This is a genomic window from Candidatus Pantoea bituminis (assembly GCF_018842675.1).
Lineage (GTDB): Bacteria > Pseudomonadota > Gammaproteobacteria > Enterobacterales > Enterobacteriaceae > Pantoea > Pantoea phytostimulans.
In genome coordinates this window covers 2,130,466-2,245,808 of sequence record NZ_JAGTWO010000004.1, presented here as the reverse complement: position 1 = coordinate 2,245,808, position 115,343 = coordinate 2,130,466, and the positions used below count along the sequence as shown (strand labels likewise).

82 protein-coding genes, 32 pseudogenes and 1 other annotated feature (2 of these 115 only partly in view) are annotated in these 115,343 nt (G+C 51.8%); of the genes and pseudogenes, 56 read left to right on the top strand and 58 right to left on the bottom strand.

Annotated features, from left to right (window positions below):
- Nucleotides 1-1,497 carry the 5' portion of an alpha,alpha-trehalase TreA gene (treA, locus tag KQP84_RS14295; RefSeq protein WP_215847016.1) on the bottom strand. It extends 189 nt beyond the left edge of the window, so only the first 1,497 of its 1,686 coding nucleotides appear in the window; the start codon lies at nt 1,495-1,497; its stop codon lies off the left edge, out of view.
- 221 nt (nt 1,498-1,718) lie between these two features.
- On the opposite strand from treA, the gene ghrA reads away from it, so the two are divergent.
- From ghrA to KQP84_RS14280, 3 genes are read left to right on the top strand one after another with little or no spacing between them, the layout of a single operon-like run.
- The gene (gene ghrA / locus KQP84_RS14290) at nt 1,719-2,660 is read left to right on the top strand and encodes a glyoxylate/hydroxypyruvate reductase GhrA (RefSeq protein WP_215847015.1); all 942 of its coding nucleotides are present in this window, start codon (nt 1,719-1,721) and stop codon (nt 2,658-2,660) included.
- Between the two features lie 57 nt (nt 2,661-2,717).
- Entirely contained in the window at nt 2,718-3,455 is a 738-nt protein-coding gene (locus tag KQP84_RS14285) for a phosphatase (protein WP_215847014.1), read from the top strand.
- A gap of 26 nt (nt 3,456-3,481) precedes the next feature.
- Nucleotides 3,482-4,051: a TorD/DmsD family molecular chaperone gene (locus tag KQP84_RS14280; RefSeq protein WP_215847013.1), complete on the top strand. Its 570-nt coding sequence runs from the start codon at nt 3,482-3,484 to the stop codon at nt 4,049-4,051.
- Nucleotide 4,052: 1 nt separating this feature from the next.
- Here KQP84_RS14280 and KQP84_RS14275 read toward each other — a convergent pair.
- A pseudogene (locus KQP84_RS14275) lies at nt 4,053-5,416 on the bottom strand (CoA transferase).
- Between the two features lie 46 nt (nt 5,417-5,462).
- Nucleotides 5,463-6,346: pseudogene (locus tag KQP84_RS26400) on the bottom strand (DMT family transporter).
- Nucleotides 6,347-6,526: 180 nt separating this feature from the next.
- Here KQP84_RS26400 and KQP84_RS14265 point away from each other — a divergent pair.
- Nucleotides 6,527-7,249, top strand: coding sequence for a glutamine amidotransferase (locus KQP84_RS14265; protein WP_215847012.1), 723 nt, complete (start codon nt 6,527-6,529; stop codon nt 7,247-7,249).
- Here KQP84_RS14265 and KQP84_RS14260 read toward each other — a convergent pair.
- Nucleotides 7,237-7,799: pseudogene (locus tag KQP84_RS14260) on the bottom strand (class I SAM-dependent methyltransferase). The gene KQP84_RS14265 and the pseudogene KQP84_RS14260 sit on opposite strands and share 13 nt — an antisense overlap.
- A 232-nt stretch (nt 7,800-8,031) precedes the next feature.
- Between KQP84_RS14260 and exaC the strand changes: the two are divergent.
- Both exaC and KQP84_RS14250 read left to right on the top strand, forming a co-directional pair.
- A pseudogene (exaC, locus tag KQP84_RS14255) lies at nt 8,032-9,551 on the top strand (acetaldehyde dehydrogenase ExaC).
- Nucleotides 9,552-9,813: 262 nt separating this feature from the next.
- On the top strand, nt 9,814-10,029 hold the full coding sequence (locus tag KQP84_RS14250; protein WP_215847011.1) for a hypothetical protein: 216 nt from the start codon (nt 9,814-9,816) through the stop codon (nt 10,027-10,029).
- A gap of 264 nt (nt 10,030-10,293) precedes the next feature.
- Here the strand turns inward: KQP84_RS14250 and KQP84_RS14245 are convergent, their stop codons facing one another.
- The 4 genes from KQP84_RS14245 to KQP84_RS14230 form a co-directional block, all read right to left on the bottom strand.
- Nucleotides 10,294-10,479, bottom strand: a complete 186-nt coding sequence (locus tag KQP84_RS14245; RefSeq protein ID WP_252515508.1) for a hypothetical protein — start codon at nt 10,477-10,479, stop codon at nt 10,294-10,296.
- Between the two features lie 42 nt (nt 10,480-10,521).
- Complete coding sequence (locus KQP84_RS14240) at nt 10,522-11,043, bottom strand: adhesin (protein WP_252515286.1); 522 nt, start codon at nt 11,041-11,043, stop codon at nt 10,522-10,524.
- 81 nt (nt 11,044-11,124) lie between these two features.
- Nucleotides 11,125-11,283, bottom strand: coding sequence for a VENN motif pre-toxin domain-containing protein (locus tag KQP84_RS14235; RefSeq protein ID WP_215847010.1), 159 nt, complete (start codon nt 11,281-11,283; stop codon nt 11,125-11,127).
- A 358-nt stretch (nt 11,284-11,641) separates the two neighbouring features.
- Nucleotides 11,642-12,100, bottom strand: coding sequence for an adhesin (locus KQP84_RS14230; protein WP_215847009.1), 459 nt, complete (start codon nt 12,098-12,100; stop codon nt 11,642-11,644).
- Nucleotides 12,101-12,205: 105 nt separating this feature from the next.
- Here KQP84_RS14230 and KQP84_RS14225 point away from each other — a divergent pair, with 105 nt between their 5' ends.
- Nucleotides 12,206-12,418, top strand: coding sequence for a SymE family type I addiction module toxin (locus KQP84_RS14225; protein ID WP_215847008.1), 213 nt, complete (start codon nt 12,206-12,208; stop codon nt 12,416-12,418).
- A 54-nt stretch (nt 12,419-12,472) separates the two neighbouring features.
- On the opposite strand, the gene KQP84_RS14220 is transcribed toward KQP84_RS14225, so the two are convergent.
- Together KQP84_RS14220 and KQP84_RS25845 are read right to left on the bottom strand one after the other, a co-directional pair.
- The gene (locus KQP84_RS14220) at nt 12,473-12,961 is read right to left on the bottom strand and encodes a PM0498 family protein (protein WP_215847007.1); all 489 of its coding nucleotides are present in this window, start codon (nt 12,959-12,961) and stop codon (nt 12,473-12,475) included.
- A pseudogene (locus KQP84_RS25845) lies at nt 12,948-13,928 on the bottom strand (VENN motif pre-toxin domain-containing protein); the annotation flags it as partial. The pseudogene KQP84_RS25845 and the gene KQP84_RS14220, both read right to left, overlap by 14 nt.
- A 126-nt stretch (nt 13,929-14,054) precedes the next feature.
- On the opposite strand from KQP84_RS25845, the gene KQP84_RS14210 reads away from it, so the two are divergent.
- Nucleotides 14,055-14,174 carry a SymE family type I addiction module toxin gene (locus tag KQP84_RS14210; RefSeq protein ID WP_215847005.1) on the top strand — a complete coding sequence of 40 codons (120 nt, stop codon included), beginning with the start codon at nt 14,055-14,057 and terminating at the stop codon, nt 14,172-14,174.
- 38 nt (nt 14,175-14,212) lie between these two features.
- Here the strand turns inward: KQP84_RS14210 and KQP84_RS14205 are convergent, their stop codons facing one another.
- The 18 genes and pseudogenes from KQP84_RS14205 to pth all read right to left on the bottom strand — a co-directional run bounded on the left by KQP84_RS14205 (nt 14,213) and on the right by pth (nt 35,492).
- Nucleotides 14,213-14,515 (bottom strand): hypothetical protein, encoded by a 303-nt coding sequence (locus KQP84_RS14205; RefSeq protein WP_215847004.1) that lies wholly within the window; start codon nt 14,513-14,515, stop codon nt 14,213-14,215.
- 480 nt (nt 14,516-14,995) lie between these two features.
- On the bottom strand, nt 14,996-15,274 hold the full coding sequence (locus KQP84_RS14200; protein ID WP_215847003.1) for a YrhB domain-containing protein: 279 nt from the start codon (nt 15,272-15,274) through the stop codon (nt 14,996-14,998).
- Nucleotides 15,274-16,137 (bottom strand): toxin glutamine deamidase domain-containing protein, encoded by an 864-nt coding sequence (locus tag KQP84_RS14195; RefSeq protein WP_243078115.1) that lies wholly within the window; start codon nt 16,135-16,137, stop codon nt 15,274-15,276. The genes KQP84_RS14200 and KQP84_RS14195 overlap by 1 nt, the downstream gene beginning before the upstream one ends.
- Before the next feature lie 546 nt (nt 16,138-16,683).
- Nucleotides 16,684-17,099, bottom strand: a pseudogene (locus KQP84_RS14190) (immunity 63 family protein).
- Nucleotide 17,100: 1 nt separating this feature from the next.
- A pseudogene (locus KQP84_RS26205) lies at nt 17,101-17,316 on the bottom strand (TNT domain-containing protein); the annotation flags it as partial.
- Between the two features lie 242 nt (nt 17,317-17,558).
- Nucleotides 17,559-18,114: pseudogene (locus KQP84_RS26200) on the bottom strand (VENN motif pre-toxin domain-containing protein); the annotation flags it as partial.
- 81 nt (nt 18,115-18,195) lie between these two features.
- On the bottom strand, nt 18,196-18,816 hold the full coding sequence (locus KQP84_RS14180; RefSeq protein WP_215847001.1) for a MucR family transcriptional regulator: 621 nt from the start codon (nt 18,814-18,816) through the stop codon (nt 18,196-18,198).
- A gap of 164 nt (nt 18,817-18,980) precedes the next feature.
- Nucleotides 18,981-19,103, bottom strand: a complete 123-nt coding sequence (locus KQP84_RS25800; RefSeq protein ID WP_256449276.1) for a hypothetical protein — start codon at nt 19,101-19,103, stop codon at nt 18,981-18,983.
- A 98-nt stretch (nt 19,104-19,201) separates the two neighbouring features.
- Nucleotides 19,202-19,597 carry a hypothetical protein gene (locus tag KQP84_RS14175; RefSeq protein ID WP_215847000.1) on the bottom strand — a complete coding sequence of 132 codons (396 nt, stop codon included), beginning with the start codon at nt 19,595-19,597 and terminating at the stop codon, nt 19,202-19,204.
- A gap of 641 nt (nt 19,598-20,238) precedes the next feature.
- Nucleotides 20,239-20,376, bottom strand: a complete 138-nt coding sequence (locus KQP84_RS14170; protein WP_215846999.1) for a hypothetical protein — start codon at nt 20,374-20,376, stop codon at nt 20,239-20,241.
- A gap of 181 nt (nt 20,377-20,557) precedes the next feature.
- Nucleotides 20,558-20,836, bottom strand: coding sequence for a hypothetical protein (locus KQP84_RS14165; RefSeq protein WP_215846998.1), 279 nt, complete (start codon nt 20,834-20,836; stop codon nt 20,558-20,560).
- Entirely contained in the window at nt 20,833-21,015 is a 183-nt protein-coding gene (locus KQP84_RS14160) for a hypothetical protein (RefSeq protein WP_215846997.1), read from the bottom strand. Before KQP84_RS14160 ends, KQP84_RS14165 begins: the two co-directional genes overlap by 4 nt.
- A gap of 146 nt (nt 21,016-21,161) precedes the next feature.
- Nucleotides 21,162-21,491, bottom strand: a complete 330-nt coding sequence (locus KQP84_RS14155) for a zinc ABC transporter substrate-binding protein (RefSeq protein ID WP_215846996.1) — start codon at nt 21,489-21,491, stop codon at nt 21,162-21,164.
- A 25-nt stretch (nt 21,492-21,516) separates the two neighbouring features.
- Nucleotides 21,517-30,420: a hemagglutinin repeat-containing protein gene (locus KQP84_RS14150; protein ID WP_215846995.1), complete on the bottom strand. Its 8,904-nt coding sequence runs from the start codon at nt 30,418-30,420 to the stop codon at nt 21,517-21,519.
- Between the two features lie 9 nt (nt 30,421-30,429).
- Nucleotides 30,430-30,960: a toxin-activating lysine-acyltransferase gene (locus KQP84_RS14145; RefSeq protein ID WP_215846994.1), complete on the bottom strand. Its 531-nt coding sequence runs from the start codon at nt 30,958-30,960 to the stop codon at nt 30,430-30,432.
- Complete coding sequence (locus KQP84_RS14140) at nt 30,960-32,645, bottom strand: ShlB/FhaC/HecB family hemolysin secretion/activation protein (protein WP_215846993.1); 1,686 nt, start codon at nt 32,643-32,645, stop codon at nt 30,960-30,962. Before KQP84_RS14140 ends, KQP84_RS14145 begins: the two co-directional genes overlap by 1 nt.
- A gap of 1,026 nt (nt 32,646-33,671) precedes the next feature.
- Complete coding sequence (ychF, locus tag KQP84_RS14135; RefSeq protein ID WP_215848293.1) at nt 33,672-34,763, bottom strand: redox-regulated ATPase YchF; 1,092 nt, start codon at nt 34,761-34,763, stop codon at nt 33,672-33,674.
- Nucleotides 34,764-34,871: 108 nt separating this feature from the next.
- On the bottom strand, nt 34,872-35,492 hold the full coding sequence (pth, locus tag KQP84_RS14130; protein ID WP_252515283.1) for an aminoacyl-tRNA hydrolase: 621 nt from the start codon (nt 35,490-35,492) through the stop codon (nt 34,872-34,874).
- Between the two features lie 226 nt (nt 35,493-35,718).
- On the opposite strand from pth, the gene ychH reads away from it, so the two are divergent.
- Nucleotides 35,719-35,997, top strand: a complete 279-nt coding sequence (gene ychH / locus KQP84_RS14125) for a stress-induced protein YchH (RefSeq protein ID WP_215846991.1) — start codon at nt 35,719-35,721, stop codon at nt 35,995-35,997.
- On the opposite strand, the gene KQP84_RS14120 is transcribed toward ychH, so the two are convergent.
- From KQP84_RS14120 to lolB, 4 genes and pseudogenes are all read right to left on the bottom strand, one after another.
- Nucleotides 35,994-37,145 (bottom strand): GGDEF domain-containing protein, encoded by a 1,152-nt coding sequence (locus KQP84_RS14120; RefSeq protein WP_215846990.1) that lies wholly within the window; start codon nt 37,143-37,145, stop codon nt 35,994-35,996. The genes ychH and KQP84_RS14120 overlap by 4 nt on opposite strands.
- A 231-nt stretch (nt 37,146-37,376) precedes the next feature.
- Nucleotides 37,377-38,323 (bottom strand): annotated as a pseudogene (gene prs / locus KQP84_RS14115) (ribose-phosphate diphosphokinase).
- A gap of 125 nt (nt 38,324-38,448) precedes the next feature.
- Nucleotides 38,449-39,317: pseudogene (gene ispE / locus KQP84_RS14110) on the bottom strand (4-(cytidine 5'-diphospho)-2-C-methyl-D-erythritol kinase).
- Nucleotides 39,314-39,939 (bottom strand): annotated as a pseudogene (gene lolB, locus KQP84_RS14105) (lipoprotein insertase outer membrane protein LolB). Before lolB ends, ispE begins: the two co-directional pseudogenes overlap by 4 nt.
- Before the next feature lie 216 nt (nt 39,940-40,155).
- Here lolB and hemA point away from each other — a divergent pair.
- The 6 genes and pseudogenes from hemA (at nt 40,156) to kdsA (ending at nt 45,467) form a co-directional block, all read left to right on the top strand.
- Nucleotides 40,156-41,412 carry a glutamyl-tRNA reductase gene (hemA, locus tag KQP84_RS14100; protein WP_215846989.1) on the top strand — a complete coding sequence of 419 codons (1,257 nt, stop codon included), beginning with the start codon at nt 40,156-40,158 and terminating at the stop codon, nt 41,410-41,412.
- A gap of 42 nt (nt 41,413-41,454) precedes the next feature.
- Nucleotides 41,455-42,537: a peptide chain release factor 1 gene (gene prfA, locus KQP84_RS14095; RefSeq protein ID WP_215846988.1), complete on the top strand. Its 1,083-nt coding sequence runs from the start codon at nt 41,455-41,457 to the stop codon at nt 42,535-42,537.
- The gene (gene prmC / locus KQP84_RS14090; RefSeq protein ID WP_215846987.1) at nt 42,537-43,370 is read left to right on the top strand and encodes a peptide chain release factor N(5)-glutamine methyltransferase; all 834 of its coding nucleotides are present in this window, start codon (nt 42,537-42,539) and stop codon (nt 43,368-43,370) included. Before prfA ends, prmC begins: the two co-directional genes overlap by 1 nt.
- 12 nt (nt 43,371-43,382) lie before the next feature.
- A complete protein-coding gene (locus KQP84_RS14085; RefSeq protein WP_215846986.1) occupies nt 43,383-43,781 on the top strand; it encodes a SirB2 family protein in 399 nt (132 codons plus the stop codon).
- Entirely contained in the window at nt 43,778-44,587 is an 810-nt protein-coding gene (gene sirB1 / locus KQP84_RS14080) for an invasion regulator SirB1 (protein ID WP_215846985.1), read from the top strand. The genes KQP84_RS14085 and sirB1 overlap by 4 nt, the downstream gene beginning before the upstream one ends.
- Nucleotides 44,588-44,613: 26 nt before the next feature.
- Nucleotides 44,614-45,467, top strand: a pseudogene (kdsA, locus tag KQP84_RS14075) (3-deoxy-8-phosphooctulonate synthase).
- 72 nt (nt 45,468-45,539) lie between these two features.
- On the opposite strand, the gene chaA reads toward kdsA, so the two are convergent.
- On the bottom strand, nt 45,540-46,631 hold the full coding sequence (gene chaA / locus KQP84_RS14070; RefSeq protein WP_215846984.1) for a sodium-potassium/proton antiporter ChaA: 1,092 nt from the start codon (nt 46,629-46,631) through the stop codon (nt 45,540-45,542).
- 371 nt (nt 46,632-47,002) lie between these two features.
- On the opposite strand from chaA, the gene chaB reads away from it, so the two are divergent.
- Complete coding sequence (chaB, locus tag KQP84_RS14065) at nt 47,003-47,233, top strand: putative cation transport regulator ChaB (protein WP_215846983.1); 231 nt, start codon at nt 47,003-47,005, stop codon at nt 47,231-47,233.
- Nucleotides 47,234-47,449: 216 nt separating this feature from the next.
- A pseudogene (locus tag KQP84_RS14060) lies at nt 47,450-48,126 on the top strand (gamma-glutamylcyclotransferase).
- A 163-nt stretch (nt 48,127-48,289) separates the two neighbouring features.
- Here KQP84_RS14060 and KQP84_RS14055 read toward each other — a convergent pair.
- The 8 genes and pseudogenes from KQP84_RS14055 to KQP84_RS14020 form a co-directional block, all read right to left on the bottom strand.
- Nucleotides 48,290-49,732 (bottom strand): serine/threonine protein kinase, encoded by a 1,443-nt coding sequence (locus KQP84_RS14055; protein WP_215846982.1) that lies wholly within the window; start codon nt 49,730-49,732, stop codon nt 48,290-48,292.
- A 43-nt stretch (nt 49,733-49,775) separates the two neighbouring features.
- Nucleotides 49,776-50,729, bottom strand: coding sequence for a hypothetical protein (locus KQP84_RS14050; RefSeq protein ID WP_215846981.1), 954 nt, complete (start codon nt 50,727-50,729; stop codon nt 49,776-49,778).
- A 14-nt stretch (nt 50,730-50,743) separates the two neighbouring features.
- On the bottom strand, nt 50,744-51,520 hold the full coding sequence (locus KQP84_RS14045; RefSeq protein WP_215846980.1) for a PP2C family protein-serine/threonine phosphatase: 777 nt from the start codon (nt 51,518-51,520) through the stop codon (nt 50,744-50,746).
- On the bottom strand, nt 51,517-52,656 hold the full coding sequence (gene tagH, locus KQP84_RS14040) for a type VI secretion system-associated FHA domain protein TagH (protein WP_215846979.1): 1,140 nt from the start codon (nt 52,654-52,656) through the stop codon (nt 51,517-51,519). Before tagH ends, KQP84_RS14045 begins: the two co-directional genes overlap by 4 nt.
- Nucleotides 52,657-52,692: 36 nt before the next feature.
- Nucleotides 52,693-53,391 carry a type VI secretion system-associated protein TagF gene (gene tagF, locus KQP84_RS14035; protein WP_215846978.1) on the bottom strand — a complete coding sequence of 233 codons (699 nt, stop codon included), beginning with the start codon at nt 53,389-53,391 and terminating at the stop codon, nt 52,693-52,695.
- 13 nt (nt 53,392-53,404) lie between these two features.
- Nucleotides 53,405-55,518 (bottom strand): annotated as a pseudogene (gene tssM, locus KQP84_RS14030) (type VI secretion system membrane subunit TssM).
- Complete coding sequence (gene icmH, locus KQP84_RS14025) at nt 55,518-56,735, bottom strand: type IVB secretion system protein IcmH/DotU (RefSeq protein ID WP_215846977.1); 1,218 nt, start codon at nt 56,733-56,735, stop codon at nt 55,518-55,520. The pseudogene tssM and the gene icmH overlap by 1 nt, the downstream one beginning before the upstream one ends.
- Before the next feature lie 85 nt (nt 56,736-56,820).
- Nucleotides 56,821-57,312, bottom strand: a complete 492-nt coding sequence (locus KQP84_RS14020) for an SH3 domain-containing protein (protein ID WP_215846976.1) — start codon at nt 57,310-57,312, stop codon at nt 56,821-56,823.
- A 487-nt stretch (nt 57,313-57,799) separates the two neighbouring features.
- Between KQP84_RS14020 and KQP84_RS14015 the strand changes: the two are divergent.
- The 7 genes and pseudogenes from KQP84_RS14015 (at nt 57,800) to cobA (ending at nt 69,715) form a co-directional block, all read left to right on the top strand.
- A pseudogene (locus KQP84_RS14015) lies at nt 57,800-59,021 on the top strand (nitrate- and nitrite sensing domain-containing protein).
- Nucleotides 59,022-59,282: 261 nt separating this feature from the next.
- Nucleotides 59,283-60,532 (top strand): annotated as a pseudogene (locus KQP84_RS14010) (CmpA/NrtA family ABC transporter substrate-binding protein).
- An 11-nt stretch (nt 60,533-60,543) separates the two neighbouring features.
- Nucleotides 60,544-61,416 (top strand): nitrate ABC transporter permease, encoded by an 873-nt coding sequence (ntrB, locus tag KQP84_RS14005; protein WP_215846975.1) that lies wholly within the window; start codon nt 60,544-60,546, stop codon nt 61,414-61,416.
- Nucleotides 61,417-61,426: 10 nt separating this feature from the next.
- On the top strand, nt 61,427-62,215 hold the full coding sequence (locus KQP84_RS14000; RefSeq protein ID WP_215846974.1) for an ABC transporter ATP-binding protein: 789 nt from the start codon (nt 61,427-61,429) through the stop codon (nt 62,213-62,215).
- A gap of 10 nt (nt 62,216-62,225) precedes the next feature.
- Nucleotides 62,226-66,292, top strand: a pseudogene (nirB, locus tag KQP84_RS13995) (nitrite reductase large subunit NirB).
- Nucleotides 66,289-68,901 (top strand): annotated as a pseudogene (locus KQP84_RS13990) (nitrate reductase). Before nirB ends, KQP84_RS13990 begins: the two co-directional pseudogenes overlap by 4 nt.
- A pseudogene (gene cobA, locus KQP84_RS13985) lies at nt 68,898-69,715 on the top strand (uroporphyrinogen-III C-methyltransferase). The pseudogenes KQP84_RS13990 and cobA overlap by 4 nt, the downstream one beginning before the upstream one ends.
- Nucleotides 69,716-69,885: 170 nt before the next feature.
- Here the strand turns inward: cobA and KQP84_RS13980 are convergent.
- Nucleotides 69,886-70,698, bottom strand: a complete 813-nt coding sequence (locus KQP84_RS13980; RefSeq protein WP_215846973.1) for a DeoR/GlpR family DNA-binding transcription regulator — start codon at nt 70,696-70,698, stop codon at nt 69,886-69,888.
- A gap of 352 nt (nt 70,699-71,050) precedes the next feature.
- On the opposite strand from KQP84_RS13980, the gene KQP84_RS13975 reads away from it, so the two are divergent.
- The 6 genes and pseudogenes from KQP84_RS13975 (at nt 71,051) to KQP84_RS13950 (ending at nt 76,938) form a co-directional block, all read left to right on the top strand.
- Nucleotides 71,051-71,848: a GolD/DthD family dehydrogenase gene (locus KQP84_RS13975; protein WP_215846972.1), complete on the top strand. Its 798-nt coding sequence runs from the start codon at nt 71,051-71,053 to the stop codon at nt 71,846-71,848.
- Nucleotides 71,849-71,911: 63 nt separating this feature from the next.
- On the top strand, nt 71,912-72,847 hold the full coding sequence (locus KQP84_RS13970) for a D-ribose ABC transporter substrate-binding protein (protein ID WP_215846971.1): 936 nt from the start codon (nt 71,912-71,914) through the stop codon (nt 72,845-72,847).
- A gap of 45 nt (nt 72,848-72,892) precedes the next feature.
- Nucleotides 72,893-73,503: pseudogene (locus tag KQP84_RS13965) on the top strand (DUF2291 family protein).
- A 9-nt stretch (nt 73,504-73,512) separates the two neighbouring features.
- Nucleotides 73,513-75,044, top strand: a pseudogene (locus tag KQP84_RS13960) (sugar ABC transporter ATP-binding protein).
- Between the two features lie 17 nt (nt 75,045-75,061).
- Nucleotides 75,062-76,129 (top strand): ABC transporter permease, encoded by a 1,068-nt coding sequence (locus tag KQP84_RS13955; protein WP_215846970.1) that lies wholly within the window; start codon nt 75,062-75,064, stop codon nt 76,127-76,129.
- An 11-nt stretch (nt 76,130-76,140) separates the two neighbouring features.
- Nucleotides 76,141-76,938, top strand: coding sequence for an SDR family oxidoreductase (locus KQP84_RS13950; RefSeq protein WP_215846969.1), 798 nt, complete (start codon nt 76,141-76,143; stop codon nt 76,936-76,938).
- Here the strand turns inward: KQP84_RS13950 and KQP84_RS13945 are convergent.
- Nucleotides 76,935-77,111 (bottom strand): hypothetical protein, encoded by a 177-nt coding sequence (locus KQP84_RS13945; protein WP_215846968.1) that lies wholly within the window; start codon nt 77,109-77,111, stop codon nt 76,935-76,937. The two genes, KQP84_RS13950 and KQP84_RS13945, sit on opposite strands and share 4 nt — an antisense overlap.
- A 17-nt stretch (nt 77,112-77,128) precedes the next feature.
- On the opposite strand from KQP84_RS13945, the gene KQP84_RS13940 reads away from it, so the two are divergent.
- Nucleotides 77,129-78,592, top strand: a complete 1,464-nt coding sequence (locus tag KQP84_RS13940; protein WP_215846967.1) for a YchO/YchP family invasin — start codon at nt 77,129-77,131, stop codon at nt 78,590-78,592.
- A 99-nt stretch (nt 78,593-78,691) separates the two neighbouring features.
- Entirely contained in the window at nt 78,692-79,597 is a 906-nt protein-coding gene (locus tag KQP84_RS13935; protein WP_215846966.1) for a bestrophin family protein, read from the top strand.
- Between the two features lie 52 nt (nt 79,598-79,649).
- Here the strand turns inward: KQP84_RS13935 and KQP84_RS13930 are convergent, their stop codons facing one another.
- On the bottom strand, nt 79,650-80,723 hold the full coding sequence (locus KQP84_RS13930; RefSeq protein ID WP_305798589.1) for a porin: 1,074 nt from the start codon (nt 80,721-80,723) through the stop codon (nt 79,650-79,652).
- Between the two features lie 925 nt (nt 80,724-81,648).
- On the opposite strand from KQP84_RS13930, the pseudogene KQP84_RS13925 reads away from it, so the two are divergent.
- The 7 genes and pseudogenes from KQP84_RS13925 to spy all read left to right on the top strand — a co-directional run bounded on the left by KQP84_RS13925 (nt 81,649) and on the right by spy (nt 88,511).
- Nucleotides 81,649-82,868 (top strand): annotated as a pseudogene (locus tag KQP84_RS13925) (aspartate aminotransferase family protein).
- Nucleotides 82,865-83,603 (top strand): annotated as a pseudogene (gene astA / locus KQP84_RS13920) (arginine N-succinyltransferase); the annotation flags it as partial. The pseudogenes KQP84_RS13925 and astA, both read left to right, overlap by 4 nt.
- A 63-nt stretch (nt 83,604-83,666) precedes the next feature.
- Nucleotides 83,667-83,909: a hypothetical protein gene (locus KQP84_RS26465; RefSeq protein ID WP_505543753.1), complete on the top strand. Its 243-nt coding sequence runs from the start codon at nt 83,667-83,669 to the stop codon at nt 83,907-83,909.
- Nucleotides 83,906-85,369 carry a succinylglutamate-semialdehyde dehydrogenase gene (astD, locus tag KQP84_RS13915; protein WP_215846965.1) on the top strand — a complete coding sequence of 488 codons (1,464 nt, stop codon included), beginning with the start codon at nt 83,906-83,908 and terminating at the stop codon, nt 85,367-85,369. Before KQP84_RS26465 ends, astD begins: the two co-directional genes overlap by 4 nt.
- Nucleotides 85,366-86,693, top strand: a pseudogene (gene astB / locus KQP84_RS13910) (N-succinylarginine dihydrolase). Before astD ends, astB begins: the two are co-directional and overlap by 4 nt.
- A gap of 49 nt (nt 86,694-86,742) precedes the next feature.
- Nucleotides 86,743-87,738: a succinylglutamate desuccinylase gene (astE, locus tag KQP84_RS13905; RefSeq protein ID WP_215846964.1), complete on the top strand. Its 996-nt coding sequence runs from the start codon at nt 86,743-86,745 to the stop codon at nt 87,736-87,738.
- 282 nt (nt 87,739-88,020) lie between these two features.
- Nucleotides 88,021-88,511: pseudogene (gene spy / locus KQP84_RS13900) on the top strand (ATP-independent periplasmic protein-refolding chaperone Spy).
- 104 nt (nt 88,512-88,615) lie between these two features.
- On the opposite strand, the gene cho reads toward spy, so the two are convergent.
- The 6 genes from cho to KQP84_RS13875 form a co-directional block, all read right to left on the bottom strand.
- The gene (gene cho / locus KQP84_RS13895; RefSeq protein ID WP_215846963.1) at nt 88,616-89,476 is read right to left on the bottom strand and encodes an excinuclease Cho; all 861 of its coding nucleotides are present in this window, start codon (nt 89,474-89,476) and stop codon (nt 88,616-88,618) included.
- Between the two features lie 63 nt (nt 89,477-89,539).
- On the bottom strand, nt 89,540-90,229 hold the full coding sequence (yddG, locus tag KQP84_RS13890; RefSeq protein ID WP_252515282.1) for an aromatic amino acid DMT transporter YddG: 690 nt from the start codon (nt 90,227-90,229) through the stop codon (nt 89,540-89,542).
- Complete coding sequence (locus KQP84_RS25440) at nt 90,181-90,429, bottom strand: drug/metabolite transporter permease (RefSeq protein ID WP_252515281.1); 249 nt, start codon at nt 90,427-90,429, stop codon at nt 90,181-90,183. The genes yddG and KQP84_RS25440 overlap by 49 nt, the downstream gene beginning before the upstream one ends.
- Nucleotides 90,430-90,493: 64 nt before the next feature.
- The gene (gene nadE, locus KQP84_RS13885) at nt 90,494-91,318 is read right to left on the bottom strand and encodes an NAD(+) synthase (protein ID WP_215846962.1); all 825 of its coding nucleotides are present in this window, start codon (nt 91,316-91,318) and stop codon (nt 90,494-90,496) included.
- 129 nt (nt 91,319-91,447) lie between these two features.
- The gene (locus tag KQP84_RS13880; protein WP_215846961.1) at nt 91,448-92,638 is read right to left on the bottom strand and encodes a multidrug effflux MFS transporter; all 1,191 of its coding nucleotides are present in this window, start codon (nt 92,636-92,638) and stop codon (nt 91,448-91,450) included.
- Complete coding sequence (locus KQP84_RS13875; protein ID WP_215846960.1) at nt 92,635-93,222, bottom strand: TetR/AcrR family transcriptional regulator; 588 nt, start codon at nt 93,220-93,222, stop codon at nt 92,635-92,637. Before KQP84_RS13875 ends, KQP84_RS13880 begins: the two co-directional genes overlap by 4 nt.
- A 190-nt stretch (nt 93,223-93,412) precedes the next feature.
- Here KQP84_RS13875 and osmE point away from each other — a divergent pair, with 190 nt between their 5' ends.
- On the top strand, nt 93,413-93,748 hold the full coding sequence (gene osmE, locus KQP84_RS13870) for an osmotically-inducible lipoprotein OsmE (protein ID WP_215846959.1): 336 nt from the start codon (nt 93,413-93,415) through the stop codon (nt 93,746-93,748).
- Nucleotides 93,749-93,802: 54 nt separating this feature from the next.
- Here the strand turns inward: osmE and KQP84_RS13865 are convergent, their stop codons facing one another.
- The 6 genes from KQP84_RS13865 to hxpB form a co-directional block, all read right to left on the bottom strand.
- Nucleotides 93,803-94,189: a DUF6515 family protein gene (locus KQP84_RS13865; protein WP_215846958.1), complete on the bottom strand. Its 387-nt coding sequence runs from the start codon at nt 94,187-94,189 to the stop codon at nt 93,803-93,805.
- Nucleotides 94,190-94,386: 197 nt separating this feature from the next.
- Nucleotides 94,387-95,778: an L-cystine transporter gene (locus KQP84_RS13860; RefSeq protein ID WP_215846957.1), complete on the bottom strand. Its 1,392-nt coding sequence runs from the start codon at nt 95,776-95,778 to the stop codon at nt 94,387-94,389.
- Nucleotides 95,779-95,929: 151 nt separating this feature from the next.
- On the bottom strand, nt 95,930-96,520 hold the full coding sequence (locus KQP84_RS13855) for a metal-dependent hydrolase (protein ID WP_215846956.1): 591 nt from the start codon (nt 96,518-96,520) through the stop codon (nt 95,930-95,932).
- Between the two features lie 137 nt (nt 96,521-96,657).
- Nucleotides 96,658-97,419 carry a 2-dehydro-3-deoxy-D-gluconate 5-dehydrogenase KduD gene (gene kduD, locus KQP84_RS13850; protein ID WP_215846955.1) on the bottom strand — a complete coding sequence of 254 codons (762 nt, stop codon included), beginning with the start codon at nt 97,417-97,419 and terminating at the stop codon, nt 96,658-96,660.
- A gap of 16 nt (nt 97,420-97,435) precedes the next feature.
- Nucleotides 97,436-98,272 (bottom strand): 5-dehydro-4-deoxy-D-glucuronate isomerase, encoded by an 837-nt coding sequence (kduI, locus tag KQP84_RS13845; protein ID WP_215846954.1) that lies wholly within the window; start codon nt 98,270-98,272, stop codon nt 97,436-97,438.
- A 173-nt stretch (nt 98,273-98,445) separates the two neighbouring features.
- Nucleotides 98,446-99,114, bottom strand: a complete 669-nt coding sequence (gene hxpB / locus KQP84_RS13840) for a hexitol phosphatase HxpB (RefSeq protein WP_215846953.1) — start codon at nt 99,112-99,114, stop codon at nt 98,446-98,448.
- 142 nt (nt 99,115-99,256) lie between these two features.
- On the opposite strand from hxpB, the gene KQP84_RS13835 reads away from it, so the two are divergent.
- Nucleotides 99,257-99,793, top strand: a complete 537-nt coding sequence (locus tag KQP84_RS13835; protein WP_215846952.1) for a YniB family protein — start codon at nt 99,257-99,259, stop codon at nt 99,791-99,793.
- Nucleotides 99,794-99,797: 4 nt separating this feature from the next.
- Here KQP84_RS13835 and KQP84_RS13830 read toward each other — a convergent pair.
- A pseudogene (locus KQP84_RS13830) lies at nt 99,798-100,690 on the bottom strand (fructosamine kinase family protein).
- A gap of 86 nt (nt 100,691-100,776) precedes the next feature.
- Complete coding sequence (gene ghoS, locus KQP84_RS13825; protein WP_215846951.1) at nt 100,777-101,085, bottom strand: type V toxin-antitoxin system endoribonuclease antitoxin GhoS; 309 nt, start codon at nt 101,083-101,085, stop codon at nt 100,777-100,779.
- A gap of 351 nt (nt 101,086-101,436) precedes the next feature.
- On the opposite strand from ghoS, the gene KQP84_RS13820 reads away from it, so the two are divergent.
- The 15 genes and pseudogenes from KQP84_RS13820 to KQP84_RS13750 form a co-directional block, all read left to right on the top strand.
- A complete protein-coding gene (locus KQP84_RS13820) occupies nt 101,437-102,198 on the top strand; it encodes a DUF481 domain-containing protein (protein WP_215846950.1) in 762 nt (253 codons plus the stop codon).
- 244 nt (nt 102,199-102,442) lie between these two features.
- Nucleotides 102,443-104,370 (top strand): annotated as a pseudogene (gene thrS, locus KQP84_RS13815) (threonine--tRNA ligase).
- A 3-nt stretch (nt 104,371-104,373) separates the two neighbouring features.
- Nucleotides 104,374-104,925 carry a translation initiation factor IF-3 gene (gene infC / locus KQP84_RS13810; protein ID WP_215848291.1) on the top strand — a complete coding sequence of 184 codons (552 nt, stop codon included), beginning with the start codon at nt 104,374-104,376 and terminating at the stop codon, nt 104,923-104,925.
- 99 nt (nt 104,926-105,024) lie between these two features.
- Nucleotides 105,025-105,222, top strand: coding sequence for a 50S ribosomal protein L35 (rpmI, locus tag KQP84_RS13805; protein WP_004157374.1), 198 nt, complete (start codon nt 105,025-105,027; stop codon nt 105,220-105,222).
- Nucleotides 105,223-105,262: 40 nt separating this feature from the next.
- Nucleotides 105,263-105,618, top strand: a pseudogene (rplT, locus tag KQP84_RS13800) (50S ribosomal protein L20).
- Nucleotides 105,619-105,733: 115 nt separating this feature from the next.
- Nucleotides 105,734-105,857, top strand: a sequence feature (Phe leader region).
- Nucleotides 105,858-105,928: 71 nt separating this feature from the next.
- Nucleotides 105,929-106,912, top strand: a complete 984-nt coding sequence (gene pheS / locus KQP84_RS13795; protein WP_215846949.1) for a phenylalanine--tRNA ligase subunit alpha — start codon at nt 105,929-105,931, stop codon at nt 106,910-106,912.
- Nucleotides 106,913-106,926: 14 nt separating this feature from the next.
- Nucleotides 106,927-109,314 (top strand): phenylalanine--tRNA ligase subunit beta, encoded by a 2,388-nt coding sequence (gene pheT / locus KQP84_RS13790; protein ID WP_215846948.1) that lies wholly within the window; start codon nt 106,927-106,929, stop codon nt 109,312-109,314.
- 4 nt (nt 109,315-109,318) lie between these two features.
- Nucleotides 109,319-109,621 (top strand): integration host factor subunit alpha, encoded by a 303-nt coding sequence (ihfA, locus tag KQP84_RS13785; RefSeq protein ID WP_003853259.1) that lies wholly within the window; start codon nt 109,319-109,321, stop codon nt 109,619-109,621.
- Nucleotides 109,622-109,823: 202 nt separating this feature from the next.
- Nucleotides 109,824-110,219 carry a DUF2502 domain-containing protein gene (locus KQP84_RS13780; protein ID WP_215846947.1) on the top strand — a complete coding sequence of 132 codons (396 nt, stop codon included), beginning with the start codon at nt 109,824-109,826 and terminating at the stop codon, nt 110,217-110,219.
- Between the two features lie 91 nt (nt 110,220-110,310).
- A pseudogene (btuC, locus tag KQP84_RS13775) lies at nt 110,311-111,292 on the top strand (vitamin B12 ABC transporter permease BtuC).
- A gap of 38 nt (nt 111,293-111,330) precedes the next feature.
- Nucleotides 111,331-111,875, top strand: a pseudogene (locus KQP84_RS13770) (glutathione peroxidase).
- Nucleotides 111,876-112,624, top strand: a pseudogene (gene btuD, locus KQP84_RS13765) (vitamin B12 ABC transporter ATP-binding protein BtuD). It abuts the pseudogene before it with no gap.
- Between the two features lie 68 nt (nt 112,625-112,692).
- Nucleotides 112,693-113,151, top strand: coding sequence for an NlpC/P60 family protein (locus KQP84_RS13760; protein ID WP_215846945.1), 459 nt, complete (start codon nt 112,693-112,695; stop codon nt 113,149-113,151).
- A 295-nt stretch (nt 113,152-113,446) separates the two neighbouring features.
- Nucleotides 113,447-114,192 (top strand): annotated as a pseudogene (locus KQP84_RS13755) (EAL domain-containing protein).
- A 79-nt stretch (nt 114,193-114,271) separates the two neighbouring features.
- Nucleotides 114,272-115,343, top strand: the 5' portion of a protein-coding gene (locus KQP84_RS13750) for a protein adenylyltransferase SelO (RefSeq protein WP_215846944.1). The gene runs 365 nt beyond the window's last position; the window shows 1,072 of its 1,437 coding nt (coding positions 1-1,072); it begins with the start codon at nt 114,272-114,274; the stop codon falls past the right edge of the window.

The window sequence follows — 115,343 nt, the reverse complement described above, 5'->3', positions numbered from 1 at the left end:
ATGTTCTTTATCGTAGGTGGTTTGCACGTTTTGCAGGAAGCGCAGGCCAACCTGTTTGGCCAGTTGCGGTTTTTTGTAGTGTTCCAAACCCTCTACCGCGACCCATTGCAGCGGTGCCCAGCCATTAGGTGCATCCCATTGCTGGCCATTATTCACCGTGGTGGTCACTAATCCGCCCGGTTTCAGAAGCTGTTTCTCAACCGCGCTGGCGGTGCTGTCGGCCTGCTTATCGCTGGCGACGTGCAGGTAGAGCGGGAACAGAGCAGCGGCGGTGAGCTGCGGATGAACCTGCTTTTTCTTCCAGTCGTAATCTGCGTACCAGCTTTGCTTGCTGTCCCATAAATAGCGGTTGATCGCGGCCTGACGCTTCTCAGCGCGGTCAGCGTACTGCTTCGCCACATTGCCCTGTTTATTCAGCAGGTAGCTTTTCGAGAGAACTTTTTCCAGATGGAAAATCAGGCTGTTCAAATCGACCGGTGCTATCTGCGTGGTGCGGATGGTGGCCAGGTTATGTGCATCGGTAAACCAGCGTGAACTGAAGTCCCAGCCAGACGCCGCGCCTGAGCGCAACTCACGGTACATTTCCGCTTTATCGCGCTGCGGGGCCTTTTTCGCGGTGTTCACGTCATCCATCCAGGATTCGGTACGCGGCACATCACGGGCATCCCAATACCGATTAAGCAGGGTGCCATCGGCGAGTTTAATCACGCGCTTGCTGGCATCGCCGGCTGCCACGATGTCGCTGTCTGCCATCCAGTAGTCATACTCTTTCTGCAACTGCGGCAGATAACGCGTATAGGCTTTGTCACCTTCGTGAGTAGCCAAGAGATCAACCATCAAACTAAAGAAGGGCGGCTGTGAACGGCTGAGATAATAGCTGCGGTTGCCGTTGGGAATATGGCCGTAGCGATCCAGCAGTGAGGCGAAGTTATCCACCATATCCTGCACGCGATCCCAATGACCACTTTCTGCCAAACCTAACATAGTGAAATAGCTGTCCCAGTAATAGACCTCACGGAAGCGGCCGCCGGGAACAACATAAGGTTTCGGCAGTTGCAGCAGCGAGTCATATTGCCCGGCGCTTTTGGCGGTGCGAGTCAGTACTGGCCACAAACCATCAATATGTGCACGCAGGCTTTGACCGGCTGGCGGCACATATTTGTCGCCATTAGTGGGCAGCGTAAAATTCGCTGACACAAAGCGTTTTAGGTCAAAGCTGCGTTGATTCTTTTGCATCTGCCAGTCGGCAAGAATCGAGGCGGGATCATATTTAGGTAGCGCATCAGCAAAGGTCTTTTGATCAGGATAAAATTTTGCTTGTTGCACGGCGTTAAATAATGGCCCTAAACGCACATCGGGCGGCTGCGGCTGATTGCTCAGCATGCGTGAATTATCATCTGCGTGAACAGTAAATGCGGGCACGCTCAGCAACAGCGTAAGCAGTAATGGTGCGTAGCCCTGACGCCCTTCAGTGGCGTTTACCTCAGTTTTTATCATCGGTTGTTCTCCTTGTCCGAAAAGCGGGTCGCGCGTAACGCATTGACCACTCGAACAACTTTAGACGCTATCTCAGTGTTTCACCCTGAAGCGAGCCGGAAATGTGAAGGCGCGGGAATAAATCGCTAAAAGCAGGGAATCAAAATCCTGGATTTTGTATGGATTTTTCCTTGTCTTCGTTGCCTTTTTCCCCGACGCTGAAAAGAAAAAAGGAGAGCAGTATGGAGATTATCTGGTTTCACCCCTCGCAAGACGCCACGCTCTGGATCAAGGGCTTAGAACAACGACTGCCGCAAGCACGCGTGCGTCGTTGGCAGCCGGGCGATAGCGCACCCGCCGATTACGCGCTGGTGCGTTCACCGCCAATAGAGATGTTGAGTGGAAGAGAAAATCTACGCGGCGTGTTTGCATTGGGCGCTGGCGTGGATGAGATCCTCGCGCAGCTTAAACGCCATCCCGACATGCTCTCCGATGCGGTGCCGCTGTTTCGTCTTGAAGACACCGGCATGGCGCGTCAGATGCAAGAGTACGCGACGCATCGCGTATTGGATTGGTTTCGCCGCTTTGATGATTACCGATTGCAACAGCAGCAGCCGTGCTGGCAGCCGTTGACGGGCTACAAACGTGAAACGTTTACCGTTGGTATTCTTGGTGCGGGGGTTTTAGGCCAACGCGTTGCTGAAAGCCTGAAATATTGGGGCTTCCCGCTGCGCGTCTGGAGCCGTTCGCCTAAGCAGCTGGAAGGCATCACCAGCTTTGCCGGACGCGAATCGCTGAATGATTTTTTGCACGGCACGCAGGTGTTAATCAATCTACTGCCTAGCACCGCCGAAACGCGTAACCTGATTAATCGGGACTTCTTGCAACAGCTGCCGCAAGGGGCTTTCTTCCTGAATTTGGCGCGAGGCGCGCAAGTCGTTGAGGACGATCTGCTGGCTGCCTTGAACAGTGGTCAACTCAAAGCTGCCGCCCTGGATGTGTTTCAGGTTGAGCCGTTGCCAGAAGGTCATCCGCTGTGGTCACATCCGCGTGTCACCATCACGCCACATAATGCGGCTGTCACGTTACCGGAAGAGGCGATGGATTATATCGCTCACGCCATCACGCAGCGCGAAGCGGGTGAAATGCCGCGAGGTTGCGTTGATCGCCAGCGCGGCTATTAATTATTAAAGCTCTGTTTTTTATCCCAGCCCATGACGGGCGATCAGCAGGAGAAAAAGATGTATCCGGTAGATCTGCATATGCACACCGTCGCCAGTACCCACGCGTACAGTACGCTGCACGATTACGTCGCGCAGGCGAAACAGAACGGCTTAAAGCTGTTTGCTATTACCGATCACGGTCCCGATATGGCAGATGCACCGCATTACTGGCATTTCGTCAACATGCGCATCTGGCCGCGCGTGATCGATGGCGTGGCGATTTTGCGCGGTATCGAAGCGAATATTAAAAACCAGCAGGGCGAGATTGATTGTTCTGGCCCGATGTTGGATGCGCTGGATTTAATCGTGGCCGGTTTCCACGAGCCGGTTTATGCCCCACGGGATAAAAAGCATCACACCGACGCGATGATTGCTGCCATGGCGGGCGGGCTGGTGCATATAATTAGCCATCCGGGTAATCCGAAGTTTCCGGTAGATATTCCGGCGATTGCTGAAGCGGCTGCACATTATGACGTTGCGCTAGAGATCAATAACTCCTCCTTTACCCATTCGCGCCCAGGCAGTGAACCAAACTGCCGCGCGATTGCTCAAGCGGTACGGGATGCAGGCGGACGTCTGGCATTTGGTTCAGATTCCCATACCGCCTTTACGCTGGGTCATTTTGAGCATTGTTTGCGGATTACACGTGAAGTGGATTTTCCTGAAGATCGCGTGTTAAATGTCACGCCGCGTCGACTGCTCGATTTCCTTGAGCAGCGTACCGGCAAACACATTGCTGAACTGGCTGATTTTTAACTTTATTGCTTCAAGGATTCTGACTCATGAATGAGTTTTCCATTCTGTGCCGCGTGATCGGCTCGCTGTTTAATCGCCAACCGCAAGATCCGCTGCTGGTGCCGCTGTTTACGCTGTTGCGTGAAGGCAAATTGCAGGCGCAATGGCCGCTGGAACAAGACGATCTGTTAAAGCGTTTGCAGCAGAGCAGCGATCCCCAGGCGTTAGCCGCAGACTACAACGCGCTGTTTGTCGGCAGCGACTGTAAAGTTCCGCCTTATGCATCGCAATGGCCAGAAGGGAAAACTGAGGCGGAAGTCCGCGCATTTTTGTCCTCACGCGGAATGCCGTTGAGCGATGCGCCTGCCGATCATTTTGGCGTGTTGATGCTGGCGGCTTCCTGGTTGGAAGATCAGTCTGCGGAAGATGAAAGTGCGGCCCAGTTAGCGCTGTTTGAACGCTATTTACTGCCTTGGTGCGGTGCGTTTCTGGGTAAAGTCGAAGCGCATGCGACCAGCGCGTTTTATCGCACGCTGGCTGCATTGAGTCGTGAAGCGATTCAGGCCATGTATAACGAACTGGCCGAAAGCGCTGAAGAAGACGAAGACGACGAATAAGTTACCAGCTCGCCGGATGCGTACCCGGCAAGCATCCTGGCGTCGCGCAGATCAGCGCGGTGCCAGGAAGGTAAGCCGCAGAACGCAAGCGCACGCCCAATCCCCATTGCGTTAACTCAAACATCGCCAGATTATCGCTGACTTCAGCATGAATACCGGATTGCTGGCTTCCTCGGGATAGCGATGCTGTTGCAGCATCAACGCTGTTCGCGCCAGCGATAAACGCGCCTGGCTGCCATTGCCTGATTCTTTACGCTGACGCAATCCTTCCAGCACCGCAGCCGCCATAAGATAGCCGGTGGCATGATCCAGCGCCTGCACGGGCAGCGGCGTGGGTTTATTGCTGTGTTGACTGCGCATGCCTTGTTCAGCAATGCCGCATCCCATCTGTACCAGGCTGTCAAAACCCCGACGATTACGCCATGGGCCTTGCCATCCCCATGCATTCAGGCTGACATCCACTAAACCGGGCGCCAGCTGCTGCCGCGTTTCGGCATCAAATCCAAGCTTTTCCAGCGCATCGGCGCGATAACCCTGCACCAAAACATCGGCTTCACGCAGCAGTTGAGTGAACGTCTCGCGATCCGCCTGAAGGTTTAAGTCCAGCACCGCACGACGTTTGCCACAGGTGATCTCTTCATCCAGCGTCGGCTCTTGCCAGCCGGGTGGATCAATACGCAGCACATTCGCGCCGAGGCTGGCAAGAAAGCGTGTTGCAACGGGTCCGGCAATAATGCGGGTTAAATCCAATACTTTGATGCCCAACAGCGGACGTGCAGTGGGCAGTCTCCAGGTGGGGACAGGGCCGGGCGCAGTGGTTTGCCAGGCGATCAGCGGTTCCTGATTCACCGCCTGGCCTTGAGGATGCTGCTGCCAGGCTTCTGCGCTGCGCATCTCAGCGGCACAACCGCCAGCAGCAATAATCGCCTGTTCCAGTTCAGTCGTCTGCCATCGCGCCACCTGCTGCGCTAATGCCTGGCGATCGGGATGCCGGCCCAGCACGCTTTCCATCGCCTGGCGATGATGGGCGGCGTTGGTGTGCAAACGTATCCAGCCATCCGCGCTGGCGTAATCGCCCGCAAAAGGATCCCATAACGCGGGCGCAGGGCGGTTAAGAGGCATGAAGCTGTGTTGAAACCAGCGCGAAGCCAGCCGCACGTTTATCTCAACGGGCTGCGATGAAGTTATCAGGTTTGCGGCAGCTTGGGTCGCCAGGCCAAGGCTGCTGGCCGCCAGTTCGCTGACGGCATAAGCGGAGGGAAATGTGCGGGTATCAACAAAGGTGGGCAACGGTTGCGGTGCAATATTGCCGCGCAATCCTTGCCACATCTGCTGCCAAAGTGACGCGGCGAGCTGATGGTCCATGTTTATGCTCCTGAGAATCACGTTCTCTCAAGCATAGCACGCTGCTTTAACGTCGACGAAGACGCGGGAAACGTGCGTGCATGCGCAGGTTACGCAGGTTAATCACGGCAATCGCTGTCCCCAAAATCACCAGCGAGGCGCCAATAATTTTAAAGCTGTTCAGACTGTCACCCAATACCACAATCCCCATCAAGACCGACAAGACTGGCGTCAGCAGCGAGTAGGGCATGATCAAATTGACGTTGTATTTTTTCAACAGCATGTACCACAGCGTGTAAGCAACAATCGACGAGGCGATAGCGCTGTAAAAAATGGCAAACCAGCCGCGCCAGCCTGCGTGACTCAACGCCGTCAGCTGATGAGATTCCATGACTAACGAAGCAACGCCAACAATCGGAACCGCCAAAAAGGCAATCCAGCCGGTCATGGTCAGTGGTTTAATCGAGGGTGATTTTTTGACGATCAGGTTGCTGACGGCCCAGCCGGTAGCGCTGCACAACAGCAGGCATAGTACCCACCACGTAGGAATGGTTGGGCTGCCGGATAGCACCACCACGCCGCTCAGTGAAACCAAAATGCCAAACAGCTGCACCATTTTTAGCTTCTCTTTCAGCACCACCATCGCCAGCAACATGGCAATCGGCGTGCCGAGCTGCACCACAATCGCGCCGGTTCCGGCATCGGTGTAGCGCATTCCGACGAACAGCAACGAGAAGTGCATAAAACCGAAGGTGAAGGCCAGCAGCAGCAGCCAGGGAATTGCTGCCGGTTTATACGGCAGAACGGCACCAAAATAATGGCGACCACCACGAAACGCATCCACGTCAGGAACAGCGGCGGTAACTCCAGCAAGCCCCATTTCACTGCTACGTTATTGAAGGCCCAGATACACACCACCATTAAGACCAGAAAAAAATGCCGCGCCGCCACAATACCATCCTTTAATTAGTTACCTTTGCACACTAATGATGGCACGATCTGGGGGCATTCTGTCAGGAGATGAAAGATATTTTCTGTTTTTACTTCGAATGGAAAATCATAAGACTTTTAAGGCGATTGCTGGCAGACTGATTTTCCGAAACGCCCACTTCGCAGAGGATTCGATTCGGTATGATAAAAACGCCTGCATTACCCCTTGCCTTAATTCAGCTAGAAGTTCCTCCCGCAAACGTCGTGGCACAAATTGGCGAACAGCCCGCCTGGTTTATTGACGCGTTAGATTTACAGCCCGATGAGTACGTTATTGTGCGCCCGCATTTGGGTGAAGCGCTGCCTGAATTTAGCCAAATTTCCGCTGCTATTCTCAGTGGTTCCTGGGCGATGGTGACTGACCACGCCGAATGGAGCGAGCGCAGCGCGGCGTGGGTACGCGCCGCTATCGACGCTGAGTTGCCGTTGCTTGGCGTTTGCTATGGGCATCAGCTGATGTCCTACGCGCTAGGCGGTAAAGTGGCAGACAATCCGCAAGGCTGGGAACGCGGTTTATTGCCGCTGGTGTGCAGCGCGCAGGCGCAACAGGATCCGCTGCTGTCCGCACTACCTAAATCTTTCAGTGTCTGGCTTTCACATCGACAATCGGTGATTACACCGCCGCCGCAAGCGCAGGTGCTGGCGCATTCTGCCAAAGATGGCTGTCAAATCGTGCGCTATTCACCGCAGGCATTATCTGTGCAGTTTCACCCGGAATTTACTCAGCAGATCATGCGTGCATGTTTGCCTGAAGGTGTGGAAATGAGCGGGGCAGAAGCAGAAGACGCTGACTGGGCGCGGGAGTTGCTGAGCGCGTTCTGGTTACAGACGCGCCCGGCAATCAAGCAGGCTCAAGGCGCATAGTTACGCGTGCAGCGATAAACCCAGGCGGGTGGCACGTTTTTAAGCACCCGCTGGCGTTCCCAGGTGAAATAGCGCGACAGATCGGGTTGCGTCAGTGACGTATATTGAAACTGTACAAATACGCCGGTTGGGCTTAACGCATTAAATACTGCTCGCAGGATCGCATCACGCAAAGCAGGCGGCAGTGATAACAGCGGCAGGCCAGAGAAAATGGCATCGTATTTCCCGTTAAGGTATTCCGCTGAACAGGTACGAACCGTCATGCGAGGATCGTCCATTGCGATAAGTTTCTCTGCCAGCGAACCGCTGATCTCAAACACATCCAGCGTCGCTTCCGGCGACATCCGCGCCAGAAGTTGGCGGGTTAGAACCCCATCACCTGCACCCAACTCCGCAATATTCAGTTGATTATCCCACGCGACTGAATGGGTCATGGCTCGGCACAGTGTGTCTGATGAAGGCGTAATGCTGCCCATTTTGCGCGGATTACGAATGAACTGATGAACGAAGTCTGCTTTTTGCGCATTAAGGTAAAAGCCGAAGCCAGCATGCTGATCTCCTGTATGAATACTTCCCCATATTGACTGTTTCTCAGCGACAAGTTTCTTTTATGTGAGCGCAGCGGGGAAAAGTCGGAATTATCTGTAGCTTTACGTCGCGCAACTATTCCTTCGCCGCGGTCACAGTTTCCTCTCTCTAAATCTGACAGTCTGACGAAGATCAGCCATGTTAATAATAAGTTTAATTGTTGTTACATCCTGCACTCTACAAGGAGAAACACCATGCGTTACGCCGCTCCCGGAGAACAAGGTTCTCTCATTCAGCTACAAAAAAACTATGGCAATTTTATTAACGGTGAGTTTGTAGCGCCGGTTAATGGCAACTACTTCACCAATACCTCGCCAGTGAACGGATCAACCGTGGGGAGTTTCCGCGCTCTGATAGCGCTGATGTCGATAATGCCGTGGCCGCCGCCGCTGCCGCCGCTGATGCATGGGGTAAAACCTCGCCGCAGCAGCGCGCGCTGGTGCTGTTAAAAATTGCCGATCGGCTGGAAGAGAATCTTGAATATATCGCTGTAAACGAAACCTGGGATAACGGCAAACCCGTACGTGAAACCCTGGCTGCTGATATGCCGCTGGCTGTTGACCATTTCCGCTATTTTGCGGGCTGCGTGCGGGCGCAAGAGGGCAGTGCGGCGGAGATTGATGAGTTTACTGCGGCCTATCATTTCCATGAACCGCTGGGCGTGGTCGCGCAGATTATCCCGTGGAACTTCCCACTGTTGATGGCGGCGTGGAAACTCGCTCCGGCGCTGGGGGCAGGCAATTGCGTGGTGTTAAAACCCGCAGAACAGACGCCGCTTTCTATCACGCTTTTTGTTGATCTGATCAAAGATCTATTACCTCCGGGTGTCATAAACGTGGTGCATGGCTTTGGTAAAGAAGCGGGTGAAGCGCTGGCCTCGCATCCTGGGATTGCCAAAGTTGCCTTTACCGGCTCAACTGCCACGGGCGGCCATATTCTCGAACTGGCAGCGAAAAGCCTGATTCCTTCTACCGTTGAGTTAGGCGGAAAATCACCGAATATCTTTTTTGAAGACATTATGCAGGCGGAAGAGAGCTTTATTGAGAAGGCCGCAGAAGGCGTGGTGCTCGGCTTCCTGAATCAGGGCGAAGTCTGTACCTGTCCTTCCCGTGCGCTGGTGCAAGAATCAATTTATGAACCTTTCATGGCCGCCGTGTTAAAACGCATCAAAACCATCAAGCGTGGTGATCCGATGGATACCGAAACCATGATTGGTGCGCAAGCGTCACAGCAGCAGTTCGATAAAATCCTCTCTTATCTGGAGATTGCGCAGCAAGAGGGCGCAGAAGTGCTGGTGGGCGGAGGCGTGGAAAAACTGGAAGGATCGCTTTCCAGCGGCTATTACATTCAACCGACGCTGCTGAAAGGCAACAACAGCATGCGGGTGTTCCAGGAAGAGATTTTTGGGCCGGTGATCGGTATTACCACCTTTAAAGATGAGGCGGAAGCGGTCAGCATCGCCAATGATTCGATTTACGGATTGGGCGCCGGCGTCTGGACGCGTGACATCAACCGCGCCTATCGCGTGGGTAGGGCAATCAAAGCCGGACGCGTCTGGACCAACTGTTACCATCTTTATCCGGCACATGCGGCATTTGGCGGTTACAAAAAATCGGGCATTGGCCGTGAAACCCACAAAATGATGCTTGATCACTATCAGCAAACTAAAAATCTGCTGGTAAGTTACAGCATTCAGCCGCTGGGCTTCTTCTAATCCCTCGGGCGTGTTGCAGCCGTTGCAGCGCGCCCGTTTTTATCAACGACGGGTTGTCGCTGTGATGTAATACGTTGATAGGGAAGATGCGCCGCGCGGGTAGATCGGATGAATCACGGTTTGCTGTCATAAAATAGTCAACTGCGCGTGTCAGAGTGCTGCAAGTTCAGAAGTCAGAATGCGTTCAAGATCAATCAGGTTTTGTCGATAGTAAGTTACGACTCTTCGTACACTGCGCGTCTTTCAATATAAGGAGATAATTGTGGAACACGTTTATAGCTATTTGAGCCAACATGATGAAGTGCTTGATGCTGTTGAGGAGAGCATTATTACCGTGAATCTGCCGGGACGTCAGTCGGTGTATGTTATCTGCCAAGAAGATGCAGATTTGCTGTTAGCAGTGAAATCACAAGAAAATGAAAGTATGGAGCGTCAGGAATCGATTCATCAGCTGGATCAGCAATATCGCTTCTGGTAATAAAAATCCGCTAAGCCCGAAAAAGATCCCACTCATGGCGTTAACAAATCGGGCGCATATTTCCCAACAGATTCACCAGCAATTTATTTTGCTATGGGTCTACTTTATAAATAAAAAACCTCCATCTTTAATATTTATGTCAATTTATCAGGGTTGAAAATATTTTAAATGGCGGGGGGGATAACCAAAATCCAATTATCTAACGAGTAGGTGTGTGCGTTTGGCAGGTTTGAAGGATCCCATCCAAAAAGGAATGGGGTGTATTTAACGTTTTTTTATTTTAAATATATCGATAAGTTTAAATAAAATTGCTGCGAGTGTAATGGCTGAGCCTGCAATTATCCCAAAAGAAATAGCTCTTATCACCTGATGAAATGGATAGTAAAAATGCCCCTTGGAAATATAAATTAATGCTGCTCCGCCCACCCCCATAATCAGATTGGCCAGCACGCAAAAAATGCAAGAATAAATAAATAGCTTTATATTTAATCATTACTTCTCATTTCCTTTCTCATCTTTAGGAAGGCTGTTTAATCCATCCTTAACAAATCCATTGATAAACTCAAAATCACCTGCACCAATGATATCGTACGTTAAGCCCGGCACACTATTATCGTCGATGATTTTATCAACTCCAATAGGAGCAAATTTGCCGAATGCACCGCTTAATCCAGAGGCTACTCCAGCACCAGATAATGCTATAGGATTAGGCCCATCAGTAAATGCTGTTCCTCCCAGCGCAATCCCAACGTTTGTCCATAGACCACGTCCCGGAGCAAGACTGCCGGTTGCTCCTGCCGCCGCAGCACTCCAATAATCGAATGCCTTATTTTCATTGCCTTGGTTGCTCATTTCATAGAACTGGTAGCCCGTGTTTGCGCCACTGCCTATCGCCGCTCCGGCTACAAACTGACCAAGAGACGCCGCTGGCCCAAGATAAGTCGCACCTGCTACCAAAACACCATCCTTATAACCTTCGACAATAGCTTTGGTAATATTCGCACCTTCAGGCAAATCACCTTTGGCGATCTTATTTAGTCCGGCTTGTTTCTGTTCCGGTGTCAGATTGTTATTTTCCGCGTACTGATTCCACGATTAATTCGCCGCACCAATACTCGTCATGCCCGTTCCCAGACTGAACGCATTATTATCAACCGTTGTCTTAACGGCCTGTGCTCCCGCAACCGCATCCGCCGTATTACCTCCAGACAGACTACCCGCAAACCCAGCCGGCAGGAGAGCGAGCGCGCTCACCGTTTGCTTCTCTATTTGCCCTTACTAATGGGTCATCACGATTTATTTGATAAGTTAGTGCGCTACCTGATATTTCCCACCCAACAGTTCCGAAAAAATTACTCCTCATGCTGGCCACTCTGGCCCAGGTTGTTTATGTTAGTAGATATTAAATCGATATTTAATCCATAATCCAAGGACGATTGTACCGCTAACAAACGAACCAATTTTAATGCTCAAAAACAAAATATCAACAACATAAATATTGATATCACCTGTTTCAAAATAAAAAATAATGGGTTTGATGAATAGTGCAAAAAATGAACTTAAACTCATGATTATCATCAGAACCATAAAAACAGCGAGCCAACGGTAAAAGTTATTTTTCATTTTCATTCCCCAGTTGCAAGCTATTCGTGGCTTTAGAACCACCTTGTCCAGTTGCTTCTGTAATTATTGATGAAATAGCGTTACCGGATATTACGGGTATTGGTGATAAAGGTAATGGCTTACTTATCCCCATATCCATATCAACCCACTCGTAATTTTTCCATGCTGGGTTTACCCATTTATCTAATGAAATTGTGGCCGCCTTACCGATTCCATAACCTAACCCCGAAGCATCACCACTTATTACACCACCTTTTATCGTGTCATCTCCGAGCAGATAGCTTGATGTCACGCCACCTGTCGCATTCCAACCTACAGTTCCAAGGAAGCCTGTATTTGCAGTAAATGCACCTACATAACCGGCAATTAGAAGATCTGTTGGATTTATTGCTCCATTAACCAGGTATTGGATACCCGCATTTGCGGTTGCGCCAATACCCGCTGTCATCTGCATTCCACCAGGTAAATATAACAATCCACCTGATGCTAAAGCTGCTGCGTAAGCTTTGTTTTCTCGGCCCGCTGACCACAACAACTATATGAGGTAGTTACTATGGCTGCGCAACATCATAAGTGCGAACACGTCTCAACCAAAGCCCGGCGTTATACCGGGAGCTACATCCGGGATCAGCAGAAGTTTCAGCCGTCACCGTCCATCACCCTTAAGGGGCACTGGATGGCAGATTTTGGATTTGAGACCGGCCAGAAGATCAAGGTGATCCCGGAGGCCGGGCAGCTGATTATCCGGCTGGCGGATGAACGGTAACTGACTGGTATGCATAGTAAAAACCCAGTTGATTGGCTGGGGTTTCTGTTTTACTTAAGTTTGAGCTATGGTAATTTCATCTGTAGTTATTAGAACTGCCTGAATACTCGCATCAAGGTTATGTTCATCCAACCATGAAAGACCGTCTCTTTTTAGATGAAATTTAATTGTTGGGAACAATGTCTCATCATCCAGAGATATAATAACGTTTAATTTATCCACATATATTTCATTCCACTTTTTAATTATGGAATTACTAAAAATAATTGAATATTCAAAATGCCTTTCATTTACATAATCATCCATATGAAAAGAGTTTACAAAGCATTCAAATGAAATTTCGTCTTCAAAATTGTCAGGAGAGTTTGATTGGCAATATGAAAATAATTTTTTGGACAAAAAACATCCACAAATCTCAATAAAACCTTCAGATACAATACTTTCCAGCTCATAAGTCAGGCAATTTTTTCCTATTTCCGTCCAATTAATTTTGACAAGCTGGTTACGCATTAATCTATTGGTTAGCATATCATTTTTCTCCAAGATATTTTTTCATGCCTTTATCGATCGCATTTTTAAAAGCAGGATCATTCATCTTATCATTTACACCCTTAGGTGCTCTGGGGAATTTTTGTGTTATCGGATCATAATAATATTTGTTATTACTACTATCTTGATAATGTATTTGACCAGCTCTTTTTCCTGGCGCAGGATTCTCAACATCTATCCTCTCTTTTCCTTTCCCCATCCATAAGGTTTTGCTTGGAACCGTTGGGCCATTTATACCAAGCATTGCTCCATGTTTATTTAAGGTGTAATTAGGCTTCCCGGCCTTACTCACTCCACCCAGCGCACTTAACGCCACGCCTGCAATAATATCTGCCTGAGCCTGATCAAGGCCATATTTCGCCATAATCTGCTCTGATACTTTATTGCTGGCAACGATCCCGTCAGCGTCCATCTGATGCGCCCAGGTCGCTGTCAGATCGTAGACCATCCTGATCGGGATATCTTCGCCCATCGCCCGATCCAGCGCTTGTTTCACCGCCATGCTGCCGGTCAGTACATCACCGTATTTCTGCTGACAGGTTACCGGACTGGTTACGCAGTCGCTGATAAGCTGCTTCTGCTGGGCGGTGCTCAGTTCTTCATACTTGGTGACAATGCCGCCGCAGTCGCCAGCCTGACACTGCTTCATTTCAGCGGACCAGGCATCTATCTGCTTACTGCTCAGATAGTTATTCTCCACCGTCGTCTTACCGGCCTGAGCCCCTGCAACCGCATCCGCCGTACTACCGCCAGCCAGACCGCCCGCGAGGCCAGCTGCCAGTGTTGCCAGCGCGCTTACCGTCTGCTTCTCGGTTTCGCTCAGTTCGCTGACCGGTTTGCCGTAAGCATTTACGGCTATCATGCCGACCATCTCCGCCGTCGCGGCACCGCCCGCATCAACGAGAGCATTATTCCCCTGCGCCGCTGCCAGTGCGGCATTTACCGCTGCGTGGGCCGCTAACCCTTGTGCCGTCTGGCCTTAAGCTGCTTTTCCACTATCCGACTGACTATCGACCACACCCCGACCGGGGGCCGACTGCTCAGCCCCAGACCGGTTCACATCGCCCACTTCCAGCAACCCGCACAGATGCGGCTGGCTACTGTCTTCTCCATCAACTGGCTGGCCGAGGCGGGATTTGGGACAGATACACCAGTTACTATCGCTGTTGAGCAGGGGCAACTGGTGATCCGGCTTGCGACTGAGTGACAAAAAAGATCCCGGCAATTTTGCCGGGATCTCTAAGGTTATTTGCTTAATAGTTCATTCAGATGCCTCAGAGCATCAAGTAAATCAGGATCATCTGGAGAAATAGATTCATTTCTGAACAAAGCAACAGCATATATCTGCTCTAATACGAACCAATATTCATGGAAATCGTTTTTCCACTGAATATCTACCGACTGTAGACAAAATAATAAACCTTCTAAATTATCAATCAGTTTTTTAAGAGTAACTTTCCCTGATTCAAAAAGGGACAATGTTTCTTTCATCAGAGAGATCTGGCGTTCATCGTACTCACTGATATTCATATCTGACAGTAAAATCATTGTTTTATCCTTCCAAAGTCGACAGTTACGACTGTGCCAGTTTTGGTATCAGCAATAACGGTTATATTGTTCTTACTGTCATAATAAGCTGTTGTACCGGGTCGTTTACCTTGTCTCGCATTTTCTGGTCGTATTGCATTTTCCACAGTAGTAGGCGTTATATCCTGCTTCTGCATACGGTCTAATGAGTGCCCAGAGTAGTCACGATTTCCTATCATTACTGGCTTATTCTGACCATCTATAATATTTAGCGGATTACCTTTTGAGCCAGTGGGCGTTTTTGCGGAGATCTCATTACTAGCTCTGTCGACTGACTTGCATAAAAAAACCGGCGCTATGGCCGGGCCTCATTACATGAACCACTCATGAGCGACTGTGCTGAAGCTCACCACAGCCTCTAACATGAGCCAGTTACGGCGACGGGAAGATGGGTTTTCACAGCGTAAAAACAAAGATCCCGGCTAATCAGCCGGGATCTTGCTAGTTCAGGTTATTTTTCTTTTCTTCGTAGTCCTGTAGGTACTTTTCTATGGGGTAGGCTGTTCCAAGCTCATGTATTTCACCAGTATCTTTATCAATTATGAACGGCGAATTCCCTGCGAGTTGAGCGGAAAACTCTCCAGTCTCAAGATATTCGCGGGATTGAAAGCAAAAAAACCATCCTTCTGCAAAACGTCCCTGAAGCGTAATAACTACAGGAATATCTGCATCTTTCAGATAATTTGTCGCTTTTTCTACTGCCTCATCAAAATTAATCATCAGTTCGTTCTTAATAATTGGAATGATTTAAACTGGCTAAGATCGGCAGGTTTACCGGTTTGTCCATCAAGGAATCGGATCGTACCATTTTGGTTTACAACATTAAATACGTGCCCAGGCTGGCCTGGGCCATATGAGCCAAAAACAATCCCCCTCGACCCAGAACCTGCATCTGCCATTTGCTGCATAATATTTTCAGACGAAGATACGTATTTGAATTTGTTACCATATTGTTTTTCCAAAACGGTCAAGGGAATACCATTTTGATGATTGACAGGCAAAGCCGATGCAGGATTTCCAGCCAACGTAGCATCTGTGGCAACAGAGCAGTTCACACAATTATGTGTGCGGCCTGGCTCAGGATACCCTGGATTCACATTTTTAATTGAGCCAGCACTTTCAGAAACAGCCAAATACGCTTTAGCCAGAACATACTGCACCAGCTTCGCTTCACTGGTCGGCATACCGCTAGCTATGATTTCCGCGGCTTTCGTCGGCGTCATCGTTTCATTCGACGTCAACGCACTGACCGGCACCCCGAAGAACTCACCCCAAGCGGTCAACAGACCTTTAACCGCATCTTGGCCTTCCGGCATATCTCCTTTAGCCGCTTTCGCTAAAGCTTCAGATATCTGATCTACTCCTGCGCCATCCCTAAGCATCTGCGCACCGAGTGAACTCTGAGACATGCCGTACTGCTGCATCCCCAGACTCAGCGCATTTTTCTCCACAACAACTTTATCCGGCGTGAACTTCTCCACCGGACACAGCAATGCCAGACGCGGTGCGCCTTCCGAAGACGTCTTCGCCCAGTACTCACTTCCCGGCCAGGTAAAATTCCCTGATACGCACTTTTCACCCACGGACGCACACGCCCCGGTACTGAGTACCAGAGCCAGCAACAGCATAAGCAGGGAGGAGAGGATTTTAATGCGCGGCAGTAAACGGTGCCGTCAGCCGCTGGTAATCCCCTGATTTTGTTTTCTGACCACCATCATTACCCGAACCTGTAGCGGGGCCGCTGCTTGCTGTGGCTCCGCTACAGGTTGGCCGGGCGCGGGCTAGCGAGGCCCGTATGTTGCACTGCTGCCAGACCGGGGTTTGATTTTGCATGACCACACACAACCGGGGCGGGTTGCGGAAGCTGACCGACACGGGAACGAGCAACGCAGTGCGAGCCGTGACGGGCAGACGCAGCCGGGCGGGCATGAACGCTTTAAGCGGAGGTCAACGGCCGACCACCCTTTGAGGTGTTTGCTGAGGATTGCCGCTGAGGCCAGGACAGACGAGGAGCCGCCACGGACGGCGGCGACTGCGATGCTGAAGAACGATTACTGAAGCCCACAGCAGAGGCGCAGCCTGTGCGCCACACCGCACTAAGATGCCAACACCGGCGGCCAGCCGCTCACCTATAGATAAAGGCTATCGTCGTAGGGCGATTCAATCAGAATTTTTTGAATTTCATGTCGTGCTTCTGGTTCCCATGCTGAATTCAGATTCGCCATTAATTCAATGAATTTTGGAAAAGCAATGCGTCTTCCATCTCTGCCTTTCACCCTGTGCTCTAACTCATATTGGAATGCTGTTTTATAAGCAAGCGCTGACATGATCCAATAAAGTAGTTCATCTAACGATCTAGTAACTTTCCTCGAGAATTCATAGCCTTTTTCTGAATAAATATAATTATATACATTATTTTCAAATGTAATATATGGAGTGCCATCACCAATAGGAGCGGTACAAAGATTAACCGAAAATCCTGGGAGACCAGCGTCTAAAATCATCTCGTCAACTTTTTTTGTATTTCATCTATATTGAGTAGCATATCAGTGAACCTCACGAATATATCCATTCTTCAAGAGCCATTCCACATTCACTCGCTCTTGCATATTAGGTAATATTTGGATGCCGCCACCTGGCTCACCAAAAGCGGGGGCAATTTTTCCTTGTATAGCAGGTAAAGGTTTTATTACCTCATATTCATAGTATTTTTCAGCTTTGGCACCCGGCGCAAGAGCACGTTGTTCGTAAGGTGTTCCTTTTGGTGCAAGGAAAGAACCATTAGGCTCTCCATATCTATCCAAGTGAGTGCCTACCGGAATTTTAGTTTTGACAGGATCTCCTTCAAATCCCAAATTCTTAGGCCAATCCCAACCACCATTAGCATTCTTGAACCTGTCGTAGTAAGAATAACCTCCGGCTTCATTATCTGTGACTCCGCTCGAAGAATTAGGGTTCTTAGGAATACTTTCTTTGGTCACATCTTTGGCCAAAGAACTAATCTTATTTGCGGCGGCGACTCCCAGCATAGGAGCTATAGATGCAGCAACAATCTTCATCCCGTCATATGTTGATACGTATTGCTCCGCTGTCGCCTTGTCAATCCCAAGTTGCACCATGGCATAGTTCACCATCGCATCCTTCACCTGCTGCTGATTCTGGGCATCAACACTGGTGATATTCAGCAGGTTCACTATCTGGCCGTAAGCATCCGCGTACTGCTGGCTAACCTTCGAGTTGTATGACCCGGTTTCGTACTCACCTTTGGCCGCGATAACTTCCAGTCTCGCACTCGCACAGGCCGCGCTTCCTGCGCCACCGTTGCCGCATGCCTCGATAACCTTCTGGTCACGACTGATGTCCTTCTCTCGCAGGTCATTGATTTGCTGCTGCGCTTTCTCCCTTTCTGCCGGATTTTTGCTGTTGAGTTTCTGCTTCGCCAGCTCAAGCTCTGTCTTTTAAGACACGCTCAGATAGTTATTCTCCACCGCATTTTCCCCGGCCTGCGCCCCCGCAACGGCGTCTGCCGTGCTGTCTCCTGCCAGGCCGCCCACCAGGCCCTGTATCGCCGCTGTCGCCGCCTGCAGCCCAACTGCAGATCGCTGCCGGTGCCGTACTTCGCCATCCCGGCTCTATAGGTTTCAGTCTTTTACAAGCTCACCTGAATCAGTGCGTGACTTCATACGTCTGATGGCCTCTTTTTTAACCATCGGATCAGCCGGGTTAATTACAGGAGAGTTGAGCCAGATTTTATTGCGCCGGGCATTTTTTCCCGCACTGGATTTATGCAACGGCGTTGACACTATGGTTCGGGGTTTATAAGCCTGCCGCATCATTTTGATTTGCACTTCCGGTATCAGCTCACCACGACCTATACGCGCCAGTGTATTAGCCCGACAGTTATCTCTGTGGGAATTGCTAGCCAGAGCTTGCTGCCAAGGAATATTCCAACGATCACGATATTCAAATGTGGACATCTGATGGGATTTTCTAATATGCGGAGCCAAAAAATCAAAAAACTTCCCACACTCAAGACACTGAATTTTATCTAACGATTTTTTCATTTTCCTACTTCCTTGTACCCCCATCGCTGTGCGCGTTCTTTCTGTGACCTGTTTAAAGCTTCTGGATACATAAGTTGAGAAAGTTATTAGCAAATTATAGATATCATCTACGATTCTAATCATTTGAAAAAAAGCCCCTAAACTTTGGGGGCGAATCTTATCGAATTTTAAAAAACCAAAGTAAAAAGCCAGAGACAAATCCAACTCCTGCCATTTTTAAATAGTAGGTTACATTGGACTTAATTAATTCAATAACATCCCCACCACCATTAACCCAATATCCTAAGATATGGAAAATAAAGCTTATAAGAAAAAGTATAAGAGCAAAGGAACAAGAAAGATAAATTAATATAAAAAAAGACTCATTCCTTCTCATTATTTCCTCCTGAATTTTTCAAATAAGCCTCAACACCTTTATTAAAGGCTTCTAAAGCAGAAGAACCACCCAGGTTACCAGCAACAGAAGGAACAGAACTCTGCGGCAACGTGCAGGCCCGTCACAGCGAGCATTTATCTGTGATTTTTTAAGTATTAGATTTTACGTGCCCAGTTCTGACACACGTTATAACGCAAAAAAGACGGACTATTTCCTGTTTACGCTGTTATTTTTCCACACCTTTAGCTCATTAATTATGATGATAATATCGTCCTTACTGGTCAGGAACTTTGCCTTAGTTGTATAACCGACAGCCCGGTCATAGGCAAAATAAGGTGTGTTATCATTAACATCTGGACTCATAAACAAGTAAAAATCCGTATTTCCTACGGAAGTATCAGAGCCATTATCTGACAGGTTCTTCTGAACTTGATCTAATGTTTTTATCCGTTGCTCATAAGGTTCGTTAGCCCATTGCTCGAACATGATCAGTTTTTGTATGGTTTCATCGTAATTTTCTGAGGTGATCATTGGAAACCCTACAAAGAAACTTCCCATGTTAATTAGATAGCGGATATATCTCCCTTTTCGGTCTACCGTCACGAAGTAATTTGCTGATGAAGTGTAATACGGCGTATTGTTCATTTTATAGACTAAGGAGCTTGCTGAGCTATGATACCGGTCAAAACCGTCTAACTGTAGTTTTAGGTTTTCAACGATAACGCAACCTGACAAAGATAGTATGGACAGCGCCAGTACCCCCCTGTAAAGCTCTTTTTAAATTCATACAACGTCCCTTTTGTATTTTCTGAAAATTAGTTAGAAATGAACCCTGAAGTACGGTAGTTGACCATTCTGCAGGCAGTTGAAAAGTTAGCTCTTTGAACCTGTGGGTTTTATCTTCCCCGATTAGTTATCCTTCCTTTTTATTGTTACTCTAATCCAGAGACCTATTCCTAAAATAACACCTCCTATATAACCTGTTTCATAAAAAGATGAAAAAAATCTTTCCACTTAAACAAAAAAATAGATTTTTCAAAGTAAGAAACAACAGATACTAAAAAAACCGACACAACATCAAACATAAAAAAAGAAAAAGAGAACTTAATATCATTTTAAATAAATTTAACAAGCTACTTACTGGCATTAGCTTCTTCCTTTCCATCAAGATTACCTTTTAATGCAGAGCCTGTTTTTTCGCTAATGTAGCTACCACCAACCGCACCTGTTAGATCAGCAACACTTTATTTTCCAACAGTTGCAGCGGTTCCTTTTATTATTGCGCCTCCGATACCACCTACAACAGTACCGACTTCAGCTCCTGTCACTGAATTTACTGAGTCTTCTCCCTTAATGGCATTACCAATTGCGGCACCACCCATAAATATTCCTGCTGATTCCCTAAGACATTACTGAACTTCAGGACTATAGCGTTGTGCGCCAGCGCCTGATTTCTTCCGTAAAAATCATTTAACAACTTACTATGGCACTTTACGCATAACACCACGGGGCAAAAAAACGTGACCATATCAACCCAATGAATACCCAATAGTCAATTACTGACTATTGGGCCTTTTTCATTCCAATAGACTTTTTTATTCTTTTTTCCTGTAATTTTGCTTTTACCCAAAGACCCATACCTAAGAATAAACCAGCAACGCATCCCTTAGTTAATGAAATGTACAAAGCACCCCTCCATTTAAATAACCATTCGCCATCGATAAAAGAAAAATACAATGACACTCCTGGTTGACCTATAAAGAGGATTAACGATATTAAAATTGCACAGTAGCCAATCAGAAATAAAAGCCATGAAACACCTACTTTTCTAAATATTTTCATTCTGTTTTACCTCTTTTATCCAATTCACTCTTTACAGCACTTCCAGTGACTTCTAAAGCAGCAGATCCTGCAACTGAACTAATAACATCTTTTGTCACTTGATCAGTAATGGGCGATAATGCATCAACAACTTTGCCACCAATGCTTCCTGCTACACTACCCAAGCCAGCACCGCGCATTTTTACAACACCGTTCTGTCTGTCATTTGATTGAATTTGGATTTAGACGGGGCAGAAGATCGAGGTGATCACCATGTCGAGACAGCTCATTATCCGATTGACGGATAACTGACTGATAAAAATCCCGGCTCATATTGTCGGGATATTTATTCAGGCCCTTGCCATAACAGCTTGACTCTTAAACCATCAGGTACCATTTTAAACAATAACTTTATATATTCTAAGTGCTGATTATAATTAGGTGATACATCTTCGCTACATTTTTCAAAGTAATATTTAGCTTGGTTATTTAAAAACCATAAATCATGCTCAACAAAATCTGGGATAAGTAGCGTATGCGTCAGGTTATGCACCAGCTCAGCTTCAAAATAGCATGATGTATCTCGGCCTTTCTCTCTCTTATCCAATAACTGGATATTTCTGATGTAAGGCAGGGAAAGAGATAGCATTTTCACATATATCTCATTCTTTTTCATACACATAACACTCTCCATTAGATCATCACTTCCTTGTCGGCATAGGTTTAGCCCCTACTGGAGCGTTCGTTGTCTGAGTCCATGAGCCGTTTTGCAGTAATTTATCTACGTAAGATTTATCTCCTGTCTTTTTGAATATTTCCTGAGCTGCTACCATCCGATGGTTACCTTCAGATATGTAGTAACTCCCCTTACTATCTATATATCCAGCGATACGACCTTCAGGAGCATTAAATCTATAATTCCCTGACGTCATATCATTTTTTATCTGATCTACTTGCTGAGGGTTTCTTAGTCCGGTTTGCATACTCTTTATACCAGTTGATACTCCGCCGTGAGCTATATTCGAAACGGTTGTCTTAGCAAGTTTAAGAAGGTCTTTGCCCAGTATTCCCAGTGATGCCACTGCTGACTGGTTCACAGGATTTGATGCAAACGCCGCGAAACTCGTCCAGCCAGGGCTGTTTACATCAATATTAGTCAGATCCTGACCGTTCCACTGCTGAACGTAGGCTTTCGCCTCATCGCTGGTCATCACGTCCACGCCAGGGAGACCTCCCAGCCAGCCCGGACGTTCAGTCATATCAACACCGCCCTGTGCCAGCTCTTTATCAACCAACACGGCTTCCAATGGGTTATCTTTCAGTTTCTGGTCGGTTTCTGCGGTTTGCTTCTCGCTGACCTGCTTCCATTTATTAATAATCGACTGACAGTCACCACCTGATTTCCGGCAGTCCGACAGCTCCTTATCGAAAATCAGCGCCTGACTGGCGCTCAGATAGTTATTTTCAACAGTCGTCTTACCGGCCTGAGCCCCCGCAGCTGCATCCGCCGTACTTCCGCCAGCCAGTCCACTCGCCAGGCCAGCTGCCAAGGTCGCCAGCGCGCTTACCGTCTGCTTCTCGGTTTCGCTCAGTTCGCTGACAGGTTTGCCGTAAGCATTTACGGCTATCATGCCGACCATCTCCGCCGTCGCGGCACCGCCCGCACCAACGAGAGCATTATTCCCCTGAGCCGCTGCCAGTGCGGCATTTACCGCTGCATGGGCCAGTACTTTACCCGCATCATCCAGCCCGCTGTGGCCGATAACATTGGCAATATACGGCGCAGAGGCCCCGGCCAGTGCTTTACTGATGTCACCACCTGCAAGTCCCTGAACCGCCGCTGTCGCCGCCTGGATAGCCTGCTGAACCTTAGCGCCGGTGCCTAAGCCGCTGTCGGTAAGGGCCTGGTTATAGAAGTTCTGGTACGCCTGGCCGCTGATGTCGTCCGCCGTTGGCGTATTGCCGGGGTTGGCTTTACGCCAGTCATCCTTTGCCGCCTGCAGCTGCTCCGGCGTCACGTCCTTCATTTTATCCGTTGCTGTTTTCGATGCTTCAATCTGTCCCTGCGTGCGGGCAATATCGCCTACCTGATTACCAATCTCGCCAATCAGCTGCGCTTCTTTCAGCCGGTTCTGCTCTTTTTCCTTATCGAAGATTTGTCCCAGCCCCGGACTGGCGTTCTCCACGTCGCGGCTCAGGTCGGCCACGTCCTGTTTCTGCGCGTGCTGGTCGCGGATAACAATCGTGCCGTCCGATACCGCCGCTTTGGTGGTGCTGTCCGCGCTGCCCGCGTTGTTCGCGCCGGTCAGCAGGCCGTTGGCCATGTTCCCGGCAAACTGGCTGCCGATGCTGCCGCCGGTGCTGATGCCCACGCTCTGATGCTCGGTTTTAAACGCCGCGCTGTTGTGGATGTCGCTGAAGCCCAGCGTGCCGGTGTCGAGCCGGTTCAGGGCAGCATCAGCGGTCGAGCCGATAACCGCGCCGTTGAGCTGAGTGTGGCCGCCCACCGTGATGTCGAAGCCGCCTTTGCCCGCCAGCAGGCCGGTCTGCTCCTGCACCGATGTGTAGTCGCTGCGCATCTTGTCTTTGCTCATGTTGATGCTGGCCGAGCCGGTCATCGAGCCAAAGCTGAAGCTCGCGCCCGCGCTGGTGTTTTTCTGCTGCGCGTCATAGGTCGCGCTGTCCTGTTCACTGGTTAGCGTCAGGTCGCGACCCACGTCAGCTTTGATGGATTCGCCGCTGACCTGTGCGCCGGTGAGGGTGGTATCACGTCCGCTCACCAGCGTCACGCGGTTACCGGCCGTGACCTGCGTTTCAGTGTGGCTCAGGCTGTCGCTGTTCTCATGGCCGCTGCCCTTGTTGATGCTCGCTGAAACGTTGATGCCGCCGCCGCCCGAACCGCCGCCAAAGCCAATGCCCAGCGAGCCGCCGCTCGACGAGTTGGTGCCGCGCGAGCGCTCGGTTTCCTGACTGGAGGTGAGGTTGATGTCGCGGCTGGCGTTAAGCAGCACGTCATTACCCGCCTGCAGCTGGCTACCCTGAACGTTAATGTCGCCGCTGCTGGCTATGACGTTCAGGCTATTACCGGCGGTGAGCGTGCTGCCCTGATGCGTTTTCTGTGTCAGGTTAGTTTCAGACTTCGACTGCTGACTGCCGTAAGAGAGGCTGACACCAATCGCGTTATCGCTGCTGACCGCACCCGGCTGGGTCGCCTGCGCCGCCTGCACACCGGAAAGGGCGGCCTGTACGCCTTTCAGCGCCTGAAGCCTGCCGTTGCTCTCGTCGCGGGCGTCTTTCGCGCTGGTTACCGCCGTATTCAGCGCGCTGCCCGCCACGCCGGAGAGCGCCAGCGTCAGGCCACTCTGTTTCGTTTCATAGGTATCACGCTGACTCAGCCCCTGTTCGGCGGCGCTGACCGTGACGTTTTTTCCGACCAGTGACAGATCTTTACCGGCGATGGCATCTGAGCCGTGTACCCGCAGGTCGTTGCCTGCCTGCATCGTCAGGTTGCCCAGCACGCTGCCCACCGTGCTGCCACGCACGCTGTCAGTATGCGTCGTTGTCGTGGATTTCTGTGCTGTGCTGCCGTAGCTGACGCCGATGCCGCCGGTACCGGACAGGCCCGATTTATTCTCCTGGATCATGCGCGACTCATCACGCTGCTCAGCGGCGGTAGTAACGGTCAGATTATTGCCCGCTGCCAGCCGCACATCTTGCGTACCGACTACATCGCTGCCCTTAACCAGCAGGTCGTGACCGGCCAGCAACTGCACGCTGTCGCCAGAAAGCGAACTGCCTACCGTCGTACGTGCATCAATCGTGGTGTGTGTCTCACGGATGGTTTTTGATGCGATGCCGCTGCTGCCGCTGGCTTTAGTATGCTCATCCATCTGCGTGCGGGATTCGCCGCCGACAATGCGCAGATCGTTGACCGCGCTCAGTGCCAGCTTGCCACCTGCGTTGATGTCTGCCGCCGTCGCCAGCAGATTATTGCCTGCTGCCAGGCCCACGTTGCCTTTACTGACAATCTCCGTTCCCCGCTGCGTGGATGACGACTGATGCAGCCAGTTGTCGCTGTCGAAATTGAGATTATCGCGACTACTGGTGGTGACGGCGTTCAGGTTCAGATCGCGTCCGGCGATAATAGCCGTGTTGCCATTTTCGCTGCTGTTAACCACCTGCGCGGCGGTCAGGTTGATGTCGCGTCCGGCCTGCAGCGCCAGCGTGCCATCGCCTTTATCCACGTAAATACCGGCGATACGATCGAGGCGGGTGCGGGCAAAGTTGCCGTCGGCGCTTTCCGCCGTGCGGGTAGCGGTGATGACATTAATGTCACGTCCGGCCAGCGCCGCCAGCGCAGAGCTGCCTTTTAGTACGCCACCGAAATTGTTGATGTCGGTGCGCGCTTGCAGGCCGGTGCTGTCGCCCTGAATCAGTCCGCCGAGATTATTAATATTTTCTGCCACCACCAGCGTGTCAACGCGCGCATTGATGCGTCCACTGTTGTTCAAATCGCCGCTCAGGTTCAGGCTGACGTTTTTCCCGGCCAGCAGCGCGCCGCTGCCGTCAAGGTCGCCAGATTGCACTTTGGCAAACAGCTGCGGCACCAGCACCTGCCGCTGACTGCCGTCCGGCAGGGTGACGGTCTGCGTCACCAGCCACACCATGTCGCCGGTCATCAGGCTCATCTGCCCGGCGGTCAGCGTCATACCCGGTGCCAGATTCAGTTGCTGACCAAAGGCGATCCCGGCATCCATCAGCGCTTTGTACTGCGTCTGATCGCTGTCGTAGCCCTCCAGATAGCGCTGGCCGGTCAGGGCAATAACCTGCTGGCGGATAAGATTCTGCTCGTAATAGGCGTCGCCCAGGCGTTTGTGCACGTTGTCAGGATTGGCCTCGAACGCCTGCATCATGTAGTCGGAACCGAGCCACTTCTGCGCGTTGGTGAAGCGCGGATCGGTTTCAACCAGGTAATCGCTGCCAGTCGGATTCGTTTTGTACAGGCTGTTATCCGGCAGGCGCGTGTTCGGGCCCTGGGTGCGGATCACGCTGCCCGCCGCATCGCCATTCGCAGCGGTATTCACCGGTACTTCAAAGGTTTTACCCGGCGGCAGCAAAACCGCGTTACCGGGATTAAACGCTGCGCCTGCGCTGAGATCGCCCAGCGAGATATCGGCCACGCTACCGCCCGTCCGGTTATCAATCACCAGACCGCTTCCGTCAATTTTCTGATGCTCTTCAAGGGTGCTGGGTTTTAAGGTGATGTTCTGGATAACGGTGGGCGGAATGTAATCCGCCGTACTTTTGCCCTGACTGTCGCCACCTTTGTCGTGGATGCGCCAGTAGTGGAAAGCCTTGCCAGCGTCACTGATGTGCCGTTCTCCGGCCACCTCCACGTTGTCGAGCGTGGCGGCGTTTATCACCAGATTATTTCCGGCAATGATCTGGCTCTTGTCGTTCAGCACGTTGCCAGCATTAATCGTCAGATTGCCGCCAGCGATAATCCGCGCCGGGTCGCTGGTTTTAATCCGCGTTTCATCAACGGTGCGTTCGTACTCGTAGCGATACCAGTTGTCGTTTTTATCGTTTTGTCGCCATGGATAATCAGGCGTCATCACGAAGTCGACCTCATCATGCTCAAAACTCACCTCATCGCGACCGTAGCGATTGGCATTGCCGGAGACCTGATATTCCTCGATGTTTTCCCGCGACACTTCGACGATCTCGGTTTCAAAATGGTCATTGATATTGTTCAGACTACCGACGTTAAGCAGCATATCTCCCGCGGATTCGAGGGTGGCGCTGTGGTTATTAACGGTTCCGGCCTGTCCGGTGGCGTGCCCGTTAGCGTCGATGGCACCGCCAACGCGCATCGCGCCGTCGCTGTAAATCATCGCGTGGTCGCGGTTATTGAGTGTTCCCACGCCGAGATCCAGGCGCTGACGTGCTGCGATGGTGGCTGTGATGCCGTTCTCCGCAAGGTTATTGAGCGTACCCGCCTGAATGCTGAGAAAATCGCCGTAGATGCGCCCGGTGCCGATATTGCTGACAGTATGTCCGTTCAGCCGGGTGGAATAGCCGTCGATCAGGCCGTAATTGGTCAGCGTGTTACTGGTGTCGAGAATTGTGCTGTAACCGCTGAGTTCAGCGTCCTGCAGGTTAACCAGATTGGCGGCGCTGACGTGCAGCGTCTCACCGGCCTGAATCAGTTTCTCATTGCGGATGTCGTCATGGCTCACGAGCGTCAGATTGCCGTTGGCCTGCAGGTTGCCCTGATTGGTGAAGCTGTTCACCAGCGTCACCGCCATATTTCCGGCGGACTGCAGTGCACCGCGCAGGTTGGTCAGCGCGCCGGCAACGAGAGAGAAATCGCCTTTGCTGGCGAGCATGCCGTCGGTGTTATCGAGGGAAGTGTTATCCAGTGCCAGGTTGTTGCCGGAAATGACCTGGCCTTCACGGTTGCTTACATCGCCGCTGCGCAGGATAAAATCGCCTTGAGCGCTAATCAGGCCGCGGGCATTGTTGAAGGCGTTGCCCTGCGTATTCCAGTCAAGAACGCCGCCGGACTGTAGGGTACCTTGCTGGTTATTGACTGACTGCGTTTGTGCGGTGATGCCGTTCAGCCCGGTGATTTGCCCGAACTGATTTAGCAGCTGTCCGGACGCAAGGTTGATGGCACCGGATGCCAGCAACGCGCCGCGCTGGTTATCCAGCTCACCTGTAGCCAGAAGCATATCGCCCTGGCTGATAAGGCCACCGCTGTCACCACTATTTGTATTGCTCAGCCGCTGGCCGTGGGTGTCGATACTCAGCGCCGCACCGCTCTGAATCAGGCCACCGTTATCGTTTTGCAGCCGTTGCGTGTTAAGTGTTAAATCACCGACCGCACCGATTTGTCCCTGGCGATTATTCAGATTTGCTGTGGCAAGCGTTGCCGCGCCGCTGCTCATGATCAGCCCGTTGCTATTAAGCAGGTCGTTGCTACGCAGCAGCAGCGACTGTCCGGCAACCAGATTTCCCTGCTGATTATCCATATCGCCTGCCGTGATGCTCAGCGCGGTCTGCGCCGCCAGTAGACCATATTGATTACGAATATCGCCGCTGAACAGGCTCATATTCTGTGCGTTGATGATGCCATTGCGGTTATCCAACAGGCCGAAACGGAGCGTCAGTGAACCGAGCGCGATAACGCCGCCGTCAGTACCGCTGTCGCGGTTGATGAAGGCGTTGCCCTGCGTATCAATGCGCACATCGCCAAGGCTTTGCAGCAGTCCGGCGGTGTTATCGAATGAACCGCTGCTGATGCTGAGTTGTTCAGCAGCGGCAATCACGCCACGCTGATTGTTCACTGCGCCACTGCCAAGCTGCAGTGTGGTGTTTGCGGCGGTGAGCAGCCCGTCGTTGTTGTTCAGACCGTCACTGGTCACCGACAGTGTCTGACCGGCATTGATTTTGCCCGTGCTGTTGTTCAGTCTCTGGCTGGTCAGTTGTGTGTTGCCCGCAACGGCGCTGATGGCACCCCCAGCGTTATCTATCGCCCCGGCGAGAACGATAAGGTTCTGGCTCGCCGCCAGCGTGCCGCTGCGGTTATCCAGCGTCTCCGCGATGGTTGTATTCAGCGAACCGGAACCGGCGGCAATGACGTGTCCGTGCTGGTTATTCAGCGCACCGGCGTTCAGGTACACGTCACCGTTCCCGGCAATTTTTCCGTCGCTGTTATCCAGCGACGAGGCGACGTTAATATTCATTGCGCTATTGCCGCTTTGCACCATCTCACCCTGACGATGAGAAAGGGTGTTCGCATCAATACTGATCTGCGCAGCGGCGGTGGTCGCGCCGTCAAGATTGAGCGTATCGCCGCGCAGCTGCAGCCCGCTGTTGGTGATAAGGCTACTCTGGCTGCCGTTCAGCGTGGCGGCATAAATATTCAGCTCACCGCTGCCCGCGTGCTGAATTTTGCCTAAGCCGTTATCCAGCAACTCGGTGTGCAGCGTCAGGTTGTCGCCGTTGCTGGCAATCGTGCCGCTGCTGTTGTCGATACCTGCTGCGTGCGACAGCAGCAGATCGGTTTGATCTAACTGATTAAGCACGCCCTGGCGGTTGGAGAGAAGTGGGGCGCTTAACGCCAGCTTGCCCGCCTGGATTTTGCCGCCGTCATTGTTAATACGCATGCTGCTGCTGGCTCGCAGGTTGCTCTTTGCCTCAACCGTGGCGCTGCGGGTGCTGATATCTCCCGTGCTGGCGCTCAGATTAATGTTGTTGGCGTAAGTCTGGCTGCCGCTGAGATCGACCGCTGTACCCTGAGCATTCAGATTACCCGCCACGAGGTGACGACCCTTGCTGGCGAGTTGCCCATGCGTGGTCAGGCTCAAATCGCCTTGTGCCCCCAGCGCGCCATCGGAGGTCATACCTGCGGCAAGGACGCCGCTGCTGGCATTATTAAGTGACCCTGCCTGAATGCGGTTATTGCCCGCAGATGCCATTACGCCCTGATTAATTACCTCGCCAGCGGCCTGAACCTGACCGTCGCGCTGAGCGTAAACCGTGCCGCTGTTGCGAATATCGGCCTGGCTTGCCAGCACAATATCCTGCGCGCCGTTGATGCTGCCGCTGTTCTCAATGCGACCGTTGCTGGAAAGCGTAAAGTTGCCCGCCGTCGCGCCCAGCGAACCGGCGTTGCGCACGCCGACGCCCTGTTCGGTGCCAATCAGACGGATTTTACTGGCGTACATGCCGCCCAGCGCCGCCACGTCCAGCGCCACCTGTGGACGACTGGCCGCATCAGTCTGGCCTGCCGTCAGCGTTTCATGCGTCGCGTCCACCTGATTAAGACCGGTAGTGACCCTGAGATCGTTGGCCCAGACGCCGGCATTCACCTTAACCGTGCGGGCAATGATGTCTGTGTAATCCTGACCGCGTGAATCTAGCCCTTTGCCGTTAATGACAACTTCGCCGCTGCTGACCTGATAACCGGTCAGGTTACCGTTATTGACCTGCACCTGACCGGTGGTCAGCGTCGCGCGGTTGGCGTTGATGAAGCCACAGCCGTCACAGGTGATACCGGACGGATTGGCGATCACCACCTGCGCTTTTCTACCGGCGACTTCCACGTAGCCATTGAGCTGGCTGGGAGTGCGTGAATTCACCTCATTGAGGATCACGCTGGCCTCGCCGCGTGCCAGCCACGGGTTGCCGCTGACCATGCCGCCAAGCTGAGTATTAGTGTTGCCGTGTGAGTTGTTGAGGATCACGCCCTTCTGATCAACATCAAACTGGTTGTAGTTATTGCGCGATACGCCGCCCGCGCTGGGCGTCTGAATGTTTACCTGCGGCGTGCCGTTGGACGCGCTGACAACGGTGGGCTGCTGGTTTCCCGGTGCCTGGCTGTTAGCAACAATCTGCGCCTGTGCAGGCAATACGGTAACGCAGCCCAGCGCGCTCAGCAGGGCGAAGCGCAGCGCTGATAGCGCACATATCCGGTTGGAAGTCTGCTGCATCCGGCGCGCACGCGCCTGTTTGCCCTGACCGCTGCGGGCGATATCGGCAACTACCATCAGCATGCCGCGCGCTTTGTTGAAAATGATGCGATAGAGAAGTTTGTTCATCTGATCTCCTTATCCGATTTCAGGCAACGCCACGCTCAGTGGATGTGCCTGCTGCCATTGCAGGGCGTCGCGCCCGCTGACTTTCTTTCCATGATAAAAATGCACCCGCTGGCCGCGGAGATTGCCCTGTTGATCCTGCCAGCGGAAGCACTGCTCCGGCAGGATCACTTCACACATCAGCCGCAGCAGGTTGCGGATGTCACCAAATGGCGCAATGAAATCGGTGATCCACAGGCGGTTGCCGCTGATCCAGTCTGCCTCTTTCATCATCACCGAGGCATGCGTGAGATAGCGCTGTTCAGCCACTTCATCCATCCACGCCCAGCCGAGGAAGAACACCGGCCGGCCATCTTTTACGGCGATGGCGTACTGCTGTTGTTTAATCAGCGGCAGCAGCAGCGACGGCAAGGTGTGCAGCGGTGCATCGCGGTGACGATCCGAGTGCAGCCACAGCCATACCGCCATGCCCAGCACTTCGGCCTCGCTGGCCTCATCTGCTGCCAGCCACGGCGCAATTAACCGGTACCCCTTGATCTCCATCAGTAGCGCCAGTTCAGGTTGAAGCCGAGCGTCAGACTACTGGTCTGATAGCCAGCAGGCTTAGAGAGCGGAATACCGGCAAACAGGTCATAGCTGGTGCGCAGGGCGTAGCCGCGCAGTCCCACTGCGCCTCCGGCCAGATGCTTGCCGATCAGATAATCCTGCCCGCTGTTGCGTCCGCTGACTTCGCCGTAATCCAGCGCCAGATAGAGTTCCTGTGACGGCAGCGGCGTGGTCCAGCCGATGTCGTTGCGCAGAGTCCAGCCTTCATCGGCGTTCAGTGTGCGCTGGCCGTCAAAGCCGCGCACCGACCAGCGGTTACCGAGGGCAAACTGGTCCTGCGGTGTCAGCGGCGTGTTGCTCATCTGGCGCAGATACTGGGTGTTAAAACTGAATCGCTGACTGAGCAGTGAGAACGGCACGGCCAGCTGGGCGTTAAGCTGGACAATTTTCGACAGCGCGGTGGCTTCACCCCAGTACTCTTCAGGTGCAGGCTGAGCGCCAAACCAGCGGGTACCGCGCTGATAACTTGCGCCCGCATCCAGCGTGGCGCTGCCGATATAGTGACGATGCTGCAAGCCGAGTCGCCAAGCCGAAGTCTGGCGGCGTTGCACGTCGATTTCTGTGTCGTTGATGAAGTTGCGGTTCTCTCGCGTTATTACGTCATAACTCAGCGTGGTTTTCTGGCTGCCGTTGCGGTGCAGCACGCGGCTGAGATTCGCGTTTAGGCTTTTACTCTTGCCGCTATATTCATAGTCGGTGAACGCACCGGCTACCGTCTGGTGGTAGCTGTAATCACTGGTGGTGATGCCCGCCAGCCAGTAGCCAAACGGCACCGAATAGCTGCCGGTAACGTTCTTCGTGCCTTTGTCATTGCCGAACTGCAAATCATGGCTCGCCGAGACATAGAGCATATCGCTCAGCGAAAGGGGGTTATCGAGATAGAGCGTCAGTCCGCCCTGATAGCGTCCGGTGGACGTTGATCCGGAATCATCGAGCGATGCGGCCAGTCGCCACATCTTGCTCTGATTCCACTGCACGGCCATCACACTTTCACCGGGCGCACTGCCGGGGATCAGCGCCATATCAGCCTGAACGGTAGGCAGACGTTGCAGGTTCTCTAGTCCCTGCTCAGTATCACGCAGGTCGTAGAGCTTGCCTTTGCGCGAGGGCAGGGCGGTGGCAAGCGTCACGTAACGATCGCTGGAATCGGTGCGACCAATATGGCTTATTTTTCCGGCCACTAGCTGAAGAGTGAGCGTGCCTTTGGTTAAATCCTGCGGCGGCGCCAGCACCCGACTGGTGACGTAGCCGCTGTCGATCATGCGGTTCTGCAGCACGCTCATCAGCAAATTAATCCCTTTAACGCCCAGGCAATGTCCCTGACCCTGATTGGCCAGACGCTGCAAAGGTAACCAGCCCGGAAAATCATTCAGGCCGTTCAGCGTGATGTGCTGAATATCAAAACAGGGATTTTCCGCCGGGAAGCTGACGCGGGAAGAGCTGACCGCTGGTGTGGATAAACGCACGTCAGGCACTGGCGGCTGAAGTTGCGCTTCAATCGCTTTCTGACGTTGTTGTTGAATGATGTCCTGCTCAGCAGCGATCGCTACATGAGGAAATATAATGCCTATTGCCAGTGCATATGCGCTGACGGCAAGCGATATGCCTGCGTTCTCTTCCATGAGTGTATTCCATATTAATGGTTGTCCTTAACTACAATTTATACTCTACCGGTTTATTTGTGGGTGGCAATATTTAAGATGGTTTTTTGATGAGTGAAAATATAGGAAATTTCCTGCGTTCATTAAAGGTTCTCTTAAAATAATTGGGGTGTTAAAAATTAGGATGTCTTAAGCACGTTACCAAGGGGAATATCTGAATGGCTTAATTGCAATAGTCTGTCGGGGGTAAGAAAAAATACAGGGTATAGGGTCATGAATAAAGTTCGTGAGTACAAGGCTCTCTGCAAATCAACAAAAAAATTGAGCTACATTCCTTGAGAAACATTGATTGAATATGTGCTGCGCTTATCCCTTACAGCTGAATCAAATGAAGATAAATATAGAGGGTTTTCTTCATTTTTGAGATGAACCCGTTTCCCGCCTTGATTGTCAGGCATTGATTGTCGACCATGGCAGCCTAAAAATCTGCTGCGCCATACACATTAAAACAGGCGCCTTTCGTAAGCGCGTCATCGTCTTTATTTGATGTATAATAAGATTTTCTAAATGGAATAATAAAGAATTAACGAGAAAAGAAAATTAAAAAATCGTAGTCGCCAGGTCTTTTAGACAAGAGGTTAATTCTCTTTCATTTTCTGATCGGGAAAATGACATTCCATGAAGTTATTATATTTTCGTCTCTCCTTAACCCCCATCCATCAAGACTAATCTTGCTTTTTATTTTTCCGAAGATATGAAGACCTGTCTCTGATAAACACCGGACGTTAATATATTCAAAAGGGCGGGCTGGACTTACTGTTGATCCTGCCTGAAATCCTGCTCCATTCAGACACAGAATTCCGGCATGATAAACAGTTCCCTGAGCGGAGGTTGTGCCGATGAAAAGTCACGATTTACCGAAGGGTAAATATTCATTTCTTGTGACGTTGTTATACTCACTTAAAATGAAAAATCCACGCAACGGCGTGGATTTTATGGCATTTGTTAATCTTCATAAGGTTCAGTAAAACCTCATGAGACAACAGATTAGACGTTGAACAAGAAGTTCATCACATCGCCATCTTTAACGATGTACTCTTTTCCTTCTGAACGCATTTTGCCAGCTTCTTTAGCACCTTGTTCACCCTTGAACGCAATAAAATCATCGAATGCGATGGTTTGCGCACGGATAAAACCTTTCTCGAAGTCTGTGTGAATTTTACCCGCAGCTTGTGGAGCAGTCGCGCCAACAGGAATAGTCCAGGCACGCACTTCTTTCACACCCGCGGTGAAATAGGTTTGCAGATTCAGCAGCGAATAACCGGCGCGAATAACGCGGTTCAGGCCTGGCTCTTCCAGACCCAACTCTTCCATAAACTCGGCACGATCTTCATCTTCCATCTCAGCGATATCTGATTCAACGGCGGCACACACAGGCACTACAACCGAACCTTCAGCTTCAGCGATAGCACGTACTTGATCGAGATACGGGTTGTTCTCGAAGCCGTCTTCGTTGACGTTAGCGATGTACATGGTGGGTTTTAGCGTCAGGAAGCTAAGATAACGGATAGCCGCTTTGTCGTCAGCATCCAGATCCAGCGAACGCAGCATACCGGCGTTAGACAGGTGCGGCAGGCATTTTTCCAGCGCAGCCAGCTCAGCTTTAGCATCTTTATCGCCGCCTTTGGCTTTCTTCTGCACGCGCTGAATGGCACGTTCACAGGTGTCCAGATCCGACAACGCCAGCTCGGTGTTGATCACGTCAATATCTTCGGCCGGGTCTACTTTGCCTGAGACGTGAATGATGTTGTCGTTCTCAAAGCAACGAACCACGTGACCAATCGCTTCGGTTTCACGGATGTTGGTCAGGAACTGGTTGCCCAGACCTTCACCTTTGGATGCGCCTTTAACCAAACCGGCGATGTCGACGAACTCCATGGTAGTCGGCACCACACGCTGCGGCTTAACAATTTCTGACAGCTGATCGAGGCGTAAATCTGGCATTGGCACCACACCAGTGTTGGGTTCAATGGTGCAGAAAGGGAAGTTTGCTGCTTCGATGCCCGCTTTGGTGAGCGCGTTGAACAGGGTGGATTTACCGACGTTCGGCAGGCCCACAATACCGCATTTGAATCCCATGGTTTGATACCCTTTATAACTGGATGGATAAAACATCGCAGGATGCTTTATCGGAAACGAAATAAAAAATTTCGCGCATTATACACAGAATCGCGACGATCTGGACGTTTAGCTTGGCTTGAAGGCGTGCAAACGATTCATCGCTTTTATGCGATCCTCTTTCAGCCACAATTCAGTGCAGCGCACGGCTTCATCTACCGCATCATCAATCAACTTCTGCTCGCTTGCAGGCGGTTTCCCTAATACAAAACCGGTGACTTTATTGCGATCGCCCGGATGACCAATGCCGATGCGCAGGCGATGAAAATTATTATTATTTCCCAACTTGCTGATGATGTCCTTCAGGCCATTGTGTCCGCCATGGCCGCCACCTTGCTTGAATTTAGCCACGCCTGGCGGTAAATCGAGTTCATCGTGTGCGACCAGGATCTCTTCCGGCGCAATGCGGTAAAAGGTCGCCATCGCCGCGACGGCTTTGCCACTCAAATTCATAAAGGTGGTTGGCACCAACAGGCGTACATCTTCACCAGCAATCGCCAGCCGTGCCGTGTAGCCGAAGAATTTACCTTCTTCCTTTAAAGACTGATTATGGCGCTCTGCCAATAAATCCAGATACCAGGCACCCGCATTGTGGCGCGTGGCGGCATATTCTGCGCCCGGATTGGCGAGGCCAACAATCAGTTTAATGCTGCTCACGATGAATATCCTGCTGTTATACGAAAAGGGCATTAGTTTACTTCGCTGCTGCCGAGATGACAAAGGCTGCAAATGCAAGGTAGTTCATTGCGGTGATTAATCATTTTTCATCTAAATCAACACGCTACCCGTAAAGATGTGTCAGCGTTTGTTGTCGATGTGTGATCGCACACGCAACGTTGCTGCCAGCCATTGCCTAAACTTATGACGAGTTAACATTGTGTGCGGTTTTAATTGCTCATACAGATGGAGGTGGAAAATGAAACGTCATCATTCTCATGTGGCGGGTAATACCTTGATGGTGCTGGGACTATTAACCATGGTGCTGGGCGTCGGTTATTCGATTCTGAATCAGCTGCCTGCACTTAACCTGCCGCAGTTTTTAGCGCACGGTGCAATGTTCAGTATCTTCATTGGCGCGTTGCTTTGGTTAGCGGGTGCTCGCGTTAGCGGACGCGAAAAAATTGAAGATCGCTATTATTGGTTGCGCCATTACGGTGATAAACGTTGCCGCCGCTCGCGCCATTCCTCACATTAAATCACAGCACTGAGGGTGAGATATTGTTCAGTACGGTTTCTGCCGCTGGCCTTGGCGCGATATAACGCTTCATCGGCCAGCGCCAGTAATATATCGAATCGGCGTTCGCTGTCGTTAGATGAGGCAAAACCGATGCTCACGGTATAATTGATCGTGTCGGGCTGAGAATTTTCCGTCGCAAGTCTCACGCGCTCACACCATAACCACGCTTCTGCTGCTGGTGCCGGAATAATTGCCGCAAACTCTTCCCCACCCAAACGGGCAAAACGGCCTTCTTTGGGCAACAACTGCTGTACTACCTCACAAAAATCAATCAGCACACGATCACCTTGCTGGTGTCCAAAACGATCGTTGATGCTTTTGAAATGGTCGAGGTCAAACAAGACAGCCGTGAAGGCGCTATTCTGACGTCGGCAACGTGCCACAATTCTCTCAGAGTCATTAAATAATGCGCGGCGGTTCCAGACGTTGGTCAGGGGATCGTGTAATGACGCGTGCTTGTGCGCGATCTGGGTACGCTCATTAACCATCGCCAAAATGGTGAATGTCAGGCCAATCACAAACAGGATGGATTCCAAAATGACATAGACCGAAAAAGTCGATCCGCCAATGGCACCTTTGAGTGGGCTGGCGGCAGCACTGTCGAGAAAAATACGCGCCAGATGAAACAGTAAGTGAATCCATAACAGCAGTTGAGCGGGCCAAAAAGTGACTTTGAGCGTAGCTCGCTTGAGCCACAAAAGATGTATCAGCGCGCAGGTATAGATAATGCAGATGATGCATATCACGAACACGCGTTTGGGCAGCGAAAAGTAAAATGCAGGGAAGAAGCACAAAACTGCCCAGAGCAACCCGCCTAATAACCAACTAATTCCAATGGATTTTCCACAAAAAAGTCGAAAGGCATTAAGTAAGCCGCCATAGGCGAGCATCATCAGGATATTTCCCACTGCGACAGGTAAAAACTGCAAACCCATGCTGCGTAAGCTACTGAGGAAAACCGCGACAAGCGTTAAAATCAGTGAAAGGCAGGTGAAGCCCAATACGCGATCGTACTGCGACCCCATCCAGGCAAAAACCATGATGATACTCAAAAACCCCAGCACGTAGAGCTCGCATATAAACAAGGTATAAATGTCGAGGTTCATGGTGTTAGGCGTTCTCGTGAAAAGTGCCGAGCAAATTAACATTAATTAATTTGTGGCAAAAGCCTTGATGCCAGGCTGAGATGAAAAAAGTGATTGGCTTTTACAATAACGGTTTTGGTGAATAATTATCGCGGGAATATCAGATGAGAAAGCAGGTTAATACAGGGAACAATCGACGTAGCGTTGTGCTTTAAAAGAAAAAACCGGGCGCGTGGCCCGGTTTAGCGAAGATTAATGCTCGAACATTGCCGAGATTGATTCTTCGTTACTGATGCGGCGAATCGCTTCGGCCAACATGCCAGACAAAGTCAGCGTACGGACGTTTGGCAGAGATTTCATCTCTTCAGACAGCGGAATGGTGTCGCAGACGATAACCTGATCGATCACTGATTTGCGCAGATTTTCCACCGCGTTGCCAGAGAAAATCGGGTGGGTAGCGTAAGCGAACACGCGTTTTGCGCCGCGTTCTTTTAATGCTTCAGCCGCTTTGCACAGCGTGCCGCCGGTGTCGATCATGTCGTCGACCAGCACGCAATCGCGGCCAGCAACGTCACCAATAATGTGCATAACCTGAGAAACGTTCGCGCGAGGGCGGCGTTTATCGATGATTGCCATATCGGTGTCGTTCAGCAGTTTGGCGATAGCGCGAGCACGCACTACGCCGCCAATGTCCGGGAAACAACAATCGGATTTTCCAGACCGATCTGCAGCATGTCTTCCAGCAGGATCGGGCTGCCAAATACGTTATCAACCGGGACGTCGAAGAAGCCCTGGATCTGCTCGGCGTGCAGGTCAACCGTTAGAACACGGTCAACTCCAACGCTGGAAAGGAAGTCTGCCACCACTTTGGCGGTGATCGGCACACGCGCAGAGCGCACACGGCGATCCTGACGGGCATAACCAAAGTAAGGAATGACTGCGGTAATACGACCAGCAGAAGCACGACGCAGCGCGTCGACCATCACAACCAGTTCCATCAAATTATCATTGGTTGGAGCACAGGTGGACTGGATGATGAAAATATCACCACCGCGTACATTTTCATTAATCTGTACGCTTACTTCACCATCACTGAAACGGCCAACTGCGGCGTCTCCCAGGCTGGTGTAAAGGCGGTTGGCAATACGTTGTGCTAGTTCCGGGGTGGCGTTACCAGCAAATAGCTTCATATCAGGCACGAGAAGAACCTCAGGCTTTGCGTCCAGAGAATGAACGTCATGACAGTAACCGGCGAATACAGTCATAGGCGTTCACACGGGTGTGTTAATGCGAAACGTGCAGTGTCTGGAACGTGGTGACACTGTCACGCAGTCGCTGGTCGCTCGGAAAGTGTACGCCGTAGCGGAGAGACATTAACACCTCTTGCTACAAAACCACGTACTCCTTTCGGAGCAAGTTCCAGCACCTGACGTGCGGCGGACTCGGTGTCAAATTCAGAAAACACGCAAGCACCGGTGCCAGTCAGGCGCGACGGCGCGTATTCTAGCAGCCAGGAAACAAGCTCATCAACCTCACGAAAACGTTTTCTTACCACTGCTTCACAATCATTGCTGAATGGAGCAGCTAAAAGCGCTGCTAAATCACGCACAGGCGTGTCACGCGTTAAGCCCGGATCATTGAACACTTCAGGCGTACCAATGCTGACGCCAGGATGTGCCACCAGATACCACTTTTCCTCAGGCTGGGCGGGCTGTAGCTGCTCACCCACGCCTTCAGCAAATGCAGCAAAACCTTCAACAAAAACCGGCACATCGGCACCTAATTGCAGGCCCAGTTTTGCCAGCTCGTCTGATGTTAAATTGCACTGCCATAAATAATTTAGCGCGACTAAAACTGTTGCCGCATTTGATGAGCCACCCCTAAACCGCCGCCCATCGGTAACGTTTTCTCAATACTGATTCGCGCACCAGCCTGAGCAAGCAGTGGATTTGATGTCTCTGCAGCCTGTTTGAGCAGTTTAGCGGCCCGCACAATGAGGTTCTGCTCATCGGACACACCCGCAACCGGCGTCAATAAGTTGATGTTGCCGCTTTGGTCAGGTTCGATATGCAGTGTGTCACCATAATCAAGAAACTGAAACAGCGTTTGCAGGTTGTGATAGCCGTCAGGACGACGGCCAGTGATGTAAAGAAACAGATTCAGTTTTGCCGGAGCAGGCCAGGTAGTGATCATTGAACGGTCCAGCTGTCCATGCGCAATTTAATGCGTTGGTCGCCTTCTTTCAGCTCCAGATTAGCCGGCAGCGGTGGCGTGACCTTGCTGTCGTAATCCGAGATAGTGACCTGCCATTGTTGCCCATCACGGCTGTAGTTAAGGCTGCTTAGCTGATACTGGTCGTTCAACTGATACGCTTTGCTGTCACCCGGTAAACCCATCATCCACTGACGCAGGTTAGCCAGCGGAATATCCATACCGGTTAATTGCGAAATCATTTTTTCAGCGTCAGTGCTGACGTAACGTTTGCCTTTGTTATCCACTAATTGCACCACCGAACCTTGCGCATCAAGCTGCAATTCAGTGCTGCCCAGCGGATTGGTTAACAGCAAGCGATAGCGATCGGGTGCGGTTTGCTGCCAGTTAAAACGGGCGTAGACTTTTTGCTTGTCCGATAAATAAGCAAACGCGCCGCGCGTCTGGTAATGCGTCACTTTTGTGACCGCTTGCTGATGCTGTTGCCACTGTGGCGCGGTAACGCTTGGCCCCGGACCTTGTTGCGGTTTGTTAACGCTACAGGCGGCCAGTAATACGCTGGCAAGGGTAAAAGGCGCAACAGATTGCGTGGGGAATTAAGCATCAAGTGGTCATCTCCTCAGACACGTTTTTAATTCGTAACGGATAACGCTAACCATCCGCATTTAAGCAGTCAATGCTGTTATACGCGAAATTGCATACCTTCAGGTTAATCTTATTACAGTCATAGGCTTTGTATGGCTTTTCTTGATCTGTTGCATCTTGTAGAATGCGCCTCACAAAACCCTGACATTATTGGGACATCCCAACTCAAATCACCATGACGCTGCTCGCACTTGGAATCAATCACAAAACTGCCCCCATTGCTCTGCGCGAACGTGTATCGTTCGGGCCGGAGACGCTGGAGCAGGCTTTAAATAGCTTGCTCTCTCAGCCAATGGTGCAGAGCGGCGTGGTATTGTCGACCTGCAATCGTACCGAACTTTACCTGAGTGTAGAGCAACAGGTTGACCTCCAGGAGCGTTTGGTGAGCTGGCTGTGTGAGTACCATCAGCTGGATGAAGATGACGTGCGCAACAGCCTTTACTGGCATCATGGCAACGAAGCGGTGAGTCATTTAATGCGCGTTGCCAGCGGTCTTGATTCGCTGGTGCTGGGTGAACCGCAAATTTTGGGGCAGGTTAAAAAAGCCTTTGCTGATTCTCAGCGCGGTCATGCACTGAGCAGTGAGCTGGAGCGCATGTTCCAGAAAACCTTCTCTGTTGCCAAACGCGTGCGTACTGAAACGGAAATTGGTGCTAATGCCGTTTCTGTGGCTTTCGCTGCCTGTACGCTGGCACGCCAAATTTTCGAGTCCCTTTCAACGGTTAATGTGCTGCTGGTTGGCGCAGGTGAAACCATTGAGCTGGTGGCGCGCCATCTGCGTGAGCATCAGGTTAAAAAATTAATTATCGCTAACCGTACCCGCGAGCGTGCTGAAACGCTGGCCGCGGAAGTGGGCGCGGAAGTCATTAGCCTGGCAGACATTGATTCACGCCTGGCCGAAGCTGACATTATTATCTCTTCCACTTCCAGCCCGCTGCCGATTATCGGTAAAGGCATGGTGGAACGTGCGCTGAAAGCGCGTCGTAACCAACCGATGTTACTGGTCGACATTGCTGTTCCACGTGATGTCGAACCGGAAGTGGGTAAACTGGCCAACGCCTACCTTTATAGCGTAGACGACCTCCAGGCGATCATTGAGCAGAACCTGGCGCAGCGCAAAGCAGCGGCGGTTCAGGCTGAAAGCATCGTGGTACAGGAGAGTGGCGAATTTATGGCCTGGCTGCGTGCACAAGGCGCAGTTAACACGATTCGCGAATACCGTTCACAGGCGGAAGACATTCGCGCTGAGCTAGAAGGCCGCGCATTGCAGGCCTTGCAGCAAGGTGCCGATCCGCAGAAAGTCATGCAGGAACTGGCGCATAAACTGACAAATCGCCTGATTCACGCACCAACCAAATCTCTTCAGCAGGCCGCCCGCGACGGCGATTCAGAACGCCTGCAGATTCTTCGCGACAGCCTGGGTCTCGAGTAGACAACTGGCTGTTGCCACCTGTTACGGGAATCCCACATTTAAATGAAAACCTCAATTGTTGCCAAACTGGAAGCGCTGCAGGAGCGCCACGAAGAAGTGGAAGCTATGCTGGGCAACGCGGCTGTGATTGCCGATCAGGATCGTTTCCGTGCGCTTTCGCGCGAATATGCACAACTCAGTGATGTCACTCGCTGCTTCCGTGAATGGCAGCAGGTGCAAGAAGATATTGAAACCGCCAAAATGCTGCTCGACGATCCCGAAATGCGCGATATGGCGCAGGAAGAGTTGCAGCAGGCGCGTGAGCAAAGTGAAACGCTGGAACAGCAGCTGCAAGTCTTGCTGCTCCCGAAAGATCCCGATGATGAACGCGCCTGTTTTGTTGAAGTCCGGGCAGGCACGGGCGGCGATGAAGCCGCGATCTTTGCTGGCGATCTGTTTCGTATGTACAGCCGCTACGCCGAAGCGCGTCGCTGGCGCGTAGAGATTGTCAGCGCCAACGAAGGCGAGCATGGCGGCTATAAAGAAGTGATTGCTCGCTTCATTGGTGAAGGCGCCTATGGCCGGCTGAAATTTGAATCAGGTGGTCATCGTGTGCAACGCGTTCCAGAAACCGAATCACAAGGGCGTATTCATACTTCAGCCTGTACCGTGGCGGTGATGCCGGAATTGCCAGAAGAAGAGATGCCGGAAATCAACGCGGGCGATCTGAAAATTGATACTTTCCGCTCATCGGGCGCGGGCGGTCAGCACGTCAACACCACCGATTCTGCGATTCGTATTACTCACTTGCCAACCGGCATCGTTGTGGAGTGTCAGGACGAGCGTTCACAGCATAAAAACAAAGCCAAAGCACTGGCGGTGTTGGGTGCCCGTATTCACGCGGCAGAGATGGCAAAGCGTCACGCGGTAGAAGCCAATACGCGTCGCAACCTGTTGGGCAGTGGCGATCGTTCTGACCGAATCCGCACCTATAACTTTCCTCAAGGGCGCGTCACAGATCATCGTATCAACCTGACAATTTATCGTTTGGATGAAACCATGGAAGGCAAACTGGAAAGTCTGATTGAGCCTATCGTGCAGGAATATCAGGCAGATCAGTTGGCGGCGCTGGCTGGTCAGGATTAATGGATATTCGTCACTGGCTAAAACACGCGATTGCGACCTTATGCGGGGGTGACAGCCCAAAGCGCGATGCAGAGATTCTGCTGAGTTTTGTCACCGGCAAATCGCGGAGTTGGCTGATGGCATTTGATGAAACGTTGCTTAACGACCAACAGCTTACACAATTGGACGCGTTACTGCTGCGTCGAGCGCAGGGTGAACCGGTAGCGCATCTGATTGGCGAGCGAGAATTCTGGTCGCTGCCTTTGCGCGTCAACGATGCGACCTTGATTCCGCGCCCGGATACCGAAATTCTGGTTGAGCAGGCGCTAGTGCGTCTACCGGCTACGCCTTCTCGCATACTCGATCTTGGCACTGGCACCGGCGCGATTGCTCTGGCGATAGCCAGCGAACGTCCCGACTGTCAGGTGGTAGGTGTAGATCGTATCGAAGCGGCCGTGGAGCTGGCGCAGCTTAATGCCGAACAGCTCGGACTTTCTAATGCTTCGTTTTCGCTGAGTCACTGGTTCCGTGACCTTGCCCCCAGCCGTTTCAATCTTATCGTTAGCAATCCACCTTATATCGATGCCAATGATATCCATCTCGGACAGGGCGATGTGCGCTTTGAGCCGCGCAGCGCCTTGGTGGCAGAGGAAGCGGGGTTAGCTGATTTAAGAACGTTGATTGAACAAGCCCCGCATTGGATAGTCGCGGGCGGCTGGTTGCTGTTGGAACATGGCTGGCAGCAGGAACACGCGGTGCGCCAGTTGATGATTGAAAACGGTTATCAAGCCGTGGCAACGGCAAATGATTATGGCGGTAATCCGCGCGTGACCTTTGGTCAACTGGCAAATTAACAAGGAACTGACATGTTTGCTTATTATCCTCTGATCAAACATTTACACCTGCTCACGGTGGCGATCACTATCACACTTTTCTTGTTGCGTTTTTACTGGCAACGCAGCAGTTCTGCCATGATGATGCGCCGCTGGGTACGCATTCTGCCGCACGTTAATGACACTTTGCTGCTCATTACGGGCGTCATGTTAGTTATGATCACCCATTTTTACCCTTTTTCTCCGCAAGGAAGCTGGCTGACTGAGAAGCTATTAGGGGTTATCATCTACATCGCCTTAGCTTCCGTGGCACTGAGTCGTCGTCCGCGAACTGACCGCACCCGCTGGATCGCCTTTATTGTGGCGTTAATCGCGCTGGTGATAGTCATCAAGCTGGCGGTAACCAAAATGCCGTTATTGGGGATCGTATGACCGCCACCGAACAATTAGATTATAGCCAGACGCCGCTGTGTGAAGCGGTGATTGGTGCCACGCTTGCCATCCGCGCCGATTTCCCGGCGTTGTCAGTGGAAGCGCAATTGGCGGCCTTAGTGGCTGAAGCACGCGAGTATGTCAGCTGCGAAAAAGATGCCGATTTGCAACTCGAAAAGCTGCTTGAACTGTTTTATCGCCAATGGGGATTTGGCGGGGCAAGCGGCATATACAATCTTTCAGATGCGCTGTGGTTAGATAACGTACTGAAAACGCGTCAGGGTACAGCGGTGTCGCTGGGCGTCATTCTGCTGCACATCGCTGCCGAGTTAGAACTGCCGCTGATGCCGGTTATTTTTCCAACCCAGCTTATTCTGCGTGCCGACTGGATTGATGGTGACAAATGGCTGATCAATCCTTTCAATGGCGAAACGCTGGATAAACATACGCTTGAAGTGTGGTTAAAAGGCAATATCAGCCCAACCGCACGTCTGTATGACGATGATCTGGACGGCGCGAAAACAGTCAGCGTAATGCGCAAGATGCTCGATACGTTGAAAGCTGCATTGATGGAAGAGAAGCAGATGGAGCTGGCGCTGAATGTGAGCCAGGTTCTGCTGCGTATTGATCCTGATGATCCTTATGAAATTCGCGATCGCGGTTTGATCTACGCGCAGCTCGAGTGCGAACATATCGCGCTCACTGATTTAACGTACTTCGTTGAACAGTGTCCTGAAGATCCGGTTAGCGAAATGATTAAAGTTCAGATACACGCAATTGAACAAAAACAAGTGACGCTGCATTAAGGCGCCTTCACAGATAAGGAAAGGGCATGACACAGAAAGTCGTGAGTATTGGTGATATCAAGGTTGCAAACGATCTGCCGTTTGTACTGTTTGGTGGTATGAACGTGCTGGAATCACGCGATCTCGCCATGCGCATCTGCGAGCACTACGTAAAAGTGACCGAAAAACTCGGCATTCCTTACGTGTTCAAAGCTTCTTTTGATAAAGCGAACCGTTCATCTATTCACTCTTATCGTGGCCCAGGCCTTGAAGAGGGCATGAAGATTTTCCAGGAGCTGAAGCAGACCTTTGGCGTGAAAATCATCACGGATGTGCATGAAGCTTCACAAGCGCAGCCGGTTGCGGATGTGGTTGATGTTATTCAGTTGCCGGCATTCCTGGCGCGTCAAACCGATCTGGTTGAAGCGATGGCGAAAACCGGTGCCGTTATCAACGTGAAAAAACCGCAGTTCGTCAGCCCGAGCCAGATGGGCAATATCGTTGATAAATTTGCGGAAGGCGGCAACGATAAAGTGATTCTTTGCGATCGCGGCAGCAACTTCGGTTACGACAATCTCGTGGTCGACATGTTGGGCTTTAACGTGATGAAAAAGTCACCAACAACAGCCCGGTGATTTTCGACGTCACGCATGCGCTGCAAACACGCGATCCGTTTGGTGCTGCTTCAGGTGGACGTCGTGCGCAGGTTGCTGAGCTGGCTCGCGCGGGTATGGCGGTTGGCATTGCAGGTTTGTTCATCGAATCGCATCCTGATCCCGCTAACGCGCTGTGCGATGGCCCATCAGCGCTGCCGCTCGACAAACTTGAGCCGTTCCTGGCGCAGATGAAAGCGATTGATGAGCTGGTAAAAAGTTTCCCGGAACTCGACACCAGTAAGTAATCAGCCGCAAAAAGAAAAAGAGCGAGGAATCGCTCTTTTTTCGCGCTGAATAAGCTGCATCAGTCGGCTGAATTACAACATGATGGTAATCAGATAACCGGCAAACAGCGCCAGATGTGCTGCACCGTTCAACACGTTTGTGCGGCCGGTGGAGAAGGAGATCTGACACAGAATCAGTGATGCCATCATGATCACCATTTGCGGTGGCTCAAGTCCAAATATCAGATCCTGGCCGGTCAACGTAGCAATGATGGTTACCGCTGGAACGGTTAATGAAATAGTCGCCAGGACTGAGCCAAAGAAGAGATTCATGGCTCGCTGCACCTGATTCATCAACACCGCTTTGATTGCGCCTAAACCTTCCGGCGACAAAATTAACAGCGCCACCAGGAAACCGGTGAACTGCTGCGGTGCATTCCACTCTGAAAGTAAATACTCCAGCGTGTTGGCATTCATTTTGGTCACGGCAATCACGGCGATTAAATGGACGATCAACCATCCTGTATGCCAAACGTTGCTGTGTGCGGACGGTTTACCATGACTCGGGTCGCCATCGTCGCTGTCATCTTCATGTTCATAGACAAACAGACTTTGATGCGTCTTGGTTTGAATCAGCAAAAATACGCCATACATCGCCGCAGAAATGGCGGCAATAATCAGCGCTTGCGTCGTAGTAAAGTTACCGCCTGGCAGGGCATTGGGAAAGACCAACACCAAAATAGCCAGCGGAAAAATCGCAATCAAATATTGTTTAACGCCCGCCAGATTCACATATTGGGTAGCAAATTTGCGCCCACCCAGCAGTAAGGCAAAACCTACCAATCCACCGGTGACAATCATGACGATTGAATAGAGCGTATCGCGCATCAATCCGGGTGCTGCGTCGCCCGTTGCCATCAATGCCGAAATTAAACTCACCTCAAGGATCACCACCGACAAGCTGAGAATCAGTGATCCATAAGGTTCACCCAAGCGATGCGCAAGCACGTCGGCATGTCGTACTACGCTAAAAGCACTACTTAAAATAGCAATCAGCGCCAACAAGTTAATGCCAATAACGATTGGCATTGAAGTTTGTCCACTAAAAAAATAGAGGACACCCAGCGTGATGAGGGGAAATATCAGCCAGAATTCCTTGTGACGCGTTTTCTCATGTGTTGGCATTCACCATCCTCTTAAGCTGTTCAAATAGACGGAACGTGTTAGCGCACCCGTAAAATATAATGAAAATAATCAACTTAACCAGTTTAACTTTTAACCGTCATAAGATGTAAATATTTACTGGTTTTTACTTTAAGCAATAATTTTGTTAAAACGGAATTAAGAAGCTGTTATCTGCTTTTAATGATTATTAATCAGCAGGATGTGATTCTGCTATTTGCACTTATCAATCGATTAATCCTCTTGTTTAAGGTGGATTAATGCATTTTATCTCGTTTAAATTTCGTTTAATAAGCTAAGGTCGTATTAACTCAAGTTTGAGATTTTCCCAACTTCGACCAAACTTAAAGTCGGTGTTAAACACAGGAGGAGTTATGCCTTACAGTAGCCGAAGTGGATTACCGGACAGCGTTAAGCATGTGCTACCCGCACATGCGCAAGATATCTATCAAGAGGCGTTTAATAGCGCTTGGTCGCAATATAAAGATGAAGAGGATCGTCGCGGCGATGACTCGCGAGAAGAGGTGGCGCATAAAGTTGCCTGGTCAGCCGTGAAAAAAGAGTACGAAAAAGGTGAAGATAATAAGTGGCATCCCAAGCATTGAGTGCTCATTCCCTTCGGGGCCAGAAAAATCTGGCCCTTTTTTAATTTTTTCCCAAAAGGTTCGCCTTCTTTTTTTATCTTGTGAGCACCATCACGCTTGTAACCCTCAATAAAAATGAATTACTGTCGTTTTATAGAACGAAGCGCGAGATCGCTTTAGGTCAGCACAAGAGGTGAGTCATTCAGACAGGACGTCAAACGTGTCGAGGAGGTCAGATTGTTAACTCGGGAATTTTTATTAAAAGCGGATTGTAAAACGTCGTTCGGTGATATCGAAGAGACGTTGTTATGGAGTTGCGAGCAGCGTGCGGCTTCACTGGCGGCCACACTGGCATGCCGTCCCGATCACAGCCCGGTATGGATCTTCGGCTACGGCTCTCTGATGTGGAACCCTATTTTTGAAGCGGATGAAGTCGCATCCGGTTCACTGGAAGGCTGGCATCGCGCCTTTTGCCTGCGTTTGATTGCGGGGCGCGGAACATCAAGTCATCCCGGTCGCATGTTAGCGCTGAAAGAGGGCGGCAAAACTAGCGGATTGGCCTTTCGTTTGCCGGAAGCACGCCTGCATGAAGAGCTGGCGTTGCTGTGGAAGCGCGAGATGATTACCGGTTGCTATTTGCCAACCTGGTGCGAACTCGCTTTGGATGATGGTCGTAGCGTAACGGCGTTGGCGTTTATCATGGATCCGCGTCATCCGCTGTATGAATCCGATTCTTGCCCGGATGCGATTGCCCCTTAATTGCCGCCGCGACTGGGCCGCTCGGCTCCAATGCGCAATACCTGTTTTCATTGGAGCAGGAGTTGGCAAAGCGCGGGATGGAAGAGGAAAACTTGAGTCGGCTGGCGCATCAGGTGCGGGCGCTGCAATCTTGTTGCAATCAGGCGCAAGGATAACTGACCGTTTGCGTGTGCTGCCCGGTTGCCTAAATCAGGAAATTGTTTGGTTAAAGAGGGCGATAGTGCTTCCGTTTAAGAAAAACTCGCCTGAAGAGTAAAGCGCCAACGAGTCGGCGATTTACTCTGCATCAGGCAAGCTTTTTCACTAAAAGGTTAAGCGTTAATTTCCTGGATTAATTAACCAGGTGCCTGGTTTATCAATGGTCAGAGATTGCGTGTGCGTGATGTTGCCCGCATGCACTTCCAGGCGATATTGGCCCGCAGCCAGATTCAATGCCGCAAAACCGCTGCTTCCCGGCTTCACTTCAAGCGGTTGACCATTCAACACGATGCTTTCACCATTCCCCAGCTTGAGATAAACCGTGGCCAAAGCGACAGGCACGGCGGCAACGCTGCTGGAGGCTGGCGAGTTTGCCGAGGTCGTTGGCGCTACGGATGTGTTCTCAGCCACTGGGGCAACGCTGCGCTTATTCACCATCCATGTTACGGCAATGACAGCCAGCAATGCCACGCCAGCGATGCCCAACAAACCCGGCGACAGGCGACGAACGTTGCGAGGCGTGACCGGCTCAATGATGGATGCGCCGTGATTGACCGCCATCACCACCGGTTCCGGTGCGTCAACGGGCTCTTCAGCCACCACTACCGGCGCGGGCGGCATATCCGCCGCAGCTTGCAGGCTGTTAACCACGGCTTCAACGTCGCTGACCGGCAAGTCGATCAGGGCAGCGAATGCATCTACGCTCTGCGGACGATCGCCTGGCTTCATCGCTAATGCGCAATCTACCGCGTGCAACAGCGACAGCGAAAAACCTTCCAGCTTGCGCTCAACCAACGGGAGATAGTTATCTTCAATGCAGCGCACTACGCTCACCGGTGGCGGATTACCGGTAATCAGGCTGTGTAACACCGCACCCAGCGCATAGATATCGGTCCAGGGACCTTGTTCCACTTCGCCTTCTTCACTGTATTGCTCTATCGGCGCAAAGCCGGGTTTGAGCATAATCTCGGTTTCATCCGATAAATTGCCAATCTCTTTGCGCGCTGATCCAAAGTCGAGCAACACCGGCAATTGATTATCTTGAATCTGGATATTATCGAGCGAAATATCACGGTGAAGATAACCCGCCTGATGAATGGTATTAATGGCGCCTAACAGCGGCGGCAACAGGCGGCGAATCCAGGCTTCCGAAATCGATTCAGGGCTGGTTGTCTGCCACTCTTTGAGCGTCATGCCGCTGTAATAGAGCGTGCCCATATACGCGGTGCCGTTCTCTTCCCAAAAGCGCAACACGTGCAGCAAGCCGGGATGATTAAAACGCGCCAGCAGACGAGCTTCCTGAATAAAGCTGTTCAGTCCGGCATTAAATAATTTTTGAAAACGCTCGCCACGCAGTTCAAGTGACAAATCCGTGGCGCGTTGCGCCAGTGAAACCGGCATGTATTCTTTGATTGCGATGGTGCGTTCTAACTGATGATCCCATGCGCGGTAGACAATGCCGAAGCCGCCACCACCAATCACTTCCTTGATCTCAAACTCATTAAACCGGTAACCGTCAGGCAGAGCATTCGGAACCATTTTTTGATTATCATTAGCCGACATAGTGAACTCTCTGAACACGCCTGTTCGCCAGGCTGCGCGGTAATTAATTGATGTTACGCCAGGCACCGATGGCCGGATCAACCAGATCCGCGTGCAGGGTGTCGATGAGTAACACATTCACTTTTTGCTGTGGCATAAAATGCGGCCCCCAAAGGGCACGCAAGGTTTCAACTCGCGATTTCACCGCGTTGGCGTCTTGCTCTGCAGTACTCTTTTCCATCTTCACCAATAAGGTGCCATTAAAGCGCCAGAGATGCTGTTTTGCATCAAAGGGCAAAATCAACCAGCTATCGGTAGCATCCGGACGCGTAACTATCATGCGTTGATTATTGGCGGAGACCACCTCTAACGGACTACCGCTAATGGATAAATTAGCGATCGGGTAACCTTGATAAAACGTAACCGGCACATTCACGGACTTACTTGTTCCCGCCAGGGTCAACTCACTTTTGCCTTCTACCCAGCCGTCTGGTGAACACTGCTGTTTGCGGACATCAGGAATGAACATCGATTCTGCATTATCATCCCACGCGGTGCGAAAATGACAGCCGCTGGGCAGATCAAAGTGCTGCAATGGCGTGCTGTCAGCCGGACGCGATAAATCGAGTGGGGCGGCATTGCTGTCGCTGGCGCTCGTGGTGGCATCAGCCATGACAATGGGGCGCCAGTTTTGTAATTTGCTGGCGCTGCCGCTGGCTAAAACGCCGCCATCTTTGTCCGTCATTTGCCACGGCACAACATCAAGCGTGCCGCATTGGTTAGCTAACAGCGTGCCAACACGCGGTAAAAAAGTGGTAAGAACCGCCGAATCTTTGCTTTTACCCGAAACGATGCGCAACGGCAGCGTCTCTTTACACCAGTCGTCAGGCGCTTTGCTCACCACATTATCGATATAGACTTCCAGCGCCAGGCTGGGCGAATAAACCACACGATAATTTTCCGCCTGCACGTTAAAGGCAATCAGCAGGGTGGCAATGCCGGGCAACCACAATTTCATATGAATCCTTGGAATCAATAACGAGGCGGCAGAAAACGAGCCGAATCAGCCAGCGAATAGAGCAAGGTGGCCTCTTGAGGCTCACCAATCCAAACAGCCAAAGCACTGAGATTATCTTTTTTAACGCTACGGCTCACCGCGCCTTCCATCAGCGCTAACCACTCTTCGCAAGCGTTAACCATGCGTAACGCTTGTTCCATCTCATTGGTGGTCAGGTTAAGCCAAAACCCATCGGTGCAGACTAAAAAGGCGTCACCATCTTCAAGCTGAATTTCATCAGAAAAACTCACCGGACGAGACGGGGCTGCACCGAGCGCATTATAGAGTAAATTACTGTTAATGCCGGTATTTTCATAGCCTGCTTCTTTGAGCTGTTGCGCCAGACTGTGGTCACGCGTCACCTGATGTAGCATGCCGTGACGAAAGTGATAAACCCGGCTGTCACCTGCATGCGCCCACCATGCGCGCTGTTGTTCACGGTCAATAAACAGGACCGCAAGCGTGGTGCTCATGCGTGAAAATTTCGGATTTTTTCCTTGGGCTTCATGCAGTAATGCCCGACAGTGTTCAACAGCCCGCTGGGTAAACGCGGGCGAAAAATCTTCACACGCTTTGAGTTGATTGATCAGGCTATCACGCACCAGTTGGGCCGCTTTGTCACCGCCAGGTAAACCAGCAACACCGTCACACACCACAAAGCAGGCTTTACTGTCGTCGAGTTCAGCACCGGTACGATCCTGATTTTCATCGCGTAAACCCTGCTGGCAGCGGCTGGCAAAAACGATTTTCATGCTTCATCCACTCGCGTCTGAGAATCTTTGTACTGGTTGACTTCCATGTCATAGGCATGAAGAAAGGCTTCGCCAAACAAGGTGTGGAAATCATCTTCAATTTCGCCTGCGGTGCGCTGATAGTTACGCATGAAATAGTCCCATAGCGCGGCTTTTTTAAGGGTGGATAACGGCAACTTCGGCAACATACCATCAACGCGCGCTTGTTCTTCCAAACGTTGCGGATTAAAGGATTGCAGCATGGCGGCAATAATGGCGCGAATACCGGCTATCATGCCAAGCTGGTGCGCCTGCAAATCCACCAGCGCATCGCGCACCGCTTGTTCCGGCGGCATAAAACCAGGCATCTGGCTTTGATACATTTGCATCAAAACGGTTTTACCCGAGGGCAAAATTTTGAAGGGATTATTGGCCTCGTTGAGGATCATCGTCATGTCAGCTTTCACGCCGCGCTTAAGAATAGAGCGCGATGACATTAAGGCAACGGTACCTTGCGAAAACAGGCTTAACATACGGCCGGTAATGCGCATCTGTTCCTCATCAATCGGCGTAGCATGGCCGTTGTTCAGACCCATGCCTTCCAGCAGCGCGGCGATCAGTTTGTCTTGATCGTAAGGCTGCGTATGAGACTGACGCTGCGGTTCATTCGTTTGGGGATCAATTGCCAGACGTGCGTCGCTGTGGCGCTCATGACGCGTAGGGGTGCTCTCCGTTTCCACCGCCAAGGCATCGACATCATGCTGTTCACCAATGCCCAATGGATTGGTGAGTTGCGCAGCTTCAGCGCTGAAGAAAGCCAGCGGATCGTCTTTGCTTTCATGGCTGCGTGCAGGATCGCGTACTTCCAAAGCATATTCGCCAATACGCAGCGCATCACCGTGCTTGAGATGCACCTGCATTCCGCGACCCAGCGTGACACCGTTATGTTCAACCGGCGTGACGCTGCCTTGATTGGTCAGGCGGCACTCGCCTTCGTTGGAGAGGTGCACCAACGCCTGTAAACGTGAAATTGCCCGCGATTCATCAGGCAAGACCAGATCGTTATCCTGACTGCGTCCAATAGTCCCACCGGGCGGAAGGAACGCCACGGTTTTCATCGGAACCTCTGTAGTGCATTGCACAATGGTAAATTGCATGGGTCATCCCGTATTGAAGGGCAAACGCAACCGGCCTCACTCAAACATTGGTGGATAAAGGCCATTACGTCCCGGCTGTGCACCTGCCGCCGGGTTAAAGAGTAACGAAAACAGATCTGCAGTCAGGTTGCCGCTGTGCTTGTGAGTGGCATGCACGAAACCATCACTGCGATTACTCCACCAGTAACTCATGTGCTGCTGGGGATCGAAACGTTCCGCCACTTCACGCCAGCTGAGCGTGCAGGGCAGATCCTGAAAACCAATCACATCCATGATGTCTGACGGCTGCTTTACCGGCACCAGCAACGGGGGCAAGCGTTGAATATGCTGCTCTAGCTGTTCGGCATTCAGCGGCTGTTGTACCGCCTGTAGCAAGGTCGCGCCGAGATCCTGAAACCAGTCACCGGAAATAGTCAGCTGCGCCGGGTGCCATTGATTCAGTGAGAAGCTGTGCAGCGCCACCAGCGGCCAGGCGCGGCCCACGCGATCGCACGAGGGCAATAAACACCCCATCTGAATCTGCTGCCTGCCCGGCGTTATTGGCAAAACAAAATTCCACACCGGTGCGCGCAAAAAAGCCGCGCAGTTGGCATTTTCTTGCATATGCCACTGTATCAAACCCTGCTGAAACCAGTGGCTCCAGGGCGTGATGTGCTTCTCGCTGAGTCGATGATGTAGAAAGTCGCCTGTTGAAGGCAACTTGCCATACCAGCCGGGAACAGTATACGCAGCCATGTTCACCTCACCATTACTCGCTATGCAGGGTCAATCGCTCTCCAACGCGCAAAGGCGTTGCGGCAAGCGTATTGCTATCGTGACCCGCATTTTTCAGATTTTCCGCAAGCTTACGCATCATCAATGCGTTATCGCGCGCATAAGGCGAAGATTGAATTTGCTGATCCAGCAACTGACTCAGATGCCAGTCAAGCTGCTGTAAATCACGGGCGCTGACATTATTGGGCAGCGTGCGTTGCAAATTCTGTAACAGCCAGGCGCGCAGAAATTCTCCATCATAATTACGCGGCTCATAAAGCATTTGATAGGCGCGTAATGCATTTCGGCTATAGGTATTGTCATCGCCTGGATCGCTACGCAGCAGATTCGTTACCTGCTGAGCCACACGCGGCAGCAGTAAAGACTTAAGCGCATTTTGATAAAGCACCCATGCGGCGTCACTCACTTGCGTACCGCGAAATAAGCCAACCCGCATAGTAAGCGGCGGATTATCGAGAGAAAACTTATCCGACAGCGGCAGCTTCACCAGGCTATTTAGAAAGGGTAGCAGATCGAAAATATTATCGGCTGGCTGATGAATCACTTGCTGACTTTGTTGGATAATTGGCGCGACGCGCGTTTCCACCAGCTGCAAGTAGTGCTGATTTTGATAATAGCTGAGTGACCACAATCCAGACAAAATCAGTAAGGCTCCCGCCAGCACGCCGTAGCCAATCCAGTGGAAAAGTTGGTTGCGGTATTCCCAGTGGCGGTTGCTGCCAGCCAAACCGCTCTCTCTAAAGATCAATGTGCTGAGCAGATCGCGAATAAAGAAGCTCTGGCCTTTGTTACCGGGAATAGGGCTGCTGCGATTGACGCTATCCCAGGCCGCAATTGAATGATCGCCTGGCTGGCGCAGTTGCAGCTTGCGGCTCAACTCCCCCATGACACGATCAAACGGCAAGCCTTCCTGGGTGCCGCTGGTAAAGAACAGGCCGCGCGGACTCCACGCCACGGCATCTTTATGATCGGAAAAAACAATATCGAGATATTCATTCAGTAAAGGGCGCAGTGAAGCGAATTCTTGCGGAAACAAGAAAGATTCAGCCCGCTGATTCAGATCGCGCTCTTGCGCCATATGCTGCGCTAATTGCTGCTGAAGCTGTTGCTCAAGACGGTGATATTGCTGCGAGAAATTGGCGTGCCAGTCATCCTTGTTCGGCTTGCCCAATTCCCAGTTAAAGGTAAAGCCCCAGATAGCGTCACGTTGTGACTTGTCGATAGCGCCAAAAAAGCTCATAAAGCCTTTCAGCAAATCGGTCTTTGTCACCATCACATAAACAGGAAAATGAATGCCGGTATGTTGATGCAATTCCGCCATGCGTTCACGTAGCGCCGTTGCCTGAGCAAAACGCGCTTCAGCAGAGTCACTCAACAGATCGGCGACGCTGATAGTCATGATCACACCGTTAATCGGTTGTCGGGTGCGATAGCGCTTCAGTAAATTGATAAAGCTGCGCCATTCGCTGGCATCACGAGCGCGCTGACTCTCCTGCAGGGCATAACGTCCAGCGGTATCGATTAACACCGCGCTATCGGTAAACCACCAGTCACAGTTGCGCGTGCCACCCACGCCGCGAATCGCGTTTTTGCCAAAACTGTCAGTCAGGGAAATTCCAGGCCCGCATTTAACAATGCGGTAGTTTTACCGGCGCCTGGCGCGCCCATGACTAAATACCACGGCAACTGATAAAGATAGTTGGCGCTGACTCTGGATAGCCAACTGCCGCGCTGGCGACGGCCAAACTGGGCGCGTTTTAACTGCGTCGCCGCGTCACTAAAGCGTTGGTTGAGCAACTCTTCCGTAATCTGGCGTTCAGCCGGATCGTCGCTGTCTGAAAGCTGCAGTTGCGTCAGTAATCGGCTATTGAACCAGGCACGATACAAGGACGGAAGCAGTTGAAACAGCACCCACAAGACGATCAGCGCACCGACAGTTAATTGACGATTCAGCGCGGGTTCCAGCGGGCGCGTATCACCCCACACCCAGAGCGGGCCAAGCATCCATAGCAGACAGCTCAGCGCGGTTACGCCAATAAAACTCCACAGCAGCCGATGAGTTAAAAGCAAGCGAACGGAAGCGCGCATTATTGAGCTCCTTGATGATTACTGAGCGTTTCGGGCGCGGCAAACAAGGTAATTTCAACGCGACGGTTGCGGGTGCGGTTTTCACTGCTGTCATTGGGCAACAGCGGATCGCTGTCACCGCGGCCTTCAGAACGAATGACGTGTCCATCGGCGAGTTGAACCTGCATTAATTGCGTCACTGCACGAGCGCGGGCGAAAGAAAATTCATAACTTGAGGCGAAACGGCTGTTGTCGACCGGACGATCGTCAGTGAACACCGACACCAAAATCGTTCCTTTCACGTCCTTCATCGCTGCGGAAACACGCGCCAGCAAGGCACGACCCACAGGATTGATTGCCGTGCCTTCGGCGGCAAATAGCTTGTCAGCAGGAATAATCACTTTACTGCCGAACGCGCCATCGCTGACTTCCAGCTGGCCGGCAGCAATGACATCATTAAGACGCTGGCGCAAATCCAGCAGCGCCTGAGGCGAAGAAGGGCGGCGACCAACCGTAATTTGCGGCAAAGGCGTCTGATAGATAGCGCGCAGCAACGGCTCAGCAGCGTTGCCTAATCGCCAGTTCAGGCCGCTGTATATCAGGCAGGCGATTAATGCCACTAAGGTGGCGCAGGCCCAGAGCGGCACCATCGGACGTGCCAATGTGCTGACCAGCGGGTGCACCACCACTAACGGTGCAGGTGTCACGCTACGCTGCGCACGGGTTTCATCGATTAAGGTTGCCAGACGTTTGCGAATGCCTTCGCATTGGGCGCGGCCACTCTCATTACCGCGATAGCGGCCTTCATAACCAAGTAGCAGGCAATAATGCACCACTTCCAGTAGCCAAAGATGTTGCTGTGGACTTTGAGAGATGCGCGAAAGCAGCTGGAAAAATTTTTCACCACCCCAGCTTTCGTTATGAAATGTCACCAGCATGCCGTTGCCGGACCAGACGCCGCGCGTACCCCAAGGCGTTTGCGCCGCCGCCTCATCCAATGCGCTGCACAGGCAGTATCGCGCGCCAATGATCATCTCAAAGGGCAAGCCGGCTTGTTTACAGCGCTGTTCAAACTGACGAATTTCATCGATAAGTGACTGGCGTAGACCGGCAGGATCGTCATGCGTGGCCGCCTGACGAATTTGCACTACAGCGTTCAGCAAAGGCGCTGCAGCATTCAGTAATAGATTCTCATTGCCTGAGGTAGTTGCCTCACGCGCAGGGGATTCCACAGTCATTAATATGTGTTCTTCCAGCCAATGGCAAATCCCTGAACCCGCAGACCAGGGCGGTGCTGCGGGCAATATGCGCCGGATTCCATGTTTAGTCTAAGATCCAGGTCGCGGTATCGTTAGTGCGACAGGCTTTACTTGCGCCGCCAACAGCAACGCAGACTTGTTTTGTCTTACGTGGACGCGGACGATCGCTACGTACGGTCGCCTCATAACGGCTGCTTTCCACGCCTGCTTTCAATGGGACATAGCCAATCATTGGGCCGTCGGCTTCGTCGGCGATGGCAAGCCAGTTGTTTTCCACGCTGCCTAACACTTCAAAAGGTTTACCACTTTCCAGATAACGCACCACTTTGCCGCCGTAATCTGGGGTGGTCATCACAGATGCGCTATATAAAGCGCGCCAGGTTTGATTAACTGGCTCAAATTCCTTCGGTGCTAACACGGCGTGTCGATGTACCAATTTAACGTTGTTAACGACGCTGGTGACCAACGTATCATCGGTGACAGGGGGCGGCGGAGCCTTACAACCAGCCAAAGCCAACACTGCCAACAGCGTTAACGCGAAACTCTTTTTCACCATGTTCGTCGTGATCCCATCAAAGTATCTGCATATTGCCCGGCATCATGCAGTTGTTCGCCGAGGCTGGCTTTGCGCCGTGATTAAAATTGCCGGTTAAAAAAACGGCCAACTTACATTGAGGTAGTGCCGCCCTCAGTCTACCTAAGACTTTTGAGAATTCAAACCATTGCGCACCTCGTCGATGCGTGTTAACGCGGGGGCCTTTAGGTAAACGAAGGCGCAAAAAAACGCTGTAGTTTGTGATAGTTAAATCGAATTAAATGATTAACGTCATAAAGGAAGCAATGATAGTGGAACCTATCCTGTCACGCACCGCTTATCTTGGAAACTATTAAGTTTTTCTAATTACTTGTTAACAGAAATCTTAACGTCTTTCACTTAATTTCCTCATCAAAATCAGAATTTCCGGGGTAACGGCGATCTCACTCTTTTAATAAAGCGGCATGGCTTTTGCTTGAATTGAACTTTACGCGATGAGGGTTGGGCGATGACGGATGCGCTGAAGTACCTGCAAGCTTCATGTGAAAGTGATATTGCCAGCCTGCAACGCTTGCTGCGTACCGGCCAGTTACTGGCTGCTGTGAGCGAATTAGTACATCAACTGCAGCGAGAACGTGGCGCAAGTAATATCTGGATCTGCTCGCAGGGAAAGTTGTTCGCGCAAGAGCGGCGCGCGCGAGCAGGATGTGATTCAGTGCCAGCACGCTTTTTACCAGGTTTTACCGCCTGCGCTGGCGCAACCGGGTTACAGCCGGATGTTTATGCTGATTGCGGCGACTTTACAGGCGTTAAACGATCTCCCGACGCTTCGTCTTCAACTTTCTGATCAGCAATTGAGTCACGCGCAGGCGATGTCCGCGTTTAATCACATTATTCGCAGCTTATTAAATCTGGTGTTTGAAGCCGCTGACACCGCCAGCCATCCCGAAATTTCACGCGCGTTGATTGCATTGTTCAGCTTTATGCAGGGAAAAGAGCTGGCGGGCCAGGAGCGTGCAACCGGTTCGGCAGGATTCACCGTAGGGCAATTTAGCGCGGAGCAGCGTCGCTGCATGGTGGCGCTGATTGACGCGCAAGAGCAGAGTTTCGCAACCTTCAGCCAGTTTGCAGATGTCGACGCGCTGGCTTGCTGGCAACCGCTGGCGCAGGCCAGCCGTGAAATCGAGCGTTTGCGGCGCATCGCCTGCACCGGCGGTCAAAGCGAAGAGACGGGTGCGCTGAACTGGTTTTCGCTGCTGTCGGTTCGTATCGATCACATGAAACGCATAGAAGATCATTTATCAGCCACGTTAATGACGCGCTGCCGTGAAGCTATTGCCGTCGCAAAATTACAGGCGGAAGCCCCACTCAAGGTGGTGCAAGGTGACAGCAGTTTTGCCCTGTATGTTTCCGGCGCTGACTGGCTCAATGGCGAAGCCGCAACCCTGAACAGCGATGGATTAGCGCCGCAATTAGGACGTTCGGTATTGTCAATGATTGGCGAACAGGCTCAGCGTTTACGCAATCAGGCTGAGGAACTGGCTTCAATGCGTGCCACGCTGGATGAGCGAAAAATTATCGATCAGGCCAAAAGCTGGTTGATGCAGCAGCACGGTTACAGTGAAGAATCTGCGTGGCAGGCGCTGCGTAAAAGCGCCATGAATCAAAACAAACGCATCCTGGACATCGCTAATGCCGTGCTGGCTGTGGCGGCCACGTTAAAGGGGTAACTCAAAGGAGGTAGTTGCACAAAGCCTGTGCGTAGAGTGCGTCAGCAGGGTGCAAATTTGTGTGATTTTTCATCAATTGTGATGGAAAAGCCTTGCCAGCTGGCTTTCAACACATTGGCACAGGCTTTGCTTTACCTTACAGACAATGCGCATTTGTTTCGCCAACGGCGGTGAAGCGAGTGCTTTGGATAAAGGCGTCCATCCGCGTGCTACGGCATGTCGGAGGACGCCTTTTTTATTTCATTTTTTCAGGTGCCAATGATGAGCAAAACGCCTTTTTCACTCTCACGCCGTCAGTTGTTATTGGCTGGAGCCGCAGTAGGTGGCAGCTATTTATTGCCAGGTTTGCATCATGCCGCCTGGGCGGCGGGATCGGATGCACCCGAAAAAACCACGGTGCGCGTCGGTTTTATTCCACTCACCGACTGTGCGCCGGTCGTTATGGCATCGTTGAAAGGTTTCGATAAGAAATATGGCATTACGCTGCAGGTCAGCAAAGAAGCCAGCTGGGCTGCGGTGCGCGACAAGCTCACATCGGGTGAACTGGATGCCGCGCATGTGCTTTACGGCATGCTTTATGGCCTGCAACTGGGTGTCGCAGGACCGCAGCACGACATGGCTAACCTGATGACACTCAACAACAACGGTCAGGCGATAACCCTCTCTAACCAGTTGAAAGCGCAAAACGTAACGGATGCCGCCAGCCTGAAAAAAGCCATCGATGCCAAAGCCAAGGGCAGCTACACCTTCGCCCACACGTTTCCCACCAGCACTCACGCCATGTGGCTCTATTACTGGCTGGCGAATGCCGGTATCGACCCATTTGAAGATGTGCGCACCGTTGTCGTGCCGCCACCGCAAATGGTGATGAACATGAAGATTGGCAACATGAGCGGCTACTGCGTCGGTGAACCCTGGAACCAGCGTGCCATCAGCGACAACATTGGTTTTACCGCCGTGACCAGCCAGCAGATCTGGCCAGATCACCCGGAAAAAGTGCTTGGAACACGTGCGCAATGGGTTACTGAAAATCCGAATACCGCTCGCGCGCTAACCGCGGCCGTGCTGGAAGCGGCTCGCTGGATCGACGCTTCAGACGATAACCGCCGTGAAACCGTCAAGGCGTTGGCGGGGCGCGCATGGATCAACACCAAAGTCGAGACGCTGGAAGGCCGGATGCTTGGCCACTACGAAAACGGTTTGGGACAAACCTGGCAAGATGCTCACGCCATGCGTTTCTTCCACGATGGCAGCGTCAACTTCCCTATTTATCAGACGGCATGTGGTTCCTGACGCAGATGAAGCGTTGGGGCCTGGTGAAAACTGATCCCGATTATCTGGCCGTGGCACGCCAAATCAACCGCATAGATATCTACAAGCAGGCCGCCAGCGCGGTCGGTAACGTCACGCTGCCCGCCAGCGAGATGCGCAGCAGTACTTTCATTGACGGCAAAGTGTGGGATGGAACCGATCCTGCCGCTTACGCCGCCAGCTTTGCCATCAAACGTTAACAGAGGTTGTCATGAAAACTGAAGCTCGCGCCCTGGCGCAACCTGCGAAAACAGAGAGTAGCGCAACCATTATTCCGCTACAGATTGCCCCTAAAGCGGCGGCTAAACCGGCCCGTCTGCGTCCACTGCTAGAGCGTGTCATCCCTGCGCTGAGCGGTATGCTGCTGCTGGGTTTGGTGTGGCAAATCGCCGCCTTGTCGAGCCAGGGTTTTCCCACGCCGTATGCAACCTGGCAAGCGGCACAAACGCTGTTCGCCGATCCGTTCTATAACAACGGCCCGAACGATCAGGGTATCGGCTGGAACGTGCTCGCGTCACTGCAACGTGTCGCCATTGGCTTTGGGCTGGCTGCGCTGGTGGGCATTCCCGCCGGTTTTCTACTGGGGCGCTTTACCTTTATGTCACGCATGTTCAATCCAATTATTGCGCTGCTGCGCCCGGTGAGTCCGCTGGCGTGGTTGCCGATTGGCCTGCTGTTATTTCAACGCGCTGAACCCGCTTCCAGCTGGACCATTTTTATCTGCTCTATTTGGCCAATGATCCTCAACACCGCCGAAGGTGTGCAGCGTATTCCGCAGGATTACCTCAACGTTGCACGGGTTTTGCAACTCTCCGAATGGACGGTGATGCGTCGCATTTTACTGCCTGCGGTGTTACCGGCGGTATTAACCGGCGTGCGCCTGTCTATTGGTATCGCCTGGCTGGTGATTGTCGCCGCTGAAATGCTAACCGGCGGCCTGGGCATTGGTTTCTGGATCTGGAATGAGTGGAACAACCTCAACGTGGAAAACATCCTGATCGCCATCCTGATTATCGGTGTGGTTGGGTTGCTGCTGGAGCAGGGCTTGATGCTGCTGGTCCGTCGTTTTAGCTGGGAAAAATAAGGGGATCGCCATGCAACATATCATTCGCGTACAGCAGGTCAGCCAGCGCTTTAACACATCTGGCGGCGATTTCCTCGCGCTCGATAACGTCAGTTTTGACATCCGCGAAGGAGAAACCTTGAGCCTGATCGGCCATTCCGGCTGTGGCAAATCTACCTTGTTGAATTTGATCGCTGGGCTAACGCGCCCCAGCAGCGGCGTGTTGTTGTGTGATAACCGTGAAATCACCGGTCCCGGCCCAGAGCGTGCGGTGGTATTCCAAAACCATTCCTTGCTGCCGTGGTTAACCACCTACCAAAACGTCGAGCTGGCGGTAAAGCAGGTATTCAAAGGCAAGATGAGCAAAGCGGAAATCAGCGACTGGATCGAGCACAACCTCAATCGCGTGCAGATGAGCCATGCGATGCACAAACGTCCGGGCGAAATCTCTGGCGGCATGAAACAGCGTGTAGGCATTGCACGCGCCTTAGCGATGAAGCCGCGCGTGTTGCTGCTTGATGAACCTTTTGGCGCGCTGGATGCATTAACCCGTGCCCATTTGCAGGACAGCGTGATGCGCATCCAGCAAGAGTTGAATACCACCATTGTACTGATCACCCACGACGTAGATGAAGCGGTGCTGCTGTCGGATCGCGTGCTGATGATGACCAACGGACCTGCGGCGCACGTGGGCGATATGCTTGATGTCGACTTGCCGCGTCCGCGTTCACGCGTCGCGTTGGCTGACGAGCCGCGTTATCACCAGCTGCGCCAGAAGATCCTGCACTTCCTCTACGAAAAACAGACCACCGCGGCGTGAGGATCGCACCATGAAGCAACAGCTGCTGGTAATTGGCAACGGAATGGCGGGTATGCGCATGGTAGAGACCCTGCTGGCACTGGCCCCGCAGCGTTACGCCATCACCGTGATTGGTCGTGAACCGCTGGGCAATTACAACCGCGTGCTGCTGTCTCCGGTGCTGGCGGGTGAAAAAGCGTTTGCCGACACGCTGATCCACGATCGTGACTGGTATGTCGAGAATGGCGTTCAGCTGCTGGCGGGTGAAACGGTTGAGCGCGTCGATCTGACAACCCGCTGTGTGCAGACCGATCAACGTCAGCTGCACTGGGATCGACTGGTATTTGCTAGCGGTTCGCAACCGCGGATGCCGGTGATTCCTGGTATCGATCATCCTAAAGTCAGCGGCTTTCGCAGCCTGCGAGATGTTGAAAAATTACTCAGCGCATCTGGCCCGGTCGTGGTGTTAGGCGGCGGTTTTCTCGGTATTGAAGCCGCCGCAGCGCTGAAAGCGCAAGGCCGTGACGTGACGCTGGTGCATCACAAACCCTGGCTGTTGGATCGCCAGCTGGATGCCAAAGCAGGGGAATTGCTGCTCGCCCAACTGCGCCGTCGCGGTATTCGCTGCGAACTCAACAGCGGCGTAACTGAAGTCACTGAACAGGGCGCGGTTCTGACTAACGGCAGCGTCGTCATGGCGGAGCAAGTGGTGATCGCCATCGGTGTGCAACCGGAAAGTGCCTTGGCGCAGGCGGCGGGTGTGCCTTGTCAACGCGGCATCTGCGTTGATCGTCAGTTGCGCAGCACAATTCCCAATGTTTACGCCGTGGGTGAATGCTGCGAGATAGCCGGAGAGACCTTTGGCCTGGTCGCGCCTTGTCTGGCGCAGGCTGAAGTATTAGGCGCGCAGCTGGCCGACGCGCCACGCGCCGATTTTTACCACGAAAAGAGCGGCACACGCCTGAAGGTCAGCGGCATTTCTCTGTTCAGCGCGGGCGACATTCGAGAAGCGCCGTCGCTGACCAGTTTTGATCCGCTTTCTGGCCACTATCGCCGTCTTTTTCTCAAGCACGGACGGCTCAACGGCGTGCTGTTGTTTGGCGACAGCCAGCAGGGCGCATCGCTGTTAACCCGTCTAAACGCTGCCGAGCAGATCAGCCTGAACACGCTGTTTGGCCTTGATGAACCTGAAACGCAGCCGCAGGCTGCAGGAAGCTTTGTGATGAATAAACCGACATTAGCTGTGCTGGGTCACGGCATGGTCAGCCACCATTTTTGGAACAGCTGGTCGCACGTGAACTGCATCAGCACTATCACGTGGTGGTCTATGGCGAAGAGCAGCGCATGGCTTACGATCGCGTGCATCTTTCAGCGTATTTTACCGGTAAAAGCGCGGAAGAATTGTCGCTGGTGAGCGATAACTTTTTTGAGCAGTACGGCATTGAGCTGCGTAGCGGTTGTCAGGTCGTTGCGATTGATCGCCAGCAGCGCAGCGTGCGTGACAGCGCCGGAAACGAACTGGCGTGGGATAAGTTAGTGCTGGCAACCGGATCGCGTGCCTTCGTGCCGCCAGTGCCGGGCCACGATGGCGATCGCTGCTTTGTTTATCGCACACTGGACGATCTCGATGCGATTGCGGCCTGCGCCAAAAACAGCACACGCGGTGTGGTGATTGGCGGCGGACTGCTGGGCCTTGAAGCGGCGAATGCCCTGAAACAGTTAGGCCTGGAAACGCACGTCGTGGAGTTCGCGCCGCGCCTGATGGCGGTTCAGCTCGATGAGGGCGGCGCATTGATGCTGCGTCAGAAAATTGACGCGCTGGGCGTCACCGTGCACACCTCAAAGCAAACTGAAGCGATTGAAAAGCAAGAAGATGGCAGCGTACTGTTGCGCTTTGCTGACGGGGGCGAACTGCCCACCGATCTGGTGCTGTTTTCAGCGGGCATACGTCCGCGTGATGAGTTGGCGCGTGACGCCGCTCTGGTGCTCGGCCCGCGTGGCGGCATTGAGATCAACGATCACTGCCAAACCAGCGATGACGATATTTTTGCTATCGGCGAATGTGCATTATGGAATGGGCAAATTTTCGGCTTAGTTGCGCCAGGCTATCAAATGGCGCGCGTGCTGGCAGGACATCTGGCCGCCGAAGCCAGCGCTTTTAGCGGTGCCGATATGAGCACTAAACTCAAGCTGTTGGGCGTGGAAGTGGCCTCGTTTGGTGATGCGCACGCGCGTACTGCGGGCAGTCAAAGCTATCACTGGACCGATGGCCCAAAAGGCGTCTACAAAAAAATCGTGGTATCAGCAGACGGCAAACTGCTGCTTGGCGGCGTGTTGGTAGGCAACAGCGAAGACTATTCAACGCTGCTACAGATGATGCTGAATCAACTGCCGTTACCGGCTTCGCCAGAAACGCTGATCTTACCTGCACTGGCTGGTACACCGAGTAAAGCGTTGGGTGTGGCAGCATTACCCGACAGCGCTCAGGTCTGTTCCTGTCACAATGTGAGCAAAGGCGATATCTGCTCAGCGGTGCGAGACGGTTGTGGCGAGTTGGCCAGTGTGAAAAGTTGCACCAAAGCAGCAACAGGCTGCGGAGGGTGTTCCGCACTGGTGAAGCAGGTGATGGAATTCCAGCTGGAAAACCTTGGCGTCGAAGTGAAAAAAGAGGTGTGCGAGCACTTTGCCTATTCACGTCAGGCGCTTTACGACCTGATTCGGGTAGAGAAAATCCAAACCTTTGATGCGTTACTGGCGGCGCATGGTCGCGGTCACGGCTGCGAAGTCTGTAAGCCGTTGGCGGCTTCGCTGCTGGCCTCTTGCTGGAATGATTACCTGTTAAAACCGGCTCATCTGCCCCTGCAAGATACCAACGATCGCTACTTCGGCAATATCCAGAAAGATGGAACTTACTCGGTGGTGCCGCGTGTCGCCGCGGGGGAAATTACGCCACGAGGTCTGATTGCGATTGGACAAGTGGCAGCACGTTACGATCTCTACACCAAAATAACAGGCGGTCAACGTATTGACCTGTTTGGCGCGCGCCTCGATCAGCTGCCCGCAATTTGGGAAGAGCTGCTGATGGCAGGGTTCGAAACCGGTCATGCCTACGGTAAATCGCTGCGTACGGTGAAATCTTGTGTCGGCTCAACCTGGTGTCGCTACGGCGTGCAGGATTCCACCGCGTTTGCCATCGCGCTGGAGAACCGCTACAAGGGCCTGCGCGCCCCGCACAAAATTAAAATGGCCGTTTCAGGCTGCACCCGTGAATGCGCCGAAGCGCAGAGCAAAGATATCGGGGTGATCGCTACCGACAAAGGCTGGAACCTGTATGTGTGCGGTAACGGTGGCATGAAACCGCGCCACGCGGACTTATTCGCCAGTGACCTCGATGATGAAACCTTGCTGCGCTACGTTGACCGTATCCTGATGTTTTATGTGCGTACCGCCGACCGTTTACAGCGCACCAGCGTGTGGATGGACAACATGGAAGGCGGCCTCGACTACCTGCGTGAGGTGATCATTGAAGACAGCCTCGGCATTGGCGCCATGCTGGAGCAAGAGATGCAGCACGTGGTGGAAAGCTACCAGTGCGAATGGCAAACCACGCTGCAAGATCCGTCACGCCGCGCCTTGTTTACCCCAACGGTGAACAGCAACGAACCCGATGAAACCTTGCGTTATGTGCAAGTACGGGGACAGCGTCAGCCCGCCGCCGCGAATGCGATCCCTGTTATGCATCTGCCCGCTGAACCCTGGAGCAGGGTATGCGATCTCGATTCTCTGCCGTTGCAGGCAGGAATTGGCGCACGCCTTGGCAGCGAGCGCATTGCGCTGTTCCGCTTTGGCGATGAACTCTACGCGCTGGAAGATCGTGAGCCCGGCAGCGACGTCAGCGTGCTGTCGCGCGGCATTCTCGGCGACGTGGGTGGCGAACCGGTAGTGATTTCTCCGCTCTACAAGCAGCGCGTGCGGCTGCGTGACGGGCAAAGCCTGGATAATCCGCAGCACCAGCTACGCTGTTGGCCGGTGAAACTGGAAGCGGGACAAATCTGGCTGGCAAACCGACCACTTAATGTCATGGCGAAGGCATCATGAAAACCACCTGTCCTTATTGCGGCGTCGGCTGCGGCGTTAGCGTCACGCCACAGGGCGATGAACAGGCGCAGGTCGCGGGCGATCTCCAACATCCAGCCAATTTTGGTCGGCTGTGTGTAAAAGGGGCCGCGCTGGGTGAAACCCTGAAAAAGGACGGGAGATTGCTTTATCCGCAGATCAATCAGCAACGCGTGAGCATGGACGCGGCGCTGGAGGCTGCGGCGAACGGGCTGCGTGAGATCATTGAACAACATGGCCCGCAGGCCGTGGCATTTTACGGCTCGGGCCAGTTGTTGACAGAAGATTATTACGTCGCCAATAAGCTGATGAAAGGGTTCATCGGGGCCGCCAATATCGATACCAATTCGCGGCTCTGCATGGCATCGGCTGTTGTAGGCTATAAACGCGCGTTCGGTGCCGATGCAGTGCCGTGTTGCTATGAGGATTTTGAACGCGCGGATGTCGTGATCCTGGTAGGATCAAACGCAGCATGGGCACATCCGGTTGCGTATCAGCGGCTGGTCAAGGCCAAACAGCAGCGACCAGAAATGCAGGTGATAGTGATCGATCCACGACGCACCGCAACCTGCGATCTTGCCGATCTGCATTTGGCATTACGTCCTGGTAGCGACAGCGTTTTGTTTGCCGGTTTGCTGAACTGGTTGGTAGAAAACAATGGCATAGATACCCGCATGCTCGCGCACTTGGCCGATGTGGAACCGGCGCTGCTCGCGGCGCGCGAATGGGATCTTGCTCGGGTTGCTGCGCACTGCGATCTTGAACCGGAACAGGTTACTGCTTTCTGGCAGCTGTTTACCTCATCGCAACGCGTGCTGACCTTGTGGTGCATGGGTGTTAACCAATCCGTCAGCGGCAGCGACAATAACAACGCCATTATCAATGCACATTTGCTCAGCGGAAAAGTAGGTTTGCCGGGCAGCGGGCCGTTTTCACTTACGGGTCAGCCCAACGCGATGGGGGACGTGAAGTGGGGGACTGGCGAATCAACTCGCGGCCCATATGAATTTTAATGATGCCGATTGCGATCGTTTGCAACGCTTTTGGCAAAGCCCAACCATAGCGCGTCAGCCTGGTTTGACGGCGGTAAAGCTGTTCGACGCTATTGAGCGGGGTGACGTAAAAGCGGTGTGGATTATGGGCACTAATCCAGCGGTGTCGATGCCAGAAGGCAATCGCATTGCGCAGGCGCTGGCAAAATGTCCGTTGGTGATTGTTTCCGATGTATTAGCGCAAACCGATACCAGCGCCTTCGCTGACATTTTATTGCCCGCGCTGGGGTGGGGTGAAAAAATGGCACAGTAACCAACTCCGAGCGCCGCATCTCCCGTCAGCGCGCGTTTGCGGCTGCGCCTGGTGATGCCAAACCCGATTGGTGGCTGCTGGCGCAAGTGGCGCAGCGTTTGGGTTTCGCCGCCGCCTTTGGCTGGACCCATCCGGCGCAGATCTTCCGCGAACACGCTGCACTTTCCGGCTTTGAAAACCACGGACAGCGCGCCTTTGATATCAGCGGGCTGGCGCAGTTAAGTGACGACGGCTGGGATAAATTGCGTCCGATTCAATGGCCGGTTAATGCACAGCATCCTGATGGTTGCGCACGTTTATTCAGCGATCGTCGCTTCTTTCATCCTGACGGGAAAGCGCGTTTGCTGCCGTTCGCAGAGACAAAAACAGTCTCTGTTAATAGAGGTTATCCGCTGTTAATGAACACCGGTCGCGTGCGCGATCAGTGGCATACCATGACGCGTACCGGGGCAGTGCCGCGTCTGATGCAACACTGCGATGAGCCTTTTGTCGCGCTGCATCCTCAAGATGCCATTGCGTATGGCTTACCTGCAGAAACACTGGCGCGCGTGCAATCGGTTCACGGCTGGATCACCGCACGCGTTACCCACGACAGCGGACTTCGACGCGGCGAACTTTTCGTGCCGATGCACTGGAACCGCCAGTTCAGCCAGCAAAGCAATGTAGACATGTTGGTAGCCGCGCTCTGCTGCCCGGCATCGGGGCAACCCGCCTTAAAGCAGACGGCGGTGCGTATTCAACCGCTGCGCGTAGATTGGCAAGGTTGGCTATGGCAACGCAGCGATCAAGCGCCGAAAAATCTTCGCTATTGGGCGCGTGCGCCACAACAGGGCGCGCAGCGTTTTGTATTGGGCGGAGAAGGTTCTGCATCAAACTGGCTCGCTTCACACACGGATTTGACTTCAATGCAGGTGCAGGTTGCTGAAGGCGGCCAGGATTATCGGCTACTGGCGTGGCGCAACGGTGCGTTACAGCTGGCGTTTTATGCCGCTTCTCGCTTACCGCACCTCGATCACGCTTTCATTACTGCGGCTTTTCAGGCTGCGCCAACGCGTGCCATCGATCGTCATTCGCTACTGGCGGGGCAAGCTGCGCAAGGTGACGTGGCGGGCCGCATTATTTGCAGCTGCTTTAGCGTAGGCGAACAAACCATTTTAAATGCGGTGGCCCAAGGCTGCCGTAGCACACAGGCGCTGGGCGCCAAACTCAAGTGCGGAACAAATTGTGGCTCCTGCATCCCGGAGCTAAAACAACTGCTGTCATCATGCGTGACGGAGGAATCATGACGCTTGCTATTGATGCATTGGATAAACTGCTGACGCCCAATGGCGAAGCTTCGGAACATGGACGTGTTTGGTTAGTGGGCGCGGGTCCCGGTGATGTTGAGCTGCTCACGGTAAAAGCGTTACGGTTGTTACAACAAGCGGAAGTGGTGGTGTATGACCGATTGGTGAGCGAGGCGGTGATGGCGGAAGTGCCCGACAGCGCCTTGTGTATTGATGTGGGTAAGCGGCCTGGTTATCACGGGTTAAAGCAGTCGCAAATCAATCAGCTGCTGGTGGATTTAGCGCTGAGTGGACGCAACGTGGTGCGGCTAAAAGGCGGCGATCCCTTTATTTTTGGGCGTGGCGGTGAAGAGATGGTGAGCCTGCAACAAGCCGGTATTGTGTGTGAGGTGGTACCCGGTATCACGGCGGCGGTGGGTTGCGCCGCCGCCAGCGGAATTCCCTGACGCATCGCGATTGTGCGCAATCGCTGCGACTGATTACCGGACACGGGCGCAGCGGTGAACCGCAACTGAATGATGCATCGTTGGCCGCTGCGAATCAGACGTTAGTGTTTTATATGGGATTGAGCTGGAGTGCCTCAATCAGTGCGCAGCTGTTGGCTCAAGGGCGCGATGCGGATACGCCAGTAGCCATCATCGAAAATGGGACGCGACCCGAGCAGCGCGTGTTGATCACGACATTGAAGGCGTTAGCGCAAACGGTTGAAAATGAAAAGCCGGTTTCACCGTCGTTGCTGATGATTGGTGATGTGGTGCGTTATTACCGTGCTGATTTAAAGATTGCTAAAGATGAATCTATAAAACAGGTGTAGATAAATTACTGATATGACTTTATCTGGCGTGCGTGAGTCAAGTAGGGCGCATCCGACGCAGGGCTGCGGCGGATGCGCCTACAGCGAGGTATTGACGGCGTCTTTACGCAATCGCCCTTTATTCCCAACTGAACGACACCCTGTTTTTTTACGGCGCGTTTAAAACGGACTCACATCGCCCGCCTCAACGGCAACGGCGCAACCAACACCCTCACGCCCAACGCTTCGAATGCATCAACCTGTGCTGAAGAAATACCGTTGTCGGTAATCAGGCAGTGAATTTTGCTCCAGTCACACGGCAGCGCAAACATCGACACCTTATCGATCTTGCTGGAATCGGCGACCACATAAACCGTGTTGGCCGAGTTGATCATCGCCATTTTAACTTTGATGTCGGTTTCGCTGGGAAAGCTCAAACCGAGGCGCGGTGAAATACAGGCGGTTGCCAGAAACAGCTTCTCTGCCAATACATTTTCGAAGAAGTTTGCCGCTTTTTCGCCAGATGTCGACAATGTTGGAAATTTAAACGTCCCGCCTGTTAACAAGATATTTATTCCCGGCTCGCCACCCAGTTTCAGCGCAATGTTCACGGCGGTTGTGACCACCGATAAACGGCGAATATGGCTGATCGCTTCGGCAATGGCGGTGGTAGTGGTACCCGAATCGAAAATCACTGTGTCGCCATTTTCGATATGCTGCGCGGCTAAACGTCCTATCGCTTCTTTCTCTTCAAGATGTGTTTGCCGCTCCAGCAGCAGCGCGCCGGTATTCTGTTTTCCGGTCATTAATGTTGCGCCACCGTGGTAACGCTGTACAAAACCTTGTTTTTGCAGCATCCGCAGATCGGTACGTAACGTGGCTTCCGTTAAGCCAAAGGTTTCAGTCAACGCTTTGACAGTGACCGTGCCATCCTCACGGATCATTTCCAGAATCTTTTCGCGGCGTTGCTGCATATCAGCCAACTGCTCACTTTTGCTTTTCAATCGAAATGCTCCCTTTTCCAATCGCGTTAGGTGTAGGCGAACGTGGACCTGATGCTGAGTCTACCGCGCCATTTTTGCGAATGCGAGATGATGAAAACGGTCAATGATTTTCGAACGAAAATAAACAATAAACAGGTTATTGAATCTTCACATTGGGTTCAGCATCTTTATCCATGCGATTTTTTCTGTTTGTAATGCACATCACGTCTTTTCAATAAGATAATGAATATCTCTCGCCGAGTTGTATGAAATTTGATCTCACCCACACATCCTTTCAATTCGATAGCATATATTTTTGTTCGAAAATGATGATTTGCGATTGAGAAAGTTAAACCCTGAAGGAGTGTAACGAATGAGCGGTGAATATGACGTAAATCTGCGCTATGGCGTGGACACGGCGCAAGATCTCAGCGGCAAAGTCGCGGTGGTGACCGGCGGACTCGGCGGTATTGCCATGGCGAGCAACGCCATGCTGCTGGAAAAGGGCGCACGTCTGGCGCTGCTCTATCCGCCGTTTGAAGCGGAGAAAGTCAGCAGCCTCAGTGTCGGGTTTGCAGCAGAAAGCGTGCAGTTTGTCTGCTGTGACGTCACCGATCCTGCTTCGGTTGAACAGGCTTTTGATCAGGTTGAAGCACATTACGGTCATATCGATATTCTGGTGAATTGCGCCGGTTACGTGATGCTGCAACCGGTACTGGAGACTGATTTTGCCGAGTGGCAGAAGCAGATTGCCGTCAATCTCACCGGGCCATTTCTCTGCTCACAAGCGGTGGGTAAACGTATGGTTAAGGCGGGCAACGGCGGCAAAATCATCAATATCGCCTCTCAGGCAGCCTCAATCGCTATCGATAATCACGTAGCTTACACCTCGGCAAAAGCGGGCTTGCTTGGCATGACCAAGGTCATGGCGAAAGAATTTGCGCCGCATCGTATTAACGTCAACACGCTCTCGCCCACGGTGGTATTAACCCCGATGGGTGAGAAAGCCTGGCGCGGTGAAAAAGGCGAGCAAATGAAAAAACTTATCCCACTGGGCCGTTTTGCCTACACCGACGAAATCGCCGCCGCCGTGCTGTTTTTTGCCAGCAACGGCAGCGACATGATCACCGGCGCCGATCTGATGATCGATGGCGGTTTCACCATTTGGTAATGCTGTGCCAATTCCAGAGAAACAAAACACCCTGCGATAACGATAAATAGAGAGAACATCACCATGAAAAAACGTACTTTGCTGTGCACTGCAATGGCGGCCTGCCTGATCTCTCACGCGGCATTTGCTGCAGAGAAAGGCACCATCATGATTCTGGTTAACTCGCTCGATAATCCTTATTACGCCTCGGAAGCCAAAGGCGCCAACCTCAAAGCGCAAGAACTTGGATACAAAACCTCCGTGCTGTCTCACGGTGAAGATGTGAAGAAGCAAAGCGAACTGATCGATGCCGCGATTGGTAAAAAAGTGCAGGGCATTATTCTGGACAACGCCGATTCCACCGCCAGCGTGGCGGCGATTAAAAAAGCCAAAGATGCCGGTATTCCCGTGGTGTTGATTAACCGTGAAATCCCGGTTGATGACGTGGCGCTGGAGCAGATTACCCACAACAATTTCCAGGCCGGTTCCGATGTTGCCAACGTCTTTGTTGAGAAGATGGGAGAAAAGGGCAAGTACGCTGAACTGACCTGTAATCTCGCCGACAACAACTGCGTAACCCGTTCCAAATCCTTCCATCAGGTACTCGATCAATATCCCGACATGCAAAGCGTGGCGCGTCAGGATGCTAAAGGCACCTTGATTGATGGCAAGCGTATCATGGACAGCATTCTGCAGGCGCATCCCGATGTAAAAGGCGTAATTTGCGGTAACGGCCCCGTGGCGCTGGGCGCGATTGCGGCGCTGAAAGCCGCAGGACGCGATGACGTCACGGTGGTGGGCATTGACGGTAGCAACGATGAGCGCGACGCGGTAACTGCAGGAACGCTGAAAGCCACCGTCATGCTTCAGGCGCAGGCGATTGCCGCGCAGGGCGTCACCGATATCGACAACTTCATCCAGAAAGGGATCAAACCGGCCAAACAGCGGGTGATGTTCCGCGGCATTTTGATCACGCCAGAAAATGCCAAAGGTGTGCAGGACTTTAATTATAAGTCGTAATTAACCGCCGCCGCGCCCGTGGAAACGGGCGCCAGGGAGAATGAGATGGATAAACGACTCTGGCTGATGCTGATAGCAGTTGTGCTCGGTGGTTGCCGTATTGTGTCGCAGCAGGAGCTGGCTGATCTGAAAAATCCCCCAATCCAAACATGACGAATATTGCGCAAACCTGGCAGCAAAAACTGGTGCCGCAGGTCGCAGGTGAAGCGAAACCGCTGGCTGAGTTGATGAAGTCTTTGCAGTCGGCTCCCGATTTTGACAGTGCCTGTAAAACCTACGGTTATCGCAGCCAGGAAGAGAATCCCTGCGTATTCAGCGTGAGTGTCAGCGGTGATGTCACCGCAGTTAACACCACTTCTCGCAGTGGAAAGATGACGGTTAAAGACATTTCAGGTGACAGTGTCACAATTCAGGTTGGGCCAATCATTCGCGGCACTGCACTGCGCGATGCATATAAAGGGGCCAGCTATCAGGACTTCAACGATCAGGTGATGTTTGGCGATTATGGCCGGGCGATCAATCAGCAGGCTTCCACATTAATGCAGCAGTTCAAGCCAAAAGTGGGCGACAAAATCACGGTGGCGGGCGTATTTAGTGCCTGGGACATTCCGCAGAAACTGCCGGATATCACGCCAGCGCAAATCACGCGGCAGTAAGGAGGGCATATGCAAAATCCTCAATCGCAACAGGCTACCGATGTGATCATTGAAACGCGCAATGTCTCGCGGGTTTATCCTGGCGTAACGGCGCTCGATCAGGTCAATTACCGCGTGTATCGCAACAAAGTGAACGTGCTGATAGGCGAAAACGGCGCAGGCAAATCCACCATGATGAAAATGCTGGCGGGCGTTGAGACGCCGTCATCAGGCGAGATTTTACTGGAGGGAAAACCGGTGTCGCTGACCTCAACGCAGCAAGCAGAGAAGTGCGGGATCAGCATAATTTTTCAGGAGCTGAACCTGTTTCCTAACATGAATGTGATGGATAACATCTTCATTGCCAATGAGTTTTTTCAGCGCGGCGTGATCAATGAAAAGTATCAATATGCGCTGGCAAAAACGCTGCTGGAGCGGCTGGAGCTGGACGTCGATCCCTATGCGGCGCTAGGTGAACTCGGCATTGGTCATCAACAGCTGGTAGAAATTGCACGTGCGCTATCGAAAGACACCCGCGTGCTGATCATGGATGAACCGACCAGCGCGCTGAGCCAGTCGGAAGTCAGGGTGCTGTTTAACGTCATTGAACAGCTCAAACGACGTGGCGTCACTATTATCTACATTTCTCACCGGCTCGAAGAGCTGATGGAAATTGGCGATCACATCACAATTTTCCGCGATGGGCGCTTTATCAGTGAGCGCGAAGTGCGTGATGCCAGCGTGCCGTGGATCATTGAGCAAATGGTAGGCGACAAGAAAAAGCACTTCGATTATCACGCGGCGGCGCAAGGTGACACGATCTTGCAGGTAGAAGGCTTGACCGCGCTGCATCAAAACGGCGGATACAAGCTCAATGACGTCACTTTTTCGCTACGAAAAGGGAAGTGATCGGCATTTACGGTTTGCTGGGCGCAGGACGCACCGAACTGTTTAAAGGGCTGATTGGCTTGATGCATTGTCAGTCGGGCAGTGTGTTGCTTAACGGTGAAAATCTGGCGAAGCGTAATTTCCAGCAGCGGCTCAAACGCGGCATCGCACTGGTGCCGGAAGATCGCCAAGCCGAAGGCGTAGTGCAGCTGATGTCGATCACCGCCAATATGACGCTCTCCGATCTCAGCCTGCGTGGCTTTCGCCGTGCGCTGCGAATGCTTAATCCCGGTAAAGAGAATCAGCGCGTTAATGAAATGATTGGGCATCTGGCGATCAAAGTCAGCGATGCCGAGCTGCCGATCACCTCATTAAGCGGCGGTAACCAGCAGAAAGTGGTGCTGGGCAAGGCATTGATGACCGGGCCGAAAGTGGTGCTGTTGGATGAACCCACGCGCGGTATTGATGTTGGCGCAAAAACCGATGTCTATCACCTGATTGGCAACCTGGCACAGCAGGGGCTGGCGGTGATGTTTTCCTCATCCGAACTGGACGAGGTGATGGCGCTGGCCGACCGCATTTTAGTCATGGCGGATGGACGCATTACCGCCGATCTGCCGCGCGCTGAAGCGACACGAGAAAAACTGATCAGCGCGTCGACACCGCAAGCTTAAGGTTGCTGGAGAATTTCATGAATCAAAAATATTTGCTCTATATGTATCTCCTCAAGGCGCGAACCTTCATCGCGTTACTGATTGTGGTGGGCTTTTTCAGCGTAATGGTGCCGAATTTTCTGACGACGTCCAACCTGCTGATCATGACTCAACATGTCGCCATCACCGGTTTACTGGCAATTGGCATGACGCTGGTGATTTTGACCGGCGGCATTGATTTATCCGTGGGCGCGGTAGCCGGGATTTGCGGCATGGTGGCGGGTGCGCTGCTCACCAACGGCGTGCCGCTTTGGGGCGGTAATACGCTGTTCCTCAACGTGCCCGAAGTGATTCTTGTGGTGGCGATTTTTGGCGTGCTGGTGGGATTGATCAACGGGGCAGTGATCACCCGGCTGGGTGTTGCTCCCTTCATTTGTACGCTCGGCATGATGTATATCGCACGCGGCGCGGCGCTGCTGTTCAACGACGGTAGCACTTACGCCAACCTGGTCGGTCTGCCGCAACTGGGTAATACCGGTTTTGCGTTCCTCGGCTCGGGCACGCTACTGGGCGTCTATATCCCGATCTGGTTAATGCTCGGCTTTTTGCTGTTGGGCCTCTACTTAACCCGTAAAACGCCGCTTGGGCGTTACATCTACGCCACCGGCGGTAATGAAGGAGCGGCGCGCCTGGCTGGCGTACCTATCATCAAAGTAAAAGTTTTTGTCTACGCCTTCTCTGGCTTGTGCGCGGGTCTGGTGGGGTTAGTGGTGGCGTCGCAGTTGCAAACTGCACATCCGATGACCGGCAACATGTTTGAAATGGATGCCATCGGCGCCACCGTCTTGGGCGGCACCGCGCTGGCAGGCGGTCGCGGCAGGGTTTCCGGCTCCATTATTGGTGCGTTTGTTATCGTTTTCCTTGCCGACGGCATGGTGATGATGGGCGTTAGTGATTTTTGGCAGATGGTGATTAAAGGACTGGTGATTGTGACTGCTGTGGTTATCGATCAGTTCCAGCAACGTCTGCAAAGCAAAGTGGTGCTGTTGCGTCGCCATGAGCAAAAGCAGCAATCCACCCCAACATCTAACGTCAGTCATGGCTAAACGGAGGCAAGATGACACGAGATTTCAGTGGAAAAACGGTGGTGATTACGGGCGCCTGTCGAGGAATTGGTGCAGGCATTGCGGCCCGCTTTGCCCGCGATGGGGCGAACCTGGTCATGGTATCGAATGCGGATCGCGTGCATCAGACGGCCAATACCTTACAAAAGCAGTTTGGCGGCGAGATTCTGTCGTTACAGGTTGATGTCACCGTCGAAAGCGAGGTGCAGCAGCTTTATCAGCAAGCCTTTAAACGGTTTGGCAGTATTGATGTTTCAATTCAAAATGCCGGAGTTATCACCATTGACCGGTTTGACGCAATGCCTAAAAGTGATTTTGAGAAGATCCTGGCGGTCAACACCACCGGCGTCTGGTTGTGTTGCCGCGAGGCGGCGAAATATATGGTGCAGCAGAACAGCGGCAGTTTGATCAACACCTCTTCGGGGCAGGGGCGACAAGGTTTTATCTACACGCCCCATTATGCCGCCAGTAAAATGGGCGTGATCGGCATTACTCAAAGTCTGGCGCTGGAGCTGGCACCGTGGCACATCACGGTAAATGCGTTTTGCCCAGGCATCATCGAAAGCGAAATGTGGGATTACAACGATCGCGTGTGGGGCGAGATTCTGAGCAGCGACAAGAAAACGTACGGCAAAGGCGAATTGATGGCGGAGTGGGTTGAAAATATTCCGTTGAAACGTGCCGGGCAGCCAGATGATGTTGCCGGGCTGGTGGCGTTTCTCGCCTCAGACGATGCTCGCTATATCACCGGGCAAACCATTAATGTGGATGGCGGGTTAATATTCTCTTAATTCCTGCCGCTGTAATCAGGGGTTTGCCAGGTGGCAAACCCTTTTTTTGCCTGTTTTTTAAACTCAGAAAATTCTCGGATAAGCACAAAAGATGAGACCTGTCCTGCACGGCTGTCACAATATGTTAAGGTAAACTCACTTGGTTGTGTAAATTCTTCCACCTTAAGACCCAAAAACGACCTCATTGCTTATGTCTTCAACCTTATTGAAACGAAAATCGCTGACATTCTGTTTGGTGGCCTCGACAATCGTCTCCACTGCGCCTGCTGCTGCGCTACAACCCGAAACTCGGGTAGCAGAAGCGCCGTTTGACGATCCCGCCCGTTTCCGCCAATCGCTGGATAATCTGCCCTCGCTGGGCAATTACGATAACAGCGCGGAGTGGAGTAAAAAGCTCGCTTCGGTAGCGAAAAGCATTGGTGAAGCCAGTCAAAACAGCAGCAGTGAGGCTTCATTTGGTCAGCAAGCTGGCGTATGGGCGTTTAACCATCTACGTGATGAAGTGGCGGATCGCGTTGAGAACGAAGGACAGTCGCTGCTTTCTCCTTATGGCAATGCGACCCTGGATCTGATGGTCGACATGGATGGCAACTTCACCGGCACGGGTGGCGATCTGTTTAGCGCGTTAGCAGATGAAAACAGCTATCTTACGTTTAGCCAGGTTGGCCTCCATGACACTTCAGATGGATTAGTCGGGAATGCGGGTTTGGGGCAGCGTTGGGAAGCGGGGCAGTGGTTACTCGGTTACAACACGTTTATCGATCGCATTTTCAGCAGCGGTTTACAGCGCGCTTCAGTGGGCACGGAAGCGTGGAGTGATAATCTGCGCTTTTCCGCTAACTATTATCATCCGCTTTCGGGTTGGAAAAACCTCGGCGATAACCAGCAGCAGCGTATGGCGCGCGGTTATGACATTACCACGCAAAGCTACCTGCCGTTTTATCGTCAGGTGGGTATGTCTTTGAGCTGGCAGCAATATTTGGGGCAAAATGTCGATCTGTTTAACAGCGGCAACCGCTATCACAACCCTTCAGCGATGACGTTTGGCCTCTCATACACTCCGGTGCCGCTGGTGACCTTTTCTGCTACGCATAAAACCAGCAGCGCGGGCGAGAGCCAGGAACAACTTGGCCTTAAACTGAATTACCGTTTTGGTGTGGCGCTGAGTCAACAACTCAATGCCAATAACGTCGCGGCTGCGCACTCGCTGCGGGGAAGCCGCTACGACAACGTAACACGCAGCGACACGCCGGTGCTGTCGTTCCGTCAGCGTAAAAACTTATCCGTTTTTCTTGCTACGCCGCCCTGGCAGCTAAACGGCGGCGAAAGCCTGCCGCTCAAGCTGCAAATTCGCGCCAGCAACGCAATCAAAGCTGTGAGCTGGCAAGGCGATACACAAGCGCTGAGTTTGACACCGTCATCAGATAATAATGATCCACAAGGCTGGAGCGTCATTCTGCCGCCATGGGACAATTCCCCCGATGCGACGAACGAATATCGCTTGTCCGTGACGTTGGAAGACACCAAGCAGCAACGTGTCACGTCCAACTGGATCACCCTTAAACTTCAGCCGCCCATGGCTGTGCGCGAGCAGCAGGATGATCGCTACGATTTGATGGCACCCACCGAAAAGAGTCCAGCGATGAGTCTCTGATCCAACGCGAAAAAAGTGTGACAATTGTCACACTTTTCCAGTGGAAAGTTTTTAAGGAAACTCGCAGAATCAGCGAAAATTCTTATACACCTGCTCACCATGATCCTTCGTCCGCAACGCCACTGGTTCGTTCGTTTGTTCGCCTGGCACGGCTCTGTGCTGCCTGATATTTTGTTTCGCTTATCGCTGAATTTAATGATGTCACTGATCGCGCTGGCATCACTGAATTGGTATGAAACGCTGGGCATTAAACTCACTCTTGCGCCGTTTAGTTTGCTGGGGGTGTCTATCGCGGTGTTTCTCGGTTTTCGCAACAGCGTCTGTTTTGCCCGCTTTAGTGAAGCGCGGCATTTTTTAGGTGCCTTGCTTATCGCCTGTCGTACTCTTCAGCGTCAGGTGATGGCGGTTTGCCCCGCTGATGCGCCGCGAGTACAAAGGCTGTTACTGGCATTTTGCGCCAGCCTTAAACATCAGCTTCGTCGCACCGATGCGCGTGAAGATTTAACGCGTTTATTAGGGGATGAAGCAGAAGGGTTACTTCAGCGGCATTCACCGGCAAACGTGTTGCAGTTGCAGCTCTCACACTGGCTGGCAGAGCAGCGTCGTCAGGGAAATATCAGCGATGTTGTCTGGGGCAATATCGACAATAACCTCAACCAGCTTGCCGCAGTATTGGGCGGTTGTGAACGTCTTGCCAGCATGCCGGTGCCTTTTGCTTACGGCCTGCTGCTGCACCGCACAGTCTATTTTTTCTGTACCTTGCTACCGTTTGCGTTGGCACCCGATCTGCATGCGATGACGCCGCTGGTTTCGATGTTTATCGCCTATACCTTTCTTTCACTGGATACGCTGGCGGAAGAGCTGGAAATGCCGTTCGGGTATGAAAACAACCACCTGCCGATGGATGCTATCTGCACCAATATTGAGATCAATCTGCGCGAGATGGCGGGTGAATCCGACTTGCCGCTGCCCATGCAGCCGGATAAATATTATCGCCTGACATAAAAGAAAACGGCCCGGAAGACACAGGCCGGGCCGTTAAGTGAGGGCAGGGCGATTAGAACTGGTAGATCAAGCCAAGTGCAGTGATATCGTCGGTCGCCAAGCCGAGTGCGTTATCATCTTTCAACAGGTTGATGCGGTATTCACCGTAGACCGACATGTTTTTGTTGAAGTAATAGGTCGCACCCACAGAGGTATATTTGATGATGTCAGCATCACCAATGTTCTCGATCTCTTTACCTTTTGACGAAACGTAGCCGACAGAAGGACGAATGCCGTTCAGGAACTGATACTGCGCAACGGCTTCAAAGTTCTGCGCTTTATTAGCAAAACCACCAGAAATTGGTGTGGCATTCAGCGTTTCGCCGTACATTGCTGCCAGATAGATCTGGTTGGCGTCATATTTCACGCTTGTTGCCCAATGTTGTGCTTTCTCGCCTTCACCGCGTGCGGCAGCATTCTGGGTTTCAGTGCGATCCAGGCTGGCAAACGCGCCGGCAAAGCTCAGACCAAAATCAAAGTCGTAGGTAGCAGACAGCGCATAGCCATCACCGTTTGAACGGCGCACGCCGTCGGTATTGCCGCTGCGATCGTTTTTCCCTTGATACTGGGCGGCGATATTCAGGCCATCAACCAGACCAAAGAAATCTTTGTTACGCCAGGTCAGCACGCCCGTTGAACGGCCAGACAAGAAGGCGTCGGTATAACCGGAATCGCCCCCAAAGAATGGCAACATGTCGGTGTTAGCCAGCGCGTCATAAACCAGACCGTAGTTACGGCCATAATCCAGCGATCCCGCCTGGCCAAATTTCAGGCCCGCGTAGCCAAGACGCGTACGGTTACCGGTTTGTGCATCGCTGCCTTCAGAGTTGCGCAAACTGTATTGATATTGCCAAAATCCGTAACCGGTTAACTGATCGGTGATTTTCGTTTCACCTTTGAAACCAAAGCGCGCATAGGACGATGTATCGCCATTGTTACTGTCATCATCAGAAAACAGATGAGAGACGTTAATTTTGCCCACTAAATCGAGCTTATTACCGTCTTTATTATAAATTTCTGCTGCTTGAGCAGTGGAGATACTGATCAATAACGGCATTACAGCCGCCAGTAAAGAGCGCTTCATCATTTTAATATTTACCTGTATCAATTAATTATTATCCCCCAGAGAAGGGGTGAAAAGAAAATGACACAGAAAGATAATTCATCCTAGCGTAATAACTGTAACAAAATGTATATTTAATCTTTGTTATCACAAAAACGCATATTTAAGGTTTATTTTTCCTTAAAGAGATTAGATTTTCATATGAAAGATAAATCGCCGGTTTTGTTTTATTATATTTAAAGATCAAGCAGTTAATGATTTAAGTGGACTTAATTCCATTCAAGTAAGTTGTTCGGGTAATAAGTAGAACAAAAAAAGTGTTATAGCAATATGATCAGACGCCATTATCAAATAAAAGCATTTCCATATCTAATGATTAGCCTGATCATGCTTGTTTTTTACACAGCAAGACAAGATATTTCTGCTTTTATAATAACGTTAGAAATAGATGTGGAATAACGCACAGTGCGTTTCATTGATGATTAAAATGCATGCTAAATTTCGCTTTGTTTAAATTCTGTTTAATATAGATAATAAAAATCTGGCTTGTTTATCCCTTATTTCCCCGTTTGCCCCTTTCTTTAATTCACGTGATTCCTCGCTTGCACTGCAAATGCGCAAAATGCCCTCAAATTGGGCAGCAGATGCCCGTTTTTGGACAATTAATTTATCAGCGATCACAAAAGCGATATTTCATAGCGCAAATGCATAATTCCGCTATTTAATACTCGGCGCAAGCGCCTCGTTAAGATAATTATTCACTAATTATGCAAATAAAGTGAATGGTGCTCGCACTTAACTCGTTGATATTTGGTAAGTCAAAACGTTTTATGCATTTTTGTCCTTGGCTGGCACGCTATCTGCAATCTAGAGTAGAGCAGCGTTAATCAAGAATTTAACAACTTTAAAACAAAAGCTTTACCCAGCCGGGAAAGCAGGAGAGAGAGTTATGTCACTGCACGTTTCACGTCACGACTTTGATCAATGGATGATGCCGGTTTATGCGCCTGCTGCTTTTGTGCCGGTGCGTGCCGAAGGCTCAACGGTTTGGGATCAAAACGGAAAAGATTATATCGATTTTGCGGGGGCATTGCCGTTAACGCATTGGGCCACGCGCATCCTGCTCTGCAACAGGCGTTGCAAGATCAGGCCGCTCGCCTATGGCACACCGGGAATGGCTATACCAACGAACCGATTCTGCGTCTGGCAAAACAGTTGATTGATGCCACTTTTGCCGATCGGGTCTTTTTCTGTAACTCAGGCGCGGAAGCCAATGAGGCCGCATTAAAGCTGGCCCGTAAAGTTGCGCACGATCGCTTTGGTGCGCATAAAAGCGGCATTGTCGCCTTCACTAACGCCTTTCATGGTCGCACCTTATTTACTGTCTCTGCGGGTGGTCAACCTGCCTATTCAAAAGATTTTGCGCCGCTGCCGCCCGATATTCAGCATGCTGCGTTCAACGATCTTGAAGCCGCCGCCGCGCTGATCAACGAAAACACCTGTGCAGTGATTGTTGAGCCTATTCAGGGTGAAGGCGGTGTATTACCGGCCGAGCCCGTTTTTCTGCGCGGCTTGCGCGAGTTGTGTGACAAACATCAGGCGCTGCTGATTTTTGATGAAGTGCAGAGTGGCGTGGGCCGCACGGGTTCACTTTATGCCTATATGCATTACGGCATCACGCCGGACGTATTAACCAGCGCCAAAGCGCTTGGCGGCGGATTCCCAATTGGTGCCATGTTGACGCGTGAAGATTTAGCCTTGGTCATGGGCGTGGGCACGCACGGCACGACTTACGGCGGCAATCCGCTGGCGGGCGCGGTCGCAGGCAAAGTCATGGAACTGATCAATCAGCCAGAAATGATGGCGGGCGTGGCACAACGTCATACCTGGATTGTTGAGGCGCTGGATGAGCTGAATCAGCGTTTACATCTGTTTAAACAGGTACGGGGACTCGGACTGCTGATTGGCGCGGTATTGAGTGATGACTTTGCCGGTAAGGCAAAACAGATCAATCTTGCTGCGGCTGAGATGGGCGTCATGGTGTTGATCGCCGGGGCAAATGTAGTGCGTTTCGCCCCTGCACTGAATATCAGCGAGCAAGAACTCAGAACAGGTATGGCACGTTTTGCCGAGGCGTGTGAATCCTTTGTGCGAGGAACATCGTCATGATGGTTATTCGTCCGGTTGAACGGGATGATTTAAGCCAGTTAATGGCGCTGGCGGGCAAAACCGGTGGCGGGCTAACCTCGCTGCCGGTTGACAGCGCCACCTTACAAGCACGTATCGAACGTTCGCTACAAACCTGGGATGGCAGCTTGCCCCGCGCCGAGCAAGGCTATGTATTTGTTTTGGCGGATAGTGAAGACAATCGCGCGGTCGGCATTTGCGCCATTGAAGTGGCGGTGGGTTTACAAGATCCTTGGTACAACTTTCGCGTTGGCACGCATGTGCATGCCTCCAAAGAACTCAACGTCTATGCAGCGTTACCCACGCTCTATTTAAGCAACGATCACACCGGCAGCAGCGAGCTTTGCACCCTGTTTCTCGATCCCGATTACCGCGACGGCAAAAATGGCTATCTGCTGTCTAAATCGCGCTTTCTGTTTATGGCCAGTTTCCGCGATCGCTTTATGGATCGGGTCGTGGCAGAGATGCGTGGCGTCAGCGATGAAACAGGGCATTCACCCTTCTGGGACAGCGTGGGTAGCCGCTTTTTTCTATGGAATTTAGCCAGGCTGATTTTCTCAGCGGCACCGGTCAGAAGGCGTTTATTGCCGAGCTGATGCCGAAACATCCGCTTTACATTCATTACCTGACCGAAGAGGCGCAGGCGGTAATTGGCGAAGTTCACCCTAAAACCGCCCCGCGCGCGCGGTGCTGGAAGCGGAAGGTTTCCGTTACCTGAACTATATCGACATCTTTGATGGTGGCCCAACGCTGGAATGCGATATCGATCGCATTCGCGCGGTGCGCAAAAGCCGTGTAGTGAATGTCGTAAAGGGTAAAACCGAGGCGGAGGGTCCACTCTGCCTGGTAGCGAACAGCCAGTATCGCCAGTTTCGCGTGGCGCTCTTGCCGGTCGATCCTGAAAGCGGCAGCGTGCAATTAACGGATGCACAGATGCAGGCATTGAAATGTCAGCCGGGTGATAGCCTGCGCGTAGTGACACTTTTCAATGAAAATAAGAACCGCGAGGAGAAAACAGCATGACGCAGATGATTAAAGGCGAATGGTTGGCCGGTAGCGCTGAAACCCTGACTAAACAGGATCCGGTCAGCGGCGAAACGCTGTGGCAAGGTCAGGCTGCGTCAGCACAACAGGTTGAGGCAGCGTGTGAAGCTGCCCGCGCAGCCTTTCCTGCGTGGGCGACGTTACCTTTTGCGCAACGCCAGGTGTACGTTGAAAAATTTGCCGCCCAGCTTGAAGCCAACAAAGTTGAGCTGGCAGAAACCATTGCGCGCGAAACCGGTAAGCCGCGCTGGGAAGCGTTGACCGAAGTTGGGGCGATGATCAATAAAATCGCGATTTCCATCAAAGCCTACCATACGCGCACGGGTGAACAAGCGGATGGCGAAAGCTCGCTGCGCCACCGTCCACACGGCGTGTTAGCGGTATTTGGGCCGTACAATTTTCCGGGCCATCTGCCGAACGGACATATTGTGCCCGCTTTACTGGCAGGCAACTGTGTGGTGTTTAAACCCAGCGAACTTACGCCACTGACGGCAGAGAAAACCGTGCGCTTATGGCTGGCAGCCGGTTTGCCTGCAGGCGTGTTGGCGCTGTTGCAAGGCGCACGCGAAACCGGACAGGCATTGGCGTCGGATAACCAAATTGATGGATTACTGTTTACCGGCAGCGCCAACACCGGGTATCAATTACATCGACAGTTTGGCGGACAGCCTGAGAAAATGCTGGCGCTGGAGATGGGCGGCAATAATGCGCTGATCGTCGAAGATCCTGCAGATATTGATGCCGCAGTGCATGTTGCGTTGCAATCAGCGTTTATCACTGCGGGTCAACGCTGTACCTGCGCTCGCCGCCTGCTGGTAAAGCGGGGAGCGGCGGGAGATGCTTTCCTGCAACGTCTGGTTGAAGTTAGTGCACGCTTACAGCCGGGCGCTTGGGATGCCGAGCCACAGCCCTTTATGGGCAGCGTGATCTCTTGCAGCGCGGCAGAGAAAATATTCCATGAATGGCAGCAGCGGGTGAACGCAGGCGGTAACGTGCTGCTGGAAATGCGTTGGCCCGATCGCCAACGCGCGCTGCTCACACCAGGCATTATCGATCTTACCGAGGTCCAAAACCTGCCCGATGAAGAGGTGTTTGGTCCATTGCTGGGCGTTATTCGCTATGACGATTATGACCAGGCTATTCGGCTCGCAAATCAGACGCGGTACGGTTTGTCATGCGGTTTAATCTCGCCTTCACGTGCGCATTTCGATCAGCTGCTACTGGAAGCGCGCGCCGGGATTGTGAACTGGAATAAACCGTTAACCGGTGCTGCCAGTACGGCGCCATTCGGCGGCATTGGTGCCTCTGGTAATCATCGAGCCAGCGCCTGGTATGCCGCCGATTATTGTGCCTGGCCAATGGCTTCGCTGGAAACGCCCGATCTCACGCTGCCTGCCGCTTTATCGCCGGGTCTGGATTTCTCAGGAGCGACAAAATGAAAGCGCAAGAAGCTAACTTTGACGGATTGGTGGGGTTAACTCACCATTACGCCGGTTTGTCGTTTGGCAACGTCGCTTCAACGCGTAATCAGCTCCAGCCTTCTAATCCACGGCTGGCAGCCAAACAGGGCGTGCTGAAAATGAAAGCGCTGGCAGACATGGGATTTGTGCAAGGCGTGATTCCGCCGCATGAGCGTCCTAATCTGCCTTTGCTACGCCAGCTGGGTTTCAGCGGCAGCGATGAGCAGGTGCTGGCTAACGCCGCGCAGACGGCGCCGGGTTTATTGTCTTCTGCCAGTTCCGCCTCGGCAATGTGGGTGGCGAATGCGGCAACGGTTTCCCCTCGGCGGACAGCGCCGATCGCCGGGTGCATTTTACGGTTGCCAACCTCAACAATAAATTTCACCGGGCAATTGAAGCCCCAGAAACGGCGCAATTACTTCAGGCCATCTTTCGCGATCCGCAGCACTTCATCGTGCATGACGCGCTGCCGCAAGTTTCAATGTTTGGTGATGAAGGGGCGGCCAACCACAATCGCTTTGGCGGTGATTATGGCGAGGCGGGTGTACAGCTGTTTGTTTATGGACGCGAAGCCAGCCGCGAGGCGACATCGCCTCACCGTTTTCCCGCACGACAAACCCGTGAAGCCAGCGAAGCGGTGGCGCGCTTGCACCAGCTTTCCGCTGATCAGCTGCTCTTTGCTCAGCAAAACCCGGCAGTGATCGATCAGGGCGTTTTTCACAACGATGTTATTGCGGTCAGTAATCAAAACGTCCTGTTTTGCCATCAGCACGCATTCGTAGAGCAGGCCGCGTTGCTGGCACAGCTGAAACAGCGCGTGCCCGGTTTTGTTGCGATTGAAGTGCCAGAAAATCGGGTTAGCGTACAGGAAGCGGTGAACACCTATCTGTTTAACAGCCAGCTGCTTAGCCGGCCTGATGGCAGCATGATGCTGGTTTTACCTGAAGAGTCACGCCAACATGCCCGCGTCTGGGATTTCCTCTGTGAGGAAGTCGAAAAGGGCGGCCCGCTGCAGGCGCTTAAGGTGTTTGATCTGCGCGAAAGCATGGCAAACGGCGGCGGCCCAGCGTGTCTTCGTTTACGTGTGGTACTGACGCCGGAAGAGCAGCGGGCAGTGAATCCAGCCGTATTCATGAATGATCGTCTGTTTACTGAGCTGAATGACTGGATTGATCGTTATTACCGTGATCGCCTGACGCAAGCCGATCTTGCTGACCCACAACTACTGCGTGAAGGACGTGAAGCGCTGGATGCGTTGACCAAGCTGCTAGACTTAGGAAATGTGTACGCATTTCAGCAGTGAAGTGCAGGCAGCTGCGGCTGCCCTTCACTTCACGCGATAAGGAGGAACGATGCAGGATTTTTTACAACAGACGCTGTCCGGTAGAGCGCCACGCAAACGTAAAGGTGAAACCGCGCACCTTCACTGGCAATGGCTCGACCACGGCATTCTGTTGATGGAGCCAAAAGAAAAAGCGCTTCAGGCAATGGTGATTTCAGCAGGGATACACGGTAATGAAACCGCGCCGGTGGAGATGCTTAATCAGCTGTTGCTGCCGTTATTAAACGGCGAAAAACCGCTGCAACAGCGGCTGTTAGTGATCTTGGGCAATCCGATCGCGTTAAAAGCCGGTAAGCGTTACATGCATTACGATATTAATCGCCTGTTTGGCGGACGCTGGCAGCAGATTGTCGATGGGGATGAAGCGCACCGCGTCTTGCATCTTGAACAAGCGGTGGAAACGTTCTGGCAAGCGTGTGAGGTGGACGAAACGCGCTGGCATCTGGACCTGCATACCGCTATTCGCGGCTCATATCACACGCGCTTTGGCGTGATGCCGCAGAGCGATCGTCCATGGCCGCCGGCGTTTCTCGACTGGCTGGCAGCGGCGGGTATGGAAGCATTGGTATTTCATCGCGCGCCCGCTGGCACGTTTACCCATTTTAGCTGTGAACATTTTGCGGCTGCCAGCTGTACGCTGGAGCTGGGTAAAGCGCTGCCGTTTGGTAAGAATGATTTGTCTCAGTTCTCCGCTGCTCAGCAAGCATTGGCTGCACTGCTTTATGGCGAGGCTTTACCCGATATTACGCAACGACCAAAACATTATCGCGTAGCGCAACAGATTACGCGCAAGAGCGAAAGTTTCGTTTTGCATATGGGCAGCGACACGCTGAACTTCACGGCGTTTCCACAAGGGACGTTGTTAGCGGAGGATGGCGAGACGCGCTACTACGTTCAGCAGGCACGAGAATATGTCTTGTTTCCTAATCCCAATGTCGCACTGGGATTGCGTGCAGGATTGATGTTAATAGAAGAGGGCGAGCAGACCCAGGCGCTGCCACTCTAGAATGGGCTCTTTTTGACCTAAACCCGCGGGAGTTTTGCTTCCGCTTTCTTACCAGAAGCCTTACACTCCTCCTTAATTTCTCGCGTTTCCGCAGTAAATTCATACTCTTTTGCAATTCCTCACGCATTTCTTCTCATTCTCTTCATGATTGCCGGATTTCTGTCTTTTATGCTTTCACGGCTTTACTCAGCCTCTGAGTAGTTGACGTTCAGCGTCGTATGCTTGTTTCCGAAGACACGACAGAGCGCTGTCGTCATTAATCTGAATAATAAGGACACTATTATGCGTAAACTGACTTCCCTTTTACTGGCTTCTTCGCTGGCGTTTGGTGCAGCTAGCGCTGTCCACGCTGCGGCTGACAACTTGACGCCACCACCAGCAGCCGGTAGCGAAAAGCCAATGCATAAGCCGCCGATGCACCATGGCATGAACATGATGTTTAAAGGTCTGAACCTGACCGATGCGCAAAAACAGAGATGCGCGATATCATGAAACAGAGCCGCAAAGAAATGAAGCGCCCGTCGCTGGAAGAGCGCCGTGCTAATCATGCGCTGATCGCCGCTGATAGCTTCGATAAAGCCAAAGCTGAAGCGCAGGCTGATAAAATGACCGTCAATGCAAAAGAGAATGCGGTTGCCATGATGGAAACGCAGAACAAACTCTATAACGTGCTGACGCCTGAGCAGAAAAAACAGTACAACGCGAATTTTGAAAAGCACCTGACCGAGAAAGGCCCGCATGACGGCAAAATGACGCCACCACCAGCGGAGTAATTCGCGCTGATACTCTAAGGTCTTGAGACCGCCGACGTTGTCCACCTCATTCGTGTCGTGGGCAGCGTCGGCGGTTTTGTTTTGCCAGGGCTTTGAGTGACGTGCTACAGAGGATGAATCGGATATTCACCCGACAGAACCGGGCGGCAGAGAATTTTGTAGCCGTCGTGATCGAATCCACCCGGCGCACGCTTCAGCAACTTTGCTTCTTCCAGCGTCGTAACCGAGCCCAGATAGAACCAGTGATCGATGACGTGAATCTGCGTCATGTTTTTACCGGTTTCGACTAATCCCACCGCACCTTGCCATGGCCAGCAAAACACCCGGACATTCTCCAGTGCTGTTAGCAGGCGATCTTGATGATCGCTGATCGGCTCTTTACCGCAACACGCCCCCGCGCACTTACGTAACGCTGAACGGAAGCAGCCGCGCTGGGCGCTAAGCGCTTCCAGTCCCAATAATCCATGACAGAGTTGATAGTCGTCCGCCAGTTGCTTGAGCCTTTCCAGTGCGGCAAAACGGCTGCGATAGAGACCAAACAGATTCGGTGACTGGGTAAAGTCGAGTTCGCGCGCATACACCACCTGCGGTTTACCGTCGGTGATCTGCAAGGAGCAGAGTTGACGATTTTTTCGCAGGCGTTTGTTGAACAGCGGCTGCTGGGTTTTGATCATCTGCGCTTCAAGCAGCAGCGCGCCGAGATCGCCTGCGGTGGGGATCCATGTCACGCGGCGCGACTGACGCAGCATTTTGGCTTCATCCGGCGTTCGGAAATGGGACATCACGCGTGAACGTAAATTAACGCTTTTACCGATGTAGAGTGGCAGCGTTTCGCTTTCACCATGAAAGGTATACACGCCGGGTACATTCGGCAGGCCTTCCAGCCATTCACGCAGGTGTTCGGGATATTGATAAATAGCAGCCGCGTCGAACTCGAGGCGGTGCGTTGCTGCACGTCGGACCAAGATGAACTCCAATTACTGGTTGTCCATACAGTCTAACAGGGCGGTGAAATGTTCGCCAGCGGCTTAAAGTCGCCGCGTTGCCAGCCAGCAGACTATCGATCCCAGCGTGATCATTAATACGCCTTGCCAGAAAGCCAGCGCAGGCGTTAAACCCAACCACAAAGATGCCAGCAAGGCGGATAATACGGGTGTGAAATAGGACGCCGTCGCCAGCAGCGTGAGGTTGCCATGCTGAATGCCGTGATTCCACGCAGAATAGGCAATGGCAGTGGACGTTCCCATAAACAGCACCTCCAGCAGCGGGCGCAGGCCAAAGTGCAGCGGTGCGCTTTGTGCATCAAAGACATATTTCAGCCACAGCGCCAGCGCGGTCATCATAAAAAATAGCGTCACACCGTTGGTTCCGCGTGAATAACGCCGTGTGATGTTGTTGTAGAGCGCCCAGGCGATGGCCGCGATAAAGGCCAATGCGTAAGCCAGCGGATTACTTGAAAGATTGTTCAGCAGCAAAGCGGGGGATCCTGCGCTTTGACCTTTCATCACCCAGATAATCCCCAGCAGTGAGAGCGCTAATCCGGGCCACAGCCACAGGCTAAAACGCTGCTGATTAAAGGGAATCGCCAGGATGATAGTCAGGCAGGGCCACAAATAGTTGATCATCCCCAGTTCCAGCGATTGGTTGCGATTGCTGGCAAGGCCAATCGCTAATGCCAGACTGATTTCATAACCGACAAACAGCGCGCCACCCCCCATAAATAGGCTTTCGGCATAGCGCCGATGTTGGGGATACCGCGTGTGAAGCAGAGTAATAATGCAGTTGTCGAATAAATTAACGCGGCGCCACCGGTGGCACCAAAAGCCTCACTGACGCTGCGTAACAGGCCAACGGTAGTGCTCCAGAGCAAAATTGCGGTAAAACCAATCAGGGTGGCACGAGAAAGCGGGGTTAGCATTGATGACTCAACAGGACTGAGTGGAGAGTATTTCCCTGCACGCAGGCAGGGGAAATCGGTGGGCTTACTTCCAGAAATCGTCGAAAACGGTGATCGGTGGACGACGTTTATGCTCGGTTTTCAGATACCAGCCTTCAATAATATGGGCAGTTTCAGGTGCAACCTCTTTGCCTTCAAGATAATCATCAATCATCTCGTAAGTGACACCAAGCGCGACTTCATCTTGCAGGCCAGGACGATCGTCTTCCAAATCTGCAGTCGGCTTTTTCAAATAGAGATGCTCTGGGCAACCCAGCTCTTTTAGTAACTGCTTACCCTGACGCTTATTGAGGCGGAACAGAGGATTGATATCGGTACCGCCATCGCCGTACTTGGTAAAGAAGCCGGTTACGGCTTCTGCGGCGTGATCGGTGCCGACCACAACACCTTTGGTCATACCCGCAATGCTGTACTGCGCTTTCATGCGCTCACGCGCTTTCTCGTTACCACGGATAAAGTCGGAAAGCGTAATGCCCGCCTCTTGCAATGCACGTTCACTGGCAAGCACCGCTTCCTTGATATTCACCGCCAGCGAACGATCTGGCTTAATGAAGGCCAACGCATCCTGACAATCCTGCTCATCCGCCTGCACGCCAAAAGGCAAGCGCACCGCGATAAAGGTGTAATCATTATCGCCTGTTTCTTCACGCAACTCAGCGATAGCCAACTGCGATAATTTACCAGCGAGCGTGGAATCCTGGCCGCCACTTATACCCAGTACCAGGGTTTTTAAGCCTGTATGGCGCTTAAGATAGGATTTGAGAAAATCGATACTGGTGCGAATCTCTTGTTGAGTGTCGATTGTTGGCTTAACGCCAAGGGCTTCAATGATTTCCTGCTGCAGTGACATGAACATCTCCTCAAGTCAGTAGCCTGTCGGCACGATGCGAACTGTCTATTAAAGCTAACGTGCATAACCGAAAACAACAAGTCAATGCGACGGATGTTTTCGGTTAACCGTTGCTAAATCAGGCAGTTTTCACCTTGGGCTCAGGTTTTTTGCCAGCAGCGTGAACATCACTATCGCCGACATGAAGCAGCCAAAGATCGTTGCCGTCATGCTTAAGACCGAAGTTCCGCCGATACCGGTGATCGGCACAGCCAAAGCGCCCAGACTGAACATCGTGACGCCAATAACAGCCGATGCGCTGCCTGCACGATGCCCCTGGCTCTGCATTGCCAACGAAGAGGCCGTAGTCGCAATCACGCCATTACTGGCGATGGTAAAGAAAAGAGCGACCAGCAGCAGCGGTAATGGCGCAGCGGTGAGGGTGGCCAGCAACAGCAGGCTTGAGGCGACAAAGGCCAGCGTCAAGCCGCCTTTTAGCACGCGATATTCACCCCAAAGCGGGCAGAGGCGGGCGCTGGTTTGCGAGGCGATAACCAGGCCGACACCATTGGCAGCGAAGCAGAAGCTGAAGGCCTGCGGCGATAAACCGTAAATTTGCTGTAAGACGAAAGGTGAAGCGCCGATATAGGCAAACATGCCTGACATCATAAAGCCCTGGGTCAGGCAAAAACCCATAAAGGGACGATGCGTTATCACCTGGCCTAAAGCGGCATAGGCTGAAAAGATGGATCCTTTACTGCGGCGCTCTTCAGGTAACGTTTCATGTAATTTCCAACGTGCGAGGAAGATCAGCAACACGGCGATGCAGCCCAGCACCACAAAAATGCCACGCCAATTAAGCACCGTCATCAGCACGCCACCCAGCACGGGCGCAGCGATGGGCGCCAGACCGTTAACCAGCATTAGCAGAGCAAAGAAGCGAGTAAGCTCGTGCCCGCTGTACATATCACGCGCCACCGCACGTGATAACACTGCGCCGCCCGCACCGGCTAATCCTTCGAACAGACGCGCCAGCAGAAGCTGGTTAATATCCTGTGCCAGTGCGCACCCTATCGAGGCGATAAACAGCAGAACCAGCGATAACATCAGTGGGCGAATGCGGCCAAATTTGTCACTCATCGGGCCAAACAAAAGTTGTCCCGCGCCAAGCCCTAATAAACCTGCTGTCAGGCTGAGTTGTGCAGTGGAGGTTTCAGTATTCAGATCGTGCGCGAGTTGTGGCAACGCAGGTAAATAGAGATCGATACAAAGCGGCCCAAGTGCTGCCAGTAATCCCAGCGTGATGGCATAGACCAGCCGGTTAGAGTGTGCAGGTGTCATTTATCCTCTGAATTTTTAACAATATGATGAATCAAGGCGTGGTAAAGGGAGTGAAGTGAGGTGGCTGACGCCTTCTGCGGTGTCAACTGACGAAAGGCGGTACCTTCAACCAGCACCGCCAGTACCTCAACGCGAGCGGTAATCTGCTCTTCATTAAGCTGCGGATGATTCAGCTGCATGTTATGGCAGGCATTACTGAAAATACGCTCATCAGCAGCGCTCAGTATTTCTGCCACGCGTGGATTGCGGCTCGCTTCGGCAGCCACTTCCAGCATCAGCATTTCATCCTCCTCGCTTAGCGTTATGCGACAGGCAAGCAGGGTCGCAATGTGCTGGGCGTCGAAATGGTCGCTCATGGCCGCAACTTTGTTGTCGACGATGCGCTTTACCATCTCTTCAATCAGCGCGTCTTTGCTGGGAAAATAGCGATAAATTTGCCCGACGCTGAGATTTGCACCCCTTGCCAGCTGCGCCATACTGGCCGCGTGAAAACCGAATTGGCGAAAGCAGTGACGCGCCGCTGAGATGATTTCATCCTTGCGGGTGCGATGGCGTTCTTCTCGGGCTTCACGCTGTTTGGTCATGCCAACTCCAAATAATAGTTTTGAGAGTGCTTATTCTCGCTGGCGATTATACGGATGCCTTGACGTCAAAACAGCTTTCTTTACTAAAACCTGACGCTTCGGACTGCACTTAAAGTTCGCCATAAACTTGATAAACCTGCATTTATGTTCCAGGCTTCTCTGACATGGACAAAAAATGAGGAACAACAAGATGAATAAAGTGATGGGATGTATCGCTGCGGCGCTGACGCTGGCTGCTCTGTCTGGTTGTACGACTTACGATCGCGCAGAAAGCTACGTGACTAAGCCGGTAGTTAAGGATGTCAAAAAAGGGATGACGCGCGATCAGGTTCGCCAAATCGCCGGTACGCCGTCAACTGAAATCACGATGGTTCACGCACGCGGCACTTGCCAGACTTATGTACTGGGCGAGCGCGATGGAAAACCGCAGACCTACTTCGTGAGCTATAGCGATACCGGTCGCGTTATGAATTATGGCTTCCAGAGCTGTGCTGAGTACGATACTGACCCACAAGCTAATCAGTAATCGCAGATTGAAAACAAACGGCCCGTCAATGACGGGCCGTTTTTCGTTACGGGGTTATAAACCCGAAGGGCGCGGGACCTCAACATAATCGCCGTTGATTTCACGCTGATAGTAGTGACCTTCCTGCACATAAAACCGCTTGCCGTTAAAGTCCAGGACGCGCATGCCGCCGCCGGAAGGTTCAGCAGGAGGCTCAACGACAACGTAATTGTCGCCCTGTCGCTGATAGTAACTGCCATTGAGCAGGTAATAGGTGAGTCCACCAATCAATACGGCGGTAGCGGCGTCAGGCAGGAAACCCAGTCGACCTGGCCCCTCCCAGTGTGGACCTCCGCCTCCCCAATGTGGGCCCGGCCCATGCCCCCAATCACCAGGATGAGCAAAGGCAAAAACAGGCGATAACAGGGTTAACGCCAGTACCGAGGCGATAACTTTTTTCATGCGTATTCTCCTACTAAGACTGCCTGCAGGATTCTCTTTTTAGCGGTTAAAGACAAGCTGAAAAACAGCGATTTTTCGCCTGCTTACTACGCTTAACGCTTTCTTAACGGGGCCGCCATGATGGCGAGAAATTGTGGAGGGTTTTCTGCGGGAAGATAAAAAAGCCTGGCGTAAAGTCGCCAGGCTTTGGGCTGAATTTAGCGATGTGCCAGCTCGGCGTGCTCGTCGCTTTCCAACACTTTTTTGTCTGTTAAACCTAACCAGCGGCTGGTCAACGAGCCTGCTGTCATTGAACCATTCACGTTCAAGGCGGTACGGCCCATATCAATCAACGGTTCGATGGAGATTAGCAGCGCCACCAACGTTACCGGCAGGCCCATTGCAGGCAGTACAATCAGCGCTGCAAAAGTCGCACCGCCACCCACGCCTGCTACGCCTGCAGAGCTAAGCGTAACAATGCCAACCAGCGTCGCAATCCACAGCGGATCAAATGGGTTGATACCGACGGTAGGCGCCACCATTACCGCCAGCATGGTTGGGTAAAGTCCAGCACACCCATTTTGACCGATGGTGGCACCAAATGAGGCGGCAAAACTGGCAATGGATTCAGGAACACCCAAGCGACGCGTCTGCGTTTCAACACTTAATGGAATGCTGGCAGCGCTGGAGCGGCTGGTAAAAGCAAAGGTAATTACCGGCCAAACTTTGCGGAAGAAGCGCATCGGATTAATGCCATTTACCGACAGCAGGAGCGCATGCACGGCAAACATCATTGCCAGACCCAGATAAGAGGCCACCACGAAGCTGCCGAGTTTAACAATGTCTTGCAGGTTCGAACCGGCAACCACTTTGGTCATCAACGCCAGCACGCCATACGGCGTCAGCTTCATGATAAGACGCACCAGCTTCATTACCCAGGATTGCAGCGTATCAATCGCCACCAGCACGCGCTGACCTTTTACTTCATCATCTTTCAGCAGTTGCAATGCAGCTACGCCGAGGAAAGCAGCAAAAATCACCACGCTGATGATCGAAGTTGGGTTCGCGCCTGTCAGATCGGCAAACGGATTTTTTGGGATAAAGGAGAGCAGCAGTTGTGGAACGCTGAGATCGGAAACCTTGCCAACATAGTTGCTTTGAATAGCACTCAGGCGCGCGGTTTCTTGCACACCTTGCACTAAACCTTCAGCGCTCAGGCCAAACAGGCCGGTAACAAATACGCCAACCAACGCTGAAATTGCCGTAGTAAACAGCAGCACACCAATAGTAAGTACGCTGATCTTACCCAATGACGAGGCGTTATGCAGGCGTGCCACGGCGCTGAGAATGGAGACAAACACCAGCGGCATGACGATCATTTGCAGGAGCTGTACATAACCATTACCGACAATATTGAACCAGCTAATGGAGGTTTTCAGCGTTGCGCTGTTTTCACCATAAATCAGCTGTAATACCAAACCAAAAAGCACACCGATCACTAAACCGGTCAGCACTTTTTTCGACAGGCTCCATGAATTGCGACCGAACCGCGAAAGCAGCGCCAGTAGCAGCACAAAAGCCACAATATTTAGAATAAGAGGAAGGTCCATACTGAAACTCCAGAGTAATGCTGCAGAAAGTAAGCGGTATGCAGCATAATGTTAATCACGAATTAAGCCTGACCGAATGGTATCAGTAGGTTGTGGTGCAGCCTTATATCCAAATGGAATGCTTTATAACTTAACGTCGTGATTTGTCTGTTTACTGTGCACTTTGTGCAGAGATGAGGCGACTGACGCCATTTTGCAGCGTATCAAACAATTGGCTGGGCCAACCGTTTGCACCAAAGGAAGGCATTCCGACCGGAAACCACAAGGCGTATCCCACCAAGCCAAGGCACAAAACACGTTCCAGCTGATTGCCTTTTTGGCTTCTGAGAATCGGCAAGCGAAAACGCCAGCGGCAGGGCCACAACAGCGGTACACCGGCAGGTGTAAGCATGTCTGCCACAATATGACTGAGATAACCCAGCGTCATGCCTTGCAGCACATCAGCCGGAAGCGGCCACTCTTTGGGAACGTTGACTTGAAACAACCATAATGCCGCAGCGACGGCCAGCAGGCTGTGAGTAAATCCGCGATGACCAAAGACGCGTGCGATAGGCTGAGAAATCCATCTTAATCGTTGGCCGAGCAGGGACTTAGGGTGATCGATATCAGGCAGCAAGCAGGTAAGTAACGTTGCTGGGATCAAATGCCACCAATCCGCTTCCGCCATCACTGGAGTGAGTTCGGCGCGTTTAGCGAATATAGCGCTGGCAATGGCAAAAATGATGTGGCCTTCGCCCGTCATGATAAAACCTGGCTGCAAAAAACTGTCGATGCATCCAGTATAGGGATTTAACCAGTAAATGAGAACATGTGACGCTGTAACGAAGCGTTAATTTTTTCAAATTATAGCGGGCAACGTTACGTGGCCCGCCCAAATCATTAACGTGCCAGCCATCCTCCATCAACGGCGAGCGTATACCCGTTGACATAGTCGGAGGCGGCAGAAGCGAGAAAAACGACCGGTCCCATCATGTCATCAGGATTACCCCAGCGTCCGGCTGGAATGCGGCCAAGAATTTCCTCGCTACGTGATTCGTCGTTACGTATCTGCTCGGTATTATTGGTCGCCATATAGCCCGGCGCGATGGCATTTACATTGATGTGGTGTTTTGCCCATTCATTGGCCATCAGGCGGGTTAAACCCATCACTGCACTTTTTGAAGCCGTATACGAAGGAACGCGAATCCCGCCCTGGAAGGAGAGCATGGAGGCAATGTTGATGATCTTGCCGCCGTGACCTTGGGCAATAAACTGGCGTGCTACCTGCTGAGAGAGAAAGAACAAGCTTTTGCTGTTGATGTTCATGACATCATCCCAGTCTTTTTCACTGAAGTTCAGCGCATCTTCGCGACGGATAATGCCGGCATTGTTTACCAGAATGTCAATTTTACCGGCGGCGGCGACGGCTTCTTCGACAACCTGAGAAACCACTTCAGGATGAGTAAGATCGGCCTGCACGGCCCAAAATTTGCGACCCAGCGCTTCGACTTTGCTTTGGGTGTCATCAGGACCGGCACGGTTGACACCAACGATATCGCAACCTGCTTGTGCCAGTCCAAGCGCCATTCCTTGTCCTAAACCGGTGTTGCAGCCGGTTACCAGCGCCACTTTACCTTCCAGATTAAATGCATTCAGTATCATTTTGCTTCTCCTCTGCTTAACGCAGTTCGCTGATTTTGACGTGATCCATGTCATCAAAGACCTGATTTTCACCCACCATGCCCCAGATAAAGGTATAACGCTGTGTACCCACGCCAGCGTGAATTGACCAGCTAGGCGAGATGACGGCTTGCTCATTGTGTACCAACAGATGGCGTGTCTCTTGCGGCTTGCCCATCATATGGAACACCGCAGTTTCTTCGCTCATATCAAAGTAGAAGTAGACTTCCATGCGGCGCTCATGAGTGTGACATGGCATGGTGTTCCACAAGCTGCCTTCTTCCAGTTTGGTCAAACCCATGGTCAGTTGGCAGGTGGGTAAAACATCGGGCACGATGAATTTGTTGATTGTGCGGCGATTGGATGTGGCTGCATCGCCTAACGTTGTCGACGAGGCTTCTTGTAGCGTGATTTTTTTATCAGGAAAGGTGGTGTGCGCGGGCGCACTGTTGTAATAAAACTTGGCGGGCTGAGCGGGATTGTCGCTGCGGAAACTGAGGTTGCGGGCACCTTTGCCGACATACAGCGCTTCTTGATTGCCGATTTCCCAGGTTTTGCCATCAACCTCAATCACGCCCGGCCCGCCCACGTTGATCACGCCGAGTTCGCGTCGCTCAAGAAAGTAGCTCACGCCAAACTGCTTGCCGAGCTCATCGCCGAAGTTAACGGTACTGTTCACCGGCATTACACCGCCGATAATGATGCGATCAATGTGGCTGTAGGTCAGCGTATAGGTATCTGCTTCGAAGATTTTCTCAATCAGAAATTCGCGACGAAGCGCGGCGGTATCCAACTGCTTGGCGTGATCGCTGTGAATGCTTTGACGAACGTCCATCTCAGGCCTCTCTGCAAAATTGTTGTGCGCGCCCCGGTTGGGGGATTCTTTGCGCATCTTAGGCAGAGTGGTATGTGAATTCAATAAAAATGAAACGTTGTTTTATTTATTTGCGGCAGAGATCAATTCTCTGAACTTTGGTAAATAAAAGCCCGCCTGCTGGCGGGCTAAATTTAGCCTTGAAGATGAGCAACGGTTAACTGCGTGAGCGTGTCGAGTTTAACATTGGCGAGCGACCAACGCGGATCGTCACGGTATTCGGCTGCAGGCACAACAATAGAGCGCATGCGTGCGGCTTTAGTGGCAATCATGCCATTAAACGAATCTTCCAGCGTGACGCAGTTCAAGGGATCGATACCGAGTTTGGCAGCGGCATCCAGATAAACCTGCGGATGCGGTTTGCTGTAAGGCAAGGATTCCGCAGAAACCAGGACATCAAAGTAGGCGCGCAAATCAAAAATTTCTAATACGCGCTCAAGCATATGTAGCGGTGAAGCAGAAGCGAGGCCAATTTTCATTCCCTGCTGCTGACACAGTTCTAACGCGTCTTTCACGCCTGGAAGCAGCGGACGCGTCTCCTCAATCAGTGAAAGCGAACGCGCAATAATGCGGTTCGTCACTTCGTGTTGGCTTGGGCCATTCCACGGCAGTGTTTCGTACCACATTCTCACCACCTGATCGATACGAAGGCCGAGTGTGTCAGGCAGCTCATTACGGCGCGTCAGGTCAACGTCCAGCGTCGAGAAGATATCCATTTCAGCCTGATCCCAGAGAGGTTCAGAATCGATAATCAATCCATCCATATCGAATAAGGCAGCAAGAACAGGGCGGTGATAAGACATACGACGTCTCCTTATTAAGTTTGCGCTACCTTAACACGACGGCATGAGGTGTGCTTAACGGGCGCAGTACGCTCATTTTTTGGGAAATTTCCCCTGCGCAGGTAGACTGAGTGCACATTGGATTTTGGGTTCAGGAGATATCATGACCTATCAACAGGCTGGCCGTATCGCCATCCTTAAGCGCGTCGCTGGCTGGATAATCTTTTTGCTGGCATTGCTTTCAACGGTAATTTCCGTGCTGAGCTTTATGTTTAAGCACAGTGAAAAGCAGCCAGGTATTGATGCTGTGATGCTGGATTTTGTGCATGTAATAATCGATATGGTGCGCTTCAATACGCCATTCCTTGGCTTCTTCTGGCATAACTCGCCGGTGCCCGATTTTAATGGTCAAATGAATCTCGGCTTCTGGATTATCTATATTCTGATTTTTGTGGGGCTGGCGCTGGAAGCATCAGGTTCACGCATGGGGCGCCAGGCGCGTCATATTAAAGAAGGTGTTGAGGATCAAATGATCCTTGAGCAGGCAAAAGGCAGCGAAGGGCGCTCGCGTCAGCAATTAGAAGAGAAGATTCGTGTGCCGCGTCACACCCTGTTCCTACAGGTTTTTCCGCTTTATGTTTTGCCTGTCGTCATCGCGATAGCGGGATATTTCGCTCTCTCCCTGCTGGGATTCGTTTAAGCAATCAGGCCGGTTTGGCCTGATGCTGTGTTAACTCATCTTCATCTAATAACTGGCCAATGGCGAATTGCGCTTCGCCAAGCCAGTTACCACCAAAGACATTGGCGCGATTCAACAAATAGTAGAGTTGATAAACCGGTTGTCGCTGTGAAAAACCATCTGGCAACGGCCAAACTGCCTGATAACCCTCATAAATCTGACGCGGTAAATCCTCAAACCAGGTCAGCATTGCCAAATCACATTCACGATCGCCCCAGTAACAGGCCGGATCAAAAATCCACGGGCCTTGTACACTGCTAGCGCAGTTTGCAGGCCAGAGATCGCCGTGAAGCAGGGAAGGTTGCGGATGATGGGAAGCCAGCACACGCTGAACGCAGGCCACAATCAGGTCTGTATCACCATACTGAACCCCTTTTTCAGCCGCAAGTTGCAGTTGCCAACCAATGCGTTGTTCAGCAAAGAAAACTGACCAGCGGCGTAACCAGCTGTTGGGTTGGGGGTTGTAGTGATGTTGTTATCGAAGTCGAGGCCGAACTGAGTTTGTTCGCTCCACTGATGCAGATGTGCCAGCTGCCTGCCTAGCTGAAAAGCACTTTGTTCATCCAACGGTTGCGGAGCGATGTACTCAAGCAGGAGAAAGCTGTCATCGCGATAGCTTCCTACACCATAAACCTTAGGCACGCGCACAGTTTGCGTGCGCTCAAGCAGCGCCAGTTGATCGGCTTCCCAGGTAAACAGCGATAACATTTCGCGGCTGTTGCATTTGACGAACACGTCGTGCTCGCCATAGCGAACATGCCAGGCGGGATGGACGTCTCCGCCGGGGAGTTCATGGCGTTGTGTGATTTCGGCGTTGCCTAACTGCTCGCTTAACAGACGACTAATGGCTGACCACATTGGGCTATCCTCTTTATTCGCTGCGTAAGATCGATTGTCACGCTTAAATATTCACCAAAACCGCCGCGTATGCACGGCTTATCTGGTTAAGGAGAAGAACTTTTATTCGCGGCGTCTTGTAAGAAAGCGTCCAGCGTTGAAATAGTCACTTCAGGAGGCTTTCCTAAAATGCTTTCACCTGCCGCCGTGGCCTGCTGTTTCAATTCCGCTTCTTCAAGGGTTGTGACGATACCAAAACTGTTGGTACCCAGTTCGTGGGGATGCCCTTCATCATCCGTCAGCGTGGTAGTGAAGCCTGCTGACGTCATGCTGCTGGTCAATTCGAGAATATCGCCTAGACCAGATTCTTGAAAATGAAAGGTCACAATATAACGGGTTAACGATTGGCTACTCATTCTTCACCTCCACGTGTTTTTACTGTCCTCAGCGTAGACTACGATGAAAAAATGGGCGAGTTATTAAGGAGATGAGATCAAACTTTTGTTCATTTCGCGAGTAAAGAGATGTAAGGCGATAAATGCAGCTTAAGAAAAATCTTCTGTTTATCAGGATGTATTTGCGTTAACTGCCCACTATAATGCCCCGCGTTAATCAGAAGGATCCCAATAATCAAGCGGTGTCAGGCCAAAAAGCACGCTTTTTGCAGTGTTAACATTTGTTTACAAATCTTACCGTAAATTGCATTGCTTGACTTAGGAAACACTTCAAACTCTCCGTTTTTTAAACTGTCGCACGGATCACATTTAATGAAAGCCTTCAACAAGCTGTCTGCTGTTCTTTTGCTCTCTGCTGGAGCGTTTTGTCATCAGGCATTGGCCGATAACGCCGTCTTTACGTCTATGGATGATCCTTCCACGGCCAAAAAACCGTTTGAAGGTTCTGCGGCTGCAGGTTATCTGGCTCAAACCGGTAACACCACCAGCTCATCGCTGACCGCGCAAACCAACATGACCTGGTATAAAAGCTCAATGGCTTATAGCTTGTGGGGCAATGCGGCTAATACCTCATCTAACGATGAGCGCTCTTCCGAAACCTACAACATTGGCGGCCGTAGCCGTTATAACGTGAGCAACTACGATTACCTGTTTGGTCAGGCAAGCTGGTTGAGCGACCGTTTCAACGGTTACGATTCACGTGACGTGTTAACCGCGGGTTATGGTCGTCAGCTTCTGAATGGTCCAGTGCATTCGCTGCGTGCTGAATTCGGTCCGGGTGTACGCTATGACGATTTCCACGACGGTGGACATGAAACTAAAGCGTTGGGTTATGGCGCTGTTAGCTACCAGTGGCAGCTGACTGACACCACCAAGTTCGTACAAGGTGTGTCTGTATTAAGCAGCTTCGGTGAAGATACCACGCTGAACTCAGAAACTGGCCTGCAGGTAGCGATCAACGATCACTTCGCGTTGAAACTGGCTTATAACGTGACCTGGAATAACAATCCGCCAGAATCTGCGCCAGATCGCACCGATACCAAAACATCGATCATGCTTTCTTACGCGATGTAATCGCGATTTAGCGATCTTGGTTAAAAGCAGCCTGGCTTGATGTCAGGCTGCTTTTTTGATCTCTCCAAGGCTTAGGTGAAAAGGCATGGGTTTTTCTCCTCGCGTAAAACTGCTATCATCTGCGCCGCACTACAATCCTGGCGTCATTCCGACAATGTGGGTCTGACATTACGCCAGGCAAATAAATTTACTCAATGTGCATGTAGGCTTTCGTGTGGCTTACCACTGCAATTAAGGATATGAAATGCCTGTAATTACGCTTCCTGATGGCAGCCAGCGCTCTTTTGATCGCCCTGTCAGTGTCATGGATATCGCGCTGGATATTGGTCCAGGCTTAGCCAAGGCCTGCATTGCTGGGCGTGTAAACGGTGAGATGGTTGATGCAGTTGATCCCATCACCGAAGACGCCTCTGTCGCCATCATCACTGCGAAAGACGAAGCTGGTCTGGAAATTATTCGTCACTCCTGTGCGCATCTGTTGGGCCATGCGATTAAGCAGCTGTGGCCAGACACAAAAATGGCGATTGGTCCGGTGATTGATAACGGCTTCTATTATGATGTCGACATTGATCGTACCCTGACCCAGGAAGATATCGACCTGCTGGAAAAACGCATGCATCAGTTGGCTGAGTCCAATTATGATGTTGTGAAGAAAAAGTGAGTTGGCAGGAAGCACGCGACGTCTTTGCCGCGCGTGGTGAAGTTTATAAAACCACCATCCTTGATGAGAACATCAGCCATGACGATCATCCTGGCCTGTATCATCACGAAGAATACATCGACATGTGCCGCGGTCCGCACGTGCCGAATATGCGTTTCTGCCATCATTTTAAATTGCAGAAAATTTCCGGTGCGTACTGGCGCGGTGACAGCAATAATAAGATGCTGCAGCGTATTTACGGTACCGCCTGGGCAGATAAAAAGCAGTTGGCGGCTTATCTGCAACGTTTGGAAGAGGCTGCAAAACGCGACCATCGTAAGATTGGTAAGCAGCTTGACCTCTACCATATGCAGGAAGAAGCGCCGGGTATGGTGTTCTGGCATAATGACGGCTGGACCATCTTCCGCGAGCTAGAAGTGTTTGTTCGCAGCAAGCTTAAAGAATATCAGTATCAAGAAGTTAAAGGTCCATTTATGATGGATCGCGTGCTCTGGGAAAAAACCGGGCATTGGGAGAACTATAAAGAAGCGATGTTCACCACCTCATCTGAGAACCGTGAATATTGTATCAAGCCGATGAACTGCCCGGGCCACGTGCAGATCTTCAACCAAGGCTTGAAGTCGTACCGCGATCTACCGCTGCGTATGGCTGAGTTTGGTAGCTGCCACCGTAACGAGCCATCAGGTGCGTTACATGGTTTGATGCGTGTACGTGGCTTTACCCAAGACGACGCCCACGTTTTTTGTACTGAAGAGCAAGTTCGTGACGAAGTGAATAGCTGTATTCGCATGGTTTATGACATGTACAGCACCTTCGGCTTTGAAAAGATTGTGGTAAAATTATCTACCCGTCCAGAAAAGCGTATTGGCACCGATGACATGTGGGACCGTGCCGAGGAAGACCTTGCTGCTGCGTTGAACGAGAACAATATTGAGTTCGAATTCCAACCTGGCGAAGGCGCTTTCTATGGTCCTAAAATCGAATTCACCTTGTACGATTGCCTTGATCGTGCCTGGCAGTGCGGGACAGTTCAGCTAGACTTCTCACTGCCGAAGCGTTTAGAAGCCACTTATGTGGGTGAAAACAACGACCGTCAGACGCCAGTGATGATTCACCGCGCGATTCTGGGTTCGATGGAGCGCTTCATTGGCATTTTGACCGAGGAGTTTGCCGGTTTCTTCCCTACCTGGTTGGCACCGCTGCAAGCTGTAGTAATGAATATTACCGACGGACAAGCAGAATATGTTGAGTCTTTGACACGTAAGTTGCAGAATGCTGGCATTCGTGTAAAAGCAGACTTGAGAAACGAGAAGATAGGCTTTAAAATCCGCGAACACACATTGCGTCGCGTCCCTTATATGTTGGTCTGTGGTGATAAAGAGGTGGAAGCTGGCAAAGTGGCCGTTCGCACCCGCCGTGGTAAAGACCTTGGGTCGATGGATGTCGATGTGTTTGTTGAGAAACTGCAACAAGAAATTCGCAGCCGAAATCTTCACCAATTGGAGGAATAAAGTATTAAAGGCGGAAAACGAGTACAACCGACGCGTCCAAATCGAATCAACAGTGAAATCCGCGCGACAGAAGTGCGCCTAACAGGCGTTGATGGCGAGCAGCTTGGCATTGTCAGTCTACGTGAAGCTTTGGAAAAAGCTGAGGAATCGGGCGTTGATTTAGTAGAAATCAGCCCGAATGCCGAACCGCCGGTTTGCCGCATCATGGACTACGGCAAGTTCCTCTATGAGAAAAGCAAATCTTCTAAGGAACAGAAGAAGAAGCAAAAAGTTATTCAGGTTAAGGAAATTAAATTCCGTCCTGGAACCGATGATGGCGACTATCAGGTCAAACTACGCAACCTGATTCGCTTTCTGGAAGAAGGCGATAAAGCCAAAATCACGCTGCGTTTTCGCGGTCGTGAGATGGCGCACCAGCAGATCGGTATGGAAGTGCTTAATCGCGTCCGTAAAGATCTGTGTGAAGATCTGGAATTGGCCATTGTTGAATCTTTCCCTTCGAGGATTGAAGGCCGCCAGATGATCATGGTGCTCGCACCTAAGAAGAAACAGTAGGCTTTCAAGTAACACCAACCGCGCAGCGTTCGCGCTGTGCGGGGATGTGTTCGCCTGTCTGGGTCATGTTATTAACAATGCGAAGTGGATATTTTTAAAATGCCAAAGATTAAAACTGTACGTGGCGCGGCTAAGCGCTTCAAGAAGACCGCTTCTGGCGGCTTCAAGCGTAAACACGCAAACCTGCGTCATATTCTGACTAAAAAATCTACTAAGCGTAAACGTCACCTGCGCCCTAAAGGCATGGTTTCTAAAGGCGATCTGGGTCTGGTTATTGCCTGCCTGCCGTACGCATAAGTCCATTTTTTTAAACAGAATATAGAACAGGAGAGCTCATATGGCTCGCGTTAAACGTGGTGTAGTTGCTCGCGCACGTCACAAAAAATCTTAAAACAAGCTAAAGGCTATTACGGTGCACGTTCACGTGTATACCGCGTTGCCTTCCAGGCTGTTATCAAAGCTGGTCAGTATGCTTACCGTGACCGTCGTCAACGTAAGCGTCAGTTCCGTCAGCTGTGGATCGCACGTATCAACGCTGCGGCGCGTCAGAACGGTATGTCTTACAGCCGTTTCATCAATGGTCTGAAAAAAGCTGCCATTGAAATTGACCGTAAAATCCTGGCCGACATCGCCGTATTCGACAAAGTGACATTCTCTGCACTTGTTGAAAAAGCGAAATCAGCTCTGGCGTAAGTCAGTTGAAAAAGGGAGCTTGCTCCCTTTTTTATTGCCTGTAACTCAAGCAAAAGATTGACATTTTCACCGCTGCGCATTTCAATAGCACCCTTAATTAATAACAAGGTAACCGCAAGCATGAATGCTGCTATTTTCCGTTTCTTTTTTACTTTAGCGCCTGACATTAGGGGCTTTTGCGCATAAGAAAAGAAACGAAAAATCGCGCCGAAAGCCTCCCTCGTGGAGGCTTTTTTGTTTCTGGCGATAGTACATTGGACCAGCAGGTCCCAACGAGAACTGACCAGCCTGACTGGAAGAAGAGGAAAACATGTCCCAACTCGCAGAACTGGTGGCCAAAGCCACGGCGGCCATTGACGGGTCGACGGATATCGCCGCCCTTGACGCAGTACGCGTCGAATATTTGGGTAAGAAAGGATATCTGACGCTTCAGATGACCACACTACGCGAGCTGCCGGCAGAAGAGCGCCCAGCAGCAGGCGCGGTAATCAATGAAGCCAAGCAGCAAGTGACTGAGCATCTGACTGCGCGCAAAGATGCGCTGGAATCTGCAGCACTGAATGCACGTCTGGCAGCAGAAACCATCGACGTATCTCTGCCGGGTCGCCGCACTGAAAATGGTGGCTTGCATCCGGTTACGCGCACCATTGATCGTATCGAAAACTTTTTTGGTGAGTTAGGTTTCGCAGTCGTTACCGGCCCAGAAATTGAAGATGATTATCATAACTTTGATGCGCTGAATATTCCGGGGCACCATCCCGCTCGTGCCGATCACGATACCTTCTGGTTTGATGCTACGCGCCTGCTGCGCACGCAAACTTCGGGTGTACAGATTCGTACCATGAAAGAGCAGCAGCCACCCATTCGTATCATTGCGCCAGGGCGCGTGTATCGTAACGATTACGACCAAACGCACACGCCAATGTTCCATCAGATGGAAGGCCTGATTGTCGATAAAAACATCAGCTTTACCAATCTGAAAGGCACATTGCACGATTTCCTGAACAACTTCTTTGAAGAGAATTTGCAGATCCGCTTCCGTCCTTCCTATTTTCCCTTTACCGAGCCATCAGCAGAAGTCGATGTAATGGGTAAAAACGGCAAGTGGCTTGAAGTATTGGGCTGCGGCATGGTGCACCCGAACGTTCTGCGTAACGTAGGCATCGATCCTGAAATCTATTCCGGCTTTGCATTTGGTATGGGCATGGAGCGTCTAACCATGTTGCGCTATGGCGTAACCGATCTGCGTGCTTTCTTCGAAAATGATTTACGTTTCCTCAAACAATTTAAGTAAGGGCAGGTTATCCAATGAAATTCAGTGAACTCTGGTTACGCGAATGGGTAAATCCAGCCCTGGACAGCGCAGCGCTGTCTGAGCAAATCACCATGGCAGGTTTAGAGGTCGATGGCGTAGATCCTGTTGCTGGCGCGTTTCATGGCGTGGTAGTGGGTGAAGTTGTTGAATGCGGACAGCATCCGAATGCCGACAAACTGCGTGTCACCAAAATCAATGTAGGTGGCGAGCGCCTACTGGACATCGTCTGTGGCGCACCAAACTGCCGCCAGGGCCTCAAAGTCGCAGTGGCTACCGTTGGCGCAGTGCTGCCGGGTGACTTCAAAATCAAAGCCGCAAAACTGCGTGGTGAGCCGTCTGAAGGCATGCTGTGTTCATTCTCAGAGCTGGGTATTTCAGATGACCATAACGGCATTATTGAACTGCCTGCAGAGGCGCCGATTGGCACCGATATTCGTGAATATCTGCAGCTCAATGACAACACCATTGAAATCAGCGTGACGCCAAACCGCGCAGATTGCCTCGGTATCATCGGTATCGCCCGCGATGTCGCGGTATTGAATGGTTTACCGCTCAACGCACCGGAAATCAATTCGGTTGCTGCGACCATCAATGACACTTTCCCGATTCGCGTTGATGCAACAGAAGCTTGCCCACGCTATTTGGGCCGCGTAGTGAAGGGCGTTAACGTTGCTGCCTCCACACCGTTGTGGATGAAAGAAAAGCTACGTCGCTGTGGTATTCGATCTATCGATCCGGTGGTTGATATCACTAACTACGTCCTGCTGGAGCTGGGCCAGCCGATGCACGCCTTCGACCTTGACCGCATTGATGGCGGAATAGTGGTGCGTATGGCGAAAGAAGGTGAAACCTTAACGTTACTGGACGGTACTGAAGCCAAATTGAGCAGCGACACGCTGGTCATTGCCGATCATCATAAAGCGCTGGCAATGGCCGGTATTTTTGGTGGCGAGCATTCTGGTGTAAATACTGAAACGCAAAACATCCTGTTTGAATGTGCCTTTTTCGATCCGCTGGCGATTACGGGGCGTGCACGCCGTCAAGGTTTGCACACCGATGCCTCGCATCGCTACGAACGCGGTGTTGATCCGGCGTTGCAGCACAAAGCATTGGAACGCGCTACGCAGCTACTGCTGGACGTTTGTGGGGGCGAAGCGGGTCCGATAATCGACCAGACGCACCAGGCATCTTTGCCGCCGCGGGCCACTATTATTTTGCGTCGTGAAAAACTCGATCGCCTCATTGGTCATGCGATTGCAGACGATCAGGTGACGGATATTCTGACGCGCCTGGGTTGCCAGGTCACTGTGAGCGAAGGTGAGTGGAAAGCCGTTGCGCCAAGCTGGCGTTTCGACATGACGATTGAAGAAGATCTGATTGAAGAAGTCGCGCGCATTTACGGCTACAACAACATCCCAGACGTGCCGGTTCAGGCTGGTTTGATCATGACTCAGCATCGTGAAGCGAATCTTTCCCTGAAGCGTGCCAAAACCTTGCTGGTTGATAAAGGTTATCAGGAAGCGATCACCTACAGCTTTGTTGATCCGAAAATTCAACAGCTGCTGCATCCGGGTGAAGAAGCGCTGATCCTGCCAAGCCCGATTTCCAGCGACATGTCGACTATGCGCCTGTCACTGTGGACTGGATTGTTGAGTGCGGTGGTCTACAACCAGAATCGCCAGCAGAGCCGCGTTCGCTTCTTTGAAAGCGGATTACGCTTTGTGCCGGATACACAAGCCGATTTAGGTATTCGTCAGGATCTTATGCTGTCTGGCGTATTGAGCGGTAATCGTAACGAAGAGCATTGGGATCTGGCGCGTCAGTCGGTTGACTTCTATGATTTAAAAGGCGATTTAGAATCGCTGCTCGATTTAACCGGCAAACTGGATAACATTAGCTTCCGTGCAGAAGCCAATCCGGCACTGCATCCGGGGCAAAGCGCAGCCATTTATTTACAGGATGAACGAATCGGATTTATCGGGGTGGTTCATCCTGAGCTGGAACGTAAGCTTGATCTCAATGGTCGCACCTTAGTCTTTGAACTGCTTTGGAATAAGGTTGCAGACCGCGTCCTGCCTGACGCGCGCGAGATTTCACGCTTCCCGGCAAACCGTCGTGATATCGCCGTTGTGGTGGCTGAAAACGTCCCAGCAGCAGATATCATCGCGGAGTGTAAGAAAGTTGGCGTAAATCAGGTAGTTGGCGTAAACTTGTTTGACGTGTACCGCGGTAAGGGCGTTTCCGAGGGCTTTAAGAGCCTCGCTATCAGCCTGATTTTGCAGGATACCAGCCGGACACTCGAAGAAGAGGAGATTGCCGCGACCGTTGGCAAATGCGTTGCGGCATTAAAAGAGCGATTCCAGGCAACCTTGAGGGATTGAACCTATGGCGCTTACAAAAGCTGAAATGTCAGAATACCTGTTTGAGAAACTCGGGCTTAGCAAACGCGATGCAAAAGAGTTAGTGGAGCTGTTTTTCGAGGAGGTGCGTCGCGCTTTGGAAAATGGAGAACAGGTAAAATTGTCTGGGTTTGGTAATTTCGACCTGCGAGACAAAAACCAGCGTCCAGGCAGAAACCCGAAGACGGGAGAAGATATCCCAATCACTGCGCGTCGCGTCGTGACATTCCGTCCAGGGCAGAAGCTGAAAAGCCGCGTCGAGAACGCTACACCCAAAGAAACTGACTAATTTCAGTATTCAAAAAAGGCCGCGAAAGCGGCCTTTTTCATATCCAGCGTCCGCAGATAACCTTATAAGCGCTCACAATATCTTCACTCTGTCAGGATTATGTAAGCTTCTGGAAAACATCTGGAAAATCAGCACCTACTGATAGTGACCTGCCGGCGGCTTTTGTTATAACAGCGCCATCACATAACAAGAGGTCAGGCTGATGAAAAAGACAGCTATTTTATTAAGCATCCTGTTAGGCATGCCGCTGCTAGCAAACGCAAATGTTTCCGTGAGCATTAACACGCCGGGCGTTTCCGTCCATATTGGCGATCGCGATAATCGCGGTTATTACTGGGACGGTTTTGACTGGCGTCAGCCTACCTGGTGGAAGCAGCATCAGGGGCGCCACGTTGGCCTGAAAGGCCCGCATGGTTACTGGAATGGAAATGGTTGGCAGTCACAGCATCCAGGCAATCGTCAGCCAGCAAAAGCACCACAGCGGCATGACAACAAACCGCAGACTCATAACACCCAGCAGAATCAGGCTAAACCGCAGCAAAATCATGACAACAATGGTCATGGCAACAACGGTCAACCGATTCCACCACATAAATAAGTTTGCGGCGCCTCAGGCGCCGCTTCTCTATCCTTTCTTTTTTTACAATCCCACTACAATCAAATCTCTGTTTTCTCAGCCAATCCTGCTTATGTCTCTGCTAGACCAGCTCGCCCGTCAGGCCGATCGTCGTAGCCAAAAATGGTTATACGGCTTAGGTTTCATGCTGCTTATATTGTTATTTTTTAGTCTGTGTGCGGGTGACAGTTGGATCGCACCTTCACAGTGGATGAGCGACAGCGGCAAGCTCTTTGTCTGGCAATTGCGCATGCCGCGTACCTTAGCGGTGATGCTGGTCGGTGCCGCGTTAGCGGTGTGTGGCGTGGTGATGCAGGCACTGTTTACTAATCCGCTGGCAGAGCCGGGATTACTTGGCGTATCTAATGGCGCTGGCATTGGCTTGGTGCTTGGCGTGCTGCTAGGCAGCGGTTCATTGTGGAGTCTCAGTCTGGCAGCCATCTCAGGTGCCCTGATCATTACCTTAATTTTGCTGCATTTTGCTCATCGTCAGCTCTCGGTCACGCGTTTGCTGTTAACTGGCGTCGCCTTGGGCATTATCTGCAGCGCCATCATGACCTGGGCCGTTTACTTCAGTACCAGCCTCGATTTACGGCAGTTGATGTATTGGATGATGGGGGCTTCAGCGGTATCGACTGGCGCTATGGCTGGATGATGTTGGCTTTATTGCCCGTGACGTTGGCGCTGACTCAAACATCACGCGTGCTTAATCTGTTGGCGTTGGGAGAAACTTCAGCACGCCAGCTCGGCCTGTCGCTTTTTTCTGGCGCAATATACTGGTGCTGGCGATGGGATGGCTGGTCGGCGTAAGCGTGGCGATGGCTGGCGCAATTGGTTTTGTCGGTTTGGTCATTCCGCATTTATTACGGCTGAGTGGATTAAGCGATCATCGCTATTTATTACCGGCAGCGGCATTAGCGGGTGCCAGCGTGCTGCTGGGTGCTGATATTATTGCTCGTCTGGTGTTAACCTCCGCCGAACTGCCGATTGGTGTGGTCACGGCAACGCTTGGCGCGCCTCTGTTTATTGCGCTATTAGTGAAATCTTCGCGCTAGCTTCGGCTGGCTTAATGCATCAACAACAGGAATTCGTTATGAGCATTTATCAAACTGAACTGGTTACGCTTGATGGGGAAAAACCTCACTGTCTCAGTGGCAAGGCAAAGTATTGTTGGTCGTTAACGTAGCGTCAAAATGCGGTTTAACACCTCAGTATGAAGAGCTGGAGAACATCCATAAAGCCTGGCAGGATCAGGGTTTTAGCGTATTGGGTTTCCCTTGCAACCAGTTTCTTGAGCAAGAGCCGGGCAGCAGTGAAGAGATCAAAACTTTTTGCAGTACCACCTATGGCGTGACTTTCCCGATGTTTGCCAAAACGGACGTCAATGGAGAAAGCCGCCATCCGCTGTATGCGTTATTGACAGCAGCAAAACCCGATGCGGTGCGCCCAGAGGGCAGTGGTTTTTACGAGCGCCAGGTAAGTAAAGGGCGTGCACCTAAGGCTACAGGCGATATCCTGTGGAATTTCGAAAAATTCCTGATTGGTCGCGATGGACAGGTGGTACAGCGATTTGCGCCTGATATGTTGCCAGAAGATCCGATTATTCTCGAAACGATTAAAGCGGCTTTAGCAAAATAGATGTTCTTTAGCCTGAAAGACGCAGCCGTCTCTGGACGGCTGCTGCCTTTACCGCCGAATTACACAGCGGTAAGTTAATGCATGTTGTTGGGCCAAATGGGGCCGGGAAAAGCACCTTACTTGCGCTGTTAGCCGGTTTACAACCTTATGATGGCGAAGCCAGTTTATTGGGTAATCCATTGCATGAATGGCGCGGATCTGCATTAGCTCAGCTGCGTGCGTGGTTACCGCAGCAGCACATTCCCCTCAGCCCAATGCCGGTTTATCACTATATACGTCTGCATCTGCAATCTACACTGCCGCAGGCCGATCAACGGCTCACTGAATTACTGGATAAATTCCAACTACGCGACAAACTCAGGCGATCGTTAACCGAGCTTTCCGGTGGCGAGTGGCAGCGTGTGCGTTTGGTCGCGGCCTGCGCACAAGTCGACCCGCGGATTAATGCGCAAGGTCGCTTGCTGATCCTTGATGAGCCGATGACTGCACTCGACATTGCACAGCAAAAAGCGGTGGATGAGGTCATTAAAGAACTGTGTCAGGCAGGTATCTGCGTTATTGCCAGTAGCCACGATCTCAACCACAGCCTGCTCCATGCTGATAGCGCGTGGTTGCTGCATCGAGGCAAGCTCATGGCGCAGGGTGAACCTTCACGCGTTTTGACGCCAGAGCGCCTGTCACCCTTGTATCACATCACGTTTCGTCAGCTGGAACTGGAAGGGCGCACGCTGCTCACTGTCATGCCGTGACGGCTTGCCACGCACAGCGCTTTGCCGCTACATTAACGCGGTTACAATTTTAAAAAGGACGTTCTGCGATGCGGATGGGATTGCTCATTTTAGTGCTGCTGTTAGCGGGCTGTAGTCATCACGCGCCGCCGGTTAACGGACGTCTTTCCGATTCAATCACCGTGATTGCGCAACTTGATGACCAACTGGGTCACTGGCACGGTACGCCGTATCGTTATGGTGGCATGAGCCGCCGTGGTATCGATTGTTCTGGCTTTGTCTATCTGACTTTTCGCGATAAATTTGCGCTTCAGTTGCCGCGCACCACAAGGGCACAAAGTGATATGGGAACGCGCATCGATAAAGACGACCTCTTGCCAGGCGATTTAGTTTTCTTCAAAACCGGCGGTGGCGAAAACGGTTTGCATGTAGGGATCTATGACACCGACAACGCTTTCATTCACGCCTCGACCAGCCAAGGGGTTATTCGGTCATCATTAGATAATGTCTACTGGCGAAAAGTGTTTTGGCAGGCAAGGCGCATATAGCTATAGCGCATATTGCCATTTTTAAGGCCAATTAAATCAGACGAAACCGCCTTTTTTAGGCTCTTATTTAGAATGGTACTTTACCCGAAGGGTTTTTAATTATAACAATAGCGCTGAAAATTTATTTTCAATCCCAACCGGAGTACGTCCCGGTTTATTTGGCTTAAGGTTGGATGTCGGGCAGCAAAGTGAAACTGAGGTATTAAGTTACCGCCTCTTCCATGATTTGGATCTATTGCCTGCTTGTTTTCAATCATATACGATGCGCCAATCGCCACATATACTGGCTCCAGAAATGAAAATTCACATATCCGCCGACTACCAGTCGGAGATTTGGCTTTATCCTGCTTATGCATTAAATGGGCAGTTAACCGCGGTTGAGCTGGTCACTCAGTTCATCCATGAAAGTGCGCCTATCACCTTGCCGCAGGACTTGCTGTTGCCGCAGCTTGATGAAGCGCAGCAACTGCGTCTGTTGCAAAGTCAAATTTTGCTGCTTGAAAAGCACCAAGCTTTTTTGAGGCGCAGGGTGTGGTGGCCTTGATGCGTGTTGACGCTAATATGGCTCAAACCCTCCTTGAAAGTGATTTCCTGACGCGGAAAATAAAACAGCTCTCCTTTCTGTTATTAGATTTAAGCGAATCCTTTCCACATTTAGCACAAGGTCTCAACGATCCTTTAATCGCCGCCCTTTATCAGCAATTCCGATTATCACTTTCGCATTTTGGTGCAGGGAAATCTCCAGCTAACGCGGTTTACGATAATTTATTTAGCTGCATAAAAATGGATAAACAATTTATTCATTCACTGGCTAAACGCGCGTCCTTCCCATCCTTTATTCAAAGCATTCTTGATAACTTTCGTTCTCACTGTGAGCAAATGATAATTTGTGGTGTAGATGATGATCAATTACTGAATAAGGTAAATAAATTATCGGGTGCGGATTTACAAGGGGCCCTATTCCCGGTGGTTAAGTCTGATTCACTTGAGGAACTCTTGTACGCCTATACCTGCCTGAGCACGTCACAGCAGCCGCTATAACCTGTCTAAACTCTGTTTTCGACGTTACACTGAAGGTTTTATAACGACAGCGTGAAATGAGCGCTGCTCGGGAGAAACTATGTTATTCGACAACAGTTGGTTTCATGAGCTGAAAGGATGTTACACCGCCCTGAATCCTACACCGCTGGAAGGCGGACGCTTGCTTTACCACAATGCGCCCTTAGCGCGCGCCATGGAACTGGACGAGACCTTATTTGCAGGCGAGGGCCACGGTGTCTGGCATGGCGCTGCGTTGTTACCCGGTATGCAGCCCTTGGCACAAGTCTATAGCGGTCATCAATTTGGCGTTTGGGCTGGCCAATTGGGCGATGGGCGCGGCATTTTACTTGGCGAACAGCGTTTAGCTGATGGCAGTAAACTTGACTGGCATTTAAAAGGGGCAGGTCTGACGCCTTATTCGCGTATGGGTGATGGCCGCGCAGTGATTCGCTCAACGGTGCGTGAATTTTTAGCCTCTGAAGCATTACACCATTTAGGTATTCCTACCTCACGCGCGCTGACAATTGCGATTGGTGATGAACCGGTACGCCGCGAAACTACCGAGCGCGGTGCCATGCTAATGCGCATCGCAGAGAGTCATCTACGCTTCGGTCATTTTGAGCATTTCTATTACAGCAACCAGCAAGACAAAGTGCAGCTGTTGGCGGAGTACGCTATTCGTCATCACTGGCCGCAATGGGTTGATGAACACGACCGTTATCTGTTGTGGTTCACTGACGTGGTAAAACGCACCGCTGGAATGATTGCGCAATGGCAGAGCGTGGGATTTGCGCACGGCGTGATGAATACCGACAACATGTCGATTTTGGGTTTGACGCTGGATTACGGTCCTTTTGGTTTTCTTGATGATTATCAGCCCGACTTTATTTGTAATCACAGCGATTACCAGGGACGATACAGCTTCGAAAATCAGCCCATGATTGGATTATGGAACCTCAATCGTCTGGCACATGCTCTGTCAGGGTTAATGAGTACCGAGCAGCTTAAACAGGCATTAAGCCATTATGAACCTGAACTGATGCGTGTCTGGGGCGAACGCATGCGAGCTAAATTAGGTTTACTCAGTGCCGACAGCGTAGATAACGAAATATTGTCCGGCCTGCTGACGCTGATGACCAAAGAGCACAGCG

What these genes read in the sequence shown, in the direction of transcription:
- KQP84_RS14085 (WP_215846986.1), top strand. Translation starts at nt 43,383, where the DNA reads ATGTTTGCTTATTATCCTCTGATCAAACATTTACACCTGCTCACGGTG.
- KQP84_RS14155 (WP_215846996.1), bottom strand. Translation starts at nt 21,491, where the DNA reads ATGAAAAAGAATGAGATATATGTGAAAATGCTATCTCTTTCCCTGCCT.
- KQP84_RS13835 (WP_215846952.1), top strand. Translation starts at nt 99,257, where the DNA reads ATGACCTATCAACAGGCTGGCCGTATCGCCATCCTTAAGCGCGTCGCT.
- KQP84_RS14170 (WP_215846999.1), bottom strand. Translation starts at nt 20,376, where the DNA reads ATGGGTGGTGCCGCAATTGGTAATGCCATTAAGGGAGAAGACTCAGTA.
- prmC (WP_215846987.1), top strand. Translation starts at nt 42,537, where the DNA reads ATGGATATTCGTCACTGGCTAAAACACGCGATTGCGACCTTATGCGGG.
- yddG (WP_252515282.1), bottom strand. Translation starts at nt 90,229, where the DNA reads ATGGGGGGTGGCGCGCTGTTTGTCGGTTATGAAATCAGTCTGGCATTA.
- astE (WP_215846964.1), top strand. Translation starts at nt 86,743, where the DNA reads ATGCAGGATTTTTTACAACAGACGCTGTCCGGTAGAGCGCCACGCAAA.
- ntrB (WP_215846975.1), top strand. Translation starts at nt 60,544, where the DNA reads ATGAAAACTGAAGCTCGCGCCCTGGCGCAACCTGCGAAAACAGAGAGT.
- KQP84_RS14020 (WP_215846976.1), bottom strand. Translation starts at nt 57,312, where the DNA reads ATGGTGAAAAAGAGTTTCGCGTTAACGCTGTTGGCAGTGTTGGCTTTG.
- tagF (WP_215846978.1), bottom strand. Translation starts at nt 53,391, where the DNA reads ATGGCTGCGTATACTGTTCCCGGCTGGTATGGCAAGTTGCCTTCAACA.
- kduD (WP_215846955.1), bottom strand. Translation starts at nt 97,419, where the DNA reads ATGATACTGAATGCATTTAATCTGGAAGGTAAAGTGGCGCTGGTAACC.
- sirB1 (WP_215846985.1), top strand. Translation starts at nt 43,778, where the DNA reads ATGACCGCCACCGAACAATTAGATTATAGCCAGACGCCGCTGTGTGAA.
- KQP84_RS13865 (WP_215846958.1), bottom strand. Translation starts at nt 94,189, where the DNA reads ATGAAAAAAGTTATCGCCTCGGTACTGGCGTTAACCCTGTTATCGCCT.
- rpmI (WP_004157374.1), top strand. Translation starts at nt 105,025, where the DNA reads ATGCCAAAGATTAAAACTGTACGTGGCGCGGCTAAGCGCTTCAAGAAG.
- chaB (WP_215846983.1), top strand. Translation starts at nt 47,003, where the DNA reads ATGCCTTACAGTAGCCGAAGTGGATTACCGGACAGCGTTAAGCATGTG.
- KQP84_RS25440 (WP_252515281.1), bottom strand. Translation starts at nt 90,429, where the DNA reads ATGCTAACCCCGCTTTCTCGTGCCACCCTGATTGGTTTTACCGCAATT.
- KQP84_RS14055 (WP_215846982.1), bottom strand. Translation starts at nt 49,732, where the DNA reads ATGTCGGCTAATGATAATCAAAAAATGGTTCCGAATGCTCTGCCTGAC.
- ghrA (WP_215847015.1), top strand. Translation starts at nt 1,719, where the DNA reads ATGGAGATTATCTGGTTTCACCCCTCGCAAGACGCCACGCTCTGGATC.
- KQP84_RS14150 (WP_215846995.1), bottom strand. Translation starts at nt 30,420, where the DNA reads ATGAACAAACTTCTCTATCGCATCATTTTCAACAAAGCGCGCGGCATG.
- KQP84_RS13760 (WP_215846945.1), top strand. Translation starts at nt 112,693, where the DNA reads ATGCGGATGGGATTGCTCATTTTAGTGCTGCTGTTAGCGGGCTGTAGT.
- tagH (WP_215846979.1), bottom strand. Translation starts at nt 52,656, where the DNA reads ATGCAATTTACCATTGTGCAATGCACTACAGAGGTTCCGATGAAAACC.
- KQP84_RS13820 (WP_215846950.1), top strand. Translation starts at nt 101,437, where the DNA reads ATGAAAGCCTTCAACAAGCTGTCTGCTGTTCTTTTGCTCTCTGCTGGA.
- KQP84_RS14205 (WP_215847004.1), bottom strand. Translation starts at nt 14,515, where the DNA reads ATGATTTTACTGTCAGATATGAATATCAGTGAGTACGATGAACGCCAG.
- KQP84_RS14280 (WP_215847013.1), top strand. Translation starts at nt 3,482, where the DNA reads ATGAATGAGTTTTCCATTCTGTGCCGCGTGATCGGCTCGCTGTTTAAT.
- KQP84_RS14225 (WP_215847008.1), top strand. Translation starts at nt 12,206, where the DNA reads ATGGCTGCGCAACATCATAAGTGCGAACACGTCTCAACCAAAGCCCGG.
- icmH (WP_215846977.1), bottom strand. Translation starts at nt 56,735, where the DNA reads ATGACTGTGGAATCCCCTGCGCGTGAGGCAACTACCTCAGGCAATGAG.
- KQP84_RS13955 (WP_215846970.1), top strand. Translation starts at nt 75,062, where the DNA reads ATGAATCAAAAATATTTGCTCTATATGTATCTCCTCAAGGCGCGAACC.
- pheT (WP_215846948.1), top strand. Translation starts at nt 106,927, where the DNA reads ATGAAATTCAGTGAACTCTGGTTACGCGAATGGGTAAATCCAGCCCTG.
- KQP84_RS13875 (WP_215846960.1), bottom strand. Translation starts at nt 93,222, where the DNA reads ATGACCAAACAGCGTGAAGCCCGAGAAGAACGCCATCGCACCCGCAAG.
- KQP84_RS14050 (WP_215846981.1), bottom strand. Translation starts at nt 50,729, where the DNA reads ATGAAATTGTGGTTGCCCGGCATTGCCACCCTGCTGATTGCCTTTAAC.
- KQP84_RS13855 (WP_215846956.1), bottom strand. Translation starts at nt 96,520, where the DNA reads ATGACGGGCGAAGGCCACATCATTTTTGCCATTGCCAGCGCTATATTC.
- KQP84_RS14230 (WP_215847009.1), bottom strand. Translation starts at nt 12,100, where the DNA reads ATGACAGCGGGTATTGGCGCAACCGCAAATGCGGGTATCCAATACCTG.
- KQP84_RS14210 (WP_215847005.1), top strand. Translation starts at nt 14,055, where the DNA reads ATGCGGCTGGCTACTGTCTTCTCCATCAACTGGCTGGCCGAGGCGGGA.
- kduI (WP_215846954.1), bottom strand. Translation starts at nt 98,272, where the DNA reads ATGGACGTTCGTCAAAGCATTCACAGCGATCACGCCAAGCAGTTGGAT.
- KQP84_RS14000 (WP_215846974.1), top strand. Translation starts at nt 61,427, where the DNA reads ATGCAACATATCATTCGCGTACAGCAGGTCAGCCAGCGCTTTAACACA.
- KQP84_RS13940 (WP_215846967.1), top strand. Translation starts at nt 77,129, where the DNA reads ATGTCTTCAACCTTATTGAAACGAAAATCGCTGACATTCTGTTTGGTG.
- KQP84_RS14145 (WP_215846994.1), bottom strand. Translation starts at nt 30,960, where the DNA reads ATGGAGATCAAGGGGTACCGGTTAATTGCGCCGTGGCTGGCAGCAGAT.
- KQP84_RS13860 (WP_215846957.1), bottom strand. Translation starts at nt 95,778, where the DNA reads ATGGACCTTCCTCTTATTCTAAATATTGTGGCTTTTGTGCTGCTACTG.
- KQP84_RS14265 (WP_215847012.1), top strand. Translation starts at nt 6,527, where the DNA reads ATGATAAAAACGCCTGCATTACCCCTTGCCTTAATTCAGCTAGAAGTT.
- prfA (WP_215846988.1), top strand. Translation starts at nt 41,455, where the DNA reads ATGAAAACCTCAATTGTTGCCAAACTGGAAGCGCTGCAGGAGCGCCAC.
- KQP84_RS13930 (WP_305798589.1), bottom strand. Translation starts at nt 80,723, where the DNA reads ATGATGAAGCGCTCTTTACTGGCGGCTGTAATGCCGTTATTGATCAGT.
- ychH (WP_215846991.1), top strand. Translation starts at nt 35,719, where the DNA reads ATGAAACGTCATCATTCTCATGTGGCGGGTAATACCTTGATGGTGCTG.
- hemA (WP_215846989.1), top strand. Translation starts at nt 40,156, where the DNA reads ATGACGCTGCTCGCACTTGGAATCAATCACAAAACTGCCCCCATTGCT.
- ghoS (WP_215846951.1), bottom strand. Translation starts at nt 101,085, where the DNA reads ATGAGTAGCCAATCGTTAACCCGTTATATTGTGACCTTTCATTTTCAA.
- KQP84_RS14200 (WP_215847003.1), bottom strand. Translation starts at nt 15,274, where the DNA reads ATGATTAATTTTGATGAGGCAGTAGAAAAAGCGACAAATTATCTGAAA.
- KQP84_RS13880 (WP_215846961.1), bottom strand. Translation starts at nt 92,638, where the DNA reads ATGACACCTGCACACTCTAACCGGCTGGTCTATGCCATCACGCTGGGA.
- KQP84_RS14285 (WP_215847014.1), top strand. Translation starts at nt 2,718, where the DNA reads ATGTATCCGGTAGATCTGCATATGCACACCGTCGCCAGTACCCACGCG.
- KQP84_RS13950 (WP_215846969.1), top strand. Translation starts at nt 76,141, where the DNA reads ATGACACGAGATTTCAGTGGAAAAACGGTGGTGATTACGGGCGCCTGT.
- pheS (WP_215846949.1), top strand. Translation starts at nt 105,929, where the DNA reads ATGTCCCAACTCGCAGAACTGGTGGCCAAAGCCACGGCGGCCATTGAC.
- KQP84_RS14045 (WP_215846980.1), bottom strand. Translation starts at nt 51,520, where the DNA reads ATGAAAATCGTTTTTGCCAGCCGCTGCCAGCAGGGTTTACGCGATGAA.
- KQP84_RS14160 (WP_215846997.1), bottom strand. Translation starts at nt 21,015, where the DNA reads ATGCGCGGTGCTGGCTTGGGTAGTGTAGCAGGAAGCATTGGTGGCAAA.
- KQP84_RS13780 (WP_215846947.1), top strand. Translation starts at nt 109,824, where the DNA reads ATGAAAAAGACAGCTATTTTATTAAGCATCCTGTTAGGCATGCCGCTG.
- KQP84_RS13935 (WP_215846966.1), top strand. Translation starts at nt 78,692, where the DNA reads ATGATCCTTCGTCCGCAACGCCACTGGTTCGTTCGTTTGTTCGCCTGG.
- nadE (WP_215846962.1), bottom strand. Translation starts at nt 91,318, where the DNA reads ATGTCACTGCAGCAGGAAATCATTGAAGCCCTTGGCGTTAAGCCAACA.
- ihfA (WP_003853259.1), top strand. Translation starts at nt 109,319, where the DNA reads ATGGCGCTTACAAAAGCTGAAATGTCAGAATACCTGTTTGAGAAACTC.
- KQP84_RS14140 (WP_215846993.1), bottom strand. Translation starts at nt 32,645, where the DNA reads ATGGAAGAGAACGCAGGCATATCGCTTGCCGTCAGCGCATATGCACTG.
- KQP84_RS14120 (WP_215846990.1), bottom strand. Translation starts at nt 37,145, where the DNA reads ATGAACCTCGACATTTATACCTTGTTTATATGCGAGCTCTACGTGCTG.
- pth (WP_252515283.1), bottom strand. Translation starts at nt 35,492, where the DNA reads ATGCCCTTTTCGTATAACAGCAGGATATTCATCGTGAGCAGCATTAAA.
- KQP84_RS13970 (WP_215846971.1), top strand. Translation starts at nt 71,912, where the DNA reads ATGAAAAAACGTACTTTGCTGTGCACTGCAATGGCGGCCTGCCTGATC.
- hxpB (WP_215846953.1), bottom strand. Translation starts at nt 99,114, where the DNA reads ATGTCTTATCACCGCCCTGTTCTTGCTGCCTTATTCGATATGGATGGA.
- chaA (WP_215846984.1), bottom strand. Translation starts at nt 46,631, where the DNA reads ATGCCAACACATGAGAAAACGCGTCACAAGGAATTCTGGCTGATATTT.
- KQP84_RS13975 (WP_215846972.1), top strand. Translation starts at nt 71,051, where the DNA reads ATGAGCGGTGAATATGACGTAAATCTGCGCTATGGCGTGGACACGGCG.
- astD (WP_215846965.1), top strand. Translation starts at nt 83,906, where the DNA reads ATGACGCAGATGATTAAAGGCGAATGGTTGGCCGGTAGCGCTGAAACC.
- osmE (WP_215846959.1), top strand. Translation starts at nt 93,413, where the DNA reads ATGAATAAAGTGATGGGATGTATCGCTGCGGCGCTGACGCTGGCTGCT.
- KQP84_RS14165 (WP_215846998.1), bottom strand. Translation starts at nt 20,836, where the DNA reads ATGAAAATATTTAGAAAAGTAGGTGTTTCATGGCTTTTATTTCTGATT.
- ychF (WP_215848293.1), bottom strand. Translation starts at nt 34,763, where the DNA reads ATGGGATTCAAATGCGGTATTGTGGGCCTGCCGAACGTCGGTAAATCC.